At 35.6% G+C, this 115,343-nt stretch carries 85 protein-coding genes, 1 pseudogene and 1 riboswitch (1 of these 87 running past the window's edge); of the genes and pseudogenes, 58 read left to right on the top strand and 28 right to left on the bottom strand.

Annotated elements, in window-relative coordinates; all coding sequences use genetic code 11:
- The 5 genes from GOQ16_RS01825 to GOQ16_RS01805 form a co-directional block, all read left to right on the top strand.
- Nucleotides 1-1,966, top strand: the 3' portion of a protein-coding gene (locus GOQ16_RS01825; RefSeq protein ID WP_160067330.1) for a SusC/RagA family TonB-linked outer membrane protein. Its footprint begins 1,148 nt before the window's first position; only the last 1,966 of its 3,114 coding nucleotides appear in the window; the start codon falls outside the window, past its left edge; it ends in the stop codon at nt 1,964-1,966.
- A gap of 12 nt (nt 1,967-1,978) precedes the next feature.
- Nucleotides 1,979-3,430 carry a RagB/SusD family nutrient uptake outer membrane protein gene (locus tag GOQ16_RS01820; protein ID WP_160067328.1) on the top strand — a complete coding sequence of 484 codons (1,452 nt, stop codon included), beginning with the start codon at nt 1,979-1,981 and terminating at the stop codon, nt 3,428-3,430.
- A gap of 59 nt (nt 3,431-3,489) precedes the next feature.
- Nucleotides 3,490-4,140 carry a hypothetical protein gene (locus GOQ16_RS01815; RefSeq protein WP_160067326.1) on the top strand — a complete coding sequence of 217 codons (651 nt, stop codon included), beginning with the start codon at nt 3,490-3,492 and terminating at the stop codon, nt 4,138-4,140.
- A gap of 611 nt (nt 4,141-4,751) precedes the next feature.
- Nucleotides 4,752-7,961, top strand: coding sequence for a SusC/RagA family TonB-linked outer membrane protein (locus GOQ16_RS01810; RefSeq protein ID WP_160067324.1), 3,210 nt, complete (start codon nt 4,752-4,754; stop codon nt 7,959-7,961).
- A 4-nt stretch (nt 7,962-7,965) separates the two neighbouring features.
- Complete coding sequence (locus tag GOQ16_RS01805) at nt 7,966-9,465, top strand: RagB/SusD family nutrient uptake outer membrane protein (RefSeq protein ID WP_160067322.1); 1,500 nt, start codon at nt 7,966-7,968, stop codon at nt 9,463-9,465.
- A 69-nt stretch (nt 9,466-9,534) separates the two neighbouring features.
- Here the strand turns inward: GOQ16_RS01805 and GOQ16_RS01800 are convergent, their stop codons facing one another.
- Nucleotides 9,535-10,596: an Mrp/NBP35 family ATP-binding protein gene (locus tag GOQ16_RS01800; protein ID WP_160067320.1), complete on the bottom strand. Its 1,062-nt coding sequence runs from the start codon at nt 10,594-10,596 to the stop codon at nt 9,535-9,537.
- Nucleotides 10,597-10,773: 177 nt separating this feature from the next.
- On the opposite strand from GOQ16_RS01800, the gene GOQ16_RS01795 reads away from it, so the two are divergent.
- The 4 genes from GOQ16_RS01795 (at nt 10,774) to hpt (ending at nt 14,278) form a co-directional block, all read left to right on the top strand.
- Nucleotides 10,774-11,169 (top strand): hypothetical protein, encoded by a 396-nt coding sequence (locus GOQ16_RS01795; protein WP_160067318.1) that lies wholly within the window; start codon nt 10,774-10,776, stop codon nt 11,167-11,169.
- Between the two features lie 45 nt (nt 11,170-11,214).
- Nucleotides 11,215-11,568, top strand: coding sequence for a hypothetical protein (locus GOQ16_RS01790; protein WP_160067316.1), 354 nt, complete (start codon nt 11,215-11,217; stop codon nt 11,566-11,568).
- Nucleotides 11,569-11,694: 126 nt separating this feature from the next.
- Nucleotides 11,695-13,746, top strand: a complete 2,052-nt coding sequence (locus GOQ16_RS01785; protein WP_160067315.1) for a transglycosylase domain-containing protein — start codon at nt 11,695-11,697, stop codon at nt 13,744-13,746.
- Nucleotides 13,733-14,278 carry a hypoxanthine phosphoribosyltransferase gene (gene hpt, locus GOQ16_RS01780; protein WP_160067313.1) on the top strand — a complete coding sequence of 182 codons (546 nt, stop codon included), beginning with the start codon at nt 13,733-13,735 and terminating at the stop codon, nt 14,276-14,278. Before GOQ16_RS01785 ends, hpt begins: the two co-directional genes overlap by 14 nt.
- Here hpt and GOQ16_RS01775 read toward each other — a convergent pair.
- Nucleotides 14,275-14,841 carry a DNA-3-methyladenine glycosylase I gene (locus tag GOQ16_RS01775; RefSeq protein WP_160067311.1) on the bottom strand — a complete coding sequence of 189 codons (567 nt, stop codon included), beginning with the start codon at nt 14,839-14,841 and terminating at the stop codon, nt 14,275-14,277. The two genes, hpt and GOQ16_RS01775, sit on opposite strands and share 4 nt — an antisense overlap.
- A gap of 75 nt (nt 14,842-14,916) precedes the next feature.
- Between GOQ16_RS01775 and GOQ16_RS01770 the strand changes: the two genes are divergently transcribed.
- From GOQ16_RS01770 to GOQ16_RS01740, 7 genes are all read left to right on the top strand, one after another.
- A complete protein-coding gene (locus GOQ16_RS01770) occupies nt 14,917-15,867 on the top strand; it encodes a DUF4271 domain-containing protein (RefSeq protein ID WP_160067309.1) in 951 nt (316 codons plus the stop codon).
- A 10-nt stretch (nt 15,868-15,877) separates the two neighbouring features.
- Complete coding sequence (locus tag GOQ16_RS01765; protein WP_160067307.1) at nt 15,878-16,645, top strand: uroporphyrinogen-III synthase; 768 nt, start codon at nt 15,878-15,880, stop codon at nt 16,643-16,645.
- 180 nt (nt 16,646-16,825) lie between these two features.
- A complete protein-coding gene (porK, locus tag GOQ16_RS01760; RefSeq protein WP_160067305.1) occupies nt 16,826-18,127 on the top strand; it encodes a T9SS ring complex lipoprotein PorK/GldK in 1,302 nt (433 codons plus the stop codon).
- Nucleotides 18,128-18,183: 56 nt separating this feature from the next.
- Nucleotides 18,184-18,831 (top strand): type IX secretion system motor protein PorL/GldL, encoded by a 648-nt coding sequence (gene porL, locus GOQ16_RS01755; protein WP_149913584.1) that lies wholly within the window; start codon nt 18,184-18,186, stop codon nt 18,829-18,831.
- A gap of 42 nt (nt 18,832-18,873) precedes the next feature.
- Nucleotides 18,874-20,397, top strand: a complete 1,524-nt coding sequence (gene porM, locus GOQ16_RS01750; protein WP_160067303.1) for a type IX secretion system motor protein PorM/GldM — start codon at nt 18,874-18,876, stop codon at nt 20,395-20,397.
- A 15-nt stretch (nt 20,398-20,412) separates the two neighbouring features.
- The gene (locus tag GOQ16_RS01745; RefSeq protein WP_160067301.1) at nt 20,413-21,435 is read left to right on the top strand and encodes a gliding motility protein GldN; all 1,023 of its coding nucleotides are present in this window, start codon (nt 20,413-20,415) and stop codon (nt 21,433-21,435) included.
- A gap of 156 nt (nt 21,436-21,591) precedes the next feature.
- Nucleotides 21,592-22,458, top strand: coding sequence for a cupin-like domain-containing protein (locus GOQ16_RS01740; RefSeq protein ID WP_149914577.1), 867 nt, complete (start codon nt 21,592-21,594; stop codon nt 22,456-22,458).
- 36 nt (nt 22,459-22,494) lie between these two features.
- On the opposite strand, the gene GOQ16_RS01735 is transcribed toward GOQ16_RS01740, so the two are convergent.
- Complete coding sequence (locus tag GOQ16_RS01735; RefSeq protein ID WP_160067299.1) at nt 22,495-25,383, bottom strand: PD-(D/E)XK nuclease family protein; 2,889 nt, start codon at nt 25,381-25,383, stop codon at nt 22,495-22,497.
- Between the two features lie 15 nt (nt 25,384-25,398).
- Nucleotides 25,399-28,815 (bottom strand): UvrD-helicase domain-containing protein, encoded by a 3,417-nt coding sequence (locus GOQ16_RS01730; protein ID WP_160067297.1) that lies wholly within the window; start codon nt 28,813-28,815, stop codon nt 25,399-25,401.
- A gap of 95 nt (nt 28,816-28,910) precedes the next feature.
- Between GOQ16_RS01730 and GOQ16_RS01725 the strand changes: the two genes are divergently transcribed.
- From GOQ16_RS01725 to GOQ16_RS01690, 8 genes are all read left to right on the top strand, one after another.
- Nucleotides 28,911-29,435, top strand: coding sequence for a 30S ribosomal protein S16 (locus GOQ16_RS01725; RefSeq protein ID WP_149914574.1), 525 nt, complete (start codon nt 28,911-28,913; stop codon nt 29,433-29,435).
- A 115-nt stretch (nt 29,436-29,550) separates the two neighbouring features.
- Nucleotides 29,551-30,078 carry a ribosome maturation factor RimM gene (gene rimM, locus GOQ16_RS01720; protein ID WP_160067295.1) on the top strand — a complete coding sequence of 176 codons (528 nt, stop codon included), beginning with the start codon at nt 29,551-29,553 and terminating at the stop codon, nt 30,076-30,078.
- 77 nt (nt 30,079-30,155) lie between these two features.
- Nucleotides 30,156-31,028, top strand: coding sequence for a hypothetical protein (locus GOQ16_RS01715; RefSeq protein ID WP_160067293.1), 873 nt, complete (start codon nt 30,156-30,158; stop codon nt 31,026-31,028).
- Between the two features lie 172 nt (nt 31,029-31,200).
- Nucleotides 31,201-32,073 (top strand): pirin family protein, encoded by an 873-nt coding sequence (locus tag GOQ16_RS01710; RefSeq protein ID WP_160067291.1) that lies wholly within the window; start codon nt 31,201-31,203, stop codon nt 32,071-32,073.
- A 5-nt stretch (nt 32,074-32,078) separates the two neighbouring features.
- Nucleotides 32,079-32,393: a GNAT family N-acetyltransferase gene (locus GOQ16_RS01705; RefSeq protein ID WP_160067289.1), complete on the top strand. Its 315-nt coding sequence runs from the start codon at nt 32,079-32,081 to the stop codon at nt 32,391-32,393.
- A gap of 8 nt (nt 32,394-32,401) precedes the next feature.
- On the top strand, nt 32,402-32,833 hold the full coding sequence (locus GOQ16_RS01700; RefSeq protein WP_160067287.1) for an OsmC family protein: 432 nt from the start codon (nt 32,402-32,404) through the stop codon (nt 32,831-32,833).
- A 94-nt stretch (nt 32,834-32,927) separates the two neighbouring features.
- Nucleotides 32,928-33,026, top strand: a riboswitch (SAM riboswitch).
- 56 nt (nt 33,027-33,082) lie between these two features.
- The gene (locus tag GOQ16_RS01695; protein ID WP_149914570.1) at nt 33,083-34,039 is read left to right on the top strand and encodes a methylenetetrahydrofolate reductase; all 957 of its coding nucleotides are present in this window, start codon (nt 33,083-33,085) and stop codon (nt 34,037-34,039) included.
- A gap of 120 nt (nt 34,040-34,159) precedes the next feature.
- Nucleotides 34,160-37,150 carry a glycosyltransferase family 117 protein gene (locus GOQ16_RS01690; RefSeq protein WP_160067285.1) on the top strand — a complete coding sequence of 997 codons (2,991 nt, stop codon included), beginning with the start codon at nt 34,160-34,162 and terminating at the stop codon, nt 37,148-37,150.
- 43 nt (nt 37,151-37,193) lie between these two features.
- Here GOQ16_RS01690 and GOQ16_RS01685 read toward each other — a convergent pair whose 3' ends face one another.
- Complete coding sequence (locus GOQ16_RS01685) at nt 37,194-38,864, bottom strand: glutamine--tRNA ligase/YqeY domain fusion protein (protein ID WP_160067283.1); 1,671 nt, start codon at nt 38,862-38,864, stop codon at nt 37,194-37,196.
- A 101-nt stretch (nt 38,865-38,965) separates the two neighbouring features.
- Between GOQ16_RS01685 and GOQ16_RS01680 the strand changes: the two genes are divergently transcribed.
- Nucleotides 38,966-40,207: a hypothetical protein gene (locus tag GOQ16_RS01680; protein WP_160067281.1), complete on the top strand. Its 1,242-nt coding sequence runs from the start codon at nt 38,966-38,968 to the stop codon at nt 40,205-40,207.
- On the opposite strand, the gene GOQ16_RS01675 is transcribed toward GOQ16_RS01680, so the two are convergent.
- Nucleotides 40,204-41,433 (bottom strand): ROK family transcriptional regulator, encoded by a 1,230-nt coding sequence (locus GOQ16_RS01675; protein ID WP_160067279.1) that lies wholly within the window; start codon nt 41,431-41,433, stop codon nt 40,204-40,206. The genes GOQ16_RS01680 and GOQ16_RS01675 overlap by 4 nt on opposite strands.
- Before the next feature lie 213 nt (nt 41,434-41,646).
- On the opposite strand from GOQ16_RS01675, the gene GOQ16_RS01670 reads away from it, so the two are divergent.
- The 16 genes from GOQ16_RS01670 (at nt 41,647) to GOQ16_RS01595 (ending at nt 64,756) form a co-directional block, all read left to right on the top strand.
- On the top strand, nt 41,647-42,942 hold the full coding sequence (locus GOQ16_RS01670; protein ID WP_240140944.1) for an MFS transporter: 1,296 nt from the start codon (nt 41,647-41,649) through the stop codon (nt 42,940-42,942).
- A 215-nt stretch (nt 42,943-43,157) separates the two neighbouring features.
- A complete protein-coding gene (locus GOQ16_RS01665) occupies nt 43,158-45,011 on the top strand; it encodes an FAD-dependent oxidoreductase (RefSeq protein WP_160067277.1) in 1,854 nt (617 codons plus the stop codon).
- A gap of 74 nt (nt 45,012-45,085) precedes the next feature.
- Complete coding sequence (locus GOQ16_RS01660; RefSeq protein ID WP_160067275.1) at nt 45,086-46,279, top strand: copper amine oxidase; 1,194 nt, start codon at nt 45,086-45,088, stop codon at nt 46,277-46,279.
- A gap of 74 nt (nt 46,280-46,353) precedes the next feature.
- Nucleotides 46,354-47,754, top strand: a complete 1,401-nt coding sequence (locus GOQ16_RS01655; RefSeq protein ID WP_160067273.1) for a DUF5009 domain-containing protein — start codon at nt 46,354-46,356, stop codon at nt 47,752-47,754.
- A gap of 18 nt (nt 47,755-47,772) precedes the next feature.
- Nucleotides 47,773-48,456, top strand: a complete 684-nt coding sequence (locus GOQ16_RS01650) for a GDSL-type esterase/lipase family protein (protein ID WP_160067271.1) — start codon at nt 47,773-47,775, stop codon at nt 48,454-48,456.
- Nucleotide 48,457: 1 nt separating this feature from the next.
- Nucleotides 48,458-49,141 (top strand): GDSL-type esterase/lipase family protein, encoded by a 684-nt coding sequence (locus GOQ16_RS01645; protein ID WP_160067269.1) that lies wholly within the window; start codon nt 48,458-48,460, stop codon nt 49,139-49,141.
- A complete protein-coding gene (locus tag GOQ16_RS01640) occupies nt 49,141-50,073 on the top strand; it encodes a DUF4434 domain-containing protein (RefSeq protein ID WP_160067267.1) in 933 nt (310 codons plus the stop codon). Before GOQ16_RS01645 ends, GOQ16_RS01640 begins: the two co-directional genes overlap by 1 nt.
- 10 nt (nt 50,074-50,083) lie before the next feature.
- A complete protein-coding gene (locus tag GOQ16_RS01635; RefSeq protein ID WP_160067265.1) occupies nt 50,084-51,256 on the top strand; it encodes a n-acyl-d-glucosamine 2-epimerase in 1,173 nt (390 codons plus the stop codon).
- 322 nt (nt 51,257-51,578) lie between these two features.
- Nucleotides 51,579-54,788 carry a SusC/RagA family TonB-linked outer membrane protein gene (locus GOQ16_RS01630; protein WP_160067263.1) on the top strand — a complete coding sequence of 1,070 codons (3,210 nt, stop codon included), beginning with the start codon at nt 51,579-51,581 and terminating at the stop codon, nt 54,786-54,788.
- 43 nt (nt 54,789-54,831) lie between these two features.
- Nucleotides 54,832-56,502: a RagB/SusD family nutrient uptake outer membrane protein gene (locus GOQ16_RS01625; RefSeq protein WP_160067261.1), complete on the top strand. Its 1,671-nt coding sequence runs from the start codon at nt 54,832-54,834 to the stop codon at nt 56,500-56,502.
- 17 nt (nt 56,503-56,519) lie between these two features.
- A complete protein-coding gene (locus GOQ16_RS01620) occupies nt 56,520-58,199 on the top strand; it encodes a DUF5018 family protein (protein ID WP_160067259.1) in 1,680 nt (559 codons plus the stop codon).
- A gap of 64 nt (nt 58,200-58,263) precedes the next feature.
- Entirely contained in the window at nt 58,264-59,676 is a 1,413-nt protein-coding gene (locus GOQ16_RS01615) for a family 10 glycosylhydrolase (RefSeq protein ID WP_160067257.1), read from the top strand.
- A gap of 4 nt (nt 59,677-59,680) precedes the next feature.
- The gene (locus GOQ16_RS01610; RefSeq protein WP_160067255.1) at nt 59,681-61,003 is read left to right on the top strand and encodes an alpha amylase family protein; all 1,323 of its coding nucleotides are present in this window, start codon (nt 59,681-59,683) and stop codon (nt 61,001-61,003) included.
- A gap of 83 nt (nt 61,004-61,086) precedes the next feature.
- Complete coding sequence (locus tag GOQ16_RS01605) at nt 61,087-62,262, top strand: n-acyl-d-glucosamine 2-epimerase (protein WP_160067253.1); 1,176 nt, start codon at nt 61,087-61,089, stop codon at nt 62,260-62,262.
- A 32-nt stretch (nt 62,263-62,294) separates the two neighbouring features.
- A complete protein-coding gene (locus GOQ16_RS01600) occupies nt 62,295-63,329 on the top strand; it encodes a phosphodiester glycosidase family protein (protein WP_160067251.1) in 1,035 nt (344 codons plus the stop codon).
- Between the two features lie 17 nt (nt 63,330-63,346).
- The gene (locus GOQ16_RS01595) at nt 63,347-64,756 is read left to right on the top strand and encodes a calcineurin-like phosphoesterase C-terminal domain-containing protein (RefSeq protein WP_160067249.1); all 1,410 of its coding nucleotides are present in this window, start codon (nt 63,347-63,349) and stop codon (nt 64,754-64,756) included.
- A gap of 58 nt (nt 64,757-64,814) precedes the next feature.
- On the opposite strand, the gene pth is transcribed toward GOQ16_RS01595, so the two are convergent.
- Together pth and GOQ16_RS01585 are read right to left on the bottom strand one after the other, a co-directional pair.
- Nucleotides 64,815-65,378: an aminoacyl-tRNA hydrolase gene (pth, locus tag GOQ16_RS01590; RefSeq protein ID WP_160067247.1), complete on the bottom strand. Its 564-nt coding sequence runs from the start codon at nt 65,376-65,378 to the stop codon at nt 64,815-64,817.
- 86 nt (nt 65,379-65,464) lie between these two features.
- Entirely contained in the window at nt 65,465-66,064 is a 600-nt protein-coding gene (locus GOQ16_RS01585; RefSeq protein WP_149912525.1) for a 50S ribosomal protein L25/general stress protein Ctc, read from the bottom strand.
- Nucleotides 66,065-66,318: 254 nt separating this feature from the next.
- Here GOQ16_RS01585 and GOQ16_RS01580 point away from each other — a divergent pair, with 254 nt between their 5' ends.
- From GOQ16_RS01580 to GOQ16_RS01570, 3 genes are read left to right on the top strand one after another with little or no spacing between them, the layout of a single operon-like run.
- Nucleotides 66,319-67,569 (top strand): ROK family protein, encoded by a 1,251-nt coding sequence (locus tag GOQ16_RS01580; RefSeq protein ID WP_160067245.1) that lies wholly within the window; start codon nt 66,319-66,321, stop codon nt 67,567-67,569.
- Between the two features lie 29 nt (nt 67,570-67,598).
- A complete protein-coding gene (locus tag GOQ16_RS01575; protein ID WP_160067243.1) occupies nt 67,599-68,864 on the top strand; it encodes a Gfo/Idh/MocA family oxidoreductase in 1,266 nt (421 codons plus the stop codon).
- Between the two features lie 12 nt (nt 68,865-68,876).
- Complete coding sequence (locus GOQ16_RS01570) at nt 68,877-72,275, top strand: 3-keto-disaccharide hydrolase (protein ID WP_160067241.1); 3,399 nt, start codon at nt 68,877-68,879, stop codon at nt 72,273-72,275.
- 98 nt (nt 72,276-72,373) lie between these two features.
- On the opposite strand, the gene GOQ16_RS01565 is transcribed toward GOQ16_RS01570, so the two are convergent.
- Together GOQ16_RS01565 and GOQ16_RS01560 are read right to left on the bottom strand one after the other, a co-directional pair.
- Nucleotides 72,374-72,826, bottom strand: coding sequence for a hypothetical protein (locus GOQ16_RS01565; protein WP_160067239.1), 453 nt, complete (start codon nt 72,824-72,826; stop codon nt 72,374-72,376).
- A 242-nt stretch (nt 72,827-73,068) separates the two neighbouring features.
- Complete coding sequence (locus GOQ16_RS01560; RefSeq protein WP_160067237.1) at nt 73,069-74,025, bottom strand: ribose-phosphate pyrophosphokinase; 957 nt, start codon at nt 74,023-74,025, stop codon at nt 73,069-73,071.
- 787 nt (nt 74,026-74,812) lie between these two features.
- Between GOQ16_RS01560 and GOQ16_RS01555 the strand changes: the two genes are divergently transcribed.
- The 3 genes from GOQ16_RS01555 (at nt 74,813) to GOQ16_RS01545 (ending at nt 79,487) form a co-directional block, all read left to right on the top strand.
- A complete protein-coding gene (locus tag GOQ16_RS01555) occupies nt 74,813-77,839 on the top strand; it encodes a DUF2723 domain-containing protein (protein ID WP_240140943.1) in 3,027 nt (1,008 codons plus the stop codon).
- A 136-nt stretch (nt 77,840-77,975) separates the two neighbouring features.
- Complete coding sequence (pyrR, locus tag GOQ16_RS01550) at nt 77,976-78,521, top strand: bifunctional pyr operon transcriptional regulator/uracil phosphoribosyltransferase PyrR (RefSeq protein WP_149912520.1); 546 nt, start codon at nt 77,976-77,978, stop codon at nt 78,519-78,521.
- Nucleotides 78,522-78,548: 27 nt separating this feature from the next.
- Entirely contained in the window at nt 78,549-79,487 is a 939-nt protein-coding gene (locus GOQ16_RS01545) for an aspartate carbamoyltransferase catalytic subunit (protein WP_160067235.1), read from the top strand.
- 25 nt (nt 79,488-79,512) lie between these two features.
- Here the strand turns inward: GOQ16_RS01545 and GOQ16_RS01540 are convergent, their stop codons facing one another.
- On the bottom strand, nt 79,513-81,513 hold the full coding sequence (locus tag GOQ16_RS01540; protein ID WP_160067233.1) for a transporter-like protein: 2,001 nt from the start codon (nt 81,511-81,513) through the stop codon (nt 79,513-79,515).
- A gap of 328 nt (nt 81,514-81,841) precedes the next feature.
- On the opposite strand from GOQ16_RS01540, the gene GOQ16_RS01535 reads away from it, so the two are divergent.
- The 7 genes from GOQ16_RS01535 (at nt 81,842) to GOQ16_RS01505 (ending at nt 91,203) form a co-directional block, all read left to right on the top strand.
- A complete protein-coding gene (locus tag GOQ16_RS01535; protein ID WP_160067231.1) occupies nt 81,842-84,871 on the top strand; it encodes a tetratricopeptide repeat protein in 3,030 nt (1,009 codons plus the stop codon).
- Nucleotides 84,872-84,889: 18 nt separating this feature from the next.
- Nucleotides 84,890-86,611: a TonB-dependent receptor gene (locus GOQ16_RS01530; RefSeq protein ID WP_160067229.1), complete on the top strand. Its 1,722-nt coding sequence runs from the start codon at nt 84,890-84,892 to the stop codon at nt 86,609-86,611.
- A gap of 45 nt (nt 86,612-86,656) precedes the next feature.
- A complete protein-coding gene (locus tag GOQ16_RS01525) occupies nt 86,657-87,778 on the top strand; it encodes an HU domain-containing protein (RefSeq protein WP_160067227.1) in 1,122 nt (373 codons plus the stop codon).
- A gap of 43 nt (nt 87,779-87,821) precedes the next feature.
- The gene (locus tag GOQ16_RS01520) at nt 87,822-88,532 is read left to right on the top strand and encodes a MotA/TolQ/ExbB proton channel family protein (protein ID WP_149912514.1); all 711 of its coding nucleotides are present in this window, start codon (nt 87,822-87,824) and stop codon (nt 88,530-88,532) included.
- Nucleotides 88,533-88,560: 28 nt separating this feature from the next.
- Nucleotides 88,561-88,968, top strand: a complete 408-nt coding sequence (locus GOQ16_RS01515) for an ExbD/TolR family protein (protein WP_149912513.1) — start codon at nt 88,561-88,563, stop codon at nt 88,966-88,968.
- 104 nt (nt 88,969-89,072) lie between these two features.
- Nucleotides 89,073-89,897 carry an energy transducer TonB family protein gene (locus GOQ16_RS01510; RefSeq protein WP_160067225.1) on the top strand — a complete coding sequence of 275 codons (825 nt, stop codon included), beginning with the start codon at nt 89,073-89,075 and terminating at the stop codon, nt 89,895-89,897.
- A 10-nt stretch (nt 89,898-89,907) separates the two neighbouring features.
- Nucleotides 89,908-91,203, top strand: coding sequence for a bifunctional folylpolyglutamate synthase/dihydrofolate synthase (locus tag GOQ16_RS01505; protein WP_160067223.1), 1,296 nt, complete (start codon nt 89,908-89,910; stop codon nt 91,201-91,203).
- Nucleotides 91,204-91,245: 42 nt separating this feature from the next.
- Here the strand turns inward: GOQ16_RS01505 and GOQ16_RS01500 are convergent, their stop codons facing one another.
- The 8 genes from GOQ16_RS01500 to GOQ16_RS01465 all read right to left on the bottom strand — a co-directional run bounded on the left by GOQ16_RS01500 (nt 91,246) and on the right by GOQ16_RS01465 (nt 100,996).
- Nucleotides 91,246-91,680 carry a DUF4488 domain-containing protein gene (locus tag GOQ16_RS01500; RefSeq protein WP_160067221.1) on the bottom strand — a complete coding sequence of 145 codons (435 nt, stop codon included), beginning with the start codon at nt 91,678-91,680 and terminating at the stop codon, nt 91,246-91,248.
- A gap of 32 nt (nt 91,681-91,712) precedes the next feature.
- Nucleotides 91,713-96,554, bottom strand: coding sequence for a DNA repair ATPase (locus tag GOQ16_RS01495; protein WP_160067219.1), 4,842 nt, complete (start codon nt 96,552-96,554; stop codon nt 91,713-91,715).
- A gap of 74 nt (nt 96,555-96,628) precedes the next feature.
- Nucleotides 96,629-98,746 (bottom strand): flotillin family protein, encoded by a 2,118-nt coding sequence (locus GOQ16_RS01490; RefSeq protein WP_160067217.1) that lies wholly within the window; start codon nt 98,744-98,746, stop codon nt 96,629-96,631.
- Nucleotides 98,747-98,767: 21 nt separating this feature from the next.
- On the bottom strand, nt 98,768-99,445 hold the full coding sequence (locus GOQ16_RS01485; protein WP_160067215.1) for a hypothetical protein: 678 nt from the start codon (nt 99,443-99,445) through the stop codon (nt 98,768-98,770).
- 18 nt (nt 99,446-99,463) lie between these two features.
- Nucleotides 99,464-99,658, bottom strand: a complete 195-nt coding sequence (locus GOQ16_RS01480; protein ID WP_159636640.1) for a DUF4177 domain-containing protein — start codon at nt 99,656-99,658, stop codon at nt 99,464-99,466.
- Nucleotides 99,655-99,903 carry a PLDc N-terminal domain-containing protein gene (locus GOQ16_RS01475; RefSeq protein WP_160067213.1) on the bottom strand — a complete coding sequence of 83 codons (249 nt, stop codon included), beginning with the start codon at nt 99,901-99,903 and terminating at the stop codon, nt 99,655-99,657. The genes GOQ16_RS01480 and GOQ16_RS01475 overlap by 4 nt, the downstream gene beginning before the upstream one ends.
- Nucleotides 99,904-99,905: 2 nt before the next feature.
- Nucleotides 99,906-100,598, bottom strand: coding sequence for a PspA/IM30 family protein (locus GOQ16_RS01470; RefSeq protein ID WP_160067211.1), 693 nt, complete (start codon nt 100,596-100,598; stop codon nt 99,906-99,908).
- Between the two features lie 8 nt (nt 100,599-100,606).
- Nucleotides 100,607-100,996 (bottom strand): type III secretion system chaperone family protein, encoded by a 390-nt coding sequence (locus GOQ16_RS01465; protein WP_160067209.1) that lies wholly within the window; start codon nt 100,994-100,996, stop codon nt 100,607-100,609.
- A gap of 50 nt (nt 100,997-101,046) precedes the next feature.
- On the opposite strand from GOQ16_RS01465, the gene GOQ16_RS01460 reads away from it, so the two are divergent.
- Nucleotides 101,047-101,739 carry a helix-turn-helix domain-containing protein gene (locus tag GOQ16_RS01460; RefSeq protein WP_204987404.1) on the top strand — a complete coding sequence of 231 codons (693 nt, stop codon included), beginning with the start codon at nt 101,047-101,049 and terminating at the stop codon, nt 101,737-101,739.
- A gap of 39 nt (nt 101,740-101,778) precedes the next feature.
- On the opposite strand, the pseudogene GOQ16_RS01455 reads toward GOQ16_RS01460, so the two are convergent.
- The 3 genes and pseudogenes from GOQ16_RS01455 to uvrA form a co-directional block, all read right to left on the bottom strand.
- Nucleotides 101,779-102,518 (bottom strand): annotated as a pseudogene (locus GOQ16_RS01455) (LytR/AlgR family response regulator transcription factor).
- Nucleotides 102,515-104,092, bottom strand: a complete 1,578-nt coding sequence (locus GOQ16_RS01450) for a sensor histidine kinase (protein WP_160067207.1) — start codon at nt 104,090-104,092, stop codon at nt 102,515-102,517. The pseudogene GOQ16_RS01455 and the gene GOQ16_RS01450 overlap by 4 nt, the downstream one beginning before the upstream one ends.
- A 118-nt stretch (nt 104,093-104,210) precedes the next feature.
- Nucleotides 104,211-107,054, bottom strand: coding sequence for an excinuclease ABC subunit UvrA (gene uvrA / locus GOQ16_RS01445; RefSeq protein WP_160067205.1), 2,844 nt, complete (start codon nt 107,052-107,054; stop codon nt 104,211-104,213).
- A 139-nt stretch (nt 107,055-107,193) separates the two neighbouring features.
- Between uvrA and GOQ16_RS01440 the strand changes: the two genes are divergently transcribed.
- On the top strand, nt 107,194-108,243 hold the full coding sequence (locus GOQ16_RS01440; RefSeq protein ID WP_160067203.1) for a DUF2157 domain-containing protein: 1,050 nt from the start codon (nt 107,194-107,196) through the stop codon (nt 108,241-108,243).
- 20 nt (nt 108,244-108,263) lie between these two features.
- Here GOQ16_RS01440 and GOQ16_RS01435 read toward each other — a convergent pair whose 3' ends face one another.
- From GOQ16_RS01435 to GOQ16_RS01415, 5 genes are all read right to left on the bottom strand, one after another.
- Nucleotides 108,264-109,127, bottom strand: a complete 864-nt coding sequence (locus GOQ16_RS01435) for a hypothetical protein (RefSeq protein WP_160067201.1) — start codon at nt 109,125-109,127, stop codon at nt 108,264-108,266.
- 303 nt (nt 109,128-109,430) lie between these two features.
- Entirely contained in the window at nt 109,431-110,285 is an 855-nt protein-coding gene (locus GOQ16_RS01430; RefSeq protein WP_160067199.1) for a hypothetical protein, read from the bottom strand.
- Between the two features lie 536 nt (nt 110,286-110,821).
- The gene (locus tag GOQ16_RS01425; protein ID WP_160067197.1) at nt 110,822-111,238 is read right to left on the bottom strand and encodes an OsmC family protein; all 417 of its coding nucleotides are present in this window, start codon (nt 111,236-111,238) and stop codon (nt 110,822-110,824) included.
- 82 nt (nt 111,239-111,320) lie between these two features.
- On the bottom strand, nt 111,321-112,625 hold the full coding sequence (locus GOQ16_RS01420; RefSeq protein WP_160067195.1) for an SGNH/GDSL hydrolase family protein: 1,305 nt from the start codon (nt 112,623-112,625) through the stop codon (nt 111,321-111,323).
- Nucleotides 112,626-112,630: 5 nt separating this feature from the next.
- Nucleotides 112,631-113,851, bottom strand: coding sequence for an OmpP1/FadL family transporter (locus GOQ16_RS01415; RefSeq protein WP_160067193.1), 1,221 nt, complete (start codon nt 113,849-113,851; stop codon nt 112,631-112,633).
- 129 nt (nt 113,852-113,980) lie between these two features.
- Here GOQ16_RS01415 and tpx point away from each other — a divergent pair, with 129 nt between their 5' ends.
- The gene (gene tpx, locus GOQ16_RS01410; protein WP_160067191.1) at nt 113,981-114,478 is read left to right on the top strand and encodes a thiol peroxidase; all 498 of its coding nucleotides are present in this window, start codon (nt 113,981-113,983) and stop codon (nt 114,476-114,478) included.
- 75 nt (nt 114,479-114,553) lie between these two features.
- Here the strand turns inward: tpx and tnpA are convergent, their stop codons facing one another.
- Nucleotides 114,554-114,967, bottom strand: a complete 414-nt coding sequence (tnpA, locus tag GOQ16_RS01405) for an IS200/IS605 family transposase (RefSeq protein ID WP_160067189.1) — start codon at nt 114,965-114,967, stop codon at nt 114,554-114,556.
- Between the two features lie 116 nt (nt 114,968-115,083).
- Here tnpA and GOQ16_RS01400 point away from each other — a divergent pair.
- A partial coding sequence (locus GOQ16_RS01400; RefSeq protein ID WP_160067187.1) for a helix-turn-helix domain-containing protein occupies nt 115,084-115,343 on the top strand: 260 nt, incomplete at its 3' end.

Genomic DNA, 115,343 nt, shown 5'->3' with positions numbered 1-115,343 from the left:
GAATAGTAACCTATCATATGGTATTCAAAACAATGCTATAGGCGATTCATGGGGAAATAGTACATTAAATCCATTCCAAATGATTTATAGAGCTAGACCATATGAAAATCCATATTTAGCAAATGGTGATTTAAATTTTGGAGGGGGAAGTACCAACTTAAACCCAAAAGCTTTAGCCAACTTAATAGAAACAGCAGAAAATTCGCGTTGGACAGAGAAAAAATGGAAAATCAACACTGGTCTAACTCTTGCGTTTAAATTAACAGATGATTTAGTTCTTAGAAACACAACTGGTCTGGATGCTGATAATAATCTGTATGAATACTATATTAACCCGGACTCTTATCGCGGATCTGTACAAACTTATAATAAGGGTTTTGTCAGAGAAGCAAGTATGGTTAATGCGCAGCTTATTAATACATCAAGTTTAAATTATAGTAAAACTTTCGCTGATGTTCATGCTGTAAGAGCGGGTGCATATTTTGAAGGTATTCGTGTATATAATAAAGGTATGGGCTTTGTATTATATAATCTTAATCCTTCTTTACCTTGGACAGGTCAAGGAGCGAATCCATTGCCAACTAATGGTGCAGCTTCAATGGCACAAAATTCTACTAGTGCAAGATCTGGATATGGTATTCGTTCGTATTTCGGTACAGCTGAGTACGCGTATAATGACAAGTATTTAATTAATGCAAATATCCGTCGAGATGGTACATCTAGAATTGTTAATATCGATAATCGAGAGATTACTACTTGGTCTACAGGTCTTGTATGGAACGCTATTAAAGAGTCATTTATCGAAGATTTAGGTTTTGTAAATGATTTGAGATTACGTGCTACATATGGTCAGACTCCAAATATTGGTAGTATAACAGTTAATAGTTACGCTGTTAATGGATTTAGCGTTCCAAATTATTTATCAGCTCAAATACCATCTTTTGGCTCTTCATCATATTCTGGTTCTACACTTCCTGGTTTAGGTCCTTCAACTCCCGGTAATCCTAATCTGAAAATCGAAACTGTAAATAAGACAAATATTGGAGTTGATTTTGCAACATGGGATAGTAGAGCTCGTTTGACGTTGGATGTTTATAAAGAAATGACTAACGATTTATTTGTTAACCAGCCATTGAGCAATACGACTGGCTTTAATAATATGGCAATAAATGCCGGTAAGATGTCTAACAAAGGTATTGAAGCATTATTAGCTGTGGATGTTGTTAGAAATCAAGATTTCGATGTTTCACTAGGGTTAAATCATGCTATAAATATTAACAAAATTGAAGATTTAGGCCTTGTTTCTGAATATGAATTAGGAACGTTTATCATCAGAAAGGGATTACCATATGGTTCGCATTATACATATAATTATTTAGGGGCAAATCCTGATAACGGACGTCCTACTTATTATGCTCAAGATGGTACGACTAAAGTTTATGCATTAGCAGAAGCGGGAAGATTTGCTGATTTTGGTACTTATCTACCTAAACATGTAGGAGGATTCAATGCGGACTTTAGGTATAAAAGATTTTCTGTAGGATTATTGTTTTCTTATCAATTTGATGTAGTAAGAAGTAATAATGTGCGTAACTGGATAACGGATGGAACTAGAGGTAATACAGGTGCGATAACTCAATCTAGAGAATTAATTGACAATCAGTGGTTGAAGCCTGGTGATAATAAGTTTTTCCCAAGCCCGGCTTATGCAAAAGGCTTTACAAATTCTGATTTGCAAGACGCTAAATTTTTACGTCTAAGAAATCTTAATGTAGCTTATAGTTTGCCAGAGATAAAATATGCAGGAAATACTGTAGTTAAAGGTGCAAATTTATACTTTAATGCATATAATTTGGCTGTGTGGAGTCCTTGGGCAGGTACTGATCCAGAGGATAACAATAATATTAGTTTAGTTGAATATCCAAATCCAAGAATGTTTGTTTTTGGTATTGATTTTAAATTTTAAAAGAATAAAGTGATGAAAAGGAATTTTCTTAAAATATATACTATTGCATCCATTCTATTTCTTTCAACCTCTTGTAATAATTTATTAGAAATCAAAGAAACTGATTTCTTAGGAGGTGATATTGCTCTTAGAACTGTAAGTAATAATGAGTCATTATTGATGGGTGCATATTCGTCTTACGATGCCGACATGGCGGTAAGATTGAATGGGGTTTTTTCTGATGAATTAAAAGCTGGTGATTTTTATAATGCTCAAACAACACATGAGTGGCAATTTGCGGCAGATGACATAGGTATTAGAGATAGCTATACTGCTGTTGATCCTTTGTATAGAGTAATCGATCGTGTGAATAGGATCTTTATAGCATTACCAAATGCGGTTTCAGAGGCGTCTACAGATGAGGCTAAAAAGTCAATTATAAAAGGGGAGGCATTATTTTTAAGGGCTTTTGCACATTTTGAATTATTTAGGTATTACTGTAAAAATTACGATCCTAGTGGGTTAGGCATGATTTATATGACTGAACCATCTCTGGAGCCAAAGGCTAGAGAAAATATGGATACATATTTTCAAAAGATTCTTGCTGATATTACAGAAGCAAAAACTTTGTTGCCAGCAACATCTACTGATGTATATAGAGCGAGTCGTTTAGCAGTGGTGGGTTTACAAGCTAGGGTTGCTTTATATATGCGCAATTGGAAAGATGCTATTACATATTCTACTGAATATATAAATGCTAAACCACTTGCCACAAAGACAGAGTTTCCTGGTATCTGGAAGGATACAAATAATGCTGAGGTTGGCTTTAAAATAGCAAAAACTGTATCAAATACAAGATTAGGAAGTATTTATAGAGGGTTATTCACTAGAGTAAATGGTGTACTACAGGCTCCAGGTTCTATTTCTTGGGTGCCATCGAGCAAATTATGGGATTCTTTTGATCAAGTTAACGATATTCGCTTTGAAAACTATTTGATAGATGAACCAATCTTGGCTTCAGTTCAAGGTAAGCCATCTAAGATTGTAAAGAAATATGCTGGAGGTGAATATGCTTCTGCTAATGAAAATGTGAATGATCTAAAAGTTTTTAGAACAGCTGAAATGTATTTAATTAGGGCTGAGGCTCGTGCTGAGGATGGATTGGTTAATGGTGCTAATAGTGCTGAATCAGACCTTAATACTTTAAGAGCAGCTCGAATAAATGGATATGTTAATCAATCATTTGCTTCTAAAGATTTAATTATCCAAGCAATAATGAATGAGAGATATAAAGAATTAGCTTTCGAGGGGCACCGTTTTTGGGATTTAAAGCGTAGAGGGCTACCTGTACAGCGTGCAACGGCTGATGCACCTACTCCTGCAACTGCAACTTTGCCAGCAAATGATTTTAGATTTGTATTACCAATTCCTAATGAAGAAAGATTAGCAAATCAATTGATACAACAAAACGAAGGATATGAATAATTAAAAATATAAAGGACAGTATGTTATAATACTGTCCTTTTTACTTTAATCTTATTATAATGAGAAAGTATATCTATTTATTAATTTTATTGATGGTCAATAGTTTGACTTGCTTTACACAGATTAGATATCAAGAAGGGGTAAATTCTTTTTTGGTTTTCGGTAGACCGCTAGGTAGTACTGATACAGAAGTTAAGGGTTCAAAATATGTTGATGATTTTAAGCTTTATTCTGTTAACGGAAGTGACAAAAAGTATTTGATAAGATATAATGCACTTAAAGATTTGATGGAATATAAAGCTGATAATAATAATATTATAGAATTAAGTAAGGAAGCTACAACAAGGGTTTCAAATGAGTTTATTAATTATTTATTAATTGATAACAACAACAAATTGCAATATCATCAGATTTTAGCAGATACAAATCAAATTAGGATTACAAAAGTAATAAGTATAAACTACATAAAGGCTAAGCCAGCCAGAAATACATACGAAGAGGGTGTACCCTCAGAATATAAGAGAAATAAGGATCAGTATTTTATTTATAAAGATAATAAACTGTACCCATTTGACGGAAAACAAAATTCATTTATAAAAATTTTTCCTTCAAAAACTGACATTATTAAATCGTATTTTAAAATAAACAAAGAAGGATTGAATGAAGCCACAATTCTTTTACTAAAACATCAACTGCTTTCTAAATTATAAATTCTTAAATTAATATGATTCAATTGTTTAAATTAACAATTTTCACAGAATGGTCGCTTCAGAAAGTCAATTAATAAGGTTAATCATGAGGGCTTAATATTTGATGCTTATTCTTGTTGTATTTGGGTATTCATAATTTTTCCTATGAAGAACTTTTATTTGGAATCTCTTTTATCAATTTTATTTACAGGCTAATGTGTCTGAATTAAATAATAAATTAAATCATGTCTTTATTGGTGAAATTGCTAAAATAGAAGTAAAGGTTTGATTTATCTGTGTTGCTATATATAAAATTCCTGAAAATTCATTTTCATAAATATTACTAATATAGTGTCTTAAATGATCTATTTTGTTGATTTATTTCAAGGCTAAGTATATTATTCATAATTATTTCAATTTAAGTTTTGCTTAAAAAGTTTTGCTTAAAAAGTTTTGAGAAAAAAGTTTTAAGTTATTATTTGCTTATATTTTTTATAAGTTTTTTTTAGTTTATATTTTAATTTGAAATGTTAAATTTTTTAACATTTCAAATTAAAATAGTTATGTTCGCATAACATAATCATTTTACCAAAATTTGATAATGGTTTATTTACTAACAAAAACTATAACTTATGAAGCAAAAGTTACTCAGTACAGTGTTTGCTATGGCTTGCATCTCCAGCATTTCATTTGCCCAAACCAAAGAAGTGAGTGGTTTAGTTACGTCAACAGATGGAACTCCAATAAGTGGAGCATCTATTTCAGTTGTTGGTTCTAATACTGCCACACAAACAGATGAATTAGGTCGATTCAAAATTTCTGCGCCATCTGGCTCAACATTAAATGTATCTTATATTGGATACACAACGCAGAGAGTTTCTATCGGAAATTCCACAAATTTATCGATTGTTTTGCAAGGTGGTGATCAAGCATTGGAAGAGGTGGTTATTGTTGGTTATGGCAGTACCACAAAAGAAGCTTTCACAGGATCGGCGAAGAAAATCACAATTGAAACTCTTGAACGTAAAAATGTATCTAATATTTCTCAAGCTTTAGCAGGTGAAGTTGCCGGCGTAACTGTTGTTAACCCGACTGGTCAACCTGGTACAGCTGCAACAATTCGGATTCGTGGCTTTGGTTCTGTTAATGGAAATCGTGCGCCATTATATGTGGTTGATGGTGTGCCTTATACAGGAAATCTGACTTCGATTAATCCACAAGACATAGAATCTTCTACTGTTTTGAAAGATGGTGCTGCTACTGCTATTTATGGATCTAGAGGTGCAAATGGTGTAATTGTAATCACTACGAAATCTGGTCGTGGTAAAAAGGCTTTTGTTGAAGCTGATGTTAATCTGGGAACAAATGCTGCTTTAATTCCTCGTTATGATGTAATTAAGTCGCCTGAGACATATATAGGATTAAGTTGGGAAGCTCTGTATAATCACGGAAATATAATCAATAATGCAGATCCTGTGGCATATGCTAATGCTAGGTTATTTTCTTCAGCAGGAATTAATGCTGCTAGTAATTTGTGGAATGTGGCTACTGCTGCAGAATTAATTGATCCAGTAACTAAATCAGTTAGGGCAGGAGTTACAAGAAAATTTGACCCTGAAAACTGGGAGGACTATGCCTTTCAGAATGCCTTTAGAGCTGATTACAATATAAAAATGGGCGGTTCTACAGAAACAGGCAATTACTATACATCATTGGGGTATCTAACAGATAAGGGGTACTCTATAAAATCAGATTTTGAGCGATTATCTGGTCGTGTCAACTTAGATAATAAAGTTAAGCCTTGGTTGAATGCTGGTGTCAATTTATCTTTCGCGCGTACAACAAGAAATAATAGTGGTCAATCAAATGATTCGGGTAGTATCTTTTGGTTTATGGATAATATACCTTCAATTTTTCCTTTATTTGAAAGAGATGAGGATGGAGAAAAAATCCCAGACCCGATTTATGGAGGATATCTGTATGATTACGGTAGAGCTACTCAAAGACGTTTCGCTAATTCTACTAATTCATTAGCTGATGCTACATATGGATTGCGCAGAGCTTATAGAAATGAAGTAAATGGTAGAGCCTATTTAAATTTTAATATTATAGATGGTTTGACTTTTGAGAACTCTCTAGGAATAAACTATTTTCATAATAAAAATGTATCGAGAAATAGTAAATTTTATGGAAATTCGTTTTCTACTAATGGTGCCATATCCCAAACTAGAACAGAAACTTTCTCTTACACATTGTTGAATTTATTACGTTATAGAAAGGCAATAAATGAGTTGAATAATATTGAGGTGTTAGCTGCTCACGAAGTGCAAGATTTTTCTAATAATGTACTGTCAGGCTCAAAAAGACAGCTTGTAAGAGATGACTCTGAGGAGTTTGATAATGCAGTTGTAACGTTTCCTTTTTCATCATACGAGGAGGGTTTTTCTGTCGAGAGTTTCTTTGGGCAAGTTAATTATGATTATAGTAATAAATATTATCTGTCAGGAAGTTTGCGTCGTGATGGGTCTTCAAGATTTATAAATCAAAAATGGGGTACTTTTGGATCAATAGGTGGTAGTTGGGTAATTTCTAAAGAAGAATTTATGAATGATCAGAATTTATTTGATTATTTAAAAGTAAAAATGAGTTATGGTGTAATTGGAGACCAATCAGTAGGAGCTTATTACCCTGGCTTGATTACGTACCCTCTTTCCAATTTGGATGATTTAGCAGCTATAGGTGCGCCAAATATTGGTAACCCAGATTTAACATGGGAGAAAGCAAAAATGTTTCAAACTGGTGTAGATTTCGAAATTGGAAGATATTTGACAGGATCTTTTGAATATTATATTAAGAATACTACTGATTTAATTTTTGATCGCCGAGTAGGACCCTCAAATGGATATGGTTTAATAACTGTTAATGATGGCGAATTACAAAATCGAGGCTTTGAGTTTGATCTTACTGCACATTTATTAAAAAATCAGGACTTTTTCCTTGACATAGGAGTAAATGGCGAAGTTTTTAAAAATAAACTTAAAAAAATGCCTATAGAACCCTCTACAGGATTACCAAAAATTTTGGATCCGCAATCTCCTTATGGATGGTCAAAAGGTCGATCCATATATGATTTTTATTTAAGAGATTTTGTAGGTGTTGATTCCGAAGATGGAAGATCGACTTGGGCAGTTCATTTTATAGATAAAAATGGTGACGGGGTTTTTGACAATTCTATTGATCAAGGAATAGTTTCATTATCTGCATTTGAAAATGTTAATAACGATGAGATTCTAGTTGGAGAAACTAAAGTTTATCAACAAGCAACAATAAAATACATTAATAAGTCAGCTATTCCCAAGATTCGTGGTGCATTTAATTTAGCGGCAGGTTATAAGGGGCTTAATTTTAATGCACAGTTCTTATATAGTTTAGGTGGATATGCATATGATGGTGCTTATGCAAATTTGATGGCTAATGGAACTATTGGAAGTAATAATTGGCACTCTGATATTTTAAATAGATGGCAAAAAGCAGGTGATATTACAGATGTACCGAGAATATCAAATAATCAGGATGCTAATGTAGCTTCTGCGTCAAGTAGATTTTTAACAAAAGCAGATTATTTAGCATTGAATAATGTTCGATTAGCCTATAATTTCAATCAAAATTTCACGCGTTCATTTGGTTTTGATGGGCTAAGTGTTTGGGCGTCTGGTGATAATCTTTATTTGACAACTAAGCGTAAAGGTTTCAATCCAATGGTATCAGAGGCGGGAAGTACAAGTATGTATACTTATGCACCATTATCAACATTCTCTTTTGGTTTAAGAGCTAAATTTTAAAACAATGAAAAATAATATTTTAAATATATTCATACTATCGGCTGTTCTGTTAACAGCTTGCAGTAAAGATTTTTTAGAAAAAACACCCACTGATGTGATTTCTGAGAAAGATTTGGCAGAAGTAGTTAGTAAGGACCCTAATACTCTTAATTCTAGTGTTCTAGGTTTGTATGCGTTAATGTTTGCACCTGAATCAGGGGGGACAACAGGAGATGACGACTTTGGTCAAAAATCGTATGACATAAGCATGGATTTACTATCTACTGATATGGTCATGGAGGGAGATAACTATGGATGGTTTGTTGCCATTTCTAGATTTCAGCCTACTGTGGATTTTACTAGTAATGGTTCATATATGCCTTGGCGTTATTATTATAGAGTAATACGTGCTGCTAATTCAATTATTGATATTTTAGGAGGATCCGATGCTATTCTATCCGATGATGCTAGTAAACATGTTATGGGGCAAGCTAAAGCTATGCGTGCATATGCTTATTTTTATCTTGCACAATTATATGGTAAAGAAGGTTATGGTACCGGGAATGAATTGTTAATTCCATTGTATAAATCTGCTACCGAGGCGGACAAACCTCTCTCAGCCTCAAAAGATGTTTATGAATTTATTATTCAAGATCTTAGATCGGCAATAACAAACCTTGAAACTTTTTCAAGATCTTCGAAATCTCAAATTAGTAAGTCTGTAGCACAAGGTCTGTTAAGTTATGCACTAATGGCAAGAGGTACAAATGCAGATTGGCAAGAGGTAGTAACATTAACTAATGATATTATTACAAATTCAGGACATCCGCTAACAACAAAAGGCGAAACTGCGGCTATAATACAAGGTGGAGTAGTTACTAATCCTGAGTCAGGCTTTAATAATTTAGCTACTCCTAGTTGGATGTGGGGAACTGATTTAACAGCAGAAAGTAATGTTGCGTTGGATTCTTGGTGGGGTCATATGGATTATTATACGTATAGTTATGCATCATCTGGAGATGCTAAAATTATAAGTGAGGATCTATATGACGCTATTCCTACTGATGATATACGAAAAAAACAATTTCATGCTTCAGCGTTATTACCTATTTATAAATTATTCGATCCTGCTCGTGTATGGGATGGACAATTACCTGTGACAACAGATTTATTGTATATGCGTGTAGATGAGTTTTATCTTTTGAATGCAGAAGCAAATGCTAATTTAGGACAGGATATTGCTGCTATTAATTCGTTGAAAAAATTAGTTGAGCTAAGAAAGGATAATGTTAATTATCTTTCCTCTCTATCTGGGAATGCATTGAAGAATGAAATTTATTTCCAAACTCGTATAGAACTGTGGGGTGAGGGTAAAATTTATTTGTATAATAAACGAAATAAGAAAACAATAACTGTAGCTTCAAATCACCTATTTAATCCAGGGGAAGTTATTCCATTTAATTCGCAAAAAATCACCTTCTCAATTCCACAAAATGAGATATTAAATAATCCGAATATTAACTAGCAATAAAAAAAACTGCTGTAGTATTATAAATTGAGCTCTGAAATTTATTTTTCAGAGCTCAATTTATTTCTACCTATTCGCCAAGATACTCAATTCTTGAGCTACTCTGCCGGCAATATTTCTGTAAGCTTCTCCGATAGTATCTTCGCTGTCTAATACAATTGGGAAACCGTTATCTCCAGCGTCAGCTACAGATTTTACTAACGGAACTTCTCCTAAAAATGGAATTTGGTTTTCTTCAGCTAAACGTCTACCGCCCTCTTTACCGAAGATGTAATATTTGTTGTCAGGTAATTCTGCTGGCGTGAAATATGCCATATTTTCTACAATACCAAGTATAGGAACATTAATTCCTTCCATCTTATACATTCCGATACCTTTTATGGCGTCAGCAAGCGCAACATTCTGTGGTGTTGTCACGATTACGGCACCTGAAATTGGGTAAGTTTGCGATACTGTAATGTGAATATCTCCTGTGCCTGGAGGCATGTCAACAACCAAATAGTCTAATTCACCCCAATCTGCATCATTGAATAACTGCTTGATAGCAGATGTTGCCATAGGTCCTCTCCATGGAATAGGCTGATTTGGATCTGTAAAAAAACCTATTGAAAGCAATTTAAGACCAAACTTTTCGATAGGCTCGATTTTAGTAGATCCGTCCGGTAATTGAGAAGCCATTGGTTTAGCACCTTCAAGACCAAACATTATTGGCAGTGATGGACCATAAATATCTGCGTCCAAAAGTCCTGTTTTGGCACCTTTACTTGCTAAGGCTAAGGCTAAATTACTTGCGACAGTAGATTTTCCTACCCCTCCTTTACCAGAAGAAACTAAGATTATATTTTTGATTCCTTTAAGTTGGTTTGGATCAACACTGGTTACTCGCGAGGTCATGTTGATTTCTACTTCTACTTCTTTGCTTATAAATAATGCGATAGCATTGCGACAAGCGTGTTCAATATGTCCTTTTAAAGGGCAAGCTGGCGTAGTTAATACCACGTCGAATTTGACTTTATTAGGGAAAATTTCAATATTTTGAATCATGTGAAGCGTAACCAGATCCTTCTTCAAATCAGGTTCTTCCACATGACTTAATGCATGTAATACTTGTTCTTGCGTAATAGTCATGGTTTGCAATTTCTAATAGTACAAAGCTAAGAATTAAGGTAAATAAACCTGTCATTTCTTTGTTTGAATATTAAGTACCGATAACTAGGTATTTTTAAAAGTGTAGGAATATTTTTATTCATTCACATTTAGGAATGTTTATTTTTGTTTTTTAAACCAAACTTTAATAACCATTAGATGAAAAACATATTATTAACAATAGCATTGGCTATTTCAATTATTGGTGTCAATGCTCAAGAAACTGTAGAAATAGAGAATACATTAGAGCAGCCTAATTTTGTGAAATTAAATTTATTGCCCCTACTTGGCGGAAAGATTTCAGTGGAGTACGAACGTGTTTTAAGTGAAAAATTTGCAGTAGGTGTAGCACTTAATTTACGTCCAGAAAGTGAATTACCATTCAAATCCCGCATTATGGACATTGTCGATGATGCAGAAGTTAATTCTTTGTTGGATGGAATGAAATCATCTAGCACCGCTATAGTTCCAGAGTTTAAATATTATCTTTCTAAAAAGGGTTATGGTCAAGGATTTTATTTGGCACCCTACGTTAAATATGCAAAATTCAATTAATCAGCGCCTTATACTTATGATGTATCCATTGAATATCAAGGTCAAATGGTATATGATCGTGAAGAAACTATTAGTTTGAAAGGAGATTTGACTACTGTTACAGCTGGTATTTCTGCTGGTATTAACTTCAGATTAAAGGATAATATTTTCTTAGACTGGAGAATTATTGGGCCAGGTTATGGAATGTCGAAAGGCAATCTCGCGGGTAAGATGGCGTTAAACGCAGATGAACAAGCCGGATTACGAGATCAATTAGGTGACTTGAAGGAAAGTTTAAATGACTTACCACTGAAGTTTAAGATGGATTACAACGTTCATGCAAATGGTGCGGACATTACTTTGAATAAAAGTCCTTGGGGCAATATCCGTAGCGGATTATCAATAGCGTATAAATTCTAATTTGGAATATATAATTTAGTTAAAAAAGGCTATACTTTGTAATGAAGTATAGCTTTTTTTATTTTGATAATAAAGTATTCAAATTTAAAACTCTATTTTTAGTCAGAATTTTAAGTACTATGATTTATGGGTAGTTTCTTTTCAAGAAAACGCAATAAATGGTTTTTAATTGTTGGTGTCGCAGTAATCGTAATTCTAGTTGGTGGATTTGCAATAGGTATGTCTAAACGTCAAGGTCTGCTAGATAAAGCGATTTATAAGGTTCAACAAAAATTGAAGAATGATTACGATGTAACTTTTACAGTTGATAAATATTATTTTTCTGGATTTACAACTGTGGAATTTAAAAATTTGTTAATTATTCCTGAAAATAGAGACACACTCGCTTCTATGGAGTCTTTTTCAGTTTCAGTTCGTGTATTGCCATTGTTGATTGGTAATATTGAGATCGGGGCTATTGGTGTAGAAAATGGTTCACTTACTTTTGTAAAGAAAGATTCTATCAGCAATTACGATTTTATTTTCAAAAAACGCAAAAGTGTTACTGAACAAAAGGATAAATCAGAATCTAAGGGCTTTGCGGACTTGGCAGAAAGATTAAGTAAGCAGTTTTTCGCCACCGTACCTGATGATTTAACTTTAAAAAATTTTGTGCTTTCATACACGGATGATAAAATTTCACAACAAGTGCATGTTCCAGAGGCAATTATGAATTCTGGTAAGTTCGAATCTTCCGTGTTCTTGAATGATCATGAAGCTGAATGGATACTTACGGGGAAGGTCAATGCAGGATCACAGCGTATGCGTGTAGAGGTTTCCTCAAAAGAAGCAGATGTCGAATTACCATTTTTACGCAGTAAGTTTGGTTTGTCCGTAAGTTTTGATAAGCTAATTTTTGATCTGCAAGATATAATAAAAATCAAAAAAAATTTGTTGGAGGTTGATGGTGTTTTCGCATATGAAAATTTAAAAATAAATCATCGTAGGTTGTCTGATTCCACAATTGTGTTGCCTAGTGCAGAAATGGAAGGTGGTTTGCAATTTGCAGATAATTATGTCGCATTGCGTGAATACTCGACGATTCGAATTAAAGATTTTTCTATATCTCCTCAAATCAAACTTACTTTAAAACCAACAAAGCAATTTGATCTAGCCATTCACACAGGAATGTTTCAAGCTCAAGATTTTTTTGATGCTATTCCTAATGGTTTGTTTCAGAATGTGGAGGGTGTTAAAGTGGAAGGGAGTATAGCTTATGACTTAGATTTCTCTGTAAATCTGGATAAACCAGATGACTTAATATTTGAATCCAAAATTGATGATGAAGATTTAAAAGTGATTTCTTGGGGGCAAGCAAACATTGATTCGCTGAATTCGTCATTTATATATGATGCCTACAATGATACAGTATTAGTAAAACGTTTTGCTGTTGGACCTGAGAATCCTAAATTTAAGAGGTTAGATCAAATCCCATATGTATTAAAAACAACCGTAAGAAATACGGAAGATCCTTTTTTTTATAAGCACAATGGATTTGAAGAAGAAGCATTCAAATTATCAATTGCAACAAATATTAAAGAAAAGAAATTTAAACGTGGGGCAAGTACAATCTCCATGCAACTGATCAAAAATGTCTTTCTACACAGAAAGAAAACATTAAATCGAAAATTTGAAGAGATATTATTGGTCTGGTTAATGGAATCTTCTGGCCGCGTAAGCAAAGATAGACTATTTGAAATCTATCTTAACGTAATTGAATGGGGGCATAATGTTTACGGAATCACAGAGGCTGCCGATTATTATTTTAAAAAGCAGCCTGAAGAACTAAATATAGGAGAAAGTTTGTTTTTGTCTAGCATAATTCCGCGACCAAAGACAGGTTTGACTTCTTTTGAATACACCGGACATTTAAAACCTTGGGTGCAACGTCATTTTAATACCTATGGTTCTATTATGCATAAACTAGGTGAGCTAAATGATGTGGCTGTTCCAGAAAATTACGGGTTCTATCAAGTTGTATTGCAGCCTGCTCTTCGACCAAAAGCTCCTGCTGTTCGGGATACTTCACTAGATATAATTGATGAGCATGAATTGTTCATGCGTGAGATTGAATCGATAGAGAATTCTAGAAAATCTATACTAGAAAAATTAATGGGGGACAAGAATGAAAATAATTGAGATTGATGAGCTGCGATTTGAGCCTTTTATCGATTATGAACAAATCAAAAAAAGAATACGTTTAATTGCTATCGATATTAATTTAAAATACGAAGACAAAAATCCTGTTTTTATTGGTGTGCTGAATGGGTGCTTCATGTTTATGGCAGATTTGATGAAAGAAATTGAGATCGACAGCGAAATGAGTTTTGTAAAACTTTCCTCTTATCATGGTACTGAACAAGGGGATTTATCTCAATTGATAGGGGTTGGGATAGATATAAAAGATCGGAATGTAATTGTTGTGGAAGATGTGGTAGATAGTGGCAATTCTTTGAAATATACAATTGATGCGTTGCAAAGAGAAGGAGTAAGGGAGGTTGCGGTTTGTACACTTTTATTGAAGCCCTCTTGCCTACAATACGATTTCGATCAAATTGAATATGTAGGGTTCGAAATTGAAAAGGAATTTGTAATAGGCTATGGATTAGATTATAATGGGAAATTCAGAAACCTAAAAGATATTTATAGAGAAGTGACTTTAGGAGATTAGTTCCTAAAGTCACAATTTGTAAGGTGATCATTTACCATACCAACTGCTTGCATATAAGCATAGCAGATAGTGCTCCCGAAAAACTTTACCCCACGTTTTTTCAAATCTTTTGCTATAGCTTTTGATTCTGCGGATTCCGGTACAATGTCCTTCATTGTTGCAATGTTATTTTCTATGCGCTGTTGATTAGGTAAGAATTGATATAAATAATTATAAAATGAGCCAAACTCTTTTTGAATTTCTATGAATATTTTAGCATTATTTATAGCTGCTTCTATTTTTCCGCGATGTCGAATAATGCTTTCATCTAGAACTATTCTTTCGACGTCATCATTTGTAAATTGTGAGACTTGTTCAACATCAAAATCTGCAAATAATTTTCGATATCCTTCCCTTCTTTTTAAAATGGTGTACCAACTTAAACCCGCTTGAGCAGATTCTAAAATTAAAAATTCGAATAGTGTTTTATCATCAGTCACTTGTTTACCCCATTCCTTATCGTGATAGTCTACATAAAGAGGGTCTTCTCCGCACCACGGACAGCGTTTTGTTGTTGTTGCCATTTTTGTGTTTAAATATTTAGTACAAAATCATACCTTTGAGATCGTATGTTAAGGAATGATTTTTTAAGGCAAATTATGAAAAATAAGCAACATATCCTGTTGTTTTTGTTTTTGTTATTCTCTTGCAGGAGTAATGCGTTTTCCTTAGATACAGCGTTCTCTCAAACGGACAGTACTATAGTTAATCACGATAATTCAGCTATTGATAGCTCTTATGTCAAATCGTTTGACTATATTTTTCTTGACACTTCTGAGAGGCTAAATCATAATCCTATACAAGATAGCGTGTTGCGGATTATCGAAATAGAATACACCGATCTAGGTGCTTGGTTTGCTAAAATGGATAAGCTTAAAAAAACAAGAATTGCTTCTCCACTGATTGATAAATCGAATCGTCCAGCTTGGCTTGTTGGTATTCTTTTGTTGATTTTGATAAGTTTTGGTTTGGTTCGAATTTTCTTTTATCCTACATTTTTAAATATTATTTACGGCTATTTTAACGAAAGGGTACTCGCGCAAATAAGTAAGGAGGATAATGTCTTAACTTCTTGGCCATATATCTTTTTATATATTATTTTTAGTTTTTCCTTAGGCTTATTTGTTGTTCTATATTTCAGTGCCAAAGAGGATACGCTTTTTTTGACATTGAATAATTTTGGGCGTATTTCTTTAGTTATTGGTTTCTTGTTTGTAGCTAAATTTCTACTTATCCGAATTATATCTCTCATATTTGAGGCAAAGCGTATAGCCAGAGATTACATCACTGTTTTATATATCGTGTACTTTAATAGCTTACTAATTCTTATTCCTATTTTAATTTTAGGTGTTTTTTTGCCTTATAATTATTTGGATGTATTGGCGTTAATCTTGATTGTAAGCACTATTTTGCTGTTTAGTTATCGTATTATTCGTTCTGCTTTTAGTTTATTAGGTAATCTAAAGTTTTCAATCTTTTATTTAATTCTCTATCTTTGTGCTCTAGAAATAGCGCCGGTTTTAATATTAGTGAAATCACTAAACAATTAAAGATAAGTTTATGCAGATTGATGTTGCTAGAGCTAAGAAAGTTAAAAGTATCTTAGTTACGTTGCCAAAACCAGAAAATGACAAGTCACCATACTTCGCATTAGCAGAAAAATATAACTTGAAGTTAGATTTTCGTGGGTTTATACATGTGGAGGGAGTACCTGCAAAAGAGATTAGGAAAGAAAGGATCAACTTCGCTGAACATACAGCAGTAATCTTTACGAGTAAAAATGCTGTAGACCACTTCTTCAGGGTTTGTGAAGAGATGCGTTTTGAAGTTTCTGCAGAGATGAAATACTTCTGTATTTCGGAAGCTATAGCGCTTTATTTGCAAAAATATATACAGTATCGTAAGCGTAAGATTTTCTTTGGAAAGCAGACAGCTAAAGATTTGGAAGAAGTATTGAAAAAGCACAGTAAAGAAAAATTCCTTTTCCCATGTTCGGATGTCGCTAATGAAGAAACGCAAAAGTGGCTTCAAGAAAATGGTTATAATTTCACACCAGCTGTGTTGTTTAAAACTGTTATTACAGACATAACAGATTTAAAAGATGTATTTTATGATGTGATTGTATTTTTCAGCCCATCGAGCGTTCAGTCTTTATATGAAAATTTCCCTGATTTTGTTCAAAACAATACGCGTATTGCAGCTTTTGGTGCTTCTACACAACAAGCGTTATTGGATAAGGGATTGATTTTAGATATTCCGGCACCTACACCTGTTGCACCAAGTATGACTATGGCTGTAGAGCAATATATAAAATTAGTTAATAAGTAGCCGTAAAAATATAGTTGAAGGGTCAGTATAATTAAATACTGACCCTTTTTATTATAGCAGGAGGATGAAGATTGTTTATTAATTAATTTTAATTAAACTTTCTAAAATGCTATAATTACCTTATTTTTATGACATTTCAATATTATTAGATATTGAACTAACCTATTTTGCTATAGACTTATGATTGTAAATCATTTGAGATTTTTAAAGTATATTTTCGGTATTATATTAATCGTACTAACTATTGGATGTAAGACATCTACAAAAAATGGAGAATTAATTGGAGTGCGCTTAGATAAACTGAAGACTAGTAAAACACCCTATGGGATGGTATTAGTTCCTGGTGGCACTTTTATAATGGGACAGTCGGATGAGGATATCACTTTCTCACAAACTGCGCAAAACCGTCAAGTAACTATCGCTCCTTTTTATATTGATGACACTGAAATTTCTAATAGTGAATATCGTCAATTTGTTTATTGGGTACGTGATTCTATACTGGTAACAGATTACTTAGGTGATGCTTCATACTTTTTACAAACTCAGGCACAGAGCAACACAAAATACATTGATTGGGAAAAGGTTAAACGTCAATCTCCTTGGAAATCGACTGATGCTAATGTGAAGTCGAGAATTGAAAGTATGTACTACCAAGGAGAGGACAGGCTTTTTGGGAAAAATGAAATGGACGTTCGTTTGATTAATTATCATTACGAATGGTATGATTTAGAAAATGCTATTCGCCACAAGAATGACAAAAATAAAAAACGTTCGGATTTTATATATAGAGAAAAGATAGGTATCTATCCAGATACTACAGTATGGATGTCTGACTTTCATTATGCCGCAAATGAGCCGTTAGTAAAGGGTTACTTCTCGCACCCTTCTTATGATGATTATCCTGTTATTGGTGTGTCTTGGAAACAAGCACAAGCCTTCAATGCATGGCGTACGCAATTATATAATAATCAAGCAATAAAAAACAAAAGACCTCAGCGATTTGATTATCAGTTACCTACTGAAGCAGAATGGGAGTATGCTGCACGTGGTGGACGTGTGGGGTCTCCATTTCCTTGGGGTGGTCCTACAGCTCGAAATGCGAGAGGTTGTTTAATGGCGAATTTCAAACCAGGAAGAGGGGATTACATGAGTGACAATTATGCTTATACGGCTCCAGTGTATTCGTATTTTCCAAATGATTATGGACTTTATAATATGGCGGGAAATGTGTCGGAATGGACACAATCTTCTTATGATGAATCAGGTTATTCATATGTGCATGATATGAACCCGACGTATAATTATTCTGCTAGAAATGAAGAAATGGCAACCATGAAACGAAAAGTGATTCGTGGAGGCTCTTGGAAAGACGTGGGTTTCTTTTTGCAAAATGGTACTCGTCAATATGAATATCAAGATACATCAAAATCTTATATTGGATTTAGAGGAGTAACTAGAGTAGCTGGTTCAGCATTAAAATAGAACTATTAATATACTAAACATAAAAAATATTTAACCTTATAATACTTTAAATAGAAATGGCAAAGAAAAGCAAATTTGGTTTCGGCATCAATACATTAATAAATTGGGGTGCTTCAGTGGTTATTGTAGGATTAATGTTCAAGATTCTTCATTTTAAAGGTGGAGAATGGATGATCGGAATTGGATTGGCGGTTGAAGCTTTATTATTCTTCATTATGGGCTTTATGGCTTCAGAGAAAGATGTTGATTGGACGCGTGTTTACCCAGAATTGGATGACGATTTTGCAGGGGAGCTTCCAGCACGTAGCGTACAACCAGTAGCTATCGCTCAGCCTGTTAGTACAGGCAACACAGCCGCTCTTGATCAACTGTTGCAAAATGCTAAAATAGACGAAAATTTGATTGGAAACTTAGGTGATGGTTTGCGAACATTTAGTGACAAAGTAGCCTCTATTTCAAAAGTAGCTGATACAGCCGCTGCTACTAATCAATTTGCGGACAAATTGAATGCCGCGTCAACAGGAGCTTCGCAATTAAGTCATGCCTTTGAGCGTGCGGCGGCGGATTTGCAAACATTCAACGAAGCATCGGCTGATATGCAACAATTTAAAGAGCAAGTTTCGACATTCAATAAAAATTTGTCTTCACTTAATGCAGTTTACGGAAATATGTTGTCTGCGATGAATATTAATAATCGTGCATAATTGTAGTAAAATCTAAGACCTAACGTAGAGAAATTACAAGACATGGCAGGACAAAAAGAAACTCCAAGGCAGCGGATGATTGGAATACTTTATTTGGTGTTACTAGGTTTAGTAGCATTGAATGTAAGTGATTCCATATTAGATGCATTTAAAAATTTGGGTAATAGTTTGAATACTTCTACCCAAAATACACAGAGCGGAATTGATAATATGTTTTTGTCTTTTAGAGAGACAAAATTGAAAGAAAATCCAGAAAGAGCTCAACCTATATTACAAAAAGCAGAACAAGCACAGGCATTAGTGGCTAAGCTTACCGCCAAAGTGGGTGAATATAATAAATTACTTTCTTCTGAAGGTGGTGGTATAGATGAAGAGACTGGTGATGTGAAATTCAGAAGTAGTACAGATATTTCTGCGCGTTTGATGATCAATGAAAAAAGAGGTAAAGAACTCCGTGATTTGATAAATCAAACTTCTGCTGAGCTTAAAAAATTGACAAATAATGAAGTAAGTTTTGCTTTATCTGCAGAGGATCCTGCTCCTAGGGGTGGAATAAAAAAGTCGTGGGAAGAATCTAATTTTGGCGATGGTATTCCTTTGACAGCTGCTATAACTGCTTTGGAAAAAATTAATGCCGACGCTAAGAATGCCGAATCAGCTGTAGTAAAGCATATTTTTGGTAAGATGGATCAGGCGGTGGTAAACTTGGATAAGTTTGCTGCGGTGGCAGTTGCCCCTACATCTTATCTGATAGCTGGGCAACCTTACACAGCTAAGGTCTTTTTAACGGCTTATGATTCAAAATCGAATCCACAAATTACAGTAAATGGTTCTTCAATTCCCGTTTCTGATGGACAAGGTACATATTCTTACACACCAGGCGTAGGAACGCATACATGGAAAGGCTCTATATCAGTTCAGCAAACAGATGGTACAGTAAAAGTTTATGAAACTGAGCCAATGACTTTTCAAGTTTCTAAACCATCAGCTGTAGTATCACCAGATGCGATGAATGTGATGTATATTGGTGTAGACAACCCGTTGTCTATATCGGCACCAGGTGTTCCAGCTGAGTCACTAAAACTTACGGGTTCTGGAGTAACTTTGAATGACAGAGGTAATGGCAAATACACTGCTCGTGTGTCTAGTCCAGGTGAGGTTACGCTGAATGTAACTGCAACTGTTGATGGAAAATCCCAGAATTTGGGTATGTCCAAATTCCGTGTAAAGCGTATTCCAAAACCTACAGCTAAAATTGGTGGTAAAGATGGAGGACGTATATCAGCTGCACAGTTAAGAGGACAATCTGTAGTTTCAGCATCATTAGAAAATTTTGATTTTGATGCTAAATTCCAAGTAACTAAATTTAACATGTATATTAGTAAACCGCGTGTAGATCCAATTGGACCTTATGCTGCTGCTGGGAATAATTTTAGTGCGCAAATGAAAACAGCATTATCAGGTATTACAGCGGGATCTGTGGTAATGATATATGACATTGTTGGGGTGGGTCCAGATGGAGTAGCTCAAAATCTGAATGCTATCACATTCCAAGTAACGAACTAATAGAATTTATATTCTATGATAAAGAAATTTTTAACACTCATCATTGGTATAGGATCTACTTTTGCAGTGTATGCACAAGTTGGAAACCTGTCCAATAGTACGACGCCTGTTCAAGAGAAAGAGCCTCCAGTGGATGGGTATGTTGTGAAATCAGATGTGGAGAATAGAAAGGTAATCCCTTACGCGCCTATTCGTCAGACTGATGTTGCTTTCAGCAAGCGTGTATGGAGAGAGATTGATTTGCGCGAGAAAATGAACCAAGCTTTTGCTTCTCCAAAGGCACGCTTGATGGATATAATTGTCGATGCAATTCAGAAAGGCGAATTAACAGCTTATGATCCTACACCGACGAAGAATGATCCTAATGGCGATAGCTTCAAAAATATTCTTCCTATCGATCAGGTAATGGCAAGATTGGGTGGTGATAGCGTGTTGGTTGAGCAATACAATGAAAACAATGAAGTTGTGGGTTCGCATTATGAAAAACGGGATTGGAGCGGAGAAAGTGTATTTAAATTCAGAATTAAAGAAGATTGGATTTTTGACAAGCAAAGAGCAGTTTTTGAGCCACGTATAATTGGTATCGCACCATTGATTACCCCTCAAATACCTGGTGTAGAAGCCGCATTCGAAGCACAAGCATCAACAGTAGCAAATGCCGATCCTTTTGATCCATTTGCAGTCCAAGCTTCAGAATCTGTTGCAACTTCTGAAGCTCAGCAGCCTGTAGCCCCAATTGCCGCTGTAAACAATATCGGACCTCAAGTAGACGCTACGCCAGCATTTTGGATTTATTTTCCAGAAGCTAGACATGTATTTGTAAACAAAGAAGTCGTGAATAGAAATAGTGATGCTACGGGTTTGAGTTATGATGATGTGTTTATTAAACGACTTTTTTCTAGTTATATAATTAAGCAATCTAATTCTGAAGATCTTCGTATCAAAGATTATATAAATGACGATTTAGATAGATTATTAGAGTCTGAACGCATTAAAAAAGCGCTTATGGATTATGAACAAGACTTATGGTCTTACTAATTAGTGATTTATATCACTAGAAAATAAAGGATATTTCTACAGATTTGGGTTCTATCTTTTTATCTATTACAAGTAGATATAAAATATGGAAAGAGATAAAAATGTAGAAATATTTTTTTTTATGTTTGTACTTACTTGATAAAAAACTAAAAGCTTGTGAAACTAAAACCTGTTGATAGCATTTCGGGAATTTCTCCTAAAGATTTTGTTAGAGATTATCTAAACAAAGGTCAGCCCGTTATCTTGAAAGATTTTATAAGTAAGGATAGTGCTTGTTGGACGAAGTGGAGTTATGATTATTTCAAGGAAATAGCTGGAGATGTTAAAATTGATGTCTACGGTAAGGAAGAAGAAGGCCACAATTACGCTGCAAGTCCGCCCGTTGGTAAAATGACTTTTGCACAGTATTTAGATAAAATTAGCAGTGAACCTACTGAATTACGTTTATTCTTGTTTAATTTATTGAAAATACGTCCAGAATTGAAAAAGGATGTAATTTATAATGACGTGACAGGGGGTAAGGTAATACAAGGTTTACCGTATATGTTTTTTGGTGGAGAAGGATCTGCTACGCGTAATCACTTTGATATAGATATGTCGCATGTGTTTATTTCGCAGTTTCAGGGGTACAAACGCATCTGGTTATTTCCAAATGATCAGTCCGACCTTATGTATAAGTTGCCTTACAATTTTCACAGTATTGCGAATCTGAAAACTAGTAGTTTAGAAGAATATCCAGCTTTGAAATATTTGAATGGTTATGAAGCTGTGATTGGTCCTGGAGATACATGTTACATGCCTGCTGGATATTGGCATTACATACAGTATGAAACAGAAGGATATTCCATTTCAGTACGTGCTTTAGCAAACTCTTTGGGCGAAAAATTGAAAGGCGCACGCAATTTATTTATTACGCGTCATTTTGACGATACGATGCGTAAAATTTTTAAAGATAAATGGTTGCATTATAAAATTGATAAAGCACGCAAACGTGCTGATAAAGCAATGAATAGATACAAATAGCAAGAAAGGTCGAAATTTAATTCGACCTTTTTTGTTTTACTCTGAAATTTCTTCTTCCTCTTTTATCGCATTTCTATAGAATAAAGTATAAGGATCTGAATCGTAAATTTGTGCTTCAGGATTATGTTTAAAAGGAATAGCTGGGTTGAATATTTCCTCCAATGTAGCTGTTAAAAATTTGAAGAATTTCTCCTTTTGATCGGCTAAAAATTCACCTTCCATCAAAGCTCCTCGGCTGCCATAGAAAAGCGTTCCCTCTTCGCGCATTTTGCGTGCGACATAAAGATGCGGTTCAAGATTTAATATACCTGTCTTTTGTTCAAATACATACGCATAAAATAAAGTTTGGATTAACGCTTTATTCGAGGTATTGGACGCAAAAACTTTCTCTATATTTTTGAAATCAACCGTATCTCCACCTGTTTTATAATCGACAATGCGTTTTTTAACTTCGCCTAGGTCAGTAACTACTTCATCTACTCGGTCAATAATACCAAAAATTTGCACTTTTTCCTTTTTTCCGTTTACATGGATAGGAAAGTCTAATACATAATCTTCATCGTTCTCCAATTCGATAATACGAAAAGACTGGTAGTTTTCTGCGTCGTATTCCAAATACATTTTAACGTACTCGCATGCAATCTTGTGCATGATGAGTTGTAAACTATTCAATTGATTAATTTCGGTGAATTCAACACTATACTGTTTTCCGATTTCAAGAATTATAAGCGAATCAACTTCATTGATTTTATCCCTTAATATTTGGGTTGAAGTAAATTCAGCTAACCCTTTGTATGGTTTTAGAATGATTTCCATCACATTATGAATAACTGTACCTAATACATTCATCTCAAATTCTTGTGAAATGCGTGGTGGTTCTTTGATTTCTGCAACGTGCTTGAAGAAAAATTGCAACGGTGAAAGCAAATACGTTGTCAATGCTGTTGCTGAAATTTTGGCTTTACCAATTATATATTTCTCGTACAATTTTTCCCACACTTTACCTGTTTTTGGAATTATAAGTTCTTCCTCTTTTGGAGGGAAAAGAATAGGTTGCTGCTGTTGCTTTTTTATAATATTAAAATTGCTTTCAAATTCCAACTGGCGAATAAACCTACTTTCTTCACCTGTACTGCTTTCGTCTACGATACTGTTATAAAACAAGTGAATACCTGTGCTGTATTGCAAATGTCTGTAGAATAGGTACGCCGAAAGTGCATCTTGATTTTCTAAAATGGGTAATCCATATGCTCTTCGCAAGGTGTTGGGTAGAAAGGTTGCAGCACTCGAAGTTTTTGGTAAAATACCTTCATTAGCACCCAAAATATAAATGTTGTCGAAATTTAAACATCGGCTTTCCAACAATCCCATAATTTGTAATCCATCTAATGGATCTCCTTCAATAGCAGAGTTAATCGGCGCAATTGCTTTTCGAATCAAACCTATTTGAAAGATTATGCTCAGTTGCGGCATTTTTTCAAATCCTAGATGCAATTGGTTCAAAACCTTTTTGGTTTCGATCAATAGATTCGCATCGATTTGCTTAATTTGCGTGTCTTGCGCTAGGGAAATCAACAATTCATCCAATAGATGAATCAAGGTTGGGATGACCTTTTTGGAGGATTCTAATGGTCTAAAAAAATGAGGCAAAACTGATGTTTTGACACTTATATCGTCAATATCGATTTCAAAAAGTTGTTTGTCAGCAATGGCTTTTTGTAAAGCCGTTTTTTCTTTAGTTGAAGTTTTGGTTAGTGGATTGTTCAAATATGTTTGTACTTCTTGATATGTTATTTTTGTTTTCTTAAGATGCGAAACTTGCTCATGCACTCGCATCCACAAATCTAGTATACCAAAAATCGGAGATTGTGTCAGCGGAAAACCTGTTGTGATGTTTGCTTTGAGATTGGGTAAGCTTTGTAATAAGGGAACCAATAAGGATTCGTCAGCTAATAGAATAGCAGAGGTTTTTCCTTCTTTTTCATTTCCCAACAAGACATCGTGAAGAAGTTTTGTTTGACTAACCTTACCACTAGAAGCAATCAAGTGTATATTATCCTTACGATTTCCAATGACATTGGGTGCTTCGCCTAATGCATTCTGTAATTCCGTCTGAAATATATTCCTTCGGATAAATAACCCAGCTTCTTGTTGCTTGTCTTCCAAATAATATGCATCGGTGTCAAAATAAAATAGCGCTTTTCCTAGTTCTTGCCATTGTTTGAAAAGTTTAGCTTCCGCATTATTCAACGCGTTAAATCCTACAAATAGAATTTTTTTGAAAGGTTTTATTAATGAAATGCTATCTAATTCTCCCTCTGCCAATTGGCGATAAATCGTAGGATAATTAGTTTGCTTATGTTCTATTAATTTTTGTTTGAAAGCACGATAAAGTATAGGAAGTCTTTTCCATAATTTCAAGAATCGTTCTTGAATACCTGTATGCCCTGCTATACTGAATGATTGCCAAAATTTACGAATAAAATCTTGTTGTTCTTTAGTCAAATGCTGGAACTCAATATCGATTTTGCTTGTATCGTACAATTCCATATAGATGTGATCGATATTCACCAAGTCATAATCCAATTGGCTGAAATCACTTAAAATAATTTCAGCAATCGGATAAAATTCTTCAAGCGTTTCGGGTTCATGTCCTTCTTTGCCTAACAATTCATTGTGCAATTCGTACAAATAGAAAAATTGCGTTAATTGGCTCACCTGCTCTGCTTCGGAAGCCAAACTGAAAAACTCTTGTATAGTGTAAAACTGTGGCGACCATATCGCGTGACCATACGTGTCTGCAAGATGTTTTTTGAGATACGTAATCGGACGTTTATTGTTGAAAACAATCGCTATTTCGGACAAATCTGTCCCGAAGCGTTGTTTGATATCTTCTGCTACTCCTGCTAAAAATGCTGTGTTCATTTCGACTCTCTTAATCTATTTCACCTCTACTAATTCATTGACCTTGGCGTAGAACAAAAAGCCACGGATATTTTTATAACCTAAGTTTTGGAGGGCTTTCATGTATTGATCAACTTGTGTTTTATGCTCGATATAATTGTCTCCTGTGAATTTAAAATCCAAAATTATTGTTTCTCCTTCTTTTGTAAAGACTTTGTCTGGGCGGAGTGTTCGACCATCTGCAGTTATAATCCCTGATTCGTTCCAGATTTTGTATTCCCCAGAAAGCCATTGATTAATTTGTGGATGATGCCATATTTGATAAATTTCTTTTTCAAGGAGGTCTTTATTTTCTACCGCTAAAATACCTTCATCAATATAGCGCGCTATGATCTTTTGAATATCCGATTCTTTGGAAGCTTCTGACATGACTTCGTGCGCTAGAATACCGTATTGCGATGCTTTTTCGAGCATTAAAATGGTGTTTATCGTGCGTTTACTGTTTTTATCCAACGCATTTTCCATTGCTACTGAAATAGGATAGCGCTCTAAAGCTATTTTCCCACTATCGACCAACTCTTTGTTTTCTTCTTTGACAATGATATTGTCCAATTGAATTTTTTGCTCTTCAATTGGAAATGGCGCATTAGGATTATCTAATACTTGATAGATGACATCAGAAATGAGGTCATTACATACTTTAACGCTACCAGTTTTCTTATCTGTAGCAAATGCTGGTGCACTGATATAAATATGTTCGATAGCTCGAGTTGTTGCCACGTATAATGTATTCAATGAATCCATGTAATTAAACAGCTTTTCTTCAAAGTACTGTTGGTAAAAAAGGGATTTTCCAACTGAAGAACTGTATTTAATTGGAATTCTTCCTAGCTGTACAAAAGGTGTATTTTCGGTATTAATCCAAAAATCCCCGTTAGCCATACCATCTAACGTCCACGAGCAAAACGGAATCATCACCACATCGTAAGCTAAACCTTTGGACTTATGGATAGTAGTGACTTCTATAGCATTTACTTTTCCACTTGAAGGTAATACTGCTTTATTGCCATCTTCTTCCCAAAACTCTATAAACTGATTTATACCTCGTTCGCCATTTGCGGTGAAATTGCCTACAATGTCTTTAAATGTCAATATGTACGGTAAATGCACATTGTGCTCGGATGTGAAACCGTAGATTTCAATAAGTTTCTCAACAAGATGAATCAACGGTAATTTCTGCCAAACATCCCAGTCCGAGATAAGCTTTTCGGGAATAAGACTTTGGAGATTTTCAATATTATTATCTCTAAAATTCAACCAGGCGTCATTTTCAAAAGATTTTTGGGTGGAAATAATCTGATAGAGATAAGCCATGCGCGCATGGTGAATCACATGTTTGTCACTGTTGTAAATGAAAGCTTTTAACGATTCGACCAATAGACCGATAGCATCGTTCGATGCCAGAGATAATGCATCTCCCGAAATCACATCAAATTGCAGTCCTGTAGCATTTTTGTACTCCATCAGCTTTTGAATAATCTCTACTGCCTGCCTATTGCTACGTACCAAAATACCAATTTGTTTGGCATCATATCTACCACTCGAAATCCAGTTATCTATTTTTTCGCAAAGCTTATTGATAGATTCTTCCTTGGCTTGATTTGCTCTCCATCGGCTATCCTCTACATTTATGTATTCTATTTCTATTGATCCCTGCTTATTCGGATCATTTAACTTAAATTCAGGAATTTCCTGTGCACTATTTTCGTAAGCGCGCACAAGCATACTATCGTTCTGTGCATTTCGCCACCAGCGTATACCTTCTTCCGAAAGCTCATTTTGAGCCATATCATTCAGCACATTTTGCATTTGAGTCGGAATAGATTGGTAGAGATAGTTATTAAATCGAATGATATTTGGCAGACTTCGGAAATTAGTTTCTAATATTCCATTATCAATAAAATGCTTTGTATTATCTGCATCCAGATGGAAATTTTTAGTAACCTGTTCTTCCACCTGTTGCAACAAAATGCGCCAATCACCATTTCGCCAGCGGTAAATACTTTGTTTGACATCCCCGACAATCAAATGCTCATTTTGCAATCCTTCGGAGTTACTCAATGCATTTAATAATAAAGGACTATAATTTTTCCATTGAATACGTGAAGTGTCCTGAAACTCATCAAACAAGAAATAATTATAACGATTACCAATTTTTTCCCAGATAAATGTCGGGTCATTGTGTGAGTCTAAACCTAATTTGTTCAACAATATCTGCGAATCAGAAATCAATTGTGCACTATTTTCTTTCCGCCAAGTACTAAGCAAGTCAGACATTTCTTTCAGCAGTCTTAAATAATAAAGATTGCCTTGCACAGATTGATAAGCAATATAGGTTGGCAACAACTGTTCTAAAGTCGCAAATTGCCTCAATACCGGTCTAAATCCTTCAATCAGATCATAGCGTAGGTTCTTGTCTTTATCAGTATACGGATCTTCATCGTCGATTAGTTTGGTGTATTTTCCTAGTAACTCTATAAGACCAGATAAAGACAACTTCTGAACTTGTGGCGTAATTTTATTTGCCGAAACTAGGGGGTTTCGAGATTTACCTTTCATTTCATTGGCATCTACATGCAAGGATTTGAATGTTTCTTGAAAAGACTGAATGGCTAGACTTAAGCTATCAAGGTAAGATTGTGTTTTCTCAAAAACCTCTTTGTTGAGTAAATTAAAAATCTCATTTGTATCAGCAGATGCTAAGGCGCCATCAAACTCTTGAAAATTCTCTGTGAATATCAAACTAGCCAATTGGCTCAATTGATTGCGGTAATTCCAATTTTCATTGTTAGCAATTTTCTTTTCGGCGTAGCCAATAATCCAATCCAATAATTCTGGTTTTTCGTCCAACAATTGATTCAGCATCATCGTCAAATCTGTTTTGACTTTGTTGGTGTTCATTTCAATCTTAAACGCTGCATCTAGGTTCAGTTCGTACGTAAAAGAACGAATGACTTTTTGCGAAAAACCATCAATGGTGCTAATCGTAAAATGACTGTAATCGTGCAAAATTCTGCGATAAACACGATATGCTTTCTCTTGAATGAGCGAAGCTGACCATTGTGGATTATGTTCCAAAAGTAGTTTTCTAAAGCTATCAATCTTACTTGATGTTTCACCAACAGCAAGACCTTGCAGCACTGAAAGAATACGTTCTTTCATCTCTGCTGTCGCTTTATTGGTAAAGGTAACAGCAAGAATCTCTCTGTAGCTGTTCTCATTGGTCATGAGTAAGGAGATATAATGTAAAGTGAGGCTGAAAGTTTTACCTGAACCTGCGGAAGCTTTAAGAATTTTTAATGGAGCTACATGCGTCATTTCGAAATACGATTTGGAAGATTGAAAATACATTAAAAAAGCTGTTATATCAAACGCATTATAGAGTAGGCTCATTTAAAGCTTTTTAGTTTGAAAAAATATTTTTATCTTTGCGTCCCCTCATGCATGAAGTACGGGGGATATGTTGAATACATAAATAATTACAAAACATGGCAACTAAAATCAGATTGCAAAGACATGGTAAAAAAGGACGTCCTTTTTACCACCTAGTAGTAGCAGATTCACGTGCTCCACGTGATGGTAAATTCATCGAACGTATCGGTTCTTACAACCCAAACACAAATCCAGCGACTATCGTTTTGGATTTTGACAAAGCTTTGGACTGGGTGAACAAAGGTGCGCAACCTACAGACACAGCTCGTGCTATCCTTTCTTACAAAGGTGTATTGTACAAAAAACACTTGCAAGGTGGTTTGAAAAAAGGTGCTTTTGATGAGGCTGCTTTAGAAGAAAAATTTGCGGCTTGGACTGCGTCTAACGAAGCGAAAATTTCTGGTAAAAAAGATGGTCTAGCTAACACTAAAGATGAAGCTAAAAAAGCTGCTTTAGTTGCTGAGGCTGCTAAAAAAGAAGCTAAAGCTGCTGCTATCGCTGCTAAAAATGCTCCTGTTGCTGAAGAAGCTCCAGCTGAAGAGGCTGCAGAAGAAGCTACAACTGAAGAAACTGAAGGTTAATCCTTTCATACAGTATTCAAGAAAGGCCGATTCAGATTTTGAATCGGCTTTTTTATTGAATTGGGGTCTTTACCATATTTTTTTATTTTTTAATTTTGTCTTTTTAATTTATAGCATGACAATAGAGGAAAGTTTTTACATCGGATATGTATCTAAGACGCGTGGTCTAAAAGGGGAAGTGCAATTGTTTTTCGAATTTGAGGATTACGATGAGTTGGAATTGGATGTTATCTTTCTTGAAGTGAACAAAAAATTGGTTCCTTATTTCGTGGATGCTATCAAATTGCAGAAAAATAGTACAGCTTACGCAACCTTTGAGGATGTGGATCATATTGACAAGGCGCAGGCTATAGTGCGACGCAAGATGTATCTTCCAAACGATAAAATGCCCGAGCGCGATCCTGACGATTTCCGTTGGAAAGATTTAGTTGGTTTTCTGGTTATAGACGAAGAGCATGGTGAGTTGGGTGAAATTGTTGATGTGACTGAAATGCCACAACAATTTATTGCAACAGTCGAGTTAGAAGAAGGTAAGCAATTGATGTTTCCGCTTTCGGAAGATTTGATTTTAGGTATAGATGGGGATGAAGAAATTATCGAAGTAGATCTGCCAGAAGGATTGGTTGATTTATATAAGGAGTAAAAGTTTTTATTAGATATATTAAAGCGAATTGGTATTTCCACTTCGCTTTATTTATTTTTAGACAATAAGCCGGTATAATGAAAAAAGCGATATTATATTTTAGTATATATTCTGCAATATTGTTTAGTTGTGGAGATAAGGAGGAACTTATCAACTCACGAAAACTTACATCCATTGAATTAATTTATGATGGATTGCCAGTATCATCTAGTAAGATGAATGTTGAATACGAAGGTGAACGAATTGTAAAAGTTGGAACATCAAACTATTATTACAATGAGGACGGAAAGGTAATTAAAGAATTACAGCGGGTATCTCAAGAAACTGATCCAAACTTCATATCAGGCACGCCAGAATTTGATTTAGTTTATGCTTATATGTACGATCAGAAGAATAGACTTTCGGAGATAAAACTAGTAACTGATTTGTCTACCGTCTATATTCTGCCTTCTTCGAACTATCGTTTCAATATTAAGTATTTCTATCAAGGAGATGAAATCTCTAAAATAGAATATATCTATACTTTTGATTTGCAGAGTAAAAAAGTGGTGAGTTATTTTCATTCTGGTAAGAGATTAGATTCTGTTACTGTTCAAAATACAGGTAAAAGACCTCTTCAAGATCGGTGGCTCGTGGATTCACTATTTAATAGTAACGTTTCGAAAGTCTCATATATAATCGAACAAGATACTAAGCCTAACTCTATAAAGGATGTTTTTCATTCATTGGGATTTGTTCCTCATTATGTTAACTTTGCAGATTTTGATATTAGTAGCTTAACCTATGCTGTTAAATCGTATAATCGCATGGATTCATATGGAGTTCATAGTGATCTTAAGTATTTTTTTGAATCTAATAATTTATTAGAAAGGGTTGAGAATCAATCGAAAATAGAAAATTTTTTTTTCCCTCGTAATTTCAGTTATGTCACAAAATTCCATTACGAATAGTAATTAGTTAGAGTTATTTTATTTCAATTAGTATCATAAGTTTGACTCGTATTATAAAGTTATTAACGGCAGTGTAATTAAACTTATTAATCTATATTAAGAATTAAGGTGTGCTTTCTTCATAATTTTAACTATCTTAAAAAATAGATCAGTTAAATAAAGTATTATTAATATGATTAGAAAAGTTGAACACATTTTCTCACCTAAAACTCCACATTTCGTAGGAGATGGTTTTAGAGTACATAATTTTATTCCAGGCTATCCGCAATTGAATCAAAAAAGAATGGATCCTTTCATTATGTTGGATTACAATTCAAAATATGTTTTCCCACCGAGTGAAATTCCTAAAGGTGTTGGTGTGCATCCGCACAAAGGATTCGAAACGGTGACAATCGCTTATCACGGTCGCGTAGAGCATGGAGACAGCAGTGGTGGAGGCGGAGTAATCGGCGAGGGAGATGTGCAGTGGATGACTGCTGGAAATGGTGTGTTGCACAAAGAATTTCATGAAACAGAATGGAGTAAAGAAGGTGGGGTGTTTCAGATGATACAACTTTGGGTAAATCTTCCTGCAAAAGATAAAGTTTCACCACCTAAATATCAGAGTGTCTCGAAAGAAACTATTAAGACCAAAACGCTAGAAGATGGATTAGGTTCTGTCGAAGTGATAGCTGGAAAATACAGAGATGTAATTGGTTCTGCTAGTACTTTCACACCGATAGAAATGTATAATTTTAAAGGTCAAAAAGGTGCGCATGCTACTTTTAGTATTCCTGCTTCTCACAATACCTTTATATTGGTTGTTGAAGGCAATGTGATTGTGAATAGTACTGATGAGGTTAAAGTAAATCATTTGTCATTGTTGGCAAATGAAGGTGATGAGTTTACTTTAGATGTACAAGAAGATGCTGTTTTATTTATTGCAGGAGGAGAGCCAATCAATGAGCCTATTGTACATTATGGACCATTTGTGATGAATACAGAGCAGGAAATTGAAGAAGCAATCCAAGATTTTCAAAATGGTAAATTTGGTAATTTAAATTAAAAGCGATGAAACCAGAATTCGAAAATATCTCCGTTGTTAAGAATGAAGAGGCAAAGCGATTCCAATTAACAGTTGATGGATATACAGCATTTATTGAATACAAAGAAAGAAATAATGTAATTACTTTAATTCACACCGAAAGTCCAGAAGAATTGGCTGGTCGCGGAGTGGCTACGGCGCTTATCGAAAAGACATTGGCATATATTGAAGAGAATAAATATACATTAGTGCCGCTATGTCCTTTGGTATTCGCCTATATCAAAAGACATCCAGAATGGGTTAGGGTTGTGCGTGATGATTATAAAGAAAAATTTAATTAGGATAATTCATGGATGCTAAAGTAGACGTAAAGACGATAAATGCGGAAATATCAGCCTCGATTGCTGATGTAAAGTATATAACCACTATTTCGACTTTAGATGGGAAAGAAATAATCGGTGATGAACCGGAATCATTAGGAGGACAAAATAAAGGGTTTAATCCTTATGAATTGTTGGCTTCATCATTGGGTATGTGCACGGCTGCAACATTGAAAATGTATGCAGATCGTAAAGAGTTAAATATCGGGAAGATACAAGTTAATGTAGAATTGGTACATAATACGACGGATAAAACAGCGACATTTAAGAAGTCTATTTCATTTGAAAATAAAGATATAGAAGAAAGGGATCTGAAAAGGCTAATGGCAATTGCCGAAGCTTGTCCTGTGAATAAACTGCTTTCAAATGAAATTTTGATAGAAACTGACCTGAAAATCTAGTAAATATCGATAATTCTGCGTTTCAAATTGAAGATTTCATAAATCTTTTTGCTTTTAAATTTTAACTTTTGAGTTAATACTCCGATATTAGCGAAGCTTATAGAGAAAGGCAGAGGGAATAGACCCGCTGAAGCCTTAGCAACCTGATATTTTTCAAGGTGCTACATTCTACCCCAATTGGGAAAGATAAGTTTTGGATAGACCGCACCTCTGTGTCTTTTCTCTTGGCCTAAAACGAAAAGAATAATCATGAAAATCGTAGATCATATTAAAAACGCGAACGGGAAGACTTTGTTTTCATTCGAATTGTTACCTCCTGCAAAAGGTCAAGGGATTCAAAGTATTTTCAATACAATGGATTCGTTGATGGAATTCAAACCTCCTTTTATTGATGTAACATACCACAGAGAAGATTATTTGTACAAACAACACGATAATGGTTTGTTGGAACGTGTAGCGTATCGCAAACGTCCTGGTACGGTGGCTATTTGTGCAGCGATCATGAATAAATATAAGGTCGATGCGGTTCCGCATTTGATTTGTGGTGGTTTTACGAAAGAAGAGACAGAAAACGCGTTAATCGATTTGGATTTCTTAGGTATTGATAATGTTTTGGTTTTGCGAGGCGATGCGCGCAAAGGAGATGCAGATTTTATTCCTACACCAGGTGGACATGGCTATGCTACGGATTTGTTGGCACAAGTGTCGGATATGAACAATGGAAAGTACTTGCATGAAGATATTGAAAATAGTTCAAAAACAAATTTTTGTATCGGTGTGGCAGGTTATCCCGAAAAACATTTTGAAGCTCCAAATTTCAATACTGATTTCAAATGGTTAAAGAAAAAAGTTGAAATGGGAGCGGAATTCATCGTTACACAGATGTTTTATAATATCGAAAAATACAAAGAATTCGTAGTGAAATGCCGTGAAAATGATATTCATGTACCGATTATTCCAGGATTGAAACCGTTGACGACGAAAAAGCAATTGATTGCTTTGCCAAAAATTTTCCATTTGGATATTCCAGAAGAATTAAGTGATGCCGTAGAAGCATGTAAAAATAACGCAGACGTGCAAAAAGTGAGCACGGAATGGATGGTCAATATGTGTAAAGAGTTGATTGATTTTGGTGTTCCTGTATTGCACTTTTATACCATGAGTAATCCTGGTCCAACGAAACGAATTGTAGAAAAGTTATTCTAACCTATTAAAGCTTCCCAATCAGGAAGCTTTTTCTTTTTGTTAAATTCTGTTAATTAACAATTTAGCTTCGTTAATTCCTCTAAATTTATAATAGTTTCCAAAAGCCTTAAAAAAACTATTATGAATTACACAAAAATCAACAATCTTCTGGGGTGGCTATGTGGTGCAATTGCGACGATCGTATATGTGCTTACTACCGATCGATTCAACAGTTGGTGGGATACGGGAGAATTTATTGCGTCAGCTTATAAGTTAGAGGTTGTACATCAGCCCGGAGCGCCTTTATTTCTAATGATTCAAAATCTGTTTAGCAACTTGGCAGCAGGAGATGTGAGTAGAATTGCGTTTTGGATGAATGTAGGTTCTGCGGTATGTAGTGGTTTGACTATTACATTTTTATTTTGGACGATTACAGCTTTAGCACGCAAAATTTTAATCAAGGATGTATTAAAAATTGAGTCTTTTGATCTTTTAAAAATCTTTGGAGCTGGCGTAGTAGGTTCTTTAGCTTATGCTTTCACAGATTCTTTTTGGTATTCAGCATTAGAGAGTGAGGTGTATGCGATGTCATCTTTGTGTACGGCTGTGGTATTTTGGTTGATATTGAAATGGGAAAAAAGATCTGACCAAGATGATGCGAATAAATGGATTTTGGTCATTGCATTTGTGATGGGATTATCCATCGGAGTACATTTATTGAATTTGCTTACCATTCCTGCCTTAGCCTTGGTTGTTTATTTTAAGAAAGCTGAGAAGATTACTCCTAAAGGTGTTTTCAAAACTTTGGGGATTGGCGTAGGAATTTTAGCTTTTATACTGTGGGGTGTGATACAGTATAGCGTAAAACTGGCGGCTTATTTTGATTTATTCTTCGTGAATAGTTTAGGATTGAATTTCGGATCTGGGATTGTATTTTTTCTACTACTGTTAGTATCTTCCTTGATTTTCGGACTTTATTATTCGTGGAAAAAGAATAAGGCTATTTTGCAATTGGCAGTTTTGTCGCTGTGTTTTGTACTGTTTGGCTTTAGTTCCTATACGATGTTATTGATTCGTTCTCAAACGAATATTTCGTTAAATAATAATTCTCCTGATAATGCTTTTTCTTTTCTTGGGTATTTGAGCCGTGAACAATATGAAACAGAACCATTACTCAAAGGACCTACGTATAATTCTAAAATTATAGATTTTCAAGAAGCACATACTTATAGAAAAGATACTGACAAATACAGTAAAATCGATGCAAGAGGTAAATATACATACGATAAAGAAATGCTGTTTCCACGATTATGGAATGCCGATAAGGCTCATTTTTATTCGTATTATACCGGTTTGGAGCAAGGTGTAAATCCTTCCATGTGGGATAACCTGAAGTTCTTTTTTACCTACCAAGTTAATCATATGTATGTGCGTTATTTCTTGTGGAATTTTGTGGGACGGCAAAATGATGAACACAGTCATGGTAGCGCCATTCATGGCAATTGGATTTCGGGAATCTCGGCTATAGATAATCAAAGGCTAGGGGATGAGACAATAGTAAATTCTTTGGGCAATGTCTCTAGAAATACCTATTTCTTTCTTCCTTTTTTACTTGGAATCGCGGGTTTAATATGGCAATACAAACGGAGTAAGCGTGATGCGTTAGTTGTTGGTTTATTGTTCTTTTTTACGGGGTTGGCGATTGTGATATACTTAAATCAAACTCCAATGCAACCGCGTGAAAGAGATTATGCCTATGCAGGATCTTTCTACATGTTCAGCGTTTGGATTGGGCTTGGAGCAATCGCTGTTTTAGATATCTTTCGACGGATATATGCGAATAAAGTAGTCGCTAGCGTTTCTGTATTGCTCGTATTTGTAGCTGGTCCTGGGATTTTAGCGTATCAAAATTGGGATGATCATGATCGCTCCGATCGTACTTGGACGCGCGACCTGGCATATAATTATTTAGAATCGTGTGAGCCCAATGCTATACTCTTCACGTATGCAGATAACGATACCTTTCCGTTATGGTATTTACAAGAAGTAGAAGGTGTACGAATAGATGTACGTATCGTTAATTTGAGTTACTTGCAATCGGATTGGTATGTCAAGCAGGCGATGCAAGACATCAATTCGGCCAAAGCTGCTCCAATCAACATTGATCCTGAAAAGATTAAAAGGGGTGTTCGTGATGTAATTCATTATTATGATATGCAAGTAGATGGATACGTAGACTTGGATACGCTGATTCAAGTGATGCTTTCGGACAATCCGAATAATCAATTGCCAATGTCTAACGGCAAATATGTGAATGTTTTACCAACCAAAAATATTCAAATGGTGATAGATAAAGATTCTGTGTTGCATAATAAGGTCGTTCCAAAATCTTGGGAAAATAATATAGCTGATGTAATGAAATGGAGTTACAATAAACCTTATGTTACCAAAGCAGAATTAAGTATGTTGTCCATCATTCTGAATAATAATTGGGAAAGACCCATATATTTTGCCAATATGTTAGGAAGTGAGAATTTTATTGGATTGGATAAATATTTGGTAAATGAAGGGTTAGTTTATCGTCTGATGCCTATTGAAAAAGGTCAACCTCAAGATGAAATATCTTTGGTAAACACAGATACATTGTTTCGGAATGTTAAATCCAAGTATGTGTACGGGTCTATTTCTAATCTAAAGCATTATGATATAGATTATCGCCGATTTGTGCAAAGCTACTTGTTTGATCAGACTTTAAATGTTGCTTTGGATACACTTATAACAGAAAATCGAATCCAAGAAGCTAAGGAAATCGCTTTGTTAGCGGTGAATCATATGCCAAAACAAATTGTTGATATAAAATATGTTCATTCAAATGCTGTTGTCGTGGACACACTGATTAAGGTAAGGGAAACAGAAAAGGCACAAAAGTTAGCTACACGTGATATAGATTATATTGAGTCGAACTTGAATTATCTTGTTGGAAAAGCAGACAAGTTGACTGCATTTGATCGTATGGAAGTAAACACAGCTTTAGATTCCTTGAAGCGCTATAAAGAAATTGTCGCTGCATTAGGTGATAAACAGTTAATTGCGCAGGTGAGCAGAATGGAAGAACGATATTTGAAGAATTAAGTAATACAAAGAAGGAGGTTATTGACCTCCTTCTTTGTATATATTATCCTTTTTTGACTTCTTTAGCCCAAGAGTCTTTCAAAGTTACTGTTCTGTTGAAGACTAAATTTTCTGGTGTGGATTTAGTATCCAAATTGAAATATCCTAAACGGATAAATTGATAGCCTTTGCCTGGAATAGCATTTGCTAAATCAGGTTCGATATACGCTTTTGGAATAATCGTCAAGCTGTTTGGATTCAATGATGCTTTGAAATCTTCTTCTGCAGCAGGATTTTCTACTTGAAAAAGACGATCGTACAGACGTACTTCAGCTTCTTTAGCGTGTGCTGTAGAAACCCAGTGAATTGTTCCTTTTACTTTCAAGCCCGAAGTATCTTCACCTGATTTTGAATTCGGTATATAATTACAATGAACTTCTGTGACATTTCCGTTTTCATCTTTTTTGAAATCATGGCATTCCACGATGTAACCATGCTTCAAACGTACAGAAAGACCAGGTCCAAGACGGAAGAATTTCTTAGGGGCATTTTCCATGAAGTCATCACGTTCTATCCACAATTCTTTTGTGAATGGAATAACACGCGAGCCCTCGCCGCCTTCTACTTCTGGATTATTTTCACCTATTAATTCCTCAACTTTTCCGTCAGGATAGTTTGTTATAATTAACTTAATAGGATCTAATACCGCCATTCTACGCCAAGCTGTTTTGTTCAAATCCTCGCGGATGCAGAATTCCAACAAGCTTACGTCTATCATGTTTTCACGTTTTTGCACACCGATACGCTCCGCAAAATTGCGAATACTTGCTGGTGTGTAGCCGCGACGACGCAATCCTGAAATCGTAGGCATACGTGGGTCATCCCAACTTTCTACGTGACCTTCATTTACCAATTGTAACAACTTACGCTTGCTCATCACTGTATAAGTCATGTTTAGGCGTGCGAATTCATATTGTTTAGAAGGGAATATTTCCAATTGCTCAATCAACCAATCGTACAAAGCACGGTGCGGAATAAATTCTAATGTACACACCGAATGTGTAATTTTCTCAATAGAATCCGATTGTCCATGTGCGAAATCATACATGGGGTATATACACCAACTATTTCCAGTACGGTGATGATGTGCGTGCTTGATGCGGTAGATAATAGGATCGCGCATGTGCATATTTGGATTTGCCAAATCAATTTTTGCACGTAATACTTTAGCACCATCTGGATATTTACCCTCGCGCATTTCTTGGAAAAGTTGCAAATTCTCTTCGATAGATCTGCTGCGATTTGGTGTAGGAACGCCAGGTTCTGTAGGCGTACCTTTCGCTGCCGCAATTTCTTCAGCTGTACTATCATCAACATAGGCTAAGCCATTTTCGATGAGTTTGACAGCGTATGCATATAATGTTTCGAAATAATCCGAAGTATATAATTCTTCAGCCCACTGGAATCCCAACCATTGAATATCTTTTTTGATGCTTTCCACATATTCTGTATCTTCTGTCACAGGATTTGTGTCATCAAAACGAAGGTTTGTTTTGCCATTGTATTTTTGCGCCAATCCGAAGTTAAGACAGATGGATTTGGCATGGCCAATATGAAGGTAGCCATTTGGCTCAGGAGGAAATCTTGTCAATACACGACCATCATGTTTTCCAGTTCGAAGATCTTCTTCGATGATTTCTTCAATAAAATTTAATGATTTTTCTTCCTCTATCATAAGTGCAAAGTTACTTATATATTGCTAAATATAGGAATGTTGCTTTTAAAATATATGGGCTTGGGCGGTAATAAATCTAAAATTGTTTTATAAATTAGAATATGAAATTTCAACAAGTCTATAGATATTGGTTTTTGTTAATCTGCAGTCTACCATTATTTCTTTTTGCAAGATCCCCAAAGCCGAAAATATTGATTTATGGGAGTACTTTGGAGGCTTATGTTGCAGCATTGCAATCAGCTGCTTCAGGTGTTCCTACACTTTGGGTCAATCCCCAAGGCTATACCTTTGATTTGGATAAAAAGGAGATTGTTGAAGAAACAAGTTCAAATTTGCTTGATGGTGGTGTTAAGCTTCAATTTAAAAAAAGCGAATCAGTTGCTACAGACACAATAAAATTATTTCAGCAAAATGACAAGCGTCAATCTTATAATGTGTTGACAGCAGATAATTTGCTTTTATCTACCATAGCAGATGCAGATGTTGTGCAGATGAAGCGTGGAAAAAATTGGTCTATTACATTGTCCAATAAGAAGAAATATGATGTAGTAACTATTCTTGATGCTAGTACAGGTAATTTATTATTACAAAAAGCTAATTTGAAGGATATTCCTGCATTCAAATATAGAAATGCAAATGATTTGAGTATTGCAGATTCACGTGCTGTGGTAATGGTTGGTGATTTTGGAGAGAAAGTCTATGCTTCTACACTTTCAGATTTATTGACACAAAAGGATAATTTTTTTGTCGCTAATTTGATGAATTTTACAAAAGATGTATCGAAATCTTTCAGAATAAGTTATGCACAGGCCATGGGAGCAATCGCAGGGTATTGTGCTTTTTTCAAAACCACATCAGAAAAAATTGATTTGCGTACGCTGCAAAATGAACTTTTAATGTATAGAGCTAGATTATTGCCTACTAGAGATGTAAGTGTAGTGGATAGAAATTTCATTTCTTTACAAAGGACATACTTGGCTGGAATATTACCGTTAAGAAATCTTAATGATAAACCTGTGTTTGATTTAGCTGATTCGGTACGAGTTTCAGATATTAAGCCATTTATTAATCAGTTTTATTCGAGAGCCCAACTGTGGTTTGTAGATAATAATCCAGAATTTCTTACCGTTCATGATGCGTTGAATTTGATAAAATTTACAGCATTTCGAGGAGAAGAACTGGATGTAGAAGTGAAAAAAAAATGGAATAAGGAATTAACCTTCAAGGGAGATTATGATCCCTCAAAGGTTATTTCCAGATATGAATTTGCTGTTTTATTCGATTTGTATGCTTCGCCTTCTGTGAAAAAAGTGAGCCAGGATGGGGCTACTATTTATCGTTAGTCAGTTACATTTAGTAATCTGTCTCTCAATAACAAACATGCTCCATATGAAGCCAAATTATCATTCTTAGATGATAAAATAATTTTGGTGTCTCTGTTTACGGTTGATAGGGAGTATTTGTTCACCGCATTTTTTAATGGCAAGCTTAAGTATTCCTCAGATTTCGCTACAACTCCTCCAATTATGATTAATTCAGGATTGAAGATGTTTATTAAAGAAGCTATTCCTCGTCCAAGCTTATCACCGATATAATTTATTGCTTCGATACATAAGTTGTCGTCTTTTTTTGCTGCAGCAATGATATCATTAAGCTTTATATCTTCAAGTCTTTTGAACTTTTTAGTCAAACTACTTGTAGCACCGTCATTAATTTGGTCTATTACGCGGCGTATTAATGCATAACCTGAAGCTTCAGTTTCTAAACATCCTTTTTTACCACATTTACAAATGATATCATTATCAAAGATAGAAATGTGACCAAATTCTCCAGAGAATCCCGATTTGCCATAGTATAACTTACCGTCTATCATAATGCCCAATCCGATTCCATTATCCACATTTACAAATAAGGCGTCTTTTTCTTCCGAAAGAATCCCACTACTAAATTCAGCATAGGACAGAGCTTTTGTGTCGTTTTCTAAGAACGTTGGAATTCCGATATTTTCTTCGAATAATTTAGAAAGTGGGTCTTCGTAAAAGTTGAAGTATGAGTAGGAATATCCAGTCCTGTAATTAATACGACCCGATAGATTAATTCCTATACCCAATATCTTTTCCTTTACAATATTGTGTTTAGCAATGAATTCATTTATTTCTTTACAGATGTCTAGTAAAGATTCTTCGTTATTCTCTAGTATGTAAGGGATGTTATCTTTTTTAGAGACAATATCTTTTTTCATGTTAATCATCGAAATACTTAAATTATCGATACCAACTTGTACACCAATGAAGTATGCTGAATTCGCTACCAATCCGTAGGTGTTAGGTTTACGACCAACAGCTGAGGTTGTTTTCCCGTAATCTTTTACCAACTCGTCAGCAATAAGTTCGCTAACACACTCGTTAATTTTTGGAATACTTATGTTAAATTCCTTGCTTAATTCCGCAATTGTAGCCGTTTCGTTTGTAGCAAAATAGGCTAGTATTTTTTTCTTTAGTCGTATATTTTTATAGGCTACTCCATTTTTATTAGCCTCGTGAATATCTTTAAAAAAGTTAGAAGTCATATAACTTATTAGCTAAATGTTTATTTAATCAAATTTGATTATGTTGATTTTATTTGTAAAAATATTTAATAATATAATTTTAGTAATTGATTTTTTTTAAATATAATTGAAAAGTTTTTGTAGCTAAAAGCTAATTTAGAGTAAATCTAAATTATTTTTAGTTGAAAACCTAATTTGGGTAACAAAATCATTATTAAAACTAACAACTAAGCCGTGAAAAACGTAAACTCTAAAAAATCTATCCATCCAATATCGTGGATTCCTACCACTTGGTTTGCTATGGGATTGCCATTTGTGGCTCTATCAGGAGCAAGTTCGATCATGTACAAAAATTTAGGTGTATCGGATGCACAAATTGCTTTTTGGACATCTTTAATTATGCTACCGTGGACATTAAAACCATTTTGGGGGCCATTTTTAGAATTGTACAAGACCAAAAAATTTTTTGTATATGTAACGCAAATATTCACAGGCTTATTGTTTGGCTTAGTAGGTCTTACGCTACAGTTGGATCAATTCTTTAGCTTCTCAATCGCTATTTTGACCATAATTGCTTTAAGTGCTTCTACGCATGATACTGCTGCTGATGGGGTGTATTTAAATGAGTTAGATGAGAAGAATCAAGCTAAATACGTTGGCTGGCAAGGCGCTTTTTATAACATAGCTAAAGTATTTTCTGGTGGTGTATTAGTCTACTTGGCCGGTGAATTGGAACAAAGAATAGGTATTAGTAACGCGTGGATGGTCGTAATGTTTTGTTACGGTTTCCTAATGGTTGGTTTGGGTATATATAATTCGAGGGCTTTGCCTAATTCACAAGAAGAGGCAAAAACTACTTCACTAAAAGAAGGTTTTGCGACCCTTAAGGATGTTATTATCACGTTTTTTCAGAAAAAAAATATTTGGTATAGTTTGCTATTTGTAGTGTTTTATCGTTTTGCTGAAGGACAGGCTATCAAAATTATTCCTTTGTTTTTTAAAGCCGACCGTTCTGAAGGTGGACTTGGATTAAGTACTTCTGAGATAGGTCTTTTATATGGTGTTTTTGGTGCAATTGCATTTGTTTTAGGATCTATCTTGGCTGGGAACTATGTGGCTAAAAAGGGATTAACTCGTAAAACTTTGCTTACGTTATGTGCTTGCTTTAATATTCCATTTGCTGCGTATGCATTCTTGGCAATTTTTGTTCCGACTAATTTGGTTGTAATAGCTACAGCTGTAATAGTCGAGTATTTCGGTTATGGTTTTGGGTTTGTTGGCATAATTCTTTTTACAATGCAAAATATTGCACCGGGTAAATATAAAATGGCTCATTATGCGTTTGGTAGTGGTTTGATAAATTTAGGGTTTATGTTGCCTTCTATGTTGAGTGGTGTTTTGAGTGATTACATGGGTTATAAGGTGTTTTTTATTTGGGTTTTGATATCGACTATACCAGCATTTTTGGTTACATGGTTAGTTCCTTTGCGAAAATCAAATGATTCTACAGATGAAAGTTTAGACTCTTGATTAATTTATATTTCTTATTAAGATATTTCTGGATTTTTTTACACAAACCTTATTTTTAATTTTATTTAAAATATATATTGCATTTTTGAATATAATTTTATTATTTAGCATTAATTACCAAAAAGTAAAAATTCTGAAAATATATTGATTGTATGAATACATATTGATTTTGAAATTTGGTATATGACTAACTTTAATTTTTTGAACCAGAGACAATGCGTAGATTTTTAGTATTAATCAGTTTAATTGTAGGGATGTTGGACACGACTATTGCTCAGTTGAAAACTGAAGTAATCATAGTTGGTGGTGGAGCTAGCGGAACAATGGCTGCAATTCAAGCTTCTAGGTTGGGAGTAAAATCAATTGTTTTAGAAGAGACCACTTGGCTTGGAGGAATGTTGACGTCTGCAGGCGTTGCGGCGATAGATGGAAATCATAATATGCCATCAGGTTTGTGGGGAGAATTCAGAGGGCATTTGTATGCGTATTATGGAGGTCCAAAAGAAGTAGAAACGGGATGGGTTAGTAATACTTTGTTTGAACCTCAGGTAGGTAATCAAATTCTTAAAAAAATGGTCGCAGCAGAGCCTAATATTAAAGTTTTGCATGAAACCATTTGGAAATCTGCAGAAAAAAAAACTAATGGTTGGTCTATATCTTATGTAGATGCTAATAATAATTTACAAACTGTTGAAGGTAAAGTATTAATAGATGCAACAGAATTAGGTGATGTAATGGCTTCGCTGAAAGTTCCTTATTATTTGGGGATGGACAGCAAAGAGTTGACTAAGGAGCCTTTTGCTTTGGATCAAGCAAACGATATTGTGCAAGATTTGACGTATGTAATCACGTTAAGAGATTTTGGACCTAAGGCAGATAAAACAATTAAGAAGCCGAAAAATTATACTAAAGAAGAATTTGCTGGCTGTTGTGATGTGTCTGATCCTGCAACATTTAATCAAGATAACAATGATTGTTTCAAGATGTTGACTTATGGCAGATTGCCTAATAATAGATTTATGATCAATTGGCCTAAAAAAGGGAATGACATTTATCTTAATATAGTCGAGATGTCGCCAGAGGAGCGCGTGAAAGCTTTGGAAGATGCAAAGCAGATGACTTTGCGCTTTGTTTATTATATACAAAATGAGTTGGGATTTAAGAATTTGGGGATAGACTACGATCAATACCCAACAAAGGATGGCTTTCCTATGATTCCTTATCATAGAGAATCTAGACGTGTAGTCGGTAAATCATTATTTGCTCTTCAACATATTACGACGCCGTATGATACTCCAGAGAAATATTATCGTGCGGGAGTGATTGTGGGCGATTATCCTATTGATCATCATCACTATAAATATGGAAATGCACCAGAAATCGATTTTGTGAAAATTCGTGTTCCTTCTTACAATGTGCCTTTGGGGGTATTGTTACCAAAGGATTATGACGGCTTAATCGTTGCTGAGAAAAGTATCGGTGCTACAAACATAGTTAATGGCGCTACACGTTTGCAACCTGTAGTTTTGGGAATCGGTCAAGCATCAGGTGTTTTGGCAGCTTTAGCTGTAAAACAAAATAAAAAACCAGCTGAAGTCGCAATACGTGATGTACAGTCTACGCTCTTAGATCACAAGGCTTATATCATGCCATACTTTGATGTTCCTCCTACAGACCCACAATTTAAGACATTGCATAAAATCGGTGCAACCGGTGTATTAAAAGCTGTTGGTGTGCCATACAAATGGGCTAATCAAACTTGGTTTTACCCAGAGCGTGAGATAAGCGAATATGAGTTGATGGAGGGATTGCGTTTGTATTATCCCGAATTGAATAGTGTGTGGACAGCTTCAGGCAAACCTCTTAGTGTGCAGGGATTACAAGATATATTGAAAGAAATCAAAAAGGAAATTAGTCTTGTTGATTTGAACAACATATTAGCTACAAATAAGTTGGATATATTAAAAGACGAAGATTCAAGAATTAATCGTCGTTATTTATCCGTGATATTGGATGCACATTTACGCTTATTTGAAAAAGATATTGATCACTCAGGAAATCTAAAATAAATATATATAATCTAATTATGACTTGTTCTGGATTATAAAATAATGTCTAGAACGACTCACAAAATCTAATTAAAATGAAAAAAATATTTGGTTATGCTGCATTTGCGGCGTTGTTAAGTTTTACATCAACATTGAATGCGCAAGATTTTAACAACCCCAAAGTTTTAGGAAAAGTTGAGCAAGCTATCAAAAAGGCTAAAGTAGGAAATATCGTTGTTTTAGATGAGTTTTTAACAACAGCATACCCTGAAGTGAAATATACGAAGGAAGTGTTGCCTGGGCCACAATTCCTGATATCAGATGATCCAGAATACATTCGTCAAAATAATGCCATTGCGATGCAAGAAAATGTAGCTCCTGGTGCAGTACGATTGTATGTTTACAATGTAAATGGAATCAAAGAGCCACAACAAATTAAGACTAAAATTACAGCAGTAATTAAAAATACGGGTAAAGAGAAAATGACTTTGCGTATGCTAAAGTATTCTTCTCAGAAGCCTTCATTGAATTATTTTGCAATAGGTAAAAAAGGACTTGAGGATTTCTTTAATTCTAATGTTGAAAATGATGTAAGATATATTCAGCCGGGTGAAGTAATTGCTATAGATCCGCAATTGGAAAAGAATATTGTTAGTTATGATGAATTAGTTCATGGTTTTTACGAGTTTGTCGTTGATCAACCAGGTCAGATTAGTATTCTACAGACTTCTCCTGAGAAGTCTGGTCCAGAGGCTTATGCACAAATAAAAACTGTAATTCCTAATAGTCATGAAAATGCAGGTCGTGGTATTTTTGGAGTGTCTAATTATAAAATTTCTTCTGCCGATACTATCAGTACTGCGAATGGCGTGACGCAATTGGTTATTGCTGATGGTGAATCAGATCCTTGGGTTACTGGCACAGTAGGTGAGAATAAAGATTTTGCACAAAATGCGGGAAATTATGGTGTAATGTACCACACTAAATTAAAGTGGAAAAGTACAGATGGTAAAGGTCTAGCTCTTGTGACATGGAACTCAAGATCCGCTGACAACAAGTGGTGTGGTGGAATGGGGTTGACAATGGATTTAAAAACTGCTGATGGAAAAAGTGTTGTAAGACAGCTACCGTCTGATGTTTTGGTAACTAAAGCTGCTCCTGAAGCAATATTAGTTGAAATTTATAAACCAGATCCTACAAAAGAAATTCAGGAAATTGAATTCATCTATTCTCCTCCAGGAGCGTCATGTTTACCAACTCCTTTAGTTTTAATTCCTATTAAATTATAATTTATAGTAGATAGCTCCCTTTCTTTTAAGAAGGAAGCATCTTTTTTATCAAAGTTGAATTTGCGATTCAAGCAATGACGAAATACAGAAATTTGAGTATTGATTTTATGCGAGGTATAGCCATATTTGGTATGGTGCTCGCTGCTGTCATTCCTTGGACTGCGCAATTTCCAGGTTGGATGTATCATGCTCAGGTGGGACCTCCAGATTTTGTTTTTAATGCAAATAATCCAGGAATTACATGGGTGGATTTAGTTTTTCCCTTCTTTTTGTTTGCTATGGGCGCAGCGTTTCCATTTTCGTTACGTGCCAAACTGGAGAAAGGAGAATATCTTAACCTATTCACAGGAATTTTAAGAAGAGGCATGTTATTGGTGTTTTTTGCTATTGCATTAGCTTATCTCACACCTAATAATTTAACAGGGCCTCCTTGGTTGAACTACCTTACTTCATTAGCAACATTTGGCAGTTTCTTTCTAATCTTTATGCGATTTGAAGGTTCTGTTTTGATAAGGTACGGTATACAATTATTAGGTTTTACTCTCGTAACAGTTTTCACATATTACCATAGTGATATTTTAGGAAATGAATTTAGTAAAAGCAAAAACAATATAATTATTCTTGTACTGGCCAATATGGCTGTTTTTGGGTCGTTATTTTGGCTTTTGTCTGCTTCCAATATTTATTTACGAATTGCCATAATGGTAGCCTTTATGGGTGTGTATTTCACTCATAATATAGAGCGAAGTTGGACAGCACATATTTGGAATTTCTCTCCTGAATTGCATTGGTTCTACAACTTTGCATTTTTAAAGTATTTGTGTATTGTTTTACCAGGCTCGATTTTGGGGGACTTAGTTTTAAAGTACAAAGCTGACACTAATAAGTTATATGCTTCCAATGAGGTTCGCGAAGCAGGTTTAATAGCTTTGGTATGTTTTGGATTTTTGTTATTTCATATAGTCACACTTTATACGCGTGATTTATCATTTAATATCGCAGGGCATTTTTTGTTTGTCGTTTTATACTTTGTTTATTTTTCACGTGAAAAAAAAGGTCAAGTTACATTTTACAAAATTCTAATTGGCTGTGGCCTTGTTTTTTCTACGCTAGGATTGTTTTTCGAACCTTTGGAAGGTGGAATTAAGAAAGACCCTTCATCTTTTTCCTATTGGTTTATGACAAGCGGATTAGCATTTATTTTTTATGTGACTTGCGACTATTTGACTAAAATGCATTCACAAAATATACTGATTAGTTCCTTGGTGAAATGTGGTCAAAATCCGATGATTGCCTATTGTGTGACTGCATTCTGTGTTACCCCAATGTTGGGATTATTACAAATCCTTCCTTTGTTAGATAATATCGCTGCTTCAAGTCCTTATTTAGGTTTGATCCGTGCTGGCGTTTTTATGTTTTTGATGATACTAATTACCAATATTGCTACGAATAAAAAGTGGTTTTGGAGGTCTTAATAACAAACCAATTTGAGTATGAAGAAAAATTTGTTTGCCGCGGTGCTAAGTGTATGTGCGCTAACTCAAGTGTATGCGCAAGAACAGTCTTCTGTAGACAGTAATTATGTTTTTTCGGGATACACCGAGAAAATGGAAATTTTCAATAAGATGCCAGTGCGTAAGGGTGCTGTCGTGTTTGTGGGGAATAGTCTTACAGATGCAGGTCGTTGGAATGATATTGCGCCAGAGTTGCCCATTCTGAATAGAGGTATCAGTGGTGATATTTCATTTGGTGTATTGGCTAGATTGGATGAGATTTTGCGTCACCAGCCCAAAAAAATATTTTTGATGATAGGGGTGAATGATTTGAAACGTAATGTTCCTACAGAATATATTATAGCCAATTATCACAAAATAGTTTCGAGAATTCAAAAAGATTCTCCCAAAACAAAAATTTACTTGAACAGTATTTTGCCGATCAATGAGACAACGCTAATTGATGCTTTTAAATCCGTAAAAAATCAGGATGTCGCTACGTTAAATGTCGCGCTTAAAAAAATAGCCCAAGAGAATAAGCAAGTACAATTTGTTGATTTACATAAAATTCTTGCAGATGATAAAGGTCAATTGCGTGCAGATATCACACCTGATGGAATTCATCTAGAGGTAGCAGCGTATATAGAAGTAGTTGATTATTTAAAAAAGATAAAGGCATTGTAATATGAAATATTGGGGTTTATTAATTGTTTCATTGTTAGGTGTGCAGGGGGTATATGCACAGGCGCAAAGAGATTTGGCGACGGATAGTACTTTTAAAAATTGGTATTATGATTCGCGAGAGAAATTATATCAGGGACTTACATCACAACAGGTTGATGTGGTGTTTTTTGGTAATAGTATAACGGAAGGCGGACCGTGGCATGAACTTTTTGGTGCGAAATACAAAATTGCAAATAGAGGTATTGGTGGCGACAATACATTTGGTATGAAAGCAAGGATTGGGGATGTTGTCAAGTCCAAACCGAAGAAGATTTTCTTGATGATGGGTATCAATGATATTGGTCGTGGACAAGCGACCTCTTGGATATTGAAAAATTATGAAGAAATAATTCAAATTATCAAAAAGCAAAGTCCAAAAACAAAGATCTATCTGCAAAGTACTTTACCACTTAATGATAAAGTTTTGAAATACGATTATTTGTTGGGTAAAGAGGAAAAGATTCGTGCATTGAATGCGGGAATAGTTGAATTGGCTCAAAAGTATAGATTGCAATATGTTGATGTAAAGGAGGTTTTGGCAGATGATTATGTGCTTAAGGCAAATTATACAAAAGACGGAATTCACCTCACAACAGATGCATACTTGGAGTGGGCAAAATATTTGAAAGCTAAAAAGTATTTATAATGAAAATTACGGGAACCTTTATTGACGAAATTAGTCACGATATACCGCACCAAAATTGGGGTAGAGAAGAATGGGATCGCGATTTCGCGTATATGAAAGCTGTGGGGATAGATACCGTAATCTTAATAAGAAGTGGGTATAGACGATTTATTACTTATCCTTCAGCATGGTTGCAAGATCAATACGGTTGCTACCAGCCTCCTGTCGATCTGGTAGAAATGTATTTGCAGTTAGCGGAGAAGCATGGATTAAAATTTTATTTCGGGCTTTACGACAGTGGTAAATATTGGGATACAGGTGTAATGCAACACGAGATCGATGCTAATCGCTACGTGATAGATGAAGTCTGGAAAAAATATGGACATTATTCCAGTTTTGCGGGTTGGTATTTGAGTATGGAAATCAGTCGTCAAACTAAAGGTGCGGCAAGCGCTTTCCGTATTTTGGGAGAACAGTGTAAAGGCGTGAGCGGTAATTTACCGACTTTTATATCTCCATGGATAGATGGTAAGAAAGCAGTAATGGCAGCTTCGTCTGAACTTTCTAAAACTGATTTCGTCTCCTTGCAACAACACGAGACTGAGTGGAATGAAATTTTTCATGAGATACATACCGCAGTTGATGCTGTAGCTTTTCAAGATGGACATATCGATTACCACGAATTAGAAGACTTTTTTACGATTAATAAAAAGTTAGCTGATAAATACAATATGCAATGTTGGACAAATGCAGAATCTTTTGATCGTGATATGCCTATTAAATTTCTGCCTATCAAATTCGAGAAACTAAAATTAAAATTGGATGCAGCTCGTAGGTCAGGTTATGACAAGGCTATAACTTTTGAATTTTCACATTTTATGAGTCCGCAATCTGCATACTTACAAGCTGGACATTTGTATAATAGATATAAAGAATATATAGATACGTTGTAGAGATATAGGGATGAAAGAATACGCAAGAAAATATAAGGATGAATTGCTCTTGAATGTTTTGCCCTTTTGGGAGAAATATTCTATTGATAAAGAGTTTGGGGGATATTTTACGTGTTTAGAGCGTGATGGTTCTGTTTTCGATACGGACAAATTTATGTGGCTTCAAGGTCGTCAAATTTGGACAATGTCTACGATGTATGATAGCGTAGAGTCAAAGGAAGAATGGAGATCAATTGCCGAGCATGGGGCACGATTTATCTTGGATCATGGTCGTGACGCTAACGGAGATTGGTATTTTGCTTTGAATCGCAGCGGCAAGCCTTTAGTCCAACCGTATAATATTTTTTCGGATTGTTTTGCGACAATGGGATTAGCTTCATTGTACAAAATCACCAACAAAGATGAGTATGCTCAGGTTGCTGTAGATACATTTAACCGAATCCTAGCAAGGCAAGAAAATCCCAAAGGAAAATACAGCAAGGCGTATCCTGGTACGCGCAATCTTAAAGGTTTTTCTCTTCCAATGATCTTGAGTAATCTATCCTTGGAATTAGAACATCTAGTTGGTACGCAAACCGTTGAAACGCTAATTGATGAAATTATCCATGAAGTAATGGAGGTTTTCTATCAAGCAGATAGTGGTTTGATCATGGAGAGCGTGCATTTGGATGGATCATTCTCTGATACATTTGAAGGGCGCTTGGTGAATCCGGGTCACATCATTGAGGCTATGTGGTTTATGATGGATTTGGCGGATCGTCGCCAGGATCTTGTTTTGATGAATAAATGCATTGCTATTGCATTACGCGCCTTAGAGTATGGTTGGGATGAGCAATATGGCGGCATTTTATATTTTAAAGATATTTTGAATCGTCCTCCTCAACAGTTGGAGTGGGATCAGAAATTGTGGTGGGTACATTTAGAAGCTTTAGTTTGTATGGCCAAAGGCTATGCGTATACAGGAAATGAAAAATGTAAAGTATGGTTTGAGAAATTGGATGCCTATACATTTACACGTTTTTCGGATCCTACTTATGGAGAATGGTACGGGTACTTGAATCGTCAGGGCGACCCATTGCTTACACTCAAAGGAGGTAAATGGAAAGGCTGTTTCCACGTACCACGTGCTTTATTAAAAGTGTATGAGGCAATTGAGCAAGATAAAACTATTCTTATGCAATAATTAACTATACTTAGTTAGTAAATTACTTCGTTTCAGTTTTCAAATAAATTTCTTATATATAGAATCTAGCGAAATTTCATCGTATTTTTTTGATTTATTTATTAATTATTTTTAAAAATATATTGGATATAGCTTTTAATATTTATAAATTAGTGCAATAATTACTAATTATATCTTAATAATAACCTGATAAGAATAAAATTATTTATAAAAAGCTGGACCAAATTTACATCTATACGATACTTTATTTGTAAAATAGAGTAATAACAAGAGCTGTATTATGAAAAACACCAAAACACCAAAAACAACAAAATAATAAATTATGAAATGTCTAAACTTCGCAACATCTAATGTGTTTAGAGCTTTCTGTTTGATTTTTATGCTGTTCAGTACAATGACTCTTTATGCGCAAACGGCATTGCGTGGAGTGGTTCGTACCGATAAGCAAAGTCCAATCGCAGGAGCTACAATCAAATTAAAAAACAGTAATCAACTTGTCTTCTCTTCATCTGATGGTCAATTCACTATTAATGTGGACAAATTCCCTTTAGAATTGGAGGTGTCTTATTTGGGGTATGAAACTCAGGTAGTGTCTGTCTCAGATAATCGGCAAGTAAATGTAACATTGTTAGAATCTAATAATGAAATTGATGAAGTAATGGTAGTGGCATATGGTACGCAAAAGAAAAGTACTATGGTCGGATCAGTTGCTCAAATTAGTAGTGCTGAAATTAAGAAAGCACCTGCAATGAATATTACCAATACGTTAGCGGGCCGTCTTCCTGGATTAACTTCATTACAGCAATCTGGTCGTCCAGGAGCTGATAATGCGAGTTTATTTGTTCGTGGTATTGGTACATATGGCTCTAACAGAGGTCCATTAGTTATTGTAGATGATATCGAAAGACCTTCTTCTACTTTGGCTTATTTGGATCCAAATGAGATTGAAACCATTTCAGTATTAAAAGATGCGGTAGCAACTGCTGCATACGGAGTGCAGGCAGCGAATGGTATTATTATCGTAAAAACGAAATCTGGTTCTAAGTCTAAGCCAAAGGTTTCTTATGATTTTTCATTAAATATTGGACAAAATACGCGCTTTCCTAAATTCTTAGATGGTCCAGATTATATGGCATGGTATAATAAAGGAACTGAGGTAGATAATGATATTTTATTAAATACAGGAGCTGATCAAGTTGCTTTCGTATTCTCACAAGAGATGATTGATGCTGTGCGCAATGGTACAAATGATAATCCTTTACTGGGAAACACAGATTGGATGGGCATTTTAGCAGGTAACAATAGCTATTCTCAACATCATGCGGCAACTATTAACGGTGGTTCTGACAATACGCAATACTTTGCTTCTATTAATCACTTGGAGCAAGATGGTGTAATTAATCATACGAATTTCAAACGATATAACGTACGCACAAATATCAATACGAAGGTTACTGACTATTTGAAAGTGGGCTTAAATATTGGTTTGAGAAATCAAGAAAGTAATACGCCAGGTATTTCTCCGGATAATACAGCTTACATGAATCCATTCTATCAAGCTACGCGTATGTTGCCTAACTTGCCAATGTTCGCTCCAACGGGTGAATATACTTCATCTAGAAATGGTGCAGGATTAATGAGTCCTATCGCTTCAGTGGAAGAATCTGGTTACCAAAAATACCTAATGAATATTTTCCAAGGAACGGGTCACTTAGAATTTTATGTTCCTGGTGTGAAAGGCTTAACAGCTAAATTGCAGGGAGCTTACGATTATCAAGGCCAAGAAGCTAAAACCTGGACGCAACCCTATACCACTATGATGCGTGATCAAGAGCAAGTTTCTGGAAATTATGTGGCTCAATATGTTGTTCCTGGTATTTCTAAAACAACTTTAAGACAAAGTTATTCTGCAAACTATAGTAAAACTCTGCAAGGAAGCTTAAATTATAATAACACTTTTAATGACCATTCAGTAGGAGGATTGCTATTATACGAATTTTATAAAGGAACTGGTAATGTATTTTCAGCTGGAGCTAGTAATTTCCCAATTACAGTAATCCATGAGATTAATTATGGTTCTAAGGAAGATGAGGATCTTATTGCTTCTACAGGTTCTTCGAGCCCTGAGATTACCCGTGCGGGTGTAGTAGCTAAATTTAATTACGGTTTCCGTGATAAGTATCTATTCGAAGCTGCTGCACGCTGGGATGCTTCATCCAATTTTGCTAAACAAAACAGATGGAAAATGTTCCCTGGCGCAGGTTTAGGATGGGTAGTTTCTAAAGAAGATTTTTTCCAAGATATCGTTGACAATGGATCCATTGATTTCTTAAAATTCAAGACATCATTTGGACGAACAGGTAATGATCGTGCAAATGCAGGTCAGTTTTCATATATGCAGACATTTGCGCAGCAAACTACACCTGGTCTAGTGATAGGGGGGCAGCCGATTGCGGCGGTGTATTCTGCGAATATTCCGAATTCAGGCTTAAAGTGGGAGGAATCTCAAATGTTTAATATTGGGTTTGAATCTCGTTTGTTTAAGAATTTTGGATTTGACTTCGAATGGTTCTACAGATATACTTATGATATTCTTGGAGGTGTTGGTGGTCTTTATCCGGCGTCTATTGGTGGGTATCACGCATCCTTAGCTAATATTGGGACGATGGATAACAGAGGATTTGATGCGCAATTAAGATATAACAACACCTTTGGTGATTTCAAATTGGGCGTAACAGGAAATATTAACTGGTCTAAAAATAAGTATTTAAAATATCAAGAAGCGGATGGAACTCCAGCTCATTTGAGTGTAATCGGTCGTTCGCTGGGTGAGAAGACAGGATATGTAGCTGACGGTTTTATTGAAACTTGGGAAGAAGCTAAGAATACATCTTCACCTTCTACAGGAATCATTGCACCAGGTTTCTTCCGTTATAAAGATTTGGACGGTGACGGTCGTATCACAGCTTACGGAGACCGTTCATTTATTGGGCGTTCAAATATTCCAGAACTTATGTTCGGATTAAATATCGATATGGCATACAAAGGCTTTGATTTCTCTGCATTATTGCAAGGAGCTGCATTAGCTGATGTGTCATTAGCTGGTGGATACGAAGGCGCTGTTGGAGTTAGTGGTGTGCATGATAATACAGTGTGGACCAAAACTTTCTATGGTAGTGGTAATTCACCTTATTTCTTGATGGAAAATGCATGGAGACCAGATAATATGGATGCAGAATTCCCACGTTTGACAGCAAATAAAGTAGGCGTTTCACCACACAATGCAAATGGAAACTCTGGATGGTTAAGAAAGGGTGATTATTTGCGTCTTAAATCAGTTCAATTGGGTTATACACTTCCTAAATCTTTATTGGATAAAGCAAAAATGGACAATGTAAGATTATTTGTTACTGGATCTAATTTATTTACTTGGGATCATTTGAAATTTATTGATCCAGAAATGCCTAACGTAAACTTAGGTTTCTATCCACAACAACGCATTTATGCATTTGGATTAAGTGTTACTTTTTAATATGAAGGTTATGAAATTTAAATCAAAATTTAAATATACAATAATGGCACTACTGTCATCATCTGTCATCGGCTTTAATAGCTGTGACATTGATATAGTGCCTCAAGATAGATTCACAGGAGAAATTGTTTGGTCTGATCCTGCTGTCGTTGAATTATACTTGAATGGTCTGTATGCAGAGATTAAGAGTTTTCAATTTGGGGTATTTCCTGGATTGGGCTATGATAATGCTATGGACGCTCTAGCGGATGGTATGAAGTTCACATCCACAGTATCTGGTAATGGTACGGTGAATACATTGATTAGTAACTCCAATCAATTTTCACCTTCAAGTGTTGGATTAAATTATTGGGGTTCAGCTTATAATCGTATTCGTCGTGTTAATGAGTTTTTGGGTTTTTTACGTACTCAATCTTCATTCCCAGAAGCAGAAATGTTGAGAATCGAAGCTGAAGCTCGTTTCATACGTGCCTATACATATCATTGGTTAGCGAAAATTCACGGCTCAGTAGTAATCTTAAAAGATATCAGTGATTACGCAGAAAAGGATAGACAACGTTCTTCTGAAGCGGAAGTTTACGACTTTATGATTGAAGATTTAAAATTTGCTGCCGCTAATCTTGGAAATACAAGCTTGGCAGGACGTGCTAATAAAGGTACTGCAAATGCGCTTCTATCACGTGTAGCTTTGTATGCTGGATCAATCGCTAAGTACGATTTGAATCAATTCAATACGGATGAGCTAACAGGTATCCCTGCAAGTCGTGCCAAAGAATATTACAAAATTTCAGCTGATGCAGCTGATGCAGTTATCAGTTCAGGTGTCTACCAATTAGAGTCTGATTTCGCGAGTATCTTTACACGTAAAGTAGGTCAAGCTAATAAGGAGGCAATTTTACGTGTAGATTTTGTTGCTCCTCAATTGACACACCAATATGATTTTGGTTATGCACCTCCGCGTGATAACAATGGCAATACCATGGTCTATGGTGTACCAACTGCGGATTTGGTAGATGAGTTCGAGATGGCCGATGGAACGAAATTTTCATGGTCTAATGCTACACATGCGGCAAAGCCCTATGAAGGTCGTGAGTCGCGTTTTTATGCTTCGATTCTTTATCATGGAGCACAATGGAAAGGCCGTACATTAAACACTTCTGTTGCAGATGCGCAGGAGGGATTTTCCCAGTATGGAGTATTAGCAGAGCCTCGTCGTACAGTGACGGGTTATTATACGAAGAAATTCTTAGATCCGACTAATACAAATTTTGGTGTAAATAGAAGTTCTCAAAGCTGGATTGAATTACGTTTGGGTGAAGTCTACCTTAATTTGGCTGAAGCAAAAGCTGGATTAGATGATTACTCGGGTTCTGCAAGTACATTGTCTGCATTACGTACTGCTCGTGGTTTAAATATTATCAACTATAATACAGCAGCTACTGCTTTAGCAGCTATAGAACACGAAAGAATGGTAGAGTTGGCTTTTGAAGGTCATCGTTTTTGGGATTTAAGACGTTGGAGGAAAGCGCATATCACGCTGAATAATAGACGCGTATCTGGGCATCGTGTAGAAGTAGCAGGTCAAAATGTGTCATATACAACTGTTCCAGCAGATGATAGAGATCGCAGTTTTACAGGTAGATTGTATTATTTACCTATTCCTGAGGCTGAGGTTCAGGTGAACACTGCATTAACACAAATTAAAGGGTGGTAATTATAAACTTATAGAATATGAAAAAGTTTTTAAGCAATATCACAGGATTAATTATGGTGTGTGCATTAGTATATTCATGTGCTAAGCCAGAACATATTCTTCCTAATGATAAAAATACAATAGCAGATTTTTACGCATCACTAGATGGTGATGGCAGAAATAGACATTTTAACAGTCGTATTAGTAATGATACAGTATATGTAGATATTGACTATTACTATCCAATCAACTCGGATAATGAGGTGGATCTTACTAAGATGTTATTGAGAGCATCTATCCCTACCGATGCTAAGATATCTCCGTCATTAGAGGGATATACAGATTTGACAAATCCTGTACATGTAACTGTAACTGCAGGTAATGGTGAGCAAACTAAATATGTAATTGTAGCGAATAAAAAAGGAAATACAGATGTTGTTACAGCTAAATTAACCTTTGAAGATGGTAATGGAGAAACGCAAGAATCAGATGCAATCATCATAGGAAAAGATATTAATTTTTCTATAGTCCCAGGTACTGTGGTGAATAATCCACGTATTACGTATTCTTTAAATAGACATGCTACAGGATCTATTACAAACGGCGGATCTATTAATCTAGCAGCGCCTATTACCTTTACAGTAAGTTCTGCAGGAGACGCGAAAACTAACTATAAAGTGCAACAGGTAGTAGCAACTAAATTGGCTAAAGGTATTCGTCCAGGTAGTGCTAAGATCATGTTCGTTAAGAAGTTGAAAACAGACTTGGGTATTACGGTAGACAATGTTACTGGTGGTATTGCAGCTTCTGGTAAGCACTTAGTTATCAATACAAGAGATCAAAATAGCATCTATATAGATGGTGTTACAGGTCAAAAAGTTGGAGAAATTAACCTTGGTGAAGTTCGTGGTGGCGTACGTAATTTCTATACTACATCGGACAAAGCGGGTAATATCTTAGTTAATAATTTGACTGCAAATGATGGTAATATATTCAAAATTTGGAAAATAAGTTCTGTAACTAGTACACCTCAAATATTCATTGAATGGAATGCTGGTGGGGCCGCATATGGACGTAAAGTTTCTGTAATTGGTGATATTACTAAAAATGCAATCATTACAGCCCCTCTTTATGGTTTAGCATCGTTAAATACATTCGCGCGTTGGGAAGTAGTAAATGGAGCTGTTGTTTCTCAAACACCTCAGATGGTTACTATAAACGGGTACACTTGGGCATGGAACAATGCTGATGTGATTTACACTAATCCGTCAAATATAAAAAGCGATTATTTCGTAGTAGGCTATGGTCAAAACACTTTAGGTAAAGTAAATGGCAATACGAATAATGTGGTAAATGAAAATGCAAAACTTGATGCAAACTTTGTGAGTAATACCGTGGACTACATTGAATTTAATAACGCCAAATTTGTAGCCTACAACCATATTAATGGATTTACGTGGGGTACTGCAGATAATGTGTTCTTGTATGATGCAGAGTCAGCTATGTCTGGTAATCCTGCAGCAACGGGTGCTCCTGGTGTTCTTTGGAAAACTACACCTGGTATTTATGGTGCCAATGCAAACGGCATGCCTGTTAATGGAAATACTACTGGTGACATAATAATGACTACATCCGAGAATGGATATTACATGTACCTATACTTCATGTTTACAAACGGTTGTGTAGTTGGTGTACAATTTGACTGTGTAGATTTATAATAATATAAGTTTTACTGCAGCTATGTCAAATTAAAACATGGCATAGCTGCATAATTTTTAATATATGAAGTTTAGTGCAAAAAAGATTTTGTGTGGTTTATTAGTTTGCGTAACAATTGCTTGCTCCAAAGATAAGCCATCTCTTCCCCCAGAAGTAGGTGGTCCATCTAAGCCAGATGATGAAACACCAATCGATCAAGAGCCAGGAAGAAATGTGTTAGCATGGGTAGATGCACATTCAAATGTATTTGGAACTTACGGTAAATTCAATGATAAAGCGGAAATTGTTGCCATTTTAGATAAGTTAAAGGACTCGGGCGTTACTGGACTTGTAATAGACGTAAAGCCATCTACTGGTCATACGATGTATCCTAGTAGTTTGCGTAAAGATTTAACAACACGCGACGGAAAAACAAGACCTACAGATTATGTAGAATTCTTAATTGCTGAAGCTAAAAAGCGTCAAATGAAATCCTATCTATCGATTGTAACTTTCGTAGAGGGCGATGCTAATCGTAAAATTGGTTATGTATATGACAATCCGACTTTCAAAGAGAAGAATGAAAGTATTGTTGTAGCTAGCGAACAAGGTAATCTTGCACGGATTTCCACAGTGCAAAACGCTGTATTCGTTAATCCAGTACAACCAGAGGCTCAAGAGCGTGCATTAGATTTAATAAAAGAAATCACAGGCAAATTTGATCTAGATGGTTTTATTCTCGACTATTGCCGTTATAACGATATTAATGCCGATTTCTCGGATTATTCAAAAGAAAAATTCATCGAATTTTTAAAGACTAAATTCAATGATGCTTCCGCTGCAAATATGGATTTTCCAAAGGATATAGTTAACTCATGGAAATCAAGTAATGGTCAAATCGTACCAAATGTAACAGGTAAATATTACAAACAATGGTTGTATTTCCGTGCATCGGTAATTCAAGATTTTGTAAAAAAAGCACGTACAGCTGTGAAGTCTGTAAAATCAAATGTTGATTTTGGTGCTTATGTAGGAGCTTGGTATGGATCATATTACAATGTAGGTGTAAACTGGGCTAGTAAAAATTACGATCCTTTCCAAGATTACAACTTACGTATGGATTGGGCATATCCTGGATATGGCGAAACGGGTTATTTCGAAGAATTAGACTTATTGATGACAGGGAATTATTTCACGCAAATTATGTTAAGTGAAAATCCAGCAACAGCAGGTATGAAATACCACTGGTGGAGTATGGAAGGTTCTTTGAATGGTATCGAATACATCACTAAAAATACAAGACCAATTTACGGTAGTATGGATATTGGTAATATTAATTACAAAAGTAAAGAAGAAATCTCTCGTGGTATAAAATATATGCTTGGCAGAACTTCTGGTGGTGTAATGTTATTTGATGTTGTCCATATGTACGTACCACAATACAATTTCCTAAAACAAGAGTTGTTTGATGCAGTTAAAGCAGGGGTTAAAAATTAAAAACATGTTTAGATTATTATATTTAGTATTAGCTAGTACGATTACTTTTATTTCATGCTCAACACAGAAAAATGTTGACGATAAAAGTAAATATTTTGTAGACCGTAATATTTTATGGTTTGATGCCACAGCCAATTTTGATCGTTTTTGTGATAAAGATTCTATTACGTTTTATTTAGAAAAATCAAAGGAAGTAGGTGTAACGGATATTGTGGTTGACGTAAAACCGATTACTGGAGAAGTTCTTTATCCAAGTAAAATCGCTCCTGTAATGGAATCATGGGGTGAATCTGGAGTCAAGAAAGATTTGTCTTGGGACATGTTGGCATATTTCATCGAAGAAGGACATCGTTTAGGACTAAAAGTTCACGCGTCTACGAATGTTTTTGTGGCAGGTCACAATTTCTTTGATAGAGGTGTAGTGTATGAAGATTCTGCCAAAGCTGCATGGCAAACGATCTCATACTTGCCAGAAGGATTTGTGAAAATTACCGATCAGAAAACGAAATATTCAGCTATGGTAAATCCAGTGTTGGAAGAAGTAAGAAATTATGAGCAATCAATTCTTAAAGAATTAGTTTCTTCTTACCCTAAGTTGGATGGTATTATTTTGGATCGTGTACGTTTTGATAATTTGAATGCCGATTTTTCAGATTCAAGTAAGATTGCATTCGAAAAATATTTAGGACATTCTGTAGAGAATTATCCTCAAGATATTTTCTATTTTGAAGGAAAAGATCGTAAAGAAGGCAAATTATACAAAGTATGGTTGGAGTGGAGAGCGAGTATTATTCATGATTTTATTTATTCTACTCGTGAGCAATTGAAAGCTATTAATCCAGATATCATATTTGGTGATTATACAGGCTCTTGGTATCCTTTATATTTTGATGTAGGTGTGAATTTCGCAAGTAAATCATATGATCCAAGCAAAGAATTTGATTGGGCAACAGAGAAATATAAAGATTATGGTTATGCCGATGCTTTAGATTTATTTACTACGGGTAATTATTATTTTGAAGTTGATAAATCAGAATTAATTAAAGATGACGGTACAGCCGAAAGAACCCTTGAATCAGGTCTTATCGTTAAAAAAGAAGACTGGTATACAGTAGAAGGTTCTGCTGAATTAGTAGAGAAAGTTGTAAAAGGAGAGACTCCTGTATACGCTGGCTTATATGTAGAGCAATACAAAGATAATCCGGAGCAATTTATCAAGGCACTAAAAATGTGCCGTAAAAAATCTCAAGGTTCCATGATTTTTGATATTGTACATATCATAAATTATGGATGGTGGGATGAGCTAAAGGCAGGATTGAACAACTAATTAACTATATCTAATCATCCACACAAATAGCATTTGTGTGGATGATTTATTTTAAATAAAATACTAAATCTTGTAATCATATAATGATCGAATACGCAAGAAAATATAAGGGTGAATTACTCTTGAATGTTTTACCCTTTTGGGAGAAATATTCTATTGATAAAGAGTTTGGGGGATATTTTACGTGTTTAGAGCGCGGTGGTTCTGTTTTCGATACGGACAAATTTATGTGGCTGCAAGGTCGTCAAATTTGGACAATGTCTACGATGTATGATCGCGTAGAGTCAAAGGAAGAATGGAAATCTATTGCGGAACATGGGGCACGATTTATCTTGGATCATGGTCGTGACGCTAATGGAGATTGGTATTTTGCTTTGGATCGTAGCGGCAAGCCTTTAGTCCAACCGTATAATATTTTTTCGGATTGCTTTGCCACAATGGGATTAGCTTCATTGTACAAGATCACCAACAAAGATGAGTATGCTCAGGTTGCCGTAGATACATTCAACCGAATCATAGCAAGACAAGATAATCCCAAAGGAAGATACAGTAAGGCATATCCTGGTACGCGCAATCTTAAGGGTTTTTCTCTTCCAATGATCTTAAGTAATCTATCCTTGGAATTAGAACACCTTGTTGGAACGCAAACCGTTGAAACGCTGATTGATGAAATTATCCATGAAGTAATGGAGGTATTTTATCAATCGGACAGTGGTTTGATTATGGAGAGTGTGCATTTGGATGGATCATTCTCTGATACATTTGAAGGACGTCTAGTAAATCCTGGTCACATCATAGAAGCTATGTGGTTTATGATGGATTTGGCTGATCGTCGTCAAGATTCTGTTTTGATGAATAAATGTATTGCTATTGCATTACGCGCCTTAGAGTATGGTTGGGATGAGCAATATGGCGGCATATTGTATTTCAAAGATATTTTAAACCGTCCACCTCAACAGTTGGAGTGGGATCAGAAATTGTGGTGGGTGCATTTGGAGGCTTTAGTATGCATGGCCAAAGGCTATGCGTATACAGGAAATGAAAAATGTAAAGTGTGGTTTGAGAAACTGGATGCCTATACATTCACACGTTTTTCGGATCCTACTTATGGCGAATGGTACGGGTACTTGAATCGTCAGGGCGAACCATTGCTTACACTGAAAGGAGGTAAATGGAAAGGCTGTTTCCACGTACCACGTGCTTTATTAAAAGTATATAAGGCAATTGAATCTGTCAATAAACAACCGCTAATAGTATAGTATTAATAATAAACTTTTTATATCCCTAAATTATGATAAAATCTAGTGTAAAATTGCTCTTAGCTTTAGCTATATGTTCTAGTTATTCCTGTAAAGAAGAAACACATACTCCTCCAACTTGGGGTGTAGAAGAACCTGATAAAGGAGGTGAAAAAAATGAAAACATTGTAAAATTAGGTTGGACTAATGTTGAAAAGACATTTGGTGACTTACCAAACCATATCACAGTTTACAAATCTCCTGCTACTTTGCAAAATAAACAAGCTATCGCTTATATTGCTGTGGGAGATATGTCAAAGGCTACTTTTGACATATTGGGAGATATTGCATACGATGAAACGGCTAAGGGGTATGGTTCGAAAACTGTTAATACCTTGACACAGTTTTATGCTAAAACGCCCAAACCTATTATAATTAATGCTGGTTTGTTCTATTATGCAAACGCTTTTTATTTTTCACAAAATTTAGTTGTCAAAAATGGTGTTATGCTAGCTCCCAATCAGAATTATTTCTCGAAAGATTGGGTTACAATGTGGTATCCAACTTTAGGTGCATTTTCTCAAATGCAGGATAATTCTTTCAAAGCGTCGTGGACGTATTTTACTAGTGCTGGTTTAAATTATTCTTATAATAAGCCTGCTGCGAATGATGCTTCAAAAACTCCATTGGGCGTCCCTACAGCTACATTTCCAGAGACTGCAACGGTTTTGAATGCAAAAACTGCGATTGGTGGTGTGGGCGTGTTGCTTAAAAATGGCGAGATTAAAAATACATACATTGAAGAAATGTTAGACGTGTCTTCTACTTCAAATCAACCACGTACGGCGATAGGTATTACCGTTGATAAGAAAATGATATTATTTGTTTGCGAAGGTAGAAATGTTACAGCAGGTGTTGCTGGTCTCACTACATTAGATGTGGCAAATGTAATGAAATCCTTAGGCTGTGTTGAAGCTTTGAATTTAGATGGAGGCGGTTCAAGTGGTATGTTGGTAAATGGAAAAGAAACAATCAAACCTAGTGGAGGTTCTCAACGAGCAGTATTAACTGGGGTCAGTTTACAATAATGTCATTTTAAAATAGAATGAGAGTTTTTCTTATAGTAATATTTGTTGCTGCACAAATCTTTATTGCTTTTGCTCAACAGCAAATTTCCGGTTACGTACGTGCAAATAACAAAGTTGTTCCTAATGTGGTTGTAAGTGTTGGAATATCAACAACAATTACGGATAAAAATGGATATTATTCATTGCAGAGTAGTGAAGGAGATAAATTCGTCCAAATATCAACGCCAAGTGGTTATGTTCCGAATGTATTAAAAACTATTCCAAGTTTTTACCAAAAGATAGAATCCTCAAAATCGAACTATGATTTTGACTTGATTAAAAGTACAAAATCTGATAAGGCATATATGTTTTTTGTGCAGACTGATGTACAGGTAGCCAATAGAGATGATCTCAAATTGTATGAAGATTATGTGTTAACTGATATTCAGCAAACACTTGAAAAGGATAAAAAATCAATATGGTTTGGTGTTGATCTAGGCGATTTGGTAGGGGATGATCCTAATTTGTTTGAGCCCTATGTCGAAGCTATGAGTAAATTAAATGTACCTGTTTACAGAACTATCGGTAATCATGACATGGCTTACTGGGGAAGATCTTTTGAAACGTCAGAGACACACTTTAATAAGCATTTCGGGCCGACTCGATATTCATTTGATGTGGGTAATGTACATTATATCATCTTGAATAATAATTTCTATATCGGAAGGGATTATTTTTATATGGGGTATATAGATGAACAAACTTTTCTATGGTTAGAGAGAGATTTAAAATATGTCCCCAAAGATAAGACTGTATTTGTAATGCTGCATATTCCAACTAGGCTACAAGTTGAAAAACCTGCGTTTCAGTATAATTATTCGCTTATGGGCGGAACAACTATCAATGCTGATCCTTTGTATAATCTGTTGAAAGAGCACAAAACTCATATTTTGTCTGGACATACGCATTTGAGCAATAATATTGTTCATTCTGATTCGCTCTACGAACACAATATTGCGGCAGCATCTGGCAGTTGGTGGAGTTTAGATGTTTGTACCGACGGTACACCGAGAGGCTATCGTGTTTTTGAGATTAATGATTCTGAGGTATCATGGTATTACAAAAGTCAAGGTTATCCTAAAGAATATCAATTTCGCGCGCAAATAGATAATGAAGGAAATATTGTTGCTAATGTATGGAACTATGATTCCGCTTGGAAAGTTGAATGGCTTGAGGATGATAATGTAATCGGTGAAATGGCTAGGTACGAAGGAGTAGATCCATATGTGCAGGCATTATGTACTGATCGTTCAAAAATAAAGTATGATTGGATTGCTCCAAGTAAAACCAATCACCTTTTTAAAGCCAAGTTAAAAAAAGAAAATGCTTCCGTAAAGATCAGAGTTACAGATCGATTCGGAAATATATATACATCTACCATTAAATAAGCAGAAAGCCACTCCAATTTGGAGTGGCTTTCATTTTTTCTTATAGAAGGAAATACACTTACTTCGTATTCAAGTTTGTCATTGTAAGTCCAATCCCGATGCTTACGAATGAATGTACCATCTTAACGGAATGTTCAATTAAAGAAGGTAATTCTTTTTGCTCTTCTTTATCAAAAGGTCCCAATACATAATCGACTTGTCTTCCTTTCGGGTAATTGTCTCCTATACCAAAGCGTAGTCTTGGGTAATTTTGACCGCCGCAAAGTGCTTCAATGGATTTAAGACCATTGTGTCCAGCGGCAGAACCTTTAGGTTTAATACGTAGTGATCCAAAAGGTATCGCTAGATCATCCACTATCACTAACACATTGTCAATTGGAACTTTTAATTGTTGCATCCAATAATTCACAGCTTTACCGCTTAAGTTCATATAAGTGGTTGGTTTGATCACATACACATTATGGCTACGTAGTTTGAATTCTGTGTAGTACGCATGTTTTAATAATGACCAAGTGCTGCCTGCCTGCTTAGCCAGTTCATCCGCCACCATAAATCCAATATTATGTCGAGTATCGGCATATTCGCTGCCGATATTTCCGAGACCAACAATCAAAAAATTCATGGTACAAAGGTAAAAAATGATTTCATATGCTACGAAAAAAGGGCATCGATATTTCGATGCCCTCCATTTTTGCCAGCTGGAAAAAATTATTTTTTCTTACCGCCTTTAGCCGCTTTAGCTGCTTCTTGCTCTGCTTGACGTAATGCACGTGACATGATTACAGATACGATAGTATCGTCAGCGTTGTTTAATACTTTTGCGTTCTCTAATTTTACTTGGTCAACGCGGAAAGATTTACCAACTTCTAAAGATTCCATAGGAACTTCGATAACTTGAGGCAAGTTGTTAGGTAATGCTTTAACACGTAGTTTACGTAATTTTTGAACTAATTTACCCCCCATTTTCACACCTGGAGAAGTTCCTGTTAATTTAATAGGAATATTTAATGATACTTCTTTGTCATCAAATAATTCTAAAAAGTCAATATGAGTAACTAAATCAGTTAATGGGTGGAATTGCGCGTCTTGAACGATAGCTCTTACAGTTTTTCCATCGAAGTTTAACTCAACGATAACAACATCTGGAGTGTAAAGAACTGCTTTCAAATCAGCTGCGGATACAGAAAGGTGAGTTTGTGTAGTACCACCATAAAGAACTGCAGGAACTTGTCCTTCGTAACGCAATCCTTTTGCATCTCTTTTCCCTACGTTCTGTCTTACAGAACCGCTAATAGCAATTGATTTCATATTAAAATATATAAATTTTGAGGTGCAAAGATAATCATTAAATCTGTGTTAACAATGATTAATTAACTTTTTATGAGAAAGACTTTTACGAAAGGAAAATTCTGAAGTGGAACACTATAATCAATGTGTTTACGTTTTTAATTATTTGTTGATTCAAGCTAACTTGATTAAAATTTTTAGTAAAGTTTTTGTTATATCTATATTTTTTTTCTTTTGTAATGTCTGTTTTAGTACTTTTGAGCATAACCTGTATTATGAGTCTACTAGAGGATTTATTAAAAGAAGTTGGGTCAGCAAAAACTACGATAAAACGTAAGTCAGCTTTAAACAAAGTAAAGTTGATGATGACGCTTTTCGACAAAGAAACGCTCACTTTAGGCGAGCTTGTCCAAGATGTTGGGCTTAGCTTTCCGACAATGAATAATCTAGTACTAGATCTACACGAACGAAAACTATTAGTTTCGAAAGAAAAGGGAGAGTCTATTGGTGGCCGTAAGCCTATACTTTATCAGCTGAGTGATGGTGTCTTCAATGTATTATGTGTTGAAGTAGAGCGTTTTTCTGTGCGCATGGTTGTCATGGACAATAATAATAATATATTATTCGAACGCAAATCATATCCCTTCGAAATTAGCACAGACGAAAATGATATAGATGACCTGGTACAGGTCATAAAACAGTACTATACGGATATGCAAATTGATGAGCAATATATTTCTGCCATTGGGTTGAGCATGCCAGGTCTTATTAATTACAAACAAGGAACAAACCAAACTTTCTATAGTAACAATGCTTTTAATATTTCAGCCTATTTGAAGCAGAAATTAGGAAAGCACGTAGCAGTCATCAACGATGTCAAGGGTGCAGCATTGAGTGAGTTGGCTTATGGGGCTGCACAAAATAGAGAAAATGTACTTGTCATTTTGATGGATTGGGGTATCGGACTTGGTGTTATCATAGACGGTAAAGTTTATATGGGCAATGAAGGTTTTGCTGGTGAAATGGGGCATATGGTATTTGTGGATGAGGGCGATTTGTGCTATTGCGGCAAAAGAGGATGTCTGGAAACGATTGCTTCGGGAATATTCCTTGTAAATCAAGCGCGTCAAGACATCGCAAAAGGAATTCCTACTTTATTAAAGAACTTACCTAATATCTCGGATCTTCAGCCACAACACATTATTGAAGTAGCAAATCAAGGTGATCAATATGCAATTGATTTGATTGCGAATCTTGGTAATAACTTAGGAAAGGCAATATCCTTATTGATTCAAATCCTAAATCCTGAATCAGTGGTGCTAAGTGGAAAATTTGCAAAGGCAGGTTCATTAATTACAATTCCTATTCAACAAAGTTTAAATAAATATACAATGAATGCAATTAGACAAAAGTGTGAGATACACCTGTCTTCGTTGGGCGAAAATGGCTATGCGCAAGGATTGGTAAGATATACTGTTGTAGATTATTTTAAAAGTAATCTCGACGCATTAATAACGAATAACTAAACTCATTTATAAAATTAATTATTTAAGATATGGACAAACAAAATTCTTCAAGACGTGATTTTATCAAAAAATCATTGATTGGAGCTGCTGCCTTTACAATTGTTCCAAGATTTGTTCTGGGCAAAGGGTACTTGGCTCCTTCCGATCATCTTACAAAAGGGGTGATTGGAGTAGGTTCAATGGGAAGAGGTCACTTTGGTTACGCAGGCACGAAAACTGTAGCTATCTGTGATGTAGATTCTAGACATTTAGCATTAGCACAAAAAGCACTAGGTGGTGGTGTAAAAGAGCATCATGATTTCAGAGATTTGATTCAAAATCCAGAAGTAGACATCGTCCATATCGCAACTCCTCCACACTGGCATGGTTTGATGGCTCTTGAGGCAGCACGATCAGGAAAAGATATTTGGTGTGAGAAACCAATGACACGTACCATCGGTGAAGGTAAAAAGGTAAAAGAAGCAATTGCGCAACATGGCAATATCTTCAGATTAAATACTTGGTTTCGTTTTGATTCCAATTTTTATGGTATGAATGTGCCTGTGAAAAAAATCAAAAAAGTAGTAGATACAGGTATGTTGGGTTGGCCATTGAAAGTAACAATCAGTAAGCATACAGGTTTCGATTGGAAATTCTATTGGGTAGGAAAAGAAAATCTTCCAGTAGAGCTAGCACCAAAAGAATTGGATTACGAAATGTGGTTGGGGCCAGCGCCTTACAAACCATATAGTACACACCGCGTGCATACGACATTCCGTGGATATTGGGATTATGATGGTGGTGGTCTAGGTGATATGGGACAACATTATCTGGATCCTGTCCAATATTTCTTAGGTAAAGATAACGAGAGTCCTGTGAAAGTAGAAGTGGATGCTCCACAACAACATTCGGATGCGGTAGGTACCTGGAGAAAAATCACGTATACATTTGCAGATGGTTGTCAAATCATTTTGGATGGTGAAGGAACTGAAGTTGGTAAAGCTTATATCGAAGGACCAAAAGGAAAATTATATAGAGGTTTCAAATCTGATATTCCAGATTTAGAACGTAAGTTGGCACAATATCCAGATCCAGCACCTCAAATGACTGATTTTGTTGAAGCTGTACGTACACGTCAAAAATTTGCATTGAACGAAGAGAATGGATACTACTCGAGTACATTAGTAAATCTAGGTCTGGCGGCTTTGCGCTTGAATCGCACTTTACACTTTGATTCAGACAAACAAGAATTTGTGAATGATGAAGCAGCGAATCGTTTGATCGATCAACCTATGAGAGGTCCTTGGACAATGTAATTATATCAACCCATGAAAAGAATTTTTAACACCCTATCTATATTATTGTTGTTGCAAACTGCGTCATATGCGCAACAACCTTCGGGTCGTACAACAGCTACTAAAATTGCTGATGTATTAGCCCAGCAGCCAGCGGAAGAACAATCAAAGTTCTTATTGGCTATGAAAGAATTAGAGAATTTTACGCCAGAAGATGTAGCTGCATTATTAGTTACCTTAAAACCACAAGGCGGTCCGAATGCAACTGTTGAATATGCGACAAATTCTTATGCTTTTTATGTAATGCAGCCTGGCAAGGATGCAGCTCGTGAAAAATACGCGAATGGCTTGTTATTGGCTTTAGACCAAGTAAAGGATAAAGATAACAAAGGTTATGTATTGGAATTGTTAAAATTTTGCGCTAAGAATGAAGCCGTTGCTAAAGTTTCCACGTTCTTAACGGATGATTATCTAGCAGAAAAAGCTGCTCGAGTTTTGAGCGCAATCGATACCAAAGAATCATCAGATGCATTAAATAAAGCTTTAACGGGTAATGTTACTGAAAAGACGGCTACAGCGGTTATTGGTGCATTAAGCGAAGTCAAAAATCAAGATGCAGAAGCGCGAATTATTGAATTAATAGGTCAATTTTCTTCGGATAATTTCCAAAGAAATGCATTCACCGCGTTAAGTAAATTTGGTGGTCAGAAAACATACGAAGTGTTGTATAACAAAGCAAAGTCTGTGGAATTTGGTTTTGACCGTACAAATGCATCTTCTTTGTTGATTGAATTCGCGAATAATCTAGCGAAGAATAACAATCAAAACTTAGCTACGCAAGTTGCAACCCGCGTATACAAAGAAGCAAATGGTGAATCTGCAATAGGTGCGAAAGTTGCGGCTTTAGAATTATTGTCAAGACTGCAGCCTTCTAAACAACGTAAGGAGCTATTGAAGATTTCGTCGAGCAATAATGCCATTCTGCGTAATGTAGCTTTGGGTTTATTGGGTAATGGAGCTTCAGCCTCAGATATGAAGAAAATTGCTTCATCCTTGTTAAAATTGGATGCTCAAGGACAAGAAAGTGTTTTTAACTTTTTAAGAACCAAAGATTCAAAAGCGTCTATTGCGGTAATTGAAAAAAGTTTGCCAAAATTAAAAGGTGAAGAGGCTAAGATTGCAGCATACAATACTTTGTCGGTATTGACAGAAGGTGCGAATACGGAATTCTTAATCGGTCAGTTAGCTACAGCGTCAACTAAAGAAGCAGATGTTTTGAAAACTTTATTATTAACATCAAAAAATGCGCAAACTATTGATGTGGTGAATAAAGTAATTGGATCTGCTGACGAGAAAACACAATTGGCATTATTGGATGTGTTGTCAAAACGATCAAATCCAAATTCAGCAGCACAAATATTCAGCCTACTAAATTCTTCAAATAGCACCGTTAAGGCGGCAGCATACACTGCATTACCAAATGTGGTGAATGATAATGATTTTGATAAAATCATCGAGGTTTTAGGTAAAGCTGACGCAAAAGATGTAAATGCTGCACAGCAAGCTGCAATCGTGGCGTTGCAAAATAATGCAGACAAAGCTAATATTGTGAAGCGACTTTCAGAGAATATTTCTCGTTCATTGGCGCCATCATCAGCACGCTACTTTCCGATTTTTGCGGGAGAAGGCAGTGATGAATCGTTAAAAACAATCACAAACTATATCGGTCAAGATAATCCATTGCGTGCAGATGCGATCAAAGCTTTGGCTAGCTGGTCAAATACATCTTCTTTGGATGCATTAACTGCCTTGTTGCGTACAGAAAAAGATGCGACATTGTTTAGTACAGTTTTTGATGGTTTTATCAGACAATTGAATGCAAGTAAAGTAAACAACGACCAGAAAACGATTTTGTTGAAAGATGCATTTGAATATGCGCAAAATACAAGACAAAAAAATACTGCATTAGGAAGTTTAAGAGCGACAGGAACGTATTCTGCTTTAGCATTTGCAAGTAGATTCCTAGAAGACAAAGACTTGAAAGGTACAGCGACAGATGTAGTGATGAATATTACTGCAGACAATAAATCATTCATCGGAACAGATGTTCGTCAATGGCTTGAAAAAGCACAGAACAATCTTTCTGGAAGTGAAAGCTCATATTTGCGTGAAGCAATCGTACGTCATTTGGCAGAAATGCCAAAAGGGGAGAGCTATGTATCTATCTTTAATGGTAAAGATTTGACAGGTTGGAAAGGTCTGGTTGAAAATCCGATCAAACGTGCTCAAATGAGTGCTAAAGAATTAGCTGCTAAACAAGAAATAGCTGATAAAAAGATGCGCGAAAATTGGAAGGCTGAAGATGGTTCTTTAGTTTTTTCGGGGCATGGAGATAACATTGCTACTGTAAAACATTACGGTGATTTCGAATTAATACTAGATTGGAAATTAGACAAAAATGGAAAAGAGCCTGATGCAGGTGTTTATCTGAGAGGAACTCCGCAAGTTCAGATGTGGGATATCTCACGTACTGATGTAGGTGCTCAGGTAGGTTCTGGTGGATTGTATAACAATCAAAAGCACGAGTCAAAACCATCCAAAGTTGCAGACAATCCACTTGGTGAATGGAATAACATGAAGATCAAAATGGTGGGTGAAAAAGTTTGGGTTTGGTTAAATGGTGAATTAGTAGTTGATAATGTAATATTAGAGAACTATTGGGACAGAAATCAGTCTATATTCCCGACAGAACAAATCGAACTACAAGCGCATGGTTCTCGCGTATGGTACAGAGATATTTTTATTAAAGAATTGCCACGCAAAGTAACCTATACATTGAGTGACGCGGAGAAGAAAGAAGGCTTTGAAATGTTATTTGACGGCACTAATTTAGATAAGTGGACATCATCTACGGCGTATGAGATCACTGAGGAAGGGGTTTTGCGCTCTAATCCCGATGCTAAATTTGGCAAAAATATCTACACTAAAAATGAATACAGCGATTTTGTATATCGTTTTGAATTTAAATTAACTCCAGGTGCAAATAATGGTGTTGGGATTCGTACGCCAATAGAAGGTGACGCTGCTTACTTGGGACATGAAATTCAGATTTTGGATGACAATGCTGATGTTTATAAGAATCTAGCTCCTTATCAATACCATGGGTCGGTGTATGGCATCATTGCTGCTAAGCGTGGCGCTTTAAAACCGCTTGGTGAATGGAACGAGCAAGAGATTCGTGTGCAAGGTTCTAAAATCAAAGTTACCCTTAACGGAAAAGTGATTGTGGATGGAGATATAAAAGAAGCAACTAAAAATGGTGCTGCTGACAAAAAAGATCATCCAGGATTAAAAAGAACGACAGGTCACATTGGTTTCTTAGGTCATGGTACCGAAGTTTTCTTTAGAAATATTCGTGTGAAAAGTTTGTAAACATTCTATCTTTAATACAATAGATAAAGCCGGCAAATTACATTTGTCGGCTTTATATTTTTTAAACGGTTAATTTAATATTCTATCTGAAGTGTTTACTATTTGAATTTTAATGCGCTCGTTATTTTTGAGCCAGTCTGTTTGAATTTTTCAAAATCATTAAATAAAATAAACATCCAAACATTTGCAACATCAGTCTTGTGGAGTAAAGTCATAAAGCAATTGGAGTATTCTGTACTGAAATCTTTTGTTGTTTTGATTAGAGATGCAAATGCTGCATCACCATTGAAATCTTGTTTTACTAATTCTGGTTTAATTACCATTATTCTTTTTGAAAGTTCGGGTATATTTAATGTTTTATTTGATATATTGAATAATACAGCAAGCATTGTAGCAGGGTTATTTGCTTGATTATAATTACTGTCAATTAAATCAATACGATATCTAACTTCATAGTTTTTTGCTTCATCTTGATATGCATAGGAATAAAGCATACTTCTATTAGGAATAGTAGATACCTCTTTGTGGTTTTCAGGTAATTCGAACTGCATATTTGCGGATTTTAGAGTTTCAGCAAAGCTTTTAATTTGGCTATAGCTTATATTTATTCCTGTGAAACATAATAAAGCAAATAGCATTGTTGTGTTGATTGTTTTTATCATAATTCGTGAGTTTATTCTAGGATGCGATAACTCTTAGAATTCCATAATTGATTACTATGGAAATTTTAATTAACACAACAAGGGCTGAAATGAAAATTCCAGCCCTTGTTGTATAATATATTATAGCTTAATTAGTCAACATCAAATAAATCAGAAATCGAAGAGTGCTGATTTACACTTTTGATTGCTTTAGCAAATAAATCTGCTGTAGACAATACTTTGATTTTAGTTGAGCTTTTAGCTTTCTCAGCGTCTAATTTAATAGTATCAGTAACGATCATTTCTGCTAATACAGAGTTTTCAATCGTTTCGATTGCTTTTCCAGATAATACAGCATGTGTACATACCGCTCTTACCGAGTTAGCGCCATTTTCCATGATTAATGCAGCAGCTTTAGAAAGTGTACCTGCAGTATCACAGATGTCATCAATTAATACTACATCTTGACCTGTTACATCACCGATAATTGACATCGATTCGATTTCATTTGCGCGTTTACGACGTTTGTCACAAATGATAACTTCCGCGTTGAAGAATTTAGCAAATGTACGTGCGCGGTACGAGCCACCCATGTCTGGAGATGCGATAGTCAAGTTAGGTAGATTCAATGACTTGATGTAAGGAACAAAAATTACTGATCCATCCAAATGATCTACAGGAATATCAAAGAATCCTTGGATTTGCGCAGCGTGAAGATCCATCGTCATAATACGGCTAGCACCAGCAGCTGTGATTAAGTTTGCAATCATTTTAGCACCAATTGCTACACGAGGTTTATCTTTACGATCTTGACGAGCAAAGCCAAAATAAGGCACTACAGCAGTGATATAGTGAGCTGAAGCTCTCTTCGCTGCGTCGATCATCAATAATAATTCTAAAAGATTGTCGGTAGGTTGGTTGGTAGATTGGATTAGGAAAACGTCACTTCCTCTTACAGATTCATTGTAGAACGGTTGGATCTCGCCGTCACTGAATTTCGATAGTGTCTTCTCTCCTAAAGCTTTCCCGTACGAGTGGGCGATTTTTTCTGCTAGTTCTTGTGTTCCTGAACCTGCAAATAATTTAACCGTGTTAAATTGCAAAGGCATGGTGTTGTTGTATTTATATGTTTTTATGAATGATGGACAAAGTTAGATAAATACAATTGAAAATAAAAAGACTATAGTGAGAAATAAAAAGACATTTAATAGGTTATGGAAATAGCGTAAAAAGAAAAAGAGAGCTACAAAATTTGTAACTCTCTTTCTGTTGTCCGACCTGGATTCGAACCAAGACAAACAGTACCAAAAACTGTCGTACTACCCTTATACTATCGGACAATCATCAAAATGACTTTCTAAAAAAGATTAGATTTTCATTTCTTGTGCAAAGATATAAACTCCAATCAAAAAGCCAAAATATTTTTATTTTTTTATTTTTTGTAAACAAAAAAGAGAGTTACAATTGTAACTCTCTTTCGTTGTCCGACCTGGATTCGAACCAAGACAAACAGTACCAAAAACTGTCGTACTACCCTTATACTATCGGACAAACACGTTCAAACTTTATGTGTCGTTGTTTCCTTGTTTGACGATGCAAATATACGCTGATTTTTCAACCCAACAAATTTTTTTGACTCCAAATTTGTATCTCTGTTGATTTTCAATGGAATATTTTTTCACTCACTTGATGGCAGGATTGATTTTTGGTGCGATAAAGTGTAAAGCTGTGTTAAAATGTCATTTATTTATTCATTTGTAGAAATGTATTCCTTATTTTCGAAGCGAGTTTGTAAACAGACAACAGTTTATGACTTGATTTGGATAGATTATATGTTTCTAATCAAATAACAAGTAATTTATTAAAATCAATTATTCTATAGCGCAATATACATATATGATGAATTACAATAAGATTAACAATCTGCTAGGATGGCTTTGTGCTATTGTAGCAACACTTGTTTATGTCGTTACTGCTGAGCGAACAGCGAGCTGGTGGGACTGTGGTGAGTTTATCGCTTCAGCCTATAAGATGCAAATTGTGCATCAACCTGGTGCTCCTTTGTTCTTGATGATCCAAAACATATTTTCAAATATGGCGATGGGTGACAAATCGCAACTCGCATATTGGATGAACGTAGGTTCTGCTGTCAGTTCGGGATTGACAATTCTCTTTTTGTTTTGGTCTATCACGGCTTTAGGGCGCAAAATATTTCTAGGCAATGCAAATCATACGACTTCTCTGACTTCAACACAAACAATAGTCGTGATGGGAGCTGGTTTAGTCGGTGCATTAGCATATGCTTTTTCAGATACATTTTGGTTTTCTGCTGTAGAATCCGAAGTATATGCCATGTCTTCTTTATGTACGGCTGTAGTATTTTGGGCGATATTGAAGTGGGAAGTACGTGCAGATGAAGAAGGTGCTGATCGTTGGTTGATCTTCATTGCTTATGTAATGGGATTATCTATCGGTGTCCATTTATTGAATTTATTGGTAATACCTGCTATTGCGTTAGTTATATATTTCAGAAAAACGAAACAAGTAACCAAGGGAGGTGCTTTAAAAGCATTTTTGCTGGGTGTTGTGGTGTTAGGCTTTATCTTATGGGGTGTTATACAGTTCTTGATTAAGTTTGCTGCCTTTACTGATTTATTCTTTGTGAATACTTTAGGATTGGGATTTGGTACAGGAGTTACGTTCTTTGCTTTATTGGTGTTGGGTGGTTTAATTTTCGGAATCTGGTATTCGATCAAAAAAGTAAAGCCAATCTTGAATATTGCTTTAGTTTCTTTGGGTTTCATAATCTTCGGATACAGTTCTTTTGCGATGATTACTATTCGTGCAAAAGCTGATCCTACGTTAAATAATTCCGATCCGGATAATGCGTTTACTTTCTTAAGTTACCTTAACCGCGAACAATACGGTGATGAGCCTTTGTTTAAAGGAAAGTATTTTGATGCAAAACCAACTGATGCTTTTGATGCTGGAAATGTATACCGCAAAGACAAGGATAAGTACGTTGTTGCTCGTAAAAAGACAAAATATAGTTACGATAGTGAAACAATTTTCCCTCGTATTTACTCAGATAGAGGAGAACATGCGAATTTTTATAGACAATATTTGAATTTGGGACCAGAAGAAAAACCTACATTTTCAGACAACTTGAAATTCTTCTTTGGATATCAAATTGGACATATGTACTTCCGTTATTTCATGTGGAATTTCGTAGGTAGACAGAATGATGTACAAGGTCATGGCTCTACGTTAGAAGGGAACTGGATTTCGGGTATCACTCCAATTGATAATGTGCTAGTAGGCGGACAAAATGCTTTGCCAACTTCGGAGAAGGAAAATCCTTCGCGCAATACATACTTCTTCCTACCTTTTATTCTTGGAATAATAGGTGCGTATTGGCATTTTGGTAAAAAACAGAAAGATGCTTTAGTCGTGATGCTTTTGTTCTTCTTCACGGGTTTGGCGATTGTATTATATTTAAATCAATCTCCATTGCAACCTCGTGAACGTGATTATGCGTATGCAGGATCATTCTATGCTTTTTCTATTTGGATTGGACTTGGAATAATTGCGATTTGGGAATTTTTGTCTAAGAAAGTAAATGCTAAATCTGCTGCTATCGGTGTGACTGCATTAGGTGTCTTGGCAGGTCCAGTATTATTGGCTTCACAAAACTGGGATGATCACAATAGATCGGAAAAATCTTTGTCGCGTGACATGGCTTTAAACTATTTGGAGTCTGTAGAGCCAAATGCTATTTTGTTCTCTTATGGTGATAATGATACCTATCCATTGTGGTATTTGCAAGAGGTGGAAGGAATTCGTACGGATGTACGTGTAGTGAATTTGAGTTTGCTTTCTTCGGATTGGTATATGCGTCAAATGATGAAAAAGGTCAATGATGCGGATGCCTTGCCAATTAATATTGATCCAGAAAAAATTAAAGACGGCGTGCGCGACGTGATTTACTACTACGATTACAAAATCCCTGGTAATGTGGATTTAAGAGCGGCATTGGAGATAATGTTATCAGATGATCCAGAAAATAAAATGCAAACGCAATCTGGTGAGAATATCAATATTCTTCCAACTAAAAATTTGAAGTTACAAGTGGATAAGCAAGCTGTATTAACAAATAAAGCTGTTCCGACAATATGGCAAGATTCAATTGTAGATTCATTGACTTTTACGTATCCAATGGGCTATGTTTCGCGCGCTGAACTGTCGGTATTGTCGATCTTGGCAAATAATAATTGGGAACGTCCGATTTATTTCACGACAACTACACCTCAACAATTCTACTTGGGATTGGACAAATATTTGGTGTCAGAAGGTTTTGCCTTACGTTTGATTCCGGTGAATACAAATGTGACTGACGCAGAACAAGGAGCAATTCAACATACAGATGCGGTTTATGATAAAATCATGAACAAGTATAAGTTCGGAAATATTGCTAACTCGAAGTATTTGGATCCGGATACATACCGTTATTTGACATTCTATACAAGTTCAATCTTTGGTGAAACTGCTCAAAACTTATTGCAAGCTGGTAAGAAAAAAGAAGCGCATGATGTGGTGCTGAAAGCCTATGATAATCTTCCGAAAAAAGTATATCAAATGAGTGAGCCAATGAGCTATGTGCCGTTGTTGGATGCAATGTACCAAACGGGTGAATCAGCGAAAGCAAAAGAAATTACCTTACGTAATTTGAATTACATCAAAGAAAATATGCATTATTTTGCGTCGAATCAGTACATCAAGGATTTATCTTCGGAGCGTAATGTACGTTTGGCATTAGTAGGTTTACAACGTCTAAAAATGATGGGTGAACAATACAAAGATGCTGATGTCCAAAAGGCAGCAGATGAACTGTGGAAACAATACGGTTATTTCTTCGGAGAATAATCCGAATTTAAATATTTATGAAAAGGGATGTCGAAAGACATCCTTTTTTGCTTTTAGCAAGCTTTGCTAAGCTGAGTTTCCATTTTTTATTCCAACTCTGAATAAAAAAGCCTATTTTTGTCCAAATAATCCTATAATGAAACAATCGATTTTATTAGACGGTCCTAAGTTTCAAATTACAATCAAAAGATTGTGTCAACAATTGATTGAAAATCACGGAGATTTCTCGAATTCAGCACTTGTCGGTATCCAGCCGCGTGGAACTTTTTTGGCCAAACGCATCGCCAAGGAGTTGAAAGAAATGTTGGGCAAAGATGTAGATACAGGTATCTTGGATATTACATTTTTTCGCGATGATTTTCGCCTTAAAGGCAATTCACCTTTACTCGCTAACAGCACGCAGATTGATTTTATTGTGGAAGGTAAGAATGTGATTTTTGTCGATGACGTACTTTGGACAGGTCGTACTATTCGTTCAGCGATGGACGCTATACAAGCATTTGGTCGCTCAGAGCGCATCGAACTTTTATGTTTGGTAGACCGCCGATTCTCGAGACAAATTCCTATACAGCCTGATTATATTGGAATTCAAGTGGATTCTATCGACTCACAAAAAGTTATTGTGAGTTGGGAAGAAGTCGATCAGGAAGATAGCATCGTATTGATTACGGACAAAAAATAATTTTTTCAGCGAAAAATAGTAGTTACAATGCCAACAACAACAGAACAGTTAAGTACACGCCACTTATTAGGCATCAAAGACCTAACTGAGCATGATATTCAATTAATTTTAGATACAGCAGCAAACTTTAAGGATGTCCTTAATCGTCCGATTAAGAAAGTTCCTTCGTTAAGAGACATCACGATTGCTAATGTTTTCTTTGAAAATTCTACCCGTACGCGTTTATCATTTGAATTAGCAGAGAAACGTCTTTCCGCTGATACAATCAATTTTGCAGCTTCTTCTTCCTCAGTAAGCAAAGGGGAAACATTGATTGATACGGTCAACAATATTTTGGCGATGAAAGTTGACATGATTGTGATGCGTCATCCGTATGCTGGAGCGGGCGTATTTTTAAGCAAACATGTGGACGCACAAATCGTTAATGCGGGTGATGGGGCGCATGAGCATCCTACACAAGCGTTGCTGGATTCTTTTTCTATTCGTGAGAAATATGGAGATTTGGCAGGTCGCAAAGTTGCAATCATAGGTGATATCTTACACTCGCGTGTGGCGTTATCGAATATTTTGTGTTTACAAAAACAAGGCGCTGAAGTGATGGTTTGTGGACCAACAACATTGATTCCAAAATATATAGCTTCATTGGGTGTAAAAGTAGAACACGATTTAATGAAAGCATTGAATTGGTGTGATGTGGCGAATATGTTGCGTATCCAGTTGGAGCGTCAAGATATTGCTTATTTCCCATCTTTGCGTGAGTATTCGATGTTGTATGGATTGAACAAAGAAATCTTGGATTCGCTAGATAAAGAAATTACAATTATGCATCCGGGGCCTATTAATAGAGGGGTGGAGATTACATCAGATGTGGCTGATAGTCCGCATTCGATTATTCTCGACCAAGTCGAAAATGGTGTCGCTGTGCGAATGGCGGTTTTATACTTGCTAGCAGGAAAGAGAGGTTAAGGTTATTAACCTCTCTTTTTTATGCTTATTTTTTCTCTTTTGGTGGGAAGAAAAATTGCATTGGGCTTAATAAAAACAATGCCCAAATAGCCTTACTTACCAATATCAATTCATAAAATTTCATTTTACGGGCACGAAATGCAAGAATTAATGACAAGCTAAAGCTGACGATAAAATTCACAAATCCAATTACTCCTATTCCGACTACGCCCCAAATAATCATATCTGTCGGTGCGCGCCAGTCACTTCCATACATGCCCAAAGCTAGGTTTCCACTCGCAAATGTGATGTGACGAATATCGATATCCAATCCTAAAAATATACCAATTGAACCCGTCATTCCCATAAAAACACCAAACCAAACATTGGAAATAACACCAGCCCACTTTTTTTTGTACCATCCAGCGAATTGTTTAGTTTTTTCTTTCCCAAATACTCTTTTCAAGATGGGATGCTGCTCTATTCGGTAATATAAGGAGTTGTATTTATCACGATTAGCAACACTTCCTGCAATAATTCCCGACAGGAATAAGAATACGCCAGCAATTGCTGCATGATATATTGCCGGTGAGTCAACTGGATCCAAATCTGTGATTAATCCTCTCCATTTTGAAGATGCGATATTGTACGAGTATAAAGTGTCAATTCCCCAAATCAAGAGCATAGCGATAGGAAATGCCAGTAATACGTTACCGACAAACGCAATAAATTGCGATCGAAATACTCTGGAAAAGAAATTGGCGAATGACCAGTATTTGTAATTGCGTTCTTCTTTACTTTCTGTCTTGCGTTCCAAAGCACTTACTAATGCAGAGGCCGTCATCGCGGGCTGTTTAGTAGCTAACGTACAACCCAATAAATAAATTGCTGTAAAGCCCAAAGCATAATTCAAACTGTATAATACTGCATGTCCAAAAATACTTGTATCCGCTTTGGACATCAATACTTTTATAATACAGAGCACAGCTACAATGCACCCACCGCCACACGCTGACCAAAACATATTGGTGTATTCTTTTTTCGAAGAAGTAATATAATGCTCACCTGTTTGCGCGGTGTGTTGTGTGATTTCGTAGGCTATAGACTGTGTGCTTTCATTTACAAGACGACGAACATTCGTTTTATTTACATTGATAAAGATGAGTTTTTTGATTAATGATATAGTTTGTTCCACACCTTTATTAGGATCATCTAAAACTATATAAGCCAAAATTTCACGAATCCGACCCAATTGCTGACGCAAGCGAAGCAGAGATTGGTTTACTTTCATCGAAATTCCCAACTTATGCGAATTCGCAAAGGCATCAACGATGTATTTGTCACATTGATTCAACAAAATGTTAATTTGTTTGTAATATATGTCAGAGCTTTCGAGATGTGGACTTTTTTCAGAACGTACATATTGGATAATGTTATTCATTTCTTGCAATAGCCCGATGAAAGGATTGTCAAAATTACGGTATTCGGGAGTCATCTTACTCACATCTGCCTCCATTGCACGGCCAGATACTCGTTGAGTCAATACTTCTAATCCATATAGAATTTCCGAAATTGCATGATTATCTGTATTATCTGCATAGATGTTTTTGCCTTCCAAAATTGTAAATAGGCGAATCAATTGTTCGTCGGGGATTCGAGAAATCCATTCCGCGTCTTTGCGGTCATAAAAAACTTGATTCAATATAAACTCCAAAGATTCCGGGGGAGCCTGATGAGGAACAAGTTTGGCAACAACTCTCAAGCGTACTTCGTACAAGAAATCACTGTAATTCATGATGCCTACATCCGAAATGATTTGATCAAAATCTTTTTTCGTAAGATTTAGCGATTCAATCTTGAAAAGTAAAAGATTTTTGTAATCTATATTTGCTTGTAATAATTCCAAAAGATCACTAATCTCAACTAATGCTGAATTTTTTTGTTTTCGATAAATATTGACTAAATCGATAATAATATCAAGACCATCGATTTCACTGTGAGAAGCTTTTTCAAAGAGTTTTATTAAGTCTTGTTTGGTTTCTGCCATCTACTTATTTGTGTGAGTACAATTTCTTAAGTTGGATAAATTACGTTTTTATGTTGAAACACACAAAATACTTACTTGGTTTTGTAGCTTGACATTTGGCAATAAAATTGAGTAATGTGAAATAATGTTAAAAATTCCAGTATAGTCAGACTTAATCGTAAAATTAGCGTTATAAAAGGTGTTTACTAACAGATGTTAACAACTTTTGAGGAAAACATGCTACTTTACTACTAATTTAGTAGAATGAATAGTACTGTGTCTATGGGACTTTACTCTTTCATGATTCTGAGGGATAATTAGAAATTTAGATAAAAGAAAATACACCATTATGTACAAGAAAATTTACGGATTGGGTGTTGCATTAAGCTTAATGGCTGCTCCGGTATTTGGTCAACAGACAGCTTGGCAGGATATTAATAGAGCATATAAAACAGGTCTAGAATTATATGAGCGCGGTAAATTTAGTTCTGCAGCCAAACAATTTGATAAAGTAGAAGAGTTACGTACCAAGTCAACGTTACAGTTGGATGAAACGGAAGAATTGACTCTAATCAAAGAAGGGGTACGTTTTTATCAAGCGGTGTGTGCATTGGAGTTAGGTGATTCGGATGCTGAAGGTCGTTTTCTGAAGTACATCAAAGATTATCCAGCAAGCGCAAATTCGAAGGCGGCTTATTTCCAAATCGGTCGTTCGTATTATGCAAAGAAAGATTATCCAAAAGCTATTGAATGGTTTACGAAAATCGAAAGTAAAAATTTAGCGGGCGCTGAAAATATCGAATACCGTTTTAAATTGGGTTATGCACAATTCATGACCAATGATTATAAATCGGCTAAACCATTATTCGAGAAATTAAAAGACGAAAATAGCCAATACCAAGAAGCGTCAATTTACTATTATGCGTACTTGTGTTATTTGGATGCGGAGTACAAAACAGCTTTGAATGAGTTCGAAAGATTGAATGGTTCAAAGACTTTCGAAACTACTTATCCTTATTATATCACAGCGTTATATTTCTTAGACAAACGCTACGATGATGTATTGAGTTATGCGTTGCCAATCTTGCAAACTACAAAACAAGAATTCGAGACAGAAATGTTTAGAATTATTGGTGCTACTTATTTTATCAAAGGTGATTTAGCGAAGTCAAAACAATATTACGATAAATTTCAGGCGCAAGATCAAGGTAAAACACAAAATAACCAAGATAGCTATCAAATAGGTTATATCGCTTACAAGTTAGGAGATTATGAAAAAGCGATTACGGAATTAGAAAAAATGACGGATCCAGATGAATATTATCAAAGTGCGATGATAACATTGGGTGATTCGTTTATAAAAACTGGAAATAAACAGAGTGCGCGTAATGCGTTCTTCAAAGCTTCAAAATTGGATTTTGATTCACAATTGAAAGAAGAAGGTTTATTCAATTATGCTAAACTTTCGTACGAATTAGAATTCCATCAAGTAGCTTTGGATGCTGTTCAAGAATATCTGGATACGTACAAAAGCAACAAGCGTAACGAAGAAGCTAAAACTTTGTTGGCAGAAGTGTTATTAAGTACCAAAAACTACCGTAATGCTGTTGATGTTTTGGAGTCATTTCCTTTGACATCTAAAGAGGCGAAGGCAGCTTACCAAAAAGTAACGTATTACCGTGGATTGGAATACTATAACGAGCGTGCTTTCGAAAATGGTATTTCGATGTTTATGCGATCCGAAGCTAATCGCTATGATGAAGAAATTTATGCGTTAGCGACATATTGGAAAGCAGAAGCAATGTATGAGGTACGTAAGTACAAAGAATCAGTTGCAAATTTCAACAAATTCTTACAACTTCCGGCAGCGCGTAAGACAGATGTGTATCATTATGCGAATTACGCATTGGCGTATGCGGCATTTAGAAATGATAATTTCAATACATCGGCCAATTACTTTGAACGTTTCTTAGCCGGTGGTGGCAAAGACGGCATTGAGCTAAATACCAAAAACGATGCAATAGCACGTTTAGCAGATTCGTATTTTGCGACGAAGAATTACGGTAGAGCGATGACGTATTATGATCGATTAATAAGTTCAAATGCACAAAGTCAAGATTATGCGTTGTTCCAACGTGGAATTATTCAAGGATTGCAAGGAAATAATGAAGCGAAAATTGCAACATTGAATTCTGTAATTGCTAAATATCCAAAATCAAACTATGCCGATGACGTTGCTTTTGAAATTCCGTATACGTATTTCATGACAAACCAATACGACAAAGCAATCGAAGGATTGCAATCGATGGTCGAGAAATATCCACGTAGTTCGTATGTTCCACGTGCTTTATTGACGATTGGTTTGGTACAATACAATCAGGATAATACAGATGCGGCGCGCGCTACTTTTGAGCGTGTAGTAAGTCAATATGCTACGACGGATGAGGCTAAACAAGCGATACGTTCAATAGAAAATATTTATTTGGATAAAGGAGATGCTACTGGATACATTCGCTATGCGACTTCTACAAACATCGGTAACCTTTCTCAAGCAGAGCAAGATGCACATACATTTGGTATCGCGCGTAATTTGTTTGAGCGTGGAAATTACCAAGGTGCTGTAGAGGCTGTGAACGCATACTTCGATAAGTTCCCAAAACCTATTAATGAGAAGTTTGCGCGTTTTATTCGTGGTGAGAGTTATGCGCAATTGAAGCAAGACCAACAAGCCCTGCATGATTTTAATATCATCATGAACGATTGGACTTCAGCTTATACGGAAAATACATTGATAAGTGTATCCAAATTGCATTTGCGAAATAAATCGTACAATGAAGCTGTTCAAGTATTGAAAAAACTAGAGTTGACTTCGGAATACAAAGAAAATTACGGTTTTGCTATTAAAAATTTATTGATCTCGTATTACAATATCGGCGATCCAGTGGAGACATTGACTTATTCTAATATTTTAAAGAATTACGAGAAGTCTTCTGAAGAGGATATTGCATTAGCACATTTGTATGCGGCAAAAGCATATGCAAAACAAAACAAAACAGCAGACGCAACGAAAGAACTAAATTTAGCGGCGCTAAAATCTAAAACGGAAACAGGTGCAGAAGCACGCTATTTGGTAGCTGAGCAGCAATTGAAAGCGAAACAATACGACAAAGCTATCGAGTCAGCTTTTGATATTGCTAATACCTTCTCTTCTTATGACTATTGGGTGGCAAAAGGTTTCATTTTAATGTCAGATGCGTACGTAGGAAAGGGTGATAAGTTCCAGGCTAAGGCAACACTAGAAAGTGTAATTGAGAATTATGAAAATGATTCGGATGATGTCTTGAAGACTGCGAAGGAACGTTTACAAAAATTGAAATAACAAGAAATAGGAAATAAGATGAAATTGCATAAAACAGTATTTAAGAATTATGCTATAGTAGCATTGTTATTAGGATTGGGGCAACAAGTCTCTGCACAAGTTGATCCCGAGAGACCAGTAACGATTGATTCTTTTGATGTAGTCCGTGATTACAAACCTATTCTTGCTGATGCGGTAAAGATTCGTCGTAGCCCAGACATGACCAACAAGCGTGCATATATGCAAAAGCTTACTTACGGAAATGTCCCAGATAAAAAATTGGATATCAATACAGGTCTGAAGGAACTAACGGTGCAAGAGTTGCCATTTACGAAAGTTCAAGATATTACCTCCAACTATGTGAAATTGGGAATAGGTAACCTAGGAACTATTCTTGGAGAGGCATATGTAGCGAATGAACAGTATGAAAATTTACGTTTTGGTGCTTTTGTGAAGCATTTAAATCAGAAAGGTTCGTTGGATGAACAAAAATTCTCTAGACAGGAAGTTGGAATTTTTGGACGTCGTATTTTAGATGGTTTTACTGTAGACGGAACAGTTGGTTATAATAGATTTGCGACACGTTTCTATGGAATTCCAGTAGATTTATCGGGTGTCACATTGAATCCAGCAAAAGAAGCGCAAGCTTTCAATGATATTTATTTTACAGGTGAATTAACGAGTAATTTTGATCCAGCTAACGAAGAAGCCGTTTCTTATTCTGCTAAATTAGACGCTTATACGTACAAGGATAAATTCGATGGAAGCGAAAATTCAATCGCATTGTCGGGTTACTTAAATAAGCGCGTCCGTACATTCAATATTGGTGCTAACGTAGCTTTAGATTACAATTCGATTGGGGGTGTAGGTGCTAATTTAGATAAATTCAAAAATTCGGTTGCGACGATCAATCCATATATCAGTTTCAAAGGAACGAACTATACATTGACATTAGGTGGTAATATCGTGTCCGAATTTGGTGACGAAAGTAGATTTAATATTTTTCCATCTGCTGAAGTAGATTTCTCCTTAGTGCCGGGTTATATTCATTTGTTTGGTGGTTTGAATGGAAGTGTACAAAAAGCTTCTTATAAGCAACTTACGCAGTTGAATCCTTATTTGGGTCCAAATCAAACATTCCAAAACCAGGTTGATCGTTTGCACATTTTCGGTGGTATTAAGGGGAATGCAGGTGCGACATTTGGCTACAAAGCGAAAGTTATTTACAAGAATATAGAAGGATTACCATTATTTTTGAACAATGCTGAAGCTCCTTTCCGTTTCGATTTAGTATATGATGGAAACGAGGATGACAAAGCAAAATACTTCGGTATTGAAGGAGAAATTAACGTACGTTTATCGCAATTAGTTAATTTAGGAGCACGACTTAATATTGATGGGTATACTACAGCGACACAAGATGAAGCTTGGTTCACGCCAAATCTGCGTTTAGCTTCCAATGCACGCTTTAATATCTCAGAAAAACTGTATATTGATGCTGAGGCTTTGTTTCATGGTTCTTCATGGGCAGCAACCTATGATTATGATTTGAACGCCACTCCAGTACGCATTGACAATTCGTATAGCAAAGTGTCAGTTCCAGAGTTTTTTGATTTAAACGCGGGAGCTGAATATAAAGCCATGTCTAATTTAGGAATATTTATCAAGGCCAATAATATTTTTAACAAAGAGTACCAGCGTTATTTATATTATCCTAAGTTAGGTTTCAATGTGATAGGAGGAGTTAATTTTTCATTTTAACAAATAAGATTATAACTTTGCAACACATATTATAGTTTAAATTATATGAATTTAGGAAGGCAAATTTATTCTTTGCTCAAAAGACATGCAATGGTCTTTGTGAAAGGATTAGGAACGTTCAAACGTATCCGTACATCGGCGTCTTTTGATGCAAATCGAAAAGTTGTCTTACCTCCTTTAAGTTATATCGAATTTGAACATGAAGTGCAAGAAGGTTATGATTTCGCATTGTATATACAGCAAAGTCAGCATCTAGAAAAATCTGAAGCAGAAACTCTCATACAAAGGGAAATAGAAATATTAATAGATATTATCAATACGGATGGGCAAGCCACACTTGAAGAATTGGGTCAACTTGTTTCATACGGTCATTCTTATATCTTCAAGCCATTTGATCTAAGTGGTTTTCAATTTTTACCAATTGAGGATCCATATGTAAAAGAGCTCGATGAATTAGATAATTTAGCCGTTAATAATGAAATAGATAATACCTCCGTAGAATCATTCCCTGAAGAAATTTCGCCTATCAGCGAGAAAGATAAAAAGATTTTGCAGGAAGTACATCAAATTGATAACTCTTCTTCAGTAAAAGCTCCAGCATATACAACAAACACACCTTATGCAGAGCATCATAATTATTTTGAAGATGAAAAACCAAGACAGAATAATACATTAGTATATGTATTGATAGCTGCATTGGCATTGATTACGTTGGGTGGTATTTATTATTACAGTATTATCACAAAAAAATTGGATAATGTAGATCAATATCTTACCGAATTTGGGATTGATACGATAAATCAAGATGGAGATACACTGAGCACAGTAATTGACACCAACAGCATTACGCCAATCGATTCAACTACATTGCTAGCAAATGATTCTTTAGTTACTCAGTTGGAGGAACCTGCTCCCAAGGTTGTAGAACCAATAAATCACAAGTTCGCAATTGTGGTGGGAACGCATCCAAAATTTGCACAAGCGGAAGCTGAAGCAGCCGAATATCACAAAAAGGGATTCAAGCATGTACGTGCGTTACCTTCCAATTTGGAGAAAAATCGTAAAAAAGTTATTTGGGATACATATCCAACCAAGGAGCTACGTGACTCTGCTTTACGTTATGTGCAAAAAAATGTCAAGTCAGACGCTTGGCCTACAGTATTATAATTAAGATTAATAGAAACCAATAAAACAAATAGTATTACATATTATGTCATTCATTCAAGACAACTTAGTCACAGATTCTTTGAATCAAGCAGCATCAGCAGCAAATCAGGCCATAGCTATCGCACAACCTGTCGATGATCAAAATCTTATTCAATTACTAATGAAGGGTGGTTGGATTATGATTCCAATCGTAATATTATTTTTCATCGGATTAGTGATTTTCATTGAACGTTACATTACAATTAGTAAAGCATCAAAAACAGATGGCAATTTGATGGCACAGATTAAGAGTAATGTGTTGTCTGGTAAATTGGATTCAGCTATTGCGGTATGTCGTTCGAGCAATTCAGCTTTAGCGCGTATGTTGCAAAAAGGTTTGACTCGTGTCGGTCGTCCAATCAAAGACATTGAGGGTGCAATTGAGAATGCAGGTAAATTAGAAGTTTCGCGTTTAGAAAAAAACATCAATATATTAGGAATTATCGCAGGTATTGCGCCGATGCTTGGTTTCGTAGGAACGATTTTCGGGGTTATCCAAATTTTCCGTGAGGTAGAAATTGCAGGTGGTATTGATATTGGCTCAGTTTCAGGTGGTCTTTATGTCAAAATGATTGCATCAGCTTCAGGTTTGACAATTGGTATCTTGGCATACATTGGCTACCACATCTTGAATATGATGGTAGAACGCTTGATCCTAAAAATGGAAACTGAAGCGGTAGAATTTATTGATTTATTAGACGAACCAGGGGTTTAATCGAGGACCTATTATAATCGGATAGACCATGAATATAAGAAATAGAAGAGGTAAACCTACTGCAGAAGTGCATACAGCAGCGCTGAATGACATCATGTTCTTTTTGATGTTATTCTTCTTGTTGGCTTCGGCGGTGGCAAACCCTCAGGTGGTGAAATTATTATTGCCAAAATCCAGTGCAGGCGAACAATCTGTAGCGAAGAAAACTGTTACTGTATCAATCACTGCGGATTTGGCGTATCATGTGGACAAGCAAACAGTGCCGTATGAGGCATTAGAACAAACTTTGCAAGCGCAAATGAATACAGGAGAGGAAGTGACCATCATGCTTTATGCGGATAGTACAGTTCCGATCCAAAATGTTATATCTGTAATGGATGTTGCAAACCGTTTGAAAATCAAATTGGTATTAGCTACAGAGCCAAAGAAGGATTAGAAATTGATAATTTGACAATTTGAAAGTCGTTGAGTCTAAGTAATACGTAGTTAAAGAGTTAATTGTTTTTTGACTTTTTAATCCAGACTTTTAATTTAAGAATAATGTATTATCATATAAAAGAAGAGAATAATTTACCCAAAGCTATTGGCTATTCGTCCATTGTCATGGCGATTTTGATTGCTATTGGCTTTTTTATAGTCTTTGGACAGCCTGCTATTCCAGATTATGGGATGGGTGGAATTGTGGTGAATTATGGTACATCGGATGTGGGTACAGGCGAAGATTATATGAGCATTGAAGAACCTTCGATGGATGAAAATGCGAATAATTTAAGACCCGATCGCATCGTTCCGACAGAAACACCTACACCAACTCCTACGCAGCAAGTATCTGATAAAGCTGTCGCAACCCAGGATATGGAAGATGCGCCAGCAGTTACAAAAACTGAAAAGGCTGTTAAAAATCCTGCGCCCGAAACAACGAAGGAAGTAAAAAATAGTACGCCTACAGTGAATACCAATGCCTTGTATAAAGGTAAAAAGAATAATGGGCAAGGTGCTGGTGATGGCGAAGGTGGCGGAGCTGGTAATCAGGGTTCTGCATTAGGTGATCCTTTAGCATCCAATTATGGTGAAGGTGGCTCAGGTTTCGGAAATACACCAATTTCATTGACAAGTAGACATTGGGCTGTACGACCTAATATTGATGACAAAAGCCAATTCTCGGGTGTTGTTGTGTGCGAATTGACTGTGGATAGAAATGGTAATATCGTAAGTGTAAGACCAGGTGTAAAAGGCACAACCTATTCATCACCTACTGTTTATAGCATGTTGGAAAGAGAATTGCGCAAAGCAAAATTCAATACCGTTCCAAATGCGCCTGAAAGACGTGTAGTACACGTTACAATAAATTTCAAAGTAAGATAATTTAAATTTTATGCATACTTATACAGAGGTAATCGATTATTTATATAGTCGATTACCTATGTTTACTCGTGACGGTGCTTCTGCCTACAAGAAGGATTTAGATCGTACGATAGCGCTTTGTGAAGCCGTAGGAAATCCACAAGAAAAATTTAAAACCATTCATGTTGCCGGAACTAACGGCAAAGGCTCTTCTTCGCATATGCTTGCTGCTATCTTGGCAAGTGCAGGTTATAAAACAGGTTTGTATACTTCACCGCATTTGGTGGATTTTAGGGAACGAATCCGAATTAATGGAGAGCAAATTTCGGAGCAATTTGTAATTAACTACGTTAATTCTCAAAAAGATTTAATTGAAGAAATTCAACCTTCATTTTTTGAAGCAACAGTAGCGTTGGCTTTCGATTATTTTGCAAAAGAGCAGGTCGATATTGCTATTATCGAAGTTGGGTTAGGCGGAAGATTGGACAGCACGAATATCATTTCTCCTGAGGTTTGTTTGATTACCAATATTGGTATGGATCACATGAATTTGTTGGGTGATACCTTAGAAGAAATAGCAGGGGAGAAGGCAGGGATTATCAAGCCAAATACACCAGTAGTTATTTCAGAAACAAATCCGATTACAGCTCCTATATTTGAAGCAAAGGCTAAATTAGAAGATGCGCCAATTATTTTTGCTGACCAAGAAATAACAGCTTTACGATTAGAAAAGGATGCTTTAGTGCAACGTATCGTAATCTCTAAAGAAGGGGAAACTAAAGTGTATGATTTGGATTTAACAGGTTCTTATCAAGTAAAAAATATTGTTGGGGTACTTGCCGTCGTAGATCAAGTCCGTCAAAAAGGATTTGCTATTTCGAATGAGCAATTAAGTCATGCCCTTGCCAATGTACAACAACTTACAGGTTTTCAAGGTCGTTGGCAAACATTGAGTACAGATCCATTGATTATTTGTGATACTGGACACAATGAAGACGGTATCAAAGAAGTAATCAAAAACCTTAGTGAAGTTTCTTACCAGAATTTACATATTGTAATCGGAGCAATGAAAGACAAAGATTTGGATCATATGCTTCCTTATCTTCCAAAAGATGCAATTTATTATTTTTCGAATCCAGATATGCCACGTGCGATGGAAGCTGCTGAGTTAGCTGAAAAGGCTTTATCCTATGGGTTGTCAGGGAAAGTTTCGGGTTCCGTTATCCAAGCTTTAAATGATGCAAAAGAAGCATATATGCAAGGTGATTTAATCTTTGTTGGCGGTTCTAATTTTGTGGTCGCTGAGGTATTGCAGAATATGGTATAAGAGAAAAAGTCCAATTGATAATTGGACTTTTTCTTATGTGAATTATGGATTATAAACTAAAACTTTTTTCCATTCCTCATATAGATTAAAAGTATAATTTCCATCGCCCAATTTCAGGACTCCTTCCAAAGTTAAGGTATTGCCATCTTCAGAAAGCTTATAGTTCAAGTTTGTTTGCTTCTCATCAATGTACGATCCACTCGTCTTATCAAGTACATTTTCAGCGTATTTAGCTTCACCATCTATTTTAAATATACCTTCGTGGGTAATAACTGCACCATCAGCGGTTAATTGCATATTGGAAAATTTTCCATCATTTGTAAAAATTTTATACGCTCCAATGGGAATTTCATTAAGGTTTCCTTGGCCATCTTTGTTTTTTTTAAGTTCCCAAATTCCAGTTAATGGTTTGTCTTGTGCAAAACTTAGTGTAAATAATGCTACAAGAAATGTGGTTAGTAGTGCTATTCTTTTCATAATATCATTTTATAGATTCATTTTTAAATTAATTAATTTCCTTTTATTGCCTTAATAATTCCTTCTAGATTTTCGTTAAATTCCATAAGCTGTGCAAAAACTTTGTCATCCTTTCCAAGGCCACCATGCTTGTTGTTTTTGCGGAAAATGGCTTTGATGTCTTCCCAACGATTTTGCTCTTCCGCAGTTATTAAGTTGGCCAATTCTTTTAATTTCAGTAAATTACTTTCTGTGTCAGCTGTCAAAGTTTGTGATTCACTTTCGTAATGTGCACGTAACATGTCGTCGATTTCCTTTTCATTCATCATTGGTACGACTTGTGTCACCAACTTGCTCATGTTACGATACGAGCCTTGCATTTTGAATGATGGTTCTGTACGATACGAATCTTGCATCGCTGCGGATTGAATGTAGTTTTTGTTGACTTTGATAACGACATCACGAATTTTCAATACATGGTTAAGTACCGCTACGAAATTATCAACATCTTGTTTTAAATAATTACCTTCTAAATCGGGTAATTGCTCGGAACCATTTTGCGCAAAATCAATCAACGCATAGAAATCTTTAAACGATTTGCTCGCAATTTTCTCCAAATGAGGATTTTCAATGGCAGCATTTTCAATAAGGCTTAGGTTAAACAAATTTTCGGTATCGCCAATGACATCTCCTAAGTTGTACACATCCGCACGATTCGCCAACATATCTGGAATTTGGAACTTAGAACCTGACTCTGTGTAAGGATTTCCTGCCATCACAATACAAAAACGTTTGCCACGTAAGTCATAAGTTTTACTTTCCCCATCAAAAATACCATCGATTTTGCGCTGCCCATCCGCTAATGAAATGAATTTCTGGAGAAATTCTGGATTCAAATGTTGAATATCATCGAGATACAGCATCACATTATCTGCCATTTCAAAAGACAGGTTGATCTTCTTTAACTCTTCGCGTTCGCCAGAAGTTTTGGCTTCGACGGGATCAATGGACGTAATAGAATGCCCAATAGTAGGACCATTGACTTTCACAAAATGTAAACCCATCGTCTTCGCGAGGTATTCCATCAAAGTTGTTTTACCGTAGCCTGGAGGAGATATCAACAACAACATACCCATACGTGCAGTACGTTTATTATCTCCTGCTGCTCCCAATTGTTTCGCTAAATTGTTTCCGATGAGTGGAAAATACACCTCATTTATAAGCTTATTACGAACAAAAGAAGTTAACACTTTCGGTTCAAACTCATGGATTTTTAACTCTTTCTCATAAGATTTTACCAATTGCTCTTTCATTGCTGCGAAAGAATTAAAGCGTGGGACGTCATGATTCGTGAAAGTATTGAGCTTATCCATAAATTCATGGTAATGGATAGACAACTTGCCGTCTTCCAAAACAGCATGATTACCTTTTAATCCTTCTAAAGATGTCGTGTCGTTGGCAAAATGCAAATGATAAGCTTGTTTTGGAAAAAGTAATTCCACTGCGGCTTCCTCAACCAATAGTCTATAGGTTTCATAATTTGCATTTTCATCGATGAAAGCATGCAACCAATTGAGTAGCAGATGATACTTGTCTTCCAGACTGAAATGTGTGTTTTCTAAATCGTCTTGTAAGGATTTTAATGATTTTTTGTTTTCCAGTGCACGAACAAAATCTTGTTTCAAATGGTCAGCGCTTTCGCTCAATACCATTTTTCCGTTTTGGGAAATAGTCTGGAAAAGATAAGTTGAAATCTGATTGGAAGATGTTTCAAAAACATCAAGCGTTGTTTTCCAATTGAGATATTCTTTTTCAATTTCATCTATGGTACTTTGATAGCGTTTGCTACTTGGAAAAGCTTTTATCACGCCAGCTGTGGAATGGATTAACGCTTCGAGTTTTTGGCGAATTTCAGTTGGCAGCAAAAACCAAAAAAGATGTGCAGTAGCTCGTAGTTTTGGCGAATAGCGAAGCAGTTCCATTTTGTCATCCATCGTTTTGATAGCTTGATAAATCAACAATGCATCGTAATTGTGAACACCTTTGATGTAATTTTCCGAATAACTTTGTTCTACCGTTTGTGTGATAAATTCTTCTGCATTGAAAGGTTCTTGATCTAGCGAAGCTAAAAATGTTTTGAAGGCTAAATATTCAGCACGGTAAACAGCCTTGTTCTCCGAAACTAATTCTTGCTCCCAAATATCTTGAAACGACAGAATTTCTTGACTTTTTACTTTTTGGTAAAAACTCGTACCTGTCAAATGGTAATACAATTCTTCATTGCGACGAAGCAAGGTCAGACTAAGCGGTTGTTTGTTTACGGTGAATTTGTGCTTGCCAAGGGCAATAATGTTGTCGCCATCGACATAGAGCTCCGTCTTGTCGCGTAAGACACGCAATGCATCTTCTTGTGATTTTTTAAGTAAATTTTCTAAGTTTTCAGCCTTTGAAACATCGTTTAATGACTTCAATTCGGTGATAAGCTCACGAATTTTGTTAATCATCAAATCGGAAGCATAGAAACTTAGAATTTCTTCACGCGTGTTGAAGGTTTTGGATTTATTCTCAATGTTTTTGAGAACACGCAAGCCAATCTGCTCCAAAGAAGAACTTCTTTTATTGAGCTGCTCCACAATTTGTTCACGTCTCGCACTGAAAGCTTTGATAATTTCATCGCGCTTGTCCGCGATTTTCAACGCAAAATCATCGAATTCCGAAAACTTGCTATCTAATTCTTCAAGCTGAACAACAATCTTTGTGTAATATTCGTCTACCTTATCAGCCGAAGTAGAAAGTTCCAAATAATTTGTCACCGACTGTTCCAACAAAGTCAATTGAGCCGAAAATTCCGCTACAGCTTCTTTACTTCGCAAAGAATTTAATTTACGCGTAAGTTGTGCACGAACCTCGTTCAACGATGAAAATATCAACGATATTTTCTCAATGATTTTAGTCGTTTGTGTAGCATCTTCGATCTTAAGACTATTGAGAATATCGATCAACAATTCTAATTCAGAAGAAATGGCTGTATTGTTTTCTTCAACTTCTTTGGCGTCAAAAGCTTTGGTAATTTCTTCTACTTTTTTCTTCTGATCGATGACACGTTCTTCGTAGGAGAGGAGGGCATCATCTTTCAATAAAAAAGTAACAGTCTTGTCCGAAAGGTCAACGGCAATTTTTTCAATTTGCTCTGAAAGTGCAGTTATTTGTGCTTCGTCGGTATATTTTACATTTTTCAGATCAATAATTTCACCTCGAAGTTTACGCGAATCTGCCAATTGATGTACCAACTGATCCAGCTTTTCAACAGTTGTGCTGTTGATCTGGAACACGAGATTTTCTAATTTCTTATGTGTGTTTTCTACGACTTCTAAAGCATGTTTGCGTAGCGCTTGCACTTTCACAAATTCATCTATTGCGGTATTCGCAACTTCCGAGATCTGCTTTAGTGGTTCACCCAAACTTTTTAATGCAGGATCATTAATCCAAAAATAGCTATCTAATATTCCATTGGTTTTGCGCAGAATATCTTCATAAAGCCCTTCATAGCTGTCTTCTTTGTTGACCAATTGCACAACTTCTTGGACTTCGGCCATAGCTTGTACAATTTGCTTATTGCCTACTTTGTACACTGGATCATCGCGTCTTTCGGTGTTTTCTTGTAAGATTGCCATGTAAGGCGTTTCCCAAATCTGCACCTGATGATGACGTGTAGCCTCGGCTTCAGTTCGGAAATAAATCAACGAACCATCATCGAATACTGTAAAACCATTGCAGATAATAGGAGTCTCAACCGCTTGCTGAATGATGTTATAAGACATCAAGATATAAGTGTTGGTCTCCGATTGCGTAAATACATACAAGAAATCTTCACCGTTAGGTGAGGCAATTCTGCGCAAGAAGGAAACATCTTCAAAGGTATTATCAAATACTTTGTACGTGCCGTTCTGTAAATAATAGCCATTCGAAAATATGACACCTTGATTATCAGGTAGCAAAATAGCCGATTCATTCAACGATTTGATGTTGACAACCTCTTTGGTACGCTGATTGAAAATGTAAGCTCTAAAATCTTCTTGATAAGGCTTTACGCGAACTGCAATTAAGTTTCCTAAATCGGCATAATAGTAATCCGCATCATCCAATTGTTGATCCGTATTAGCAACCTTTTCCGAATAAATTCCCTGTCCAGAATCTGTGTTATTCTCGATTTTGAACGTAATATCGCCATGCAATGCTTCGATAAAGACTTTATCCAGAATTGAAATGTGTGGAAATTTACCTAGCCTTCGATCTTCTAAAGTCGTTTTGGTCCAAGAGAATTCATGCTGTATAGGTAATTTGACCTCATGAATACTACGGTCATCTTGATAGATAAGTTTATCGCCTTTTATTAACCATTTAAACGCTTTTCTGTCTTCCGCATTTTTGCTGGTTTGGAATATCATATATAGAAAATTTTCCGTTCTGCGGAATTTCGAAAATATGGAATCGCGGTAATATTTATAAAGATTTTGGTAGTCTGTAATAAAATTAGGATCGTTGATTAAATCAAGAGAAAGAGGATTAAAGTGATTATCTTCAAATGCATAAATACTAAATACATCCTCCAATTTAATCTCTGTACGAAGGCCAAAATGTACGTTATAACCGAAAATACAAATATTGTCAAGTGCTATAATGCCACGCGCAACACAGTTATTCTCAGTTGTAATGCGTTGGTTAGCTTTCAATACAAAGCTTGTTGAATTGAAGACTTCCTTGCGCGCTGAATTAAGCTCATTCACACGCTTTGCTAAATCATCACGTTGCGTCAACAGGCGTTTGCGAATGATTTCGTATGAGCCTGTATCTAGCGAATCTTGTTTTATAGGTACCTCTTTGTTTTCTTGCATGGATAATAGTTTTTGAGGCTATTTTATATTAATGTAGTAATCCTGACTTGTCAGGATTACTATTGGTCAGAATTTTAACTTAACTTCTTATTCGAAATACCTAAATTCTTAGCAATTCCGAACAATGAATTGATGAATCCTTTATCTTCTTCGTTATCTTCTGATGAAGCCGCTTGTTGCAATTTGATTAAAGCAGCAGAAACAGTAAGGTTCTTAATGTCATTTGTTGAGATGCCATACTTGTCTGCTAACGCGCGAACTTTTTCTGCCAAATCACCTTTTCCATCTGGACCTAGTAACGAGTTCTTTATAGATGTAGCATGTTGCGAATTGTCAATCAATTTGTCAAAACCTTTGGCATTAGAAACTTGACGTACAATATTCTCGAAGAACAACGTTTCGCCACCTACGATATCAATTTTCGCAGATTTCAATGCTTCTGACAATACCGCAGCTTGTGCACCAGCGATATCTTTTTGAATATTGATATGCGCCAATTCGATGTCGCGCTCTTTCTGCAATTGCAATTTGAACTCCTCGTGTTCTTTCCCGACACCATCCAATTGCTTCATTGCTGCGGCTTTCTCCTCAATACCTTTTGCTTCTGCTAAAGCTTTCTCACGCACAATTTCTGCTTGCGCCAAACCTTCTTTTCGCATAGCTTCGGCTTTTTTCTCAATCACATTAGCTTCTTTTGTACCTTGGATTTCTTCCGCTTCTGCTTTGGCAACCATTACCTCAGCTTCTGACAATCCGATAGCCGCTTCTTCTTTGGCTTTTGCCTCCGCAATGATTTTACGCGCTTCAGCCTCTTTAGCCGAAGCTTCTTTCTTCGCCTCTGCTTCGATTAAAATTTCTTGTGCTTTCTTCTCCGCTATTTTACGTGAAGCTTCTGCATCGATTACTTTTTTCTCTGCCTCTTGCTCGGCAGCTATTTTCGCTGCTTCAGCAGCTTTCACTGTTGCGATCAGGCGCTCTTCTGCTTCTTGAGATGCTGCGATAACACCAGCTTGTTTCTTACGTTCTACATCACGAAATACTTCCAAATCCTTCACCGCTTGTTGCTCTTCGATTACGCCTTTTTCTAATTGAACGCGCTCTTTGATGACATTCTGAATAGTTTTTTGCTCTGTCTCTACAGAACGTTGTTTGTCGATTTGTGCCAAAGTCACGATACGCTCACGCTCTGTCGCTTCCAATGCACGATCTTTCTCTACACGTTCTGTTTCTACTGCTTCCGTACGCAATTTATTTTTCTCTGCAATGATGATTTGACGAGCCTTGTTTTCTTCTTGAATCGCTAAAGCTTCTTCTGTAGAGATACGAACAGTCTCTGCTTTTAAACGTTCTTCTTCGCGTACTTTTATAATTTCTGCACCTTCGCGAGATTTAATGTTTTCGATTTCACGATGTTGCTTTTCTTCTTTTTCAGCCAATTGACGTTCTAATTCCAAAATAGCTTCACGGGCTTCTACATCTTGTTTTTTGATTACTTTTTCTTCTTCACGACGGATCAAGTTCGCATTCATATTTTGTTTAGCCGTCAATTCCGTGATTTTTTTGATACCTTCAGAATCCAAAATGTTGTCAGGACTCAAGAATTTCAGTTCCGTTTGTTCCAGGTAGTCAATGGCGCAGTCATCCAAGATATAACCATTCAAATCCGTACCGATAATATTTAAAATCTCATCACGAAACTCACGACGCGCTTCGTACAATTCGATGAAATCGAATTTTTTACCTACAGTCTTAAGTGCTTCTGAAAATTTAGACTCAAAGATATTTTTTAATGTTTCTGGCTCACTAGCACGGTCACAACCTAAGTTTTGAGCTACGTTGATTACGTCGTCGACGGATTTGTTGACACGTACGAAGAACGCAACTTTGATATCTGCTCGGATATTATCTTTACAAATCAAGCCATCACCTTGCATACGGTTGATTTCTATTTTCTTGACAGAAATATCCATTACTTCCATTTTATGGAATACCGGAATGACATACATACCTTTGTTGAAAGCTACATTCGAGCCTCCTACACCGGTACGTACAATCGCTTTTCCTTGAGGAATTTTTTTGTAAAACATACTAAGTACCACAAAAAATGCGATGATGATAAAGACTACAGCACCAACTGCTATGAGCACAATCCCTGTTAGTCCATCGATAAATAATAATTGATTAGTAACCATGATATATTTAAGTTTTATTTTTTAAAAGTTATTTAGGTTTATATTTTTCTGAACATAATAGTATTTTTTGTCTGCAGTCTCATCCACAATGGTGACTTCATCATCATAGCGAATTTCTGAACCATCCACACTTTTTACATTTAGTCGGATGACATCTTGCTGAATCAATAATTCGACAGCACCAATACTTTCACCTTTGATGCTCGAACGCATTTTTCCTGTTCTGCCCAAAAATTCTAGAGCTTCTTCACCAGAATACCCTACTTTTTGGTAGAGTTTCACTACAGGTATTGTTACATAATGCATCAAAAAATAGGTCAAAACAAGTATTGGGATTAATATCCATACTGATTTCCATCCGTAACTACCAAGATGAAAAAGTATCGACGTCGCAATCGTAATAAGCCATCCAATAAATTTGAAAAGTGTAACGATTACCATCAAAGGAGCTTTACCAATATTGATAAAATCCATGGCTTTCGTGATGAACGATGGTTCTGCATCTCCATCTATAGTTGAATCACCTTCTATATCTTGTACATCAGCTCCTTCAAAATTTGCATCAACATCTGTTCCGCCAAAATCAAAACCATCACCCATCAGCATCGTAAACAACCAATACAATAGAGACAATCCTGTCAACAACGTCATAATTGCATTTGGCAGAGGATTAAAAAGTATGTTTAGGACTTCGGACATAATTTTGGGTCGTTAAAATTAAATTGTTTCTCTTTTAAATGTATAGTGGAATGTCCAAGAATTACCCCCGAAGGTAAGGTCTTGCACACTTACCAATTCCCATCCTTGTCGGCCAAATTCGTTAAGAATTTTGTCTATTTCCTCTGGTTCTAATAAGGTTCCCCAAAAACCTTTTGGCTCAACTTTTACCGTTTTATATTCAAATCTTTTCATACTGCTAATTTTACTGGATAATGATTTCGTATTATTAATATGTAGACTAATGTGCCAATGAATGGTGCACAAAGTATCAAAAGTATGATCAATATCTTGTCTGTAGTCTTATGTGAAAAATCTCTTTTGTGCAAATCCCAAAGTGCTCCGCTAGCCATAATTAGTGGAATCAATACTAGAAAACTCATAATGACGAGCATAAACATTTCGGCTGTTCCGATATTTATAAATACTAAATTGTTCATCTTTAAGTGTTGTTAATTTTACGCTTTAATGCTTCTAATTCTTCGTTGGTCGTATCCGATTTGCTGAGCAAATAGTCTATTTCATTCTCTGTATGCTGCTGACTGTATTCTTCCAATGCCTCATTATACGCTTCTTGATGTTCCAATTTGGTCTTCATTTTTTCCAGAAGCTCAATTGTGCTGTTGTTGTCTATATTGGCCATTTGTCTATTTGCAAATTCAGAAGCTTTATTTATTAATTGTTTCGCTTTCAACGTACTTACCTCTTTTTCCCACTTTGCAATATTGAACTTTAATATATCAATTTTACTGTTAAGTAAATTGTTTTTTTCAGAATATATTGCCGCTTCGTTTGTGATTTCTGCTGCCTCAGATGTTAATTTTTTCTTAATATTCAGCGCTTCCAATGCAAGTTGATCAGCTTTTGCTGCGTCAATTTCTTGTTGATGGGCTTTCTGTAACAACAACATGGCTTTATCTTCATAACTCGCTGCATCATTCAACTTATTTTTAGCAAGATTCTCGCTTCGTATTAAATGCGCTCGATTCGTTATATAAGATTCCGTCAATTCTGATAGCTGTTGTTTCATTTCTTCAATTCCTTTTTCAATCAAATGAATTGGATTTTCCATCTTATCGACCAAAGCATGAATTTCTGCTTGTCCGATTTTTAAAAGTCTTTTAAAAATATTCATCACACGATTTATTTCTTAGAAAATTTTATAAGTTGTTCCTTGTATTCGCCTAGCAACAAAGAAAGCGAATTAATAGCCGCATCAAATTCATTTTGATCCAGGTTGTGTAATTGTAAAGTGTACCTAAAAATCACACGCTTGCCATCTTCGGTAAGTGCAAATGCTCCATGAATGATATCTCTATTTTTAATCAATAGCGATTTGAAAATATGCAAGTTGTCCGAATGCAACGAAAATAGATGTTGTTCGAAAATGATAATCGGAGGTGTAACACCTACTATCAGATTCTTAATGCCATCAAAATTGTTTTCAATCAGAAAAAAACCTTCATTCTCATTCTTGCTGATAATGGTGTAATCCAAATCGAGAATAAATTTTTCAACAGTTTTGAAGTTCATTGGCTAATTATTTTATATATTTGCTTATAATGTTAGCATAAAGATAGTAAATGCAAAATATTTTTGCAAATAATTTTAAATTATTTTTTACAATGAGTCAAATTGGTAATAATATTAAGAAGCTTAGAAAGGTGAAAGGGTTAAGTCAGCAGGCTTTTGCAGAGTTATTTAACTTGACTAGAGGTAATATTTCCTCATATGAGGAATTTCGTGCAGAACCACGTATAGAAGTAATTTTGCAGATTGCAAAATATTTTAGCATTCCAATAGCGGAGCTGCTCGAAAAGCAATTGACGGTTAACGAAATTTTAAATTTTGAGGATCATTTTGAAAAGTCAATTCAAGTGGATTCAAAGGCTTTAACAGAAATACCTTTTTTGAATCGGGAATATTTACAAAATAATTCAGTGGTTGAATTAAAAGAACTGCCTCATATATATTTCCCAATATATAATAAACACAGTATGCTGGCTGTGGAAAATTCGGATATAATTTCAAATCCTGCTGATTTTCCTTTTGAAGAAGGGACAATTCTGTTTTTTGAGCATGTAGAGATTGATATACTCCATATTCTAGATTCAAAAATTGGTTTTTACTTAGGCGGAGAAGATATGTTTTTTGGGCAATACGATGTAGCTGACAAGCAAATAAAGTTAAAATTAAACGATTGGAAGGAAGCAGTTTTTACAGAAGAAAATAAGCAATCTTTTTGGAAGTTGTATGCAAAGTTTGCTAGGGTTTAGTAGAAAAATCTCCATTTGAATTTCAAATGGAGATTTTGATTATTTAAAAAGTATGTTTTTTACTAAATCTCTCTTCTGTCTAGAGACGGGTATTTTCTTGCCGTTCTCAAGTAAAATTGTACCACCATCTTCTTTTAGCCAACTTTTAATATATTTCGTATTTATAAGATGGCTTGATGAGTTCGAATAAATCCATATGGAGTTAACAAATCTGTATATTCTTTGAGGGATTTTGATATTATTATAGTCTCATTAGTGAGATGAAATGTTGTATATGTATTATCTGCTTTACAGCGTATAATTTCATCAATATTAACATATCTAATTTCCGATTGCATGGGTAGAGCTATTTTTCTACTAGGCTGAGCTGGTTGAAGTTGATCTATCAAAAATTGTATTTGAGAATTTTGCTGGTTGGATTTGATTTTAAGAACAGCTTTTGCAACAGCTGTTTGTAGTTCTTTAATATTTATAGGCTTCAAAATATAATCCAGTGCAGCAAATTTAATGGCTTGAATTCCATATTCATCATAAGCAGTTACAAATATGACTTCAAATAGGATATCTTGAATATTCGGTAATAAATCAAAAGCAGTTTTTTCTTTTAAACGGATATCCAGAAAAATCAAGTCTGGTTTATCTGCTCTTATAATTTTTTCAGCGTCATATATATTATCTGACGTATTTACAATAGTAATTTCAGGACAATATTTATTTAATAGGACATTAAGATTCTTTATGTTTGCTATTTCGTCATCTATTATGATACTTTTAATCACGTTAGCCAGTTTTTGAAATGGATAAATATTTTTGTACCTGTATTATTCGAATCAATGGTTATATGAATAGGTGTTTCCTTATGGATTTGGTTTAATAAAGATATTCTTTCTTTTGTGAGTTTTAATCCGAATCCCTGATAATCTTTTTGGCTATCAAATCCTATTCCATTGTCTTCTATAGATATAATCAAATCATCATTACTTCTACCGAATTGTACAAGTATCTTACCATTTTCTAATGTTGATAATCCATGTGTGATAGCATTTTCTAACAGTGGTTGAAGCAACATACTTGGGATTTCAACTTCTCTATCTAAATTTTCAGATATGTTAATTTGGAAATGAAAAATATCTCTTAGTTTTTCCATCTCGAGATAATCTGTCAAAAGATTTATTTCTGTCTGTACAGTGTTATAGTTCTGATTGTCTAAAATACTTCTTGTCAATTTAGAAAAATGACTGATGTATTTATTGGCTTGTTCAATCTCATTTGTGTTGACTAAACTCTGGATTGAGGCTAGGGAATTAAATAAGAAATGTGGATTTAATTGTGAACGAATAACCTTAAGTTCAGTTTCAGCAAGTCTTTTTTGGAATTTCTCTTTTAGTATTTTTCTGCGACCCCAATTTCTATATAATGGGAATCCAATTAGAAGTAGTAATGTCGTAGTTGATAGTGCCGCTACTAATATTTCAGTCATATGATATTCTTTTTTCCATTCCACTTTAATAATTTTTGATGTGGAATATTGGCTTAGTTTTTTTTCATTTACAAAGTTCAATTTGGGCTGAATAATTAATTCGTATTTACCCGATTTTTTGAAAATAGTGTTGTTAACTACTATATATGGTAATTTACCATCTTCTGAATTGATATAACTATAATTCCAATTTTGGTCTTCGTAGACTGTTTTGTTGGTATTTAAATCTTTTACTAATAACGTGTAAATATATTCAAAGGGTGTCTTATCCATTGAGACAATTAATGGTGCGGATGATATAGATAATTCTATTTTTTTATCAATCGGTGTAACAGAATACCCTTTTTGTCCATTTTTATCTATGGTTCCCCAAAGTAGAACATTTGTTTTGTTCTTTTGAATCGGCTTATTGTAAACTGTTGTTGTTAAACCTATCTTGGGATTTTCTTTATTGAATATAATGAGGGAAATAATTTTGTTTTTTATTTCGTTAACTGGCAGTAAGTAGCTTATTCCGAATATTGAGTTGGTTTCATATGGTAAGTCACTAAAACAGCCTGATGAAATAGGTTGGTCATTTTCGTCTACTAAAGTATACATGTAATTCTTTGCCAGCGCAGCAGTTTTGTAAGTAACAGAAAATTGAATATGTTTTGCATTTTCAATTAAATTGAAATAAGTATTCGGAAGATTATTAAAGTTTTGAAAGTAAGATAAAACAGTAGTTGTGGAGTCTACAGCAAAACCAATACTTATTCCTTTCTTATCATAAGCACCAGCTGTGTATATGCGATTTTGGATAATTGATTGGGACCAACATATCTTATTGAATGTTGTAATCAATAAAATTAGAATTATTAATCTTATAGTCATAGTTTTTAAATTTGTTTAATCAAAAATCTACAACTGCTTTTGCATATTTTAGGTATAAAAAGAATTTGGTACATCTCTATTAGTAAATGTACCAAATGAATTAGTTTTTAGGAAATTATCATTTCATCTCTTCTTTCAAGAATCGAGCGGTTTCAGAGTTTTTAACTTTGATTAAATCTTCTGGTGTACCTGCAAAAAGTAATTTTCCACCTTCGCGACCTCCTTCTGGTCCCATATCAATAATCCAATCCGCTGTTTTGATTACATCCAAATTGTGTTCAATAATCAAAACTGTATTTCCTCTGTCGACTAAACGATTAATAACTCCCAACAAAACATTAACATCTTCAAAATGCAATCCTGTGGTTGGTTCGTCAAGGATATAAAACGTATTTCCTGTATCTTTTTTCGATAGTTCTGTCGCTAATTTTACGCGTTGTGCTTCACCTCCTGAAAGGGTAGTGGACGATTGTCCTAAAGTCAAATAACCCAAACCTACATCTTGTAATGTTTTAATCTTACGATAAATCGATGGAATATGTTCGAAGAAATCTACAGCTTCATTGATACTCATGTTCAAGACATCCGAAATCGACTTTCCTTTGTAGCGCACTTCTAATGTTTCGCGGTTATAGCGTTTGCCATTACACGATTCACAAGGGACTTGTACATCCGGTAAGAAGTTCATTTCGATAATCTTCATGCCTACACCTTGACAAGTTTCACAACGTCCTCCTTTTACATTGAAAGAGAATTGTCCTGGCTTATAACCACGGATTTTAGCTTCAGGAAGTTGAACATAAAGCGTTCTAATATCCGAAAACACACCTGTGTAGGTCGATGGATTCGAACGTGGTGTTCTTCCAATCGGACTTTGGTCTATCTCGATAACTTTATCAATATTTTTTAAGCCTTCAATGCTTTTGTGTGGCATTGGCGTTGCTTTCGCTCGGAAAAAATGTTTATTCAGAATAGGGTAGAGCGTACCTGTTATTAAACTCGATTTTCCAGAGCCCGATACTCCAGTAACTAAAATTAATTTTCCCAATGGAAAATCAACAGAAACATTTTTAAGGTTATTGCCTGTCGCGCCTTTTAGTGATAATACTTCGCCTGTACCTTTTCTGCGTTCTTTAGGAATAGCTACTTCTTTTTTGCCATTCAAATAGGCTGCGGTAAGTGAATCTGCTTTTAATATGTCTTTTGGAAGACCTTCTGCTACAATTTCTCCGCCATTCACACCTGCTGCAGGTCCCATGTCGATTACATAATCCGCATTCAGAATCATGTCCTTGTCGTGCTCCACAACTAATACCGAGTTTCCGATGTCTCGAAGATTTTTCAAGGAATTAATCAAACGTTCATTATCACGTTGATGCAAACCAATACTTGGTTCATCCAAAATATACAAGACATTTACCAGTTGCGAACCGATTTGCGTAGCCAAACGTATACGTTGCGCTTCACCGCCTGATAATGTTTTTGACGAACGATTCAATGTCAAGTAATTCAAACCTACGTCTAATAAAAATCCTAGACGAGTTCTTATTTCTTTCAGGATTTCAACGGCAATAGTTTTTTGACGCTCATCCATTTTGTCTTCTACATTTTCCAACCAAGTTGCCAGAACTGAAATGTCCATTGAAGCCAATTCTGCGATGTTTTTATCGGCTATTTTAAAATGTAGTGATTCCTTACGCAATTTGTCGCCATGGCAAGTTGGACACACCACTTGCGTACGAAAGTCATCCAATGCAGGCGCATCGTCCGAATATTTACCACTTTGTTCTTCCAGCATTTTGAAGATGCCCGAGAAAGTGACTTTATATTCTCTTGCGCCATAAGACCCGTATGAAACAGTAAGTGATATAGGTTCTTCCGCACCGAAAAGCATCAAATCTATTTGTTCTTCTGTTAACTTATCGACAGGAGTCGTAAGCGAAATCTCAAATTTCTTAGCTACGGCTTTAATGATGGCACTATTCCAACTTTCTTTTAGCGAACCCAAAGGAACGATTGCACCTTTTTGAATACTTAATTTCTTATCTGGAATGACAATGTTTTTGTCAATCTCAAAAATATAGCCCAATCCATCACATTTGGGACATGCCCCATAAGGTGAGTTGAACGAAAATGTATTCGGTTGCGGTTCGTCATATGAAATGCCTGACTCAGCATCCATCAAATATTTACTAAAAAACTGTTCTTTCGTATTATCGCGATTTACAATTTTGATGATGCCCTTTGCAGCTTTCATCGCTTGGAGCACCGAAGTATACAAGCGTTTTTTATCGCTTTCTGAAGCGTGAAGTCTATCAATAACGATTTCGATATCGTGGATTTTGTAGCGGTCAACCTGCATTTTTGGCTCTATGTCCAAGACGTCGCCGTCCACGCGAACTTTAGAATAGCCTTGTTTGCGAATCTGCTCAAACAATTCACGGTAATGCCCTTTACGACCTTTGACAACAGGTGCCAAAATATTAATTCCTTCGTCTTTAAAGTCAGTTAAGATTCGATCTACAATCTGCTCTTCGGACATACGCTGCATTTTTTTACCCGTTGCATACGAAAATGCTTCACTTGCTCGTGCATACAGCAGACGTAAAAAGTCGTAAATTTCGGTAATTGTACCTACGGTAGAACGCGGATTTTTGTTCGTAGTTTTTTGCTCAATAGAGATAACCGGACTCAATCCGGAGATTTTGTCTACATCAGGACGTTCTAATCCACCCAAAAACTGACGGCTATAGGCAGAGAAAGTTTCCATATAACGACGTTGTCCTTCTGCATAAATGGTGTCAAAAGCCAAAGAAGATTTTCCCGAACCACTCAATCCTGTGATAACCACCAGCTCATTGCGCGGAAAAGAAACATCAATGTTTTTTAAATTGTGTACACGAGCACCATATACTTCTACTTCACTTTGATCACCTAAATCGACTACTTTTGTTTTGGACATATCGAGCTAAAAATTTACGAACTTGCAAAGTTACTCATTATTAAGCGGAATTTGTACTGATGTCTAAGGTGTTATTACCTAATATTATATTCGGATGATGGAATAGTTTTTGTAATTTACTTTGACAAACAATTTGCCCTTGAAAAAATTAGATTTAAGTCGCCAAGAAAAAGAAACTGTAGAGCAAGCGCTTGATTTTTGGAATGCAAATGGAAATTTGGATAACCAAAAAGCGGAGGAGCTTAAAGCTACAATTGATGAGCGTAGTTTTGAGTGGAAGGTACTTGCTCGATATGCTTTTTGGGTAGCGTTGGCGTCTCTGATTTTTTCAGTAATTTCCTTGTTTTCGGATAATGCTCTTGAAAAGTTTGTTCAGCAATTTTATGATACTCCCAATGTGATATTTTGCATTGCTTTTGCTGGATTAGCCTTTTTGTTTTACTTCCTGGGGTTTAGAAATAAAAAATTATATCCAGATAAAACCTTTTCAAATGAGACCTTAATGCTGGCGGGATCATTTTCAACAGCAGCGTGTATTGGGTTTTTAGGACAAATTTTAGATCGAGATAATCATTTCTTCAGCATTTTATTTTTTATTTCTATCCTAATTTACGGCGTGTTATCCGTCAAGTTAAGTTCAAAGTTAATTTGGGTCTTTACCTTAGTTGCTTTGGGCATTTGGTTTGCAACCGAAACAGCTTACCATAGTGATTGGGGATGGAAATTTTGGGGAATGAATTATCCCTTACGTTTTACCATTTTCGGAATAATTCTAACCTTTTGTGCGGTGTTTGTTCAACCAAAGTTTACGCAATTAAAGCCCTTTAAGTCGACAAGTATAGTGATAGGTTTGCTATATACCATGATAGCCTTGTGGTGTTTGTCAATCTTTGGAAATTATAGTGATTTCGAGGCGTGGTCAAAGATTAGGCAATGGGAAATATTCTATTGGGGGTTGATAGCTGTATTTTTGTCATTAGGTCTAGCTTTATACGGTTTGAAAAAGAGAGACACGGTAATTCGGGATATTGGATTTGTATTCTTTTTGATAAATCTATATACACGATTTGTAGAGTATCTTTGGGATAATATCAATCGAACAATTTTCTTCCTGATCTTAGCAATATCATTTTGGTTAGTAGGACGTTGGTCCGAAAAGATATGGAAAAAGCAAAGCTCTTCAGAATAGAAGAGCTTTGCTTAAGATGTCTAATCGGGTCTATATTTCCATCTCTTTATGCCTTTAAATTCTGAAAGTTCGCCCGCCCAAAGCATAATGTTTCCAGCTATTATTCCATTATAAGCGTAGTCACTTCTTACACCATAGCCATTTCCTGCATATCCAAATAATTTTGGTATTGGTCTTTTAGTAACTGGATTGTAATCAAAGGGACAAATGGTGGCAGAGACGCCTCCATCATACGATATTAATCCACCATCTCTTAGGTAAAAGAAGTTTTTTGTTTTATGCCTAAACATAGAAACTGCTTGAGCATCAATTACGTTCGTAGCGCGATTCACTCCTTGCCCGTAAGAGTATATAACTACTTGATCTAAAGGTAAGTTCTGTGCACCGACTGATGTTGATGCATCTTCACCCCATAGTTTTTGTCTTGCATCTCCAAATGGGCCATTAAGTACGCGGTCATCTACATTCAATAGTCGATACATTGTGCCTGCTGGACCAAGAGGTTCTAAGGTTATAGTATTAGCTGGAAGGACAAATAATTTGTTAAGAAATGATTGTGGGCTATTAATATCGGTAAACTCATTCATCATAATGCACACGCCACCATCATTAATGTAACTCACGAGAGTGTCTTGGAGTGCAGAGGTCATAAACCAATGGTCATAGGCTAATATGACAATATCAGGTCGAATATTTGGATCAGTGGAATTGATTCTTGCCATTATAGCATTTGATTGTGCTGTGGTTGCAAGTGCAGTTAGAAAGTTCGCTCCGTCATCCCCACTAGCAGTACCACCAATCCAAACACCTTGTCCGGTAGCGTAAGGTTGCATTCGAACTAAACTATTAGGTAAATTACCAAAGTTTTCTAAAGCATTAATCATATTCCAACTTGGACCTTTTTGAAAAGAATACCCAAAACTTGTTGTATTCGATACATGTAGTATTCTTCTCGATGATAAGGTGTAAGAAAGATTAAGTGTGCCTATTAGTTCCTGTCCAGCTGTTGGAGTTATAAAATTAAATGTAGCCTCGATATTGGGAATAGGAGTTATAGCGCTGCTAAATGTAGCTAAATTAACATTTGCAATACTTGGGTCAACACCCGTAAAAGTTACAGGAAGATCAGTTATTTTGATTGAATAAGAAGCTAATGATTCAGGATCTGCTGTATAGTAAGTTACATTTCATGTATTGGTAGGATTAGATGCTGCTGAATTAATAATTTCAGTAACTGGCACAATATTGTAACTATCCATTACATTGTTTTTGATGTTAAATACGCCGTTTTTTATATAATCATTATCGCTAAATACGACCTTCAATCCGTTGACAGTGGCATAATCAGCCAAAATATTTGCATCAATTTTAACTGATATTTTAGCCATTTTGTGATTAAACACAATATCAAGTGGATAAATAGGATTTTCACCTGGGGGTGTAGGGGGGATAGTCAATTGGCCAGAAGCAAACAATAAATCTTTTGTAATCGGTGCTTCGACGGTAGGGTTTTGTGTATCTGTCGGAACAGGAAGGGTTTCGTTGTTGTTGTAAGAATAAACAAACCATTTGTAAGTTACACCATCTGTAACTTCAATATTTATCGGTGAACCTGCTATTATTTGAAAAGTTTTCCATAATTCAGGTGAGTCGTTGGTGTAAATGAGAATCCTGTAAGTAAATCCTGGGGTCATTGGACTTACTGCTGCTATATTTTTTTTATTATCTTTTAAGTTTTGTAATGTATTATTTTTATTTGTTGATATGTTTGATGAGTTAATTGCGACTTGTTCAGCCAAAGCATCTAGAGTAAGCCCACTATTATTTTTATGATATGTCTCAGCAAACGCGTTATTATAATGTTTGTTAGTAGGTTTTGAAGATGATGATGAACTCCCTTTGATGTTTGACGGCTTAAGAATCGTAGTTTCTGAGATGCCAGCAATATTTATTGCTACTTTTGCGATTTTTTCTTGAGATGAATTTGTAATTTCAAACTTTTTTGAACATCCTATAAGTATTTCAAATGTTATATTAAACATTATGAAGAAACTTTTTTGAAAATTTCTTCTTTAACTAAAAATTACCATGATTATTTGTGTTAAAAGTCCCAAAATTTTTCATCATCTCTAACTACCCAATCTGTAACTTTTGGAGTCTGAACTGTTTCGCTCATAAAAGGCGTTGATGTAGAAGCAAAGTTCTCCTCTGTCATGATATAAATGTTTTTTATAGTTGGGGATAGGTAATTCCTTTTTTTTCCTTGTTTGCTAAAAGGTAGTTGCTCGTGTGTGGTTGTATTATTATTATTCATATTGATGTAATTGATATTTCTTAATTGTAAATCTTATTTATAATAAAGATAAATATTAATTAGCGTAACATAAAAATATTTTCATAAACTTTTTTACAGAAATTAAATTAATTATTATTTAATAGTAAATATTGGTCATTTTAGACTTGCACATCATATTTCTTGAATTGCCTTTGAATAAAAAAAACCGCTAAGGATAGCGGTTGAATTATTTTAATATTATGCAGGATCTTTGTTTTTGTAATGATAGCTAGTGGCAGAAAGTTAATTTATTTTTAAGCTGTAAGTAATGTTCACGCCTCCTGCTGCTAGCATGTCATGGACAGAACAATATTTTTTTACGGCGAGTTCAGCAGCTTTTTGTGCTTTGACCTCGTCAATATTTCCTTTCAAAATAAAACTAAGATGAATATTGGTGAAAATGTTGGGGATTTCTTCTCGGCGATCACCCTTTACTTCTACTTGAATATCATCAATCTGCTGACGTTGCTTTTGAAGAATGGTTGTTAAATCAAAAACACTACATGAGCCCAAGGCCATCAATACAAGTTCCATTGGCCTTACACCTTTTCCTTCACCGCCGATAGAATCAGATCCATCAATATTTACTTTTACTGTTGACAATTCGCTAGAAGCTTCAAAATGAACAGCTTTATTTATACGTTGTAACTCGACTTTCATGTTTTATAAATTATTTTATTACTAAAATAAGAAAAGGTCACTGAATTCAGTGACCTTTTCCTAGTGTTTTATTTTTTTAGTGTTAAGGCATTTTTACACCTCTATATTCAGTAACATCAACTTTTTCCAATTTTGTGCCGTACTTTGCATTAATAGCCTCGATTACTAGATTTGCCATTACTGCATTACCCATTGGCGTTAAATGAATACCATCCAAAGAAAATGCATTACCCGAGATAAATGCTGAACTAATTCCTACGCCATTATAATTTATGCCATTTTTCAAGCGTGTTAAAAAAGCATTAGCATCTGCTACGGCTAAGTTTTTACTGTTTGCAATCTCTTTTATTACTTTATTTAATTCATTTATATGTGTTTTAATAGCGGCTGTTTCTTCAGTATCTAACACATATTTATCCTCGATAGGTCTATTAGGGTGTAATCCATAAGGCGCTGGAGAGCCATTTGTGTTCCCTAATAATCCAGAACTAGAGAAAGGCAATACGAATAAGTCATTATCCGTCGCTGGTCGAGAAGGGTTTGTTTTTGTTGTTATAAATAAATTAGTAACCGTTTGTCCAGAAGCTGCTGATGCGGCATCCAATAGTGCTTTACGTGTCACTGTTGTGAAATATGGAATAGAAGTTACATCCGGGATTGTAGCCACCACACCTTTTTGTCCATTTGCAGTCAATTGAGTAATAAATTGTGAATATACAGCTCTAAAAGTAGCCAACGAAGTTAATACTGTTGTACCTGCAGGATTGTCATTTACTGCACCATTTGTTGCATAACCTAATACATCATTATTTCCTAACCAAAATGAAAAGAATGTATGATTTCGATTTGCTACAAACTGTTGATAGCTTTTTGTGCCTGCCTCAGCATCTGGTATTAATCTCTTAAAATACATGTTCCCTGCACTGACTAGACCTACGCCTGAATGATCTAAACGCATCCCTGGAACACCTAAGTTATTAATTTCTGTTCCTTCATATTTTGTTAGCGCGCCATTATTTAGAGCAGATTTATCGCTCACCCATTCTAGTTGTGGTTGACCATTCACCAACGCTTTCAATCTATAATATCCAGAACCATTTGATTGTGCTTCAGAAAAGAATGGTGTATTGAACTCACCTCCTCCATGTGTTTTCATTTTTTCCGCTAGCAAATTGGGAAAAGCGACTTGCTGACCTTCCAAATAAAGACCTCCATCTGCAAAACCTGCAGTTAGTGAATTACCTACTGCAATATATTTTGAGAAATCGACATTAGCTTTATTTTCAGGAGTTAATTCCTTTACAATTTCAGGTTTGCATGATGCTGTTAATGCTGCTAAAGCCCCTATAGCAATGCATAGTTTTATGTTTTTTTGAAATCTTTTCATCGTAATTACCATTTATAGGTTAAAGAAATACCTGGAGCGTGAATATTAGTTTTAAAAGTTCCGTGCAGTTGTGTCTCCACATTTTTAACAGTTCTTTCCATTATACGTTGAAATGTATAAGCTCCCGAAAGGTCAAATTTATCGGACAAATTATATGTAAAACCAACTGAGCCCATTAGACGATTATTGTCCGGAGTCTCAGCGTAAACATACTGTGCGCGTACTGGTGTGTATACATATCCGGCACCCATACGAAGATCAAGCTTATCTGTTGCTTCGTAGTTTAAACCAACTTTACCTGAAAATGCATTTTCATATTTTTTAGTTTGTTCAGTGTCACTTAGAAATGGAGTATTGTCCTCATAATCAAATACTAATTTTTTATAAATGCTATACCCAATCATGGTAGCGTCAGCGGCAATGTCAAACTTATCTCCCACAGGGAATGAGATTCCTAAATTAAAAGACGATGGAAGAGGTAGCTCTGCTGAAAATTTAGTGTTAGGAAATGATGATGCAACTGCAGATGGGACTGTGAATTCTGCGTCTCCATCTTCTAATTTTGTAATTACTTTAGATCTATAGCTTAAGGAAATCGCAAAATCCTCTTCTAAATTGTAATGCACGCCTATATTATACCCCATACCTGTGCCGACGCCACTTAATTCAGCACGTCCAGCATTTCCATTTTGGTCAAATAATGGAATAGAACGAGATAAATCTACTGAACCTCTATTGTATACAAATCCTCCGCCAATACCAAAGTTTTCTGTTAATTTAAAACTTACTGTAGGTTGGATGTATATAGCTCGCATAGCAAGATGATTCAATTCAAATCTCCCTGGCCATTCCGTTCCCCAATCCACAGCGCCACCAAATGGCGTATAAACTCCTATTCCAGCTTTCCACCAACTATCTTTTGGTCCAAAAGAAGCGAAAATCGAAAATGGAGGAGTTACTTGGAATTTGGTGTTATGTTGTTCATTGCTTCCCGTTTCCTTGAATGCTGATCTGTACATGACCGCAGAAGCGCCTAATGAAATTGCATTGTTTTTTGATTTTGATAATGCGCCAGGATTATAAAAAATACTAGTCTCGTCGACAAATAATGCGGAGCCGGCACCAGACATTCCTAGTGCTCTAATACCTTGTGTGTTCACTTGTGAACCTTGTGCAAAGGTTAATGTTGGACTTGCCAGCAGTAGGGCAAAAAGTAATTTTCTCATATAGTGAAAGGTTTGCTATGACCAAAAATAATATGCTAACATAGTATTTTTTTTAGAAATAAAATAATTATTTGTCTTTTTTTGATTAATAGAAATGATTAACTTAACAATCAAAATTTATATAACATCATGAGTCAAGTAACATTTAAGGGGTCGCCTGTTAACACGAATGGTACGTTACCTAAAGTTGGAGAACAAGCACCAGACTTTTCTTTAACATCAGGGGATTTGTCGCAAAAATCATTAAAAGATTTCGAAGGAAAAAGAATTATATTAAATATTTTCCCAAGTGTCGATACGGGTACTTGTGCAGCCTCTGTTCGTGCATTCAATGAAATTGCCTCCTCTTTGCCAAATTCTGTAGTACTTTGCATTTCTAAAGATTTGCCTTTTGCGCAAGGAAGATTCTGCGCAGGCGAAGGTTTAGAAAATGTAATTACACTTTCGGAGTACAAGGATTCGTCTTTTTCGGACGCATATGGTGTACGATTTAGCGATGGACCACTAGAAGGTTTGTTGAGTAGAGCTGTGGTTGTTTTGGATGAAAGCGGTAATGTAGTGTATAATGAACAAGTTTCAGAAACTGCTGATGAGCCTAATTATGAAGCAGCATTAGCAGTACTGTAAAAATAATAAGCTAGGGGTTGTTTTATAAAACGGAGCGTAAAACCCACAGGTGTTTAGCCTGTGGGATGTAAGCGACTAACCCTGATTGAGAATATACTCACGAATAGTATCAGGAGATGCTTCACCTATTGAACAAACAAAATAACCATCAGACCAGAAAGTATGTTCTTTCCAAAAATGTTTAAATAAGAATGACCTGTGTGGTGAACGCCAAATGTAATAAGTAGATTCTTGTTTTAACTTGCGAACAATAGAAGTAATTGAAACACGAGGGATATAACGTATAAGAAAATGGATGTGGTCTAAATCAGATTCAAACACTTCAATTTGAAAATCTGAATTAGAAGTAATGTTTAAGAGAAAAGAACGCATATCATCTTTTAACTGACCGACAAGTAACTTTTTACGATACTTGCAAACGAAGATTAAATGACACTTTAAGTAGTGTTTTGAACGATTTGTGCAGATGTAATTACATTTTTTAGACATAGTAGCGAAGTTTTTTGTGAATGTTTCTCAATGAAAATGGAAATATTTACAGAAGACGTATCGGACTGCATAAATAAAATGTTTTTTTGCATAAAATAAAACTATTTAATAGTAGAATGAAGATAATTTTTCGGACATATCAATTTGAATTGCAGCCAACACAAGAGCAAAAAGTGTTGTTGGATAAGCATTTTGGATGTATCCGTTACGTTTACAACTACTTTTTAAATGAAAGGAAAGAGCAATATCAAGCAAATAAAAAGTCTGATAATTACTATAAACAGGCAGCTACCTTAACTGAACTAAAAAAGAAAGAGGAAACTGCTTGGCTGAAAGAAGTGAATAGTCAATCATTACAATTTGTTTTAAGATGTTT

It is taken from the genome of Sphingobacterium bovisgrunnientis, from assembly GCF_009829085.1.
GTDB lineage: Bacteria > Bacteroidota > Bacteroidia > Sphingobacteriales > Sphingobacteriaceae > Sphingobacterium > Sphingobacterium bovisgrunnientis.
This window is presented reverse-complemented; position numbering and strand designations above follow the sequence as displayed.

Coding starts and splice junctions, on each gene's coding strand:
- GOQ16_RS01820 (WP_160067328.1), top strand. CDS start 1,979: ATGAAAAGGAATTTTCTTAAAATATATACTATTGCATCCATTCTATTT.
- GOQ16_RS01815 (WP_160067326.1), top strand. CDS start 3,490: ATGAGAAAGTATATCTATTTATTAATTTTATTGATGGTCAATAGTTTG.
- GOQ16_RS01810 (WP_160067324.1), top strand. CDS start 4,752: ATGAAGCAAAAGTTACTCAGTACAGTGTTTGCTATGGCTTGCATCTCC.
- GOQ16_RS01805 (WP_160067322.1), top strand. CDS start 7,966: ATGAAAAATAATATTTTAAATATATTCATACTATCGGCTGTTCTGTTA.
- GOQ16_RS01800 (WP_160067320.1), bottom strand. CDS start 10,596: ATGACTATTACGCAAGAACAAGTATTACATGCATTAAGTCATGTGGAA.
- GOQ16_RS01795 (WP_160067318.1), top strand. CDS start 10,774: ATGAAAAACATATTATTAACAATAGCATTGGCTATTTCAATTATTGGT.
- GOQ16_RS01790 (WP_160067316.1), top strand. CDS start 11,215: ATGGTATATGATCGTGAAGAAACTATTAGTTTGAAAGGAGATTTGACT.
- GOQ16_RS01785 (WP_160067315.1), top strand. CDS start 11,695: ATGGGTAGTTTCTTTTCAAGAAAACGCAATAAATGGTTTTTAATTGTT.
- hpt (WP_160067313.1), top strand. CDS start 13,733: ATGAAAATAATTGAGATTGATGAGCTGCGATTTGAGCCTTTTATCGAT.
- GOQ16_RS01775 (WP_160067311.1), bottom strand. CDS start 14,841: ATGGCAACAACAACAAAACGCTGTCCGTGGTGCGGAGAAGACCCTCTT.
- GOQ16_RS01770 (WP_160067309.1), top strand. CDS start 14,917: ATGAAAAATAAGCAACATATCCTGTTGTTTTTGTTTTTGTTATTCTCT.
- GOQ16_RS01765 (WP_160067307.1), top strand. CDS start 15,878: ATGCAGATTGATGTTGCTAGAGCTAAGAAAGTTAAAAGTATCTTAGTT.
- porK (WP_160067305.1), top strand. CDS start 16,826: ATGATTGTAAATCATTTGAGATTTTTAAAGTATATTTTCGGTATTATA.
- porL (WP_149913584.1), top strand. CDS start 18,184: ATGGCAAAGAAAAGCAAATTTGGTTTCGGCATCAATACATTAATAAAT.
- porM (WP_160067303.1), top strand. CDS start 18,874: ATGGCAGGACAAAAAGAAACTCCAAGGCAGCGGATGATTGGAATACTT.
- GOQ16_RS01745 (WP_160067301.1), top strand. CDS start 20,413: ATGATAAAGAAATTTTTAACACTCATCATTGGTATAGGATCTACTTTT.
- GOQ16_RS01735 (WP_160067299.1), bottom strand. CDS start 25,383: ATGAACACAGCATTTTTAGCAGGAGTAGCAGAAGATATCAAACAACGC.
- GOQ16_RS01730 (WP_160067297.1), bottom strand. CDS start 28,815: ATGAGCCTACTCTATAATGCGTTTGATATAACAGCTTTTTTAATGTAT.
- GOQ16_RS01725 (WP_149914574.1), top strand. CDS start 28,911: ATGGCAACTAAAATCAGATTGCAAAGACATGGTAAAAAAGGACGTCCT.
- rimM (WP_160067295.1), top strand. CDS start 29,551: ATGACAATAGAGGAAAGTTTTTACATCGGATATGTATCTAAGACGCGT.
- GOQ16_RS01715 (WP_160067293.1), top strand. CDS start 30,156: ATGAAAAAAGCGATATTATATTTTAGTATATATTCTGCAATATTGTTT.
- GOQ16_RS01710 (WP_160067291.1), top strand. CDS start 31,201: ATGATTAGAAAAGTTGAACACATTTTCTCACCTAAAACTCCACATTTC.
- GOQ16_RS01705 (WP_160067289.1), top strand. CDS start 32,079: ATGAAACCAGAATTCGAAAATATCTCCGTTGTTAAGAATGAAGAGGCA.
- GOQ16_RS01700 (WP_160067287.1), top strand. CDS start 32,402: ATGGATGCTAAAGTAGACGTAAAGACGATAAATGCGGAAATATCAGCC.
- GOQ16_RS01695 (WP_149914570.1), top strand. CDS start 33,083: ATGAAAATCGTAGATCATATTAAAAACGCGAACGGGAAGACTTTGTTT.
- GOQ16_RS01690 (WP_160067285.1), top strand. CDS start 34,160: ATGAATTACACAAAAATCAACAATCTTCTGGGGTGGCTATGTGGTGCA.
- GOQ16_RS01685 (WP_160067283.1), bottom strand. CDS start 38,864: ATGATAGAGGAAGAAAAATCATTAAATTTTATTGAAGAAATCATCGAA.
- GOQ16_RS01680 (WP_160067281.1), top strand. CDS start 38,966: ATGAAATTTCAACAAGTCTATAGATATTGGTTTTTGTTAATCTGCAGT.
- GOQ16_RS01675 (WP_160067279.1), bottom strand. CDS start 41,433: ATGACTTCTAACTTTTTTAAAGATATTCACGAGGCTAATAAAAATGGA.
- GOQ16_RS01665 (WP_160067277.1), top strand. CDS start 43,158: ATGCGTAGATTTTTAGTATTAATCAGTTTAATTGTAGGGATGTTGGAC.
- GOQ16_RS01660 (WP_160067275.1), top strand. CDS start 45,086: ATGAAAAAAATATTTGGTTATGCTGCATTTGCGGCGTTGTTAAGTTTT.
- GOQ16_RS01655 (WP_160067273.1), top strand. CDS start 46,354: ATGACGAAATACAGAAATTTGAGTATTGATTTTATGCGAGGTATAGCC.
- GOQ16_RS01650 (WP_160067271.1), top strand. CDS start 47,773: ATGAAGAAAAATTTGTTTGCCGCGGTGCTAAGTGTATGTGCGCTAACT.
- GOQ16_RS01645 (WP_160067269.1), top strand. CDS start 48,458: ATGAAATATTGGGGTTTATTAATTGTTTCATTGTTAGGTGTGCAGGGG.
- GOQ16_RS01640 (WP_160067267.1), top strand. CDS start 49,141: ATGAAAATTACGGGAACCTTTATTGACGAAATTAGTCACGATATACCG.
- GOQ16_RS01635 (WP_160067265.1), top strand. CDS start 50,084: ATGAAAGAATACGCAAGAAAATATAAGGATGAATTGCTCTTGAATGTT.
- GOQ16_RS01630 (WP_160067263.1), top strand. CDS start 51,579: ATGAAATGTCTAAACTTCGCAACATCTAATGTGTTTAGAGCTTTCTGT.
- GOQ16_RS01625 (WP_160067261.1), top strand. CDS start 54,832: ATGGCACTACTGTCATCATCTGTCATCGGCTTTAATAGCTGTGACATT.
- GOQ16_RS01620 (WP_160067259.1), top strand. CDS start 56,520: ATGAAAAAGTTTTTAAGCAATATCACAGGATTAATTATGGTGTGTGCA.
- GOQ16_RS01615 (WP_160067257.1), top strand. CDS start 58,264: ATGAAGTTTAGTGCAAAAAAGATTTTGTGTGGTTTATTAGTTTGCGTA.
- GOQ16_RS01610 (WP_160067255.1), top strand. CDS start 59,681: ATGTTTAGATTATTATATTTAGTATTAGCTAGTACGATTACTTTTATT.
- GOQ16_RS01605 (WP_160067253.1), top strand. CDS start 61,087: ATGATCGAATACGCAAGAAAATATAAGGGTGAATTACTCTTGAATGTT.
- GOQ16_RS01600 (WP_160067251.1), top strand. CDS start 62,295: ATGATAAAATCTAGTGTAAAATTGCTCTTAGCTTTAGCTATATGTTCT.
- GOQ16_RS01595 (WP_160067249.1), top strand. CDS start 63,347: ATGAGAGTTTTTCTTATAGTAATATTTGTTGCTGCACAAATCTTTATT.
- pth (WP_160067247.1), bottom strand. CDS start 65,378: ATGAATTTTTTGATTGTTGGTCTCGGAAATATCGGCAGCGAATATGCC.
- GOQ16_RS01585 (WP_149912525.1), bottom strand. CDS start 66,064: ATGAAATCAATTGCTATTAGCGGTTCTGTAAGACAGAACGTAGGGAAA.
- GOQ16_RS01580 (WP_160067245.1), top strand. CDS start 66,319: ATGAGTCTACTAGAGGATTTATTAAAAGAAGTTGGGTCAGCAAAAACT.
- GOQ16_RS01575 (WP_160067243.1), top strand. CDS start 67,599: ATGGACAAACAAAATTCTTCAAGACGTGATTTTATCAAAAAATCATTG.
- GOQ16_RS01570 (WP_160067241.1), top strand. CDS start 68,877: ATGAAAAGAATTTTTAACACCCTATCTATATTATTGTTGTTGCAAACT.
- GOQ16_RS01565 (WP_160067239.1), bottom strand. CDS start 72,826: ATGCAGTTCGAATTACCTGAAAACCACAAAGAGGTATCTACTATTCCT.
- GOQ16_RS01560 (WP_160067237.1), bottom strand. CDS start 74,025: ATGCCTTTGCAATTTAACACGGTTAAATTATTTGCAGGTTCAGGAACA.
- GOQ16_RS01555 (WP_240140943.1), top strand. CDS start 74,813: ATGATGAATTACAATAAGATTAACAATCTGCTAGGATGGCTTTGTGCT.
- pyrR (WP_149912520.1), top strand. CDS start 77,976: ATGAAACAATCGATTTTATTAGACGGTCCTAAGTTTCAAATTACAATC.
- GOQ16_RS01545 (WP_160067235.1), top strand. CDS start 78,549: ATGCCAACAACAACAGAACAGTTAAGTACACGCCACTTATTAGGCATC.
- GOQ16_RS01540 (WP_160067233.1), bottom strand. CDS start 81,513: ATGGCAGAAACCAAACAAGACTTAATAAAACTCTTTGAAAAAGCTTCT.
- GOQ16_RS01535 (WP_160067231.1), top strand. CDS start 81,842: ATGTACAAGAAAATTTACGGATTGGGTGTTGCATTAAGCTTAATGGCT.
- GOQ16_RS01530 (WP_160067229.1), top strand. CDS start 84,890: ATGAAATTGCATAAAACAGTATTTAAGAATTATGCTATAGTAGCATTG.
- GOQ16_RS01525 (WP_160067227.1), top strand. CDS start 86,657: ATGAATTTAGGAAGGCAAATTTATTCTTTGCTCAAAAGACATGCAATG.
- GOQ16_RS01520 (WP_149912514.1), top strand. CDS start 87,822: ATGTCATTCATTCAAGACAACTTAGTCACAGATTCTTTGAATCAAGCA.
- GOQ16_RS01515 (WP_149912513.1), top strand. CDS start 88,561: ATGAATATAAGAAATAGAAGAGGTAAACCTACTGCAGAAGTGCATACA.
- GOQ16_RS01510 (WP_160067225.1), top strand. CDS start 89,073: ATGTATTATCATATAAAAGAAGAGAATAATTTACCCAAAGCTATTGGC.
- GOQ16_RS01505 (WP_160067223.1), top strand. CDS start 89,908: ATGCATACTTATACAGAGGTAATCGATTATTTATATAGTCGATTACCT.
- GOQ16_RS01500 (WP_160067221.1), bottom strand. CDS start 91,680: ATGAAAAGAATAGCACTACTAACCACATTTCTTGTAGCATTATTTACA.
- GOQ16_RS01495 (WP_160067219.1), bottom strand. CDS start 96,554: ATGCAAGAAAACAAAGAGGTACCTATAAAACAAGATTCGCTAGATACA.
- GOQ16_RS01490 (WP_160067217.1), bottom strand. CDS start 98,746: ATGGTTACTAATCAATTATTATTTATCGATGGACTAACAGGGATTGTG.
- GOQ16_RS01485 (WP_160067215.1), bottom strand. CDS start 99,445: ATGTCCGAAGTCCTAAACATACTTTTTAATCCTCTGCCAAATGCAATT.
- GOQ16_RS01480 (WP_159636640.1), bottom strand. CDS start 99,658: ATGAAAAGATTTGAATATAAAACGGTAAAAGTTGAGCCAAAAGGTTTT.
- GOQ16_RS01475 (WP_160067213.1), bottom strand. CDS start 99,903: ATGAACAATTTAGTATTTATAAATATCGGAACAGCCGAAATGTTTATG.
- GOQ16_RS01470 (WP_160067211.1), bottom strand. CDS start 100,598: ATGAATATTTTTAAAAGACTTTTAAAAATCGGACAAGCAGAAATTCAT.
- GOQ16_RS01465 (WP_160067209.1), bottom strand. CDS start 100,996: ATGAACTTCAAAACTGTTGAAAAATTTATTCTCGATTTGGATTACACC.
- GOQ16_RS01460 (WP_204987404.1), top strand. CDS start 101,047: ATGCAAAATATTTTTGCAAATAATTTTAAATTATTTTTTACAATGAGT.
- GOQ16_RS01450 (WP_160067207.1), bottom strand. CDS start 104,092: ATGACTATAAGATTAATAATTCTAATTTTATTGATTACAACATTCAAT.
- uvrA (WP_160067205.1), bottom strand. CDS start 107,054: ATGTCCAAAACAAAAGTAGTCGATTTAGGTGATCAAAGTGAAGTAGAA.
- GOQ16_RS01435 (WP_160067201.1), bottom strand. CDS start 109,127: ATGATTAATGCTTTAGAAAACTTTGGTAATTTACCTAATAGTTTAGTT.
- GOQ16_RS01430 (WP_160067199.1), bottom strand. CDS start 110,285: ATGTTTAATATAACATTTGAAATACTTATAGGATGTTCAAAAAAGTTT.
- GOQ16_RS01425 (WP_160067197.1), bottom strand. CDS start 111,238: ATGAAAGTCGAGTTACAACGTATAAATAAAGCTGTTCATTTTGAAGCT.
- GOQ16_RS01420 (WP_160067195.1), bottom strand. CDS start 112,625: ATGAAAAGATTTCAAAAAAACATAAAACTATGCATTGCTATAGGGGCT.
- GOQ16_RS01415 (WP_160067193.1), bottom strand. CDS start 113,851: ATGAGAAAATTACTTTTTGCCCTACTGCTGGCAAGTCCAACATTAACC.
- tpx (WP_160067191.1), top strand. CDS start 113,981: ATGAGTCAAGTAACATTTAAGGGGTCGCCTGTTAACACGAATGGTACG.
- tnpA (WP_160067189.1), bottom strand. CDS start 114,967: ATGTCTAAAAAATGTAATTACATCTGCACAAATCGTTCAAAACACTAC.